The 115343-nt window shown below is 42.4% G+C and carries 81 protein-coding genes and 1 pseudogene (1 of these 82 cut by a window edge); 57 read left to right on the top strand and 25 right to left on the bottom strand.

Going from position 1 to position 115343, the window contains the following annotated elements; genetic code table 11:
• From A3CY_RS0110090 to A3CY_RS0110065, 6 genes are all read left to right on the top strand, one after another.
• Positions 1 to 774 carry the end of a SusC/RagA family TonB-linked outer membrane protein gene (locus tag A3CY_RS0110090; RefSeq protein ID WP_018337793.1) on the top strand. Its footprint begins 2622 nt before the window's first position, so the window shows 774 of its 3396 coding nt (coding positions 2623-3396); its start codon lies beyond the left edge, outside the window; it ends in the stop codon at positions 772 to 774.
• Between the two features lie 17 nt (positions 775 to 791).
• A complete protein-coding gene (locus tag A3CY_RS0110085; protein WP_026207524.1) occupies positions 792 to 2306 on the top strand; it encodes a RagB/SusD family nutrient uptake outer membrane protein in 1515 nt (504 codons plus the stop codon).
• A gap of 11 nt (positions 2307 to 2317) precedes the next feature.
• Entirely contained in the window at positions 2318 to 3049 is a 732-nt protein-coding gene (locus A3CY_RS0110080; RefSeq protein ID WP_018337791.1) for a DUF4843 domain-containing protein, read from the top strand.
• Positions 3050 to 3065: 16 nt separating this feature from the next.
• Positions 3066 to 4736, top strand: coding sequence for a PKD-like family lipoprotein (locus A3CY_RS0110075; RefSeq protein WP_018337790.1), 1671 nt, complete (start codon positions 3066 to 3068; stop codon positions 4734 to 4736).
• Between the two features lie 65 nt (positions 4737 to 4801).
• Positions 4802 to 7411, top strand: a complete 2610-nt coding sequence (locus A3CY_RS0110070) for a zinc-dependent metalloprotease (protein WP_018337789.1) — start codon at positions 4802 to 4804, stop codon at positions 7409 to 7411.
• 24 nt (positions 7412 to 7435) lie between these two features.
• Positions 7436 to 10096: a zinc-dependent metalloprotease gene (locus A3CY_RS0110065; RefSeq protein WP_026207523.1), complete on the top strand. Its 2661-nt coding sequence runs from the start codon at positions 7436 to 7438 to the stop codon at positions 10094 to 10096.
• Positions 10097 to 10155: 59 nt separating this feature from the next.
• On the opposite strand, the gene A3CY_RS0110060 is transcribed toward A3CY_RS0110065, so the two are convergent.
• From A3CY_RS0110060 to A3CY_RS20745, 5 genes are all read right to left on the bottom strand, one after another.
• Positions 10156 to 10992, bottom strand: a complete 837-nt coding sequence (locus A3CY_RS0110060; protein ID WP_018337787.1) for an ATP-binding protein — start codon at positions 10990 to 10992, stop codon at positions 10156 to 10158.
• Positions 10993 to 11094: 102 nt separating this feature from the next.
• Entirely contained in the window at positions 11095 to 12258 is a 1164-nt protein-coding gene (locus A3CY_RS0110055; RefSeq protein WP_018337786.1) for a MalY/PatB family protein, read from the bottom strand.
• 352 nt (positions 12259 to 12610) lie between these two features.
• Positions 12611 to 14767 (bottom strand): methylmalonyl-CoA mutase, encoded by a 2157-nt coding sequence (scpA, locus tag A3CY_RS0110050; protein ID WP_018337785.1) that lies wholly within the window; start codon positions 14765 to 14767, stop codon positions 12611 to 12613.
• Between the two features lie 31 nt (positions 14768 to 14798).
• Positions 14799 to 16679, bottom strand: coding sequence for a methylmalonyl-CoA mutase small subunit (mutA, locus tag A3CY_RS0110045; RefSeq protein WP_018337784.1), 1881 nt, complete (start codon positions 16677 to 16679; stop codon positions 14799 to 14801).
• Positions 16680 to 17141: 462 nt separating this feature from the next.
• Positions 17142 to 18623: a S8 family peptidase gene (locus A3CY_RS20745; protein WP_018337783.1), complete on the bottom strand. Its 1482-nt coding sequence runs from the start codon at positions 18621 to 18623 to the stop codon at positions 17142 to 17144.
• Between the two features lie 369 nt (positions 18624 to 18992).
• On the opposite strand from A3CY_RS20745, the gene A3CY_RS0110035 reads away from it, so the two are divergent.
• From A3CY_RS0110035 to A3CY_RS0109995, 9 genes are all read left to right on the top strand, one after another.
• Positions 18993 to 19889 carry a diaminopimelate dehydrogenase gene (locus tag A3CY_RS0110035; protein ID WP_026207522.1) on the top strand — a complete coding sequence of 299 codons (897 nt, stop codon included), beginning with the start codon at positions 18993 to 18995 and terminating at the stop codon, positions 19887 to 19889.
• A 245-nt stretch (positions 19890 to 20134) separates the two neighbouring features.
• Positions 20135 to 21244, top strand: a complete 1110-nt coding sequence (locus tag A3CY_RS0110030) for a hypothetical protein (protein ID WP_018337781.1) — start codon at positions 20135 to 20137, stop codon at positions 21242 to 21244.
• Between the two features lie 336 nt (positions 21245 to 21580).
• Positions 21581 to 22846 (top strand): hypothetical protein, encoded by a 1266-nt coding sequence (locus A3CY_RS0110025; protein WP_018337780.1) that lies wholly within the window; start codon positions 21581 to 21583, stop codon positions 22844 to 22846.
• A 1334-nt stretch (positions 22847 to 24180) separates the two neighbouring features.
• Positions 24181 to 26013: a DEAD/DEAH box helicase family protein gene (locus A3CY_RS0110020; protein WP_018337779.1), complete on the top strand. Its 1833-nt coding sequence runs from the start codon at positions 24181 to 24183 to the stop codon at positions 26011 to 26013.
• Positions 26014 to 26053: 40 nt separating this feature from the next.
• Positions 26054 to 26254 carry a hypothetical protein gene (locus A3CY_RS0110015; RefSeq protein WP_026207521.1) on the top strand — a complete coding sequence of 67 codons (201 nt, stop codon included), beginning with the start codon at positions 26054 to 26056 and terminating at the stop codon, positions 26252 to 26254.
• 472 nt (positions 26255 to 26726) lie between these two features.
• Positions 26727 to 27230 (top strand): JAB domain-containing protein, encoded by a 504-nt coding sequence (locus A3CY_RS0110010; protein WP_051082717.1) that lies wholly within the window; start codon positions 26727 to 26729, stop codon positions 27228 to 27230.
• Positions 27231 to 27877: 647 nt separating this feature from the next.
• On the top strand, positions 27878 to 28279 hold the full coding sequence (locus A3CY_RS0110005) for a hypothetical protein (protein ID WP_018337776.1): 402 nt from the start codon (positions 27878 to 27880) through the stop codon (positions 28277 to 28279).
• 87 nt (positions 28280 to 28366) lie between these two features.
• Positions 28367 to 30640, top strand: a complete 2274-nt coding sequence (locus tag A3CY_RS22045; RefSeq protein ID WP_018337775.1) for a BACON domain-containing protein — start codon at positions 28367 to 28369, stop codon at positions 30638 to 30640.
• Positions 30641 to 31233: 593 nt separating this feature from the next.
• Entirely contained in the window at positions 31234 to 31821 is a 588-nt protein-coding gene (locus A3CY_RS0109995; RefSeq protein WP_026207519.1) for a tyrosine-type recombinase/integrase, read from the top strand.
• A 17-nt stretch (positions 31822 to 31838) separates the two neighbouring features.
• On the opposite strand, the gene A3CY_RS22040 is transcribed toward A3CY_RS0109995, so the two are convergent.
• On the bottom strand, positions 31839 to 33653 hold the full coding sequence (locus tag A3CY_RS22040; protein WP_169503614.1) for a recombinase family protein: 1815 nt from the start codon (positions 33651 to 33653) through the stop codon (positions 31839 to 31841).
• Between the two features lie 183 nt (positions 33654 to 33836).
• Between A3CY_RS22040 and A3CY_RS23300 the strand changes: the two are divergent.
• The 5 genes and pseudogenes from A3CY_RS23300 to efp all read left to right on the top strand — a co-directional run.
• A pseudogene (locus tag A3CY_RS23300) lies at positions 33837 to 34142 on the top strand (transposase); the annotation flags it as partial.
• A gap of 332 nt (positions 34143 to 34474) precedes the next feature.
• On the top strand, positions 34475 to 35050 hold the full coding sequence (locus A3CY_RS0109985) for an L-threonylcarbamoyladenylate synthase (protein WP_018337772.1): 576 nt from the start codon (positions 34475 to 34477) through the stop codon (positions 35048 to 35050).
• A gap of 23 nt (positions 35051 to 35073) precedes the next feature.
• Entirely contained in the window at positions 35074 to 35760 is a 687-nt protein-coding gene (tsaB, locus tag A3CY_RS0109980) for a tRNA (adenosine(37)-N6)-threonylcarbamoyltransferase complex dimerization subunit type 1 TsaB (RefSeq protein WP_018337771.1), read from the top strand.
• 13 nt (positions 35761 to 35773) lie between these two features.
• A complete protein-coding gene (locus A3CY_RS0109975) occupies positions 35774 to 36658 on the top strand; it encodes a class I SAM-dependent methyltransferase (protein WP_018337770.1) in 885 nt (294 codons plus the stop codon).
• A 107-nt stretch (positions 36659 to 36765) separates the two neighbouring features.
• A complete protein-coding gene (gene efp, locus A3CY_RS0109970; protein WP_018337769.1) occupies positions 36766 to 37335 on the top strand; it encodes an elongation factor P in 570 nt (189 codons plus the stop codon).
• On the opposite strand, the gene rnc is transcribed toward efp, so the two are convergent.
• From rnc to A3CY_RS0109955, 3 genes are read right to left on the bottom strand one after another with little or no spacing between them, the layout of a single operon-like run.
• Complete coding sequence (rnc, locus tag A3CY_RS0109965) at positions 37336 to 38076, bottom strand: ribonuclease III (protein ID WP_026207517.1); 741 nt, start codon at positions 38074 to 38076, stop codon at positions 37336 to 37338.
• Between the two features lie 24 nt (positions 38077 to 38100).
• Positions 38101 to 39345: a beta-ketoacyl-ACP synthase II gene (gene fabF / locus A3CY_RS0109960; RefSeq protein WP_026207516.1), complete on the bottom strand. Its 1245-nt coding sequence runs from the start codon at positions 39343 to 39345 to the stop codon at positions 38101 to 38103.
• A 15-nt stretch (positions 39346 to 39360) separates the two neighbouring features.
• Positions 39361 to 39597, bottom strand: a complete 237-nt coding sequence (locus tag A3CY_RS0109955; RefSeq protein WP_018337766.1) for an acyl carrier protein — start codon at positions 39595 to 39597, stop codon at positions 39361 to 39363.
• A gap of 171 nt (positions 39598 to 39768) precedes the next feature.
• On the opposite strand from A3CY_RS0109955, the gene purN reads away from it, so the two are divergent.
• The 14 genes from purN to trxA all read left to right on the top strand — a co-directional run bounded on the left by purN (position 39769) and on the right by trxA (position 64793).
• Positions 39769 to 40338, top strand: coding sequence for a phosphoribosylglycinamide formyltransferase (purN, locus tag A3CY_RS0109950; protein ID WP_018337765.1), 570 nt, complete (start codon positions 39769 to 39771; stop codon positions 40336 to 40338).
• A 116-nt stretch (positions 40339 to 40454) separates the two neighbouring features.
• Entirely contained in the window at positions 40455 to 43676 is a 3222-nt protein-coding gene (locus A3CY_RS0109945) for a S41 family peptidase (RefSeq protein ID WP_026207515.1), read from the top strand.
• Between the two features lie 56 nt (positions 43677 to 43732).
• A complete protein-coding gene (locus A3CY_RS0109940) occupies positions 43733 to 44278 on the top strand; it encodes an RNA polymerase sigma-70 factor (RefSeq protein WP_018337763.1) in 546 nt (181 codons plus the stop codon).
• Between the two features lie 262 nt (positions 44279 to 44540).
• Positions 44541 to 45515 (top strand): FecR family protein, encoded by a 975-nt coding sequence (locus A3CY_RS0109935; protein ID WP_169503612.1) that lies wholly within the window; start codon positions 44541 to 44543, stop codon positions 45513 to 45515.
• 74 nt (positions 45516 to 45589) lie between these two features.
• Positions 45590 to 49195 carry a SusC/RagA family TonB-linked outer membrane protein gene (locus A3CY_RS0109930; protein WP_018337761.1) on the top strand — a complete coding sequence of 1202 codons (3606 nt, stop codon included), beginning with the start codon at positions 45590 to 45592 and terminating at the stop codon, positions 49193 to 49195.
• 20 nt (positions 49196 to 49215) lie between these two features.
• Positions 49216 to 50634: a RagB/SusD family nutrient uptake outer membrane protein gene (locus A3CY_RS0109925; protein WP_026207513.1), complete on the top strand. Its 1419-nt coding sequence runs from the start codon at positions 49216 to 49218 to the stop codon at positions 50632 to 50634.
• Positions 50627 to 51520 (top strand): hypothetical protein, encoded by an 894-nt coding sequence (locus A3CY_RS0109920; RefSeq protein ID WP_018337759.1) that lies wholly within the window; start codon positions 50627 to 50629, stop codon positions 51518 to 51520. Before A3CY_RS0109925 ends, A3CY_RS0109920 begins: the two co-directional genes overlap by 8 nt.
• Before the next feature lie 191 nt (positions 51521 to 51711).
• Positions 51712 to 52647 (top strand): ABC transporter ATP-binding protein, encoded by a 936-nt coding sequence (locus A3CY_RS0109915; RefSeq protein WP_018337758.1) that lies wholly within the window; start codon positions 51712 to 51714, stop codon positions 52645 to 52647.
• The gene (locus A3CY_RS0109910) at positions 52644 to 54971 is read left to right on the top strand and encodes a Gldg family protein (protein ID WP_018337757.1); all 2328 of its coding nucleotides are present in this window, start codon (positions 52644 to 52646) and stop codon (positions 54969 to 54971) included. Before A3CY_RS0109915 ends, A3CY_RS0109910 begins: the two co-directional genes overlap by 4 nt.
• A 23-nt stretch (positions 54972 to 54994) precedes the next feature.
• Positions 54995 to 57271 (top strand): Gldg family protein, encoded by a 2277-nt coding sequence (locus A3CY_RS0109905; protein WP_026207511.1) that lies wholly within the window; start codon positions 54995 to 54997, stop codon positions 57269 to 57271.
• 322 nt (positions 57272 to 57593) lie between these two features.
• Positions 57594 to 59000, top strand: a complete 1407-nt coding sequence (locus A3CY_RS0109900; RefSeq protein ID WP_018337755.1) for an MFS transporter — start codon at positions 57594 to 57596, stop codon at positions 58998 to 59000.
• A 74-nt stretch (positions 59001 to 59074) separates the two neighbouring features.
• Positions 59075 to 60310 carry an acyloxyacyl hydrolase gene (locus A3CY_RS0109895; protein ID WP_018337754.1) on the top strand — a complete coding sequence of 412 codons (1236 nt, stop codon included), beginning with the start codon at positions 59075 to 59077 and terminating at the stop codon, positions 60308 to 60310.
• Between the two features lie 419 nt (positions 60311 to 60729).
• The gene (gene dnaE, locus A3CY_RS0109885; protein ID WP_018337752.1) at positions 60730 to 64392 is read left to right on the top strand and encodes a DNA polymerase III subunit alpha; all 3663 of its coding nucleotides are present in this window, start codon (positions 60730 to 60732) and stop codon (positions 64390 to 64392) included.
• An 86-nt stretch (positions 64393 to 64478) separates the two neighbouring features.
• Positions 64479 to 64793 carry a thioredoxin gene (gene trxA / locus A3CY_RS0109880; protein WP_026207510.1) on the top strand — a complete coding sequence of 105 codons (315 nt, stop codon included), beginning with the start codon at positions 64479 to 64481 and terminating at the stop codon, positions 64791 to 64793.
• 63 nt (positions 64794 to 64856) lie between these two features.
• Here trxA and A3CY_RS0109875 read toward each other — a convergent pair whose 3' ends face one another.
• Positions 64857 to 65393 carry a chromate transporter gene (locus tag A3CY_RS0109875; protein ID WP_018337750.1) on the bottom strand — a complete coding sequence of 179 codons (537 nt, stop codon included), beginning with the start codon at positions 65391 to 65393 and terminating at the stop codon, positions 64857 to 64859.
• An 11-nt stretch (positions 65394 to 65404) separates the two neighbouring features.
• Complete coding sequence (locus A3CY_RS0109870; RefSeq protein ID WP_026207508.1) at positions 65405 to 65959, bottom strand: chromate transporter; 555 nt, start codon at positions 65957 to 65959, stop codon at positions 65405 to 65407.
• Positions 65960 to 66051: 92 nt separating this feature from the next.
• Between A3CY_RS0109870 and A3CY_RS0109865 the strand changes: the two genes are divergently transcribed.
• Positions 66052 to 68181 (top strand): DUF3352 domain-containing protein, encoded by a 2130-nt coding sequence (locus A3CY_RS0109865; RefSeq protein ID WP_018337748.1) that lies wholly within the window; start codon positions 66052 to 66054, stop codon positions 68179 to 68181.
• A 52-nt stretch (positions 68182 to 68233) separates the two neighbouring features.
• Here A3CY_RS0109865 and A3CY_RS20730 read toward each other — a convergent pair whose 3' ends face one another.
• A complete protein-coding gene (locus A3CY_RS20730; protein WP_018337747.1) occupies positions 68234 to 69490 on the bottom strand; it encodes a M23 family metallopeptidase in 1257 nt (418 codons plus the stop codon).
• 349 nt (positions 69491 to 69839) lie between these two features.
• Between A3CY_RS20730 and A3CY_RS0109855 the strand changes: the two genes are divergently transcribed.
• The 11 genes from A3CY_RS0109855 (at position 69840) to A3CY_RS20715 (ending at position 85873) form a co-directional block, all read left to right on the top strand.
• Positions 69840 to 70766, top strand: coding sequence for an ABC transporter ATP-binding protein (locus A3CY_RS0109855; RefSeq protein WP_018337746.1), 927 nt, complete (start codon positions 69840 to 69842; stop codon positions 70764 to 70766).
• 11 nt (positions 70767 to 70777) lie between these two features.
• Positions 70778 to 73084, top strand: a complete 2307-nt coding sequence (locus tag A3CY_RS0109850) for a Gldg family protein (RefSeq protein WP_018337745.1) — start codon at positions 70778 to 70780, stop codon at positions 73082 to 73084.
• A gap of 156 nt (positions 73085 to 73240) precedes the next feature.
• Positions 73241 to 74575: a MutS-related protein gene (locus A3CY_RS0109845; protein ID WP_018337744.1), complete on the top strand. Its 1335-nt coding sequence runs from the start codon at positions 73241 to 73243 to the stop codon at positions 74573 to 74575.
• The gene (locus A3CY_RS0109840; RefSeq protein ID WP_018337743.1) at positions 74572 to 75906 is read left to right on the top strand and encodes a MutS-related protein; all 1335 of its coding nucleotides are present in this window, start codon (positions 74572 to 74574) and stop codon (positions 75904 to 75906) included. Before A3CY_RS0109845 ends, A3CY_RS0109840 begins: the two co-directional genes overlap by 4 nt.
• 179 nt (positions 75907 to 76085) lie before the next feature.
• Complete coding sequence (locus tag A3CY_RS0109835; RefSeq protein ID WP_018337742.1) at positions 76086 to 76643, top strand: RNA polymerase sigma-70 factor; 558 nt, start codon at positions 76086 to 76088, stop codon at positions 76641 to 76643.
• 114 nt (positions 76644 to 76757) lie between these two features.
• The gene (locus A3CY_RS22035) at positions 76758 to 77903 is read left to right on the top strand and encodes a FecR family protein (protein WP_081619454.1); all 1146 of its coding nucleotides are present in this window, start codon (positions 76758 to 76760) and stop codon (positions 77901 to 77903) included.
• A 108-nt stretch (positions 77904 to 78011) separates the two neighbouring features.
• Positions 78012 to 81359 carry a SusC/RagA family TonB-linked outer membrane protein gene (locus tag A3CY_RS0109825; protein WP_051082715.1) on the top strand — a complete coding sequence of 1116 codons (3348 nt, stop codon included), beginning with the start codon at positions 78012 to 78014 and terminating at the stop codon, positions 81357 to 81359.
• An 11-nt stretch (positions 81360 to 81370) separates the two neighbouring features.
• Positions 81371 to 82864, top strand: coding sequence for a RagB/SusD family nutrient uptake outer membrane protein (locus tag A3CY_RS0109820; RefSeq protein ID WP_026207506.1), 1494 nt, complete (start codon positions 81371 to 81373; stop codon positions 82862 to 82864).
• Positions 82865 to 82892: 28 nt separating this feature from the next.
• A complete protein-coding gene (locus tag A3CY_RS22030; protein ID WP_018337738.1) occupies positions 82893 to 83591 on the top strand; it encodes a DUF4843 domain-containing protein in 699 nt (232 codons plus the stop codon).
• Positions 83592 to 83641: 50 nt separating this feature from the next.
• The gene (locus A3CY_RS0109810) at positions 83642 to 85306 is read left to right on the top strand and encodes a PKD-like family lipoprotein (protein ID WP_018337737.1); all 1665 of its coding nucleotides are present in this window, start codon (positions 83642 to 83644) and stop codon (positions 85304 to 85306) included.
• 126 nt (positions 85307 to 85432) lie between these two features.
• A complete protein-coding gene (locus A3CY_RS20715) occupies positions 85433 to 85873 on the top strand; it encodes a sigma-70 family RNA polymerase sigma factor (RefSeq protein WP_018337736.1) in 441 nt (146 codons plus the stop codon).
• Between the two features lie 87 nt (positions 85874 to 85960).
• On the opposite strand, the gene A3CY_RS0109795 is transcribed toward A3CY_RS20715, so the two are convergent.
• On the bottom strand, positions 85961 to 86500 hold the full coding sequence (locus A3CY_RS0109795) for an RNA polymerase sigma factor (RefSeq protein ID WP_240388144.1): 540 nt from the start codon (positions 86498 to 86500) through the stop codon (positions 85961 to 85963).
• A gap of 121 nt (positions 86501 to 86621) precedes the next feature.
• On the opposite strand from A3CY_RS0109795, the gene A3CY_RS0109790 reads away from it, so the two are divergent.
• The 6 genes from A3CY_RS0109790 to A3CY_RS0109765 all read left to right on the top strand — a co-directional run bounded on the left by A3CY_RS0109790 (position 86622) and on the right by A3CY_RS0109765 (position 97353).
• Complete coding sequence (locus A3CY_RS0109790) at positions 86622 to 87794, top strand: FecR family protein (protein ID WP_018337734.1); 1173 nt, start codon at positions 86622 to 86624, stop codon at positions 87792 to 87794.
• Positions 87795 to 87883: 89 nt separating this feature from the next.
• A complete protein-coding gene (locus tag A3CY_RS0109785) occupies positions 87884 to 91228 on the top strand; it encodes a SusC/RagA family TonB-linked outer membrane protein (protein ID WP_155828256.1) in 3345 nt (1114 codons plus the stop codon).
• Positions 91229 to 91246: 18 nt separating this feature from the next.
• Positions 91247 to 92692: a RagB/SusD family nutrient uptake outer membrane protein gene (locus tag A3CY_RS0109780; RefSeq protein ID WP_026207503.1), complete on the top strand. Its 1446-nt coding sequence runs from the start codon at positions 91247 to 91249 to the stop codon at positions 92690 to 92692.
• A 9-nt stretch (positions 92693 to 92701) separates the two neighbouring features.
• Positions 92702 to 93469, top strand: coding sequence for a DUF4843 domain-containing protein (locus A3CY_RS0109775; protein ID WP_026207502.1), 768 nt, complete (start codon positions 92702 to 92704; stop codon positions 93467 to 93469).
• Positions 93470 to 93480: 11 nt separating this feature from the next.
• Positions 93481 to 95034, top strand: coding sequence for a PKD-like family lipoprotein (locus A3CY_RS0109770; RefSeq protein WP_018337730.1), 1554 nt, complete (start codon positions 93481 to 93483; stop codon positions 95032 to 95034).
• 24 nt (positions 95035 to 95058) lie between these two features.
• Positions 95059 to 97353 (top strand): thioredoxin domain-containing protein, encoded by a 2295-nt coding sequence (locus tag A3CY_RS0109765; protein WP_018337729.1) that lies wholly within the window; start codon positions 95059 to 95061, stop codon positions 97351 to 97353.
• Positions 97354 to 97476: 123 nt separating this feature from the next.
• Here A3CY_RS0109765 and A3CY_RS0109760 read toward each other — a convergent pair whose 3' ends face one another.
• Complete coding sequence (locus A3CY_RS0109760) at positions 97477 to 98925, bottom strand: carbon starvation CstA family protein (RefSeq protein ID WP_018337728.1); 1449 nt, start codon at positions 98923 to 98925, stop codon at positions 97477 to 97479.
• Between the two features lie 640 nt (positions 98926 to 99565).
• Between A3CY_RS0109760 and A3CY_RS0109755 the strand changes: the two genes are divergently transcribed.
• Both A3CY_RS0109755 and A3CY_RS0109750 read left to right on the top strand, forming a co-directional pair.
• Positions 99566 to 100528 carry a hypothetical protein gene (locus tag A3CY_RS0109755; protein ID WP_018337727.1) on the top strand — a complete coding sequence of 321 codons (963 nt, stop codon included), beginning with the start codon at positions 99566 to 99568 and terminating at the stop codon, positions 100526 to 100528.
• 87 nt (positions 100529 to 100615) lie between these two features.
• Positions 100616 to 101335 carry an MBL fold metallo-hydrolase gene (locus A3CY_RS0109750; RefSeq protein ID WP_071595979.1) on the top strand — a complete coding sequence of 240 codons (720 nt, stop codon included), beginning with the start codon at positions 100616 to 100618 and terminating at the stop codon, positions 101333 to 101335.
• 38 nt (positions 101336 to 101373) lie between these two features.
• Here the strand turns inward: A3CY_RS0109750 and A3CY_RS0109745 are convergent, their stop codons facing one another.
• Positions 101374 to 102414: a linear amide C-N hydrolase gene (locus A3CY_RS0109745; RefSeq protein WP_018337725.1), complete on the bottom strand. Its 1041-nt coding sequence runs from the start codon at positions 102412 to 102414 to the stop codon at positions 101374 to 101376.
• Between the two features lie 148 nt (positions 102415 to 102562).
• On the opposite strand from A3CY_RS0109745, the gene A3CY_RS0109735 reads away from it, so the two are divergent.
• Both A3CY_RS0109735 and A3CY_RS0109730 read left to right on the top strand, forming a co-directional pair.
• Positions 102563 to 102835: a zinc ribbon domain-containing protein gene (locus tag A3CY_RS0109735; protein ID WP_018337723.1), complete on the top strand. Its 273-nt coding sequence runs from the start codon at positions 102563 to 102565 to the stop codon at positions 102833 to 102835.
• An 87-nt stretch (positions 102836 to 102922) separates the two neighbouring features.
• Positions 102923 to 103522, top strand: a complete 600-nt coding sequence (locus tag A3CY_RS0109730; protein WP_026207501.1) for a DJ-1/PfpI family protein — start codon at positions 102923 to 102925, stop codon at positions 103520 to 103522.
• 17 nt (positions 103523 to 103539) lie between these two features.
• Here the strand turns inward: A3CY_RS0109730 and A3CY_RS0109725 are convergent, their stop codons facing one another.
• The 10 genes from A3CY_RS0109725 to A3CY_RS0109680 form a co-directional block, all read right to left on the bottom strand.
• Positions 103540 to 104469, bottom strand: a complete 930-nt coding sequence (locus A3CY_RS0109725) for a bifunctional riboflavin kinase/FAD synthetase (protein WP_018337721.1) — start codon at positions 104467 to 104469, stop codon at positions 103540 to 103542.
• Positions 104470 to 104623: 154 nt separating this feature from the next.
• A complete protein-coding gene (locus A3CY_RS0109720; protein WP_026207500.1) occupies positions 104624 to 105862 on the bottom strand; it encodes a DcaP family trimeric outer membrane transporter in 1239 nt (412 codons plus the stop codon).
• A gap of 133 nt (positions 105863 to 105995) precedes the next feature.
• Positions 105996 to 107552 (bottom strand): glycine--tRNA ligase, encoded by a 1557-nt coding sequence (locus tag A3CY_RS0109715; RefSeq protein WP_018337719.1) that lies wholly within the window; start codon positions 107550 to 107552, stop codon positions 105996 to 105998.
• Positions 107553 to 107635: 83 nt separating this feature from the next.
• A complete protein-coding gene (locus A3CY_RS0109710; protein WP_018337718.1) occupies positions 107636 to 109330 on the bottom strand; it encodes a Na/Pi cotransporter family protein in 1695 nt (564 codons plus the stop codon).
• Positions 109331 to 109435: 105 nt separating this feature from the next.
• The gene (gene groL, locus A3CY_RS0109705) at positions 109436 to 111070 is read right to left on the bottom strand and encodes a chaperonin GroEL (protein ID WP_018337717.1); all 1635 of its coding nucleotides are present in this window, start codon (positions 111068 to 111070) and stop codon (positions 109436 to 109438) included.
• 22 nt (positions 111071 to 111092) lie between these two features.
• On the bottom strand, positions 111093 to 111362 hold the full coding sequence (locus A3CY_RS0109700) for a co-chaperone GroES (protein WP_018337716.1): 270 nt from the start codon (positions 111360 to 111362) through the stop codon (positions 111093 to 111095).
• A 149-nt stretch (positions 111363 to 111511) separates the two neighbouring features.
• On the bottom strand, positions 111512 to 111868 hold the full coding sequence (secG, locus tag A3CY_RS0109695) for a preprotein translocase subunit SecG (protein WP_018337715.1): 357 nt from the start codon (positions 111866 to 111868) through the stop codon (positions 111512 to 111514).
• Position 111869: 1 nt separating this feature from the next.
• Positions 111870 to 112580: a hypothetical protein gene (locus tag A3CY_RS0109690; protein ID WP_018337714.1), complete on the bottom strand. Its 711-nt coding sequence runs from the start codon at positions 112578 to 112580 to the stop codon at positions 111870 to 111872.
• Positions 112581 to 112583: 3 nt separating this feature from the next.
• Complete coding sequence (locus A3CY_RS0109685) at positions 112584 to 113102, bottom strand: LptE family protein (RefSeq protein ID WP_018337713.1); 519 nt, start codon at positions 113100 to 113102, stop codon at positions 112584 to 112586.
• A 94-nt stretch (positions 113103 to 113196) separates the two neighbouring features.
• Positions 113197 to 114426 carry a sigma-54 interaction domain-containing protein gene (locus A3CY_RS0109680; RefSeq protein WP_018337712.1) on the bottom strand — a complete coding sequence of 410 codons (1230 nt, stop codon included), beginning with the start codon at positions 114424 to 114426 and terminating at the stop codon, positions 113197 to 113199.
• A gap of 318 nt (positions 114427 to 114744) precedes the next feature.
• Here A3CY_RS0109680 and A3CY_RS0109675 point away from each other — a divergent pair, with 318 nt between their 5' ends.
• Positions 114745 to 115296: an RNA polymerase sigma-70 factor gene (locus A3CY_RS0109675; protein ID WP_018337711.1), complete on the top strand. Its 552-nt coding sequence runs from the start codon at positions 114745 to 114747 to the stop codon at positions 115294 to 115296.
• The last annotated feature ends 47 nt before the right edge of the window (positions 115297 to 115343 follow it).

Here is a 115343-nt window from a genome sequence, read left to right as displayed (position 1 = left end):
CAAGATATGACTTTGGTTTTAATGGGAAACCTGGGGCATAATAAGAATACGATTGGCAAAATTTCGGCTTCTTTGGATGAGTATAATAAGCGCGTGGAGGAGTTGTTGAACGAACAAGCGAAAACAAATATTGCTAATTCGGAAGTTCGTTACGAACCGATTCCCCGTTACGTGGAGGGAGGATCGACAACCTCTATTTTCGCGATGAAGTCTGCCGGGATTGATCCCGCAAATGGTAGGGAAAAATATATTCGCCGTGACGGGACGAGTACCTATGACTACAATGCTGTTGATGAGGTGATTGTTGGAGATGAATTGCCTGATATTCAAGGTTCGTTCGGGGTGAATTTCTATTATAAAGGTTTCTCTCTTTACGCTACGTTTATGTACGAAGTGGGTGCCCAAAAGTATAATTCGACTTTGGTAAATGCTGTTGAAAATGCTGATATCAGTTATAGTAACGTGGATAAGCGTGTGCTTTACGACCGATGGATCAAGCCGGGAGATAGAACGCCATTGAAGGATATTAAGACCCGGGAATATACGACAAAGCCTACTTCCCGTTTCGTGCAGGATGATAATTGGCTTAGTTTAAGTTACTTCTCCATAGGGTATGATCTGAACCAGAAGTTGTTGAAAAAGATAGGCTTTAGCCAATGCAACTTCCAGTTGAGTACCAGTAGTCCATTCCGCTGGTCTTCTATTAAACGGGAGAGGGGGCTGAGTTACCCTTATGCCCGGACTTATAATTTCACGATGAACCTAGTATTTTAATTTTAAAGTAAAGGAAAATGAAATCGACGTCTTACATTTTTTTAGCTATATTGTGGATGTGTTCGGTTTGCTGGTCATGTAATGATTGGTTGACGGTAGATCCGGAAGATTCCGTGAGCGAGGATGATATGTTTAGTTCTGCACGGGGGTACGAGAGCGTGTTGAATGGGTTGTACCGGAACATGGCTGAGTCCAATTTGTACGGTAATTTTTTGTCATTTGGCTTGATCAACGTGATGTCTCAAACCTATGATGTTTCGAAGTCAAAAACAAAATCTTTTTTGCAGGCAGCAGGCTATAAGTATAATGAAGAGGAATTTAAAAATGCGAGCCGATTACTTTGGGAAACGGCTTTTAATTGTATTGCCAATGCCAATAATTTGATCGCCAGATTGAATGAGGCTCCGGATGAGATGTTCGATCAAGAATTGGATCAAAAAAATCTGATGCTTGGAGAAGCGTATGCCGTACGGGCGTACGTGCATTTCGATTTGTTGCGATTGTACGCTCCGGCTCCTGTTTTGAATGACGGGAACAAGTATATTCCTTACGTGGATTATTACCCTTGTAAGTTTGCAACCCGCCTGACCGTGGACGAGACGTTGGAGAAGATCATATTTGACCTTCAGAAAGCAAGAAAGTACTTGGCATGGGATACTACGGCTATGGGGGCAAACAATTTTTCAAACCAATGGAATTATCCGAATAGTGGAAGTACGGCAAATAATATGTTCTATGGTTACCGGGCAACCCGTTTTAATTTTTATTCTGCCACGGCTACGCTGGCTCGCGTGTTATGGTATCGTGACGGGGAGAGTTATCCGGATCCGGAACAATTGGAAGGGACGGAGCCGAGTTCTGACCGGGATATGGCTGCACGTTTTGCTAACATGATAAAAGGTAATTCAACGTATCGTTATCATTCTGAAAATGATATTCGGGCAAGTAACCTGGAAGAAAGGAAAACGATAAAGATGACGAAAGAATTGTTGTTTGCCTTGTGGAAAGAAAATCATAGTGAAGAGATTGGCAGTTATTATGAGAGTTTGTCCATGAACTATAACTTGTCCGATTTTGACGGTTTGTATAAAAAGCCGGGATATAGTAATGATTTCCGTTATAAATATGGGATTTATACAAGTCCTAAAGGAGGGTATCGATTGACGAATCGTTGGATGCCGGTAGCTAATTTGAGCAACGAGGAGCCTATTATTCCCATGATCCGTCTTTCTGAAATGTATTATCTTTTGGCTGACTGCCTGTTTTATACAGATAAAAATAAAGCGGTGACGACGTTGTATCAAGCTCGAAATTATAGAGGTTTGCGGACTCAATTGAACAAGAATATGGAGCGTGATGAGTTCTTGAAATTGTTGATAGAGGATGCGCGGAAGGAATTTGCCGGGGAAGGGAAATTATTTTTCCTTTATAAGCAGTTGAATGAAAAGGTTATAATAAGTGAAGGCGAAACGATAGAGTTGGGAAGTAAATTTACCTTGCCCATACCGGATAGTGAATTTGTATTAAAATAAACATGAGTCATATGAAAAATATCATATTGTTTTTAATCGCTTTTTGTGGAATAGGATTTACCTCTTGTGACGAACGAGAAATTCCTTTGTTTGAAGATGCGAATGAGCTTTATTTCGATTTGCCATTCGTGAATACGCCTAGAGATGAAGCGGATACGGTAATGGTTTCTTTCTTTTTTTACAAAGAATCGGTAACAGAATTGGATGTGCCGTTGTATGTTTGTTTATCTGGAGATTTGTTACAATCACCGGCTGCTTATTCGCTGGAAGCAATCGCCAGTGAAACCAGTTTGCCACAAGAAAATTATGCTTTGGGCAAATACATGTATCCCGTTCGGCAGACCATGGACACGATTATTTTTCAAGTATATAAATCCAAGCGATTGGAATCCAAAGTGGATACATTGACTTTGACTTTTGAGGTGAGCGATTATTTTAAACTTGGACAGAAAGAATATGCCAAGCGGGTTATCCTTGTTACGGCAGAGGCTTTGTGCCCGGGATGGTGGAATCGAGATTTTTCTTTTGCTATGTTGGGGGAGTACTCCCCGAAGAAGATGCGCCTTTTCGTGAATACTGTTTCTGATGAGGTGGAGGATATTTTGCATTTTGATGAATTGGATCCCGCTTTGCAGCGAAAGGCTTGTTTGAAGTTTAAGTATTGGCTGGAAGAGGAAAAGAAGGCGGGGCGTACCGTGTATGAGGATGATGGCAGAGAGATGACAGTTAACGTGATTGGTTAAATTAAATTCTTGAATTATGACGCGACAAAAGATATATTATTTAGTGTTTTTATGGTCATTGTTTTTATTGTCTTGCGTGGACGATAAAGGTAATTATGACTATTTGGAAGTAGATGATATTCGTATCGATGAACCTTATTATGTAGAGGTAAACGCGAAGGAACCTTTATTGATAAAGCCGAAATTTGCTTTTGCTTCAAAGGAGCCGGCGAATCGGGATGATTTTACATACGAGTGGAAAATTGGAGAAAATATAGTCGGGACGGATAGTATATTGGATTTGCCTTCCGCGGATTTGGAGCTTGGAAACCATAAAGGGATGTTTTCTGTTATTTCCAAATCGACGAATATTCGTTACGTGAAGACTTTTACGGTTGTCGTGAATACAAAGTACGCTATGGGTTGGTTAGTGCTTTATGATAATGGAAACGAGTCTGACTTGGTTTTTCTGAAAGGTAAGAAGGAGTATAATTATGATACTTATGGATACGACTGGATATATACGGCAGAAGATAACGTGTACCATAAGATGAACGGAGAGTTTTTGCCCGCGGGATGTAAAAAACTTGTAGATCATGGGTATAAGGCTGGTGATAAGAAAAGTATAGGTCCTGGAGGCGTGACGATTATTCATAAGGGTGTTGATGGGGGTATTGAATTAAACGGGGCATCTCTGACGAAGGATTACACGATAAGAGAGTTGTTCTTGGAAGAGGAATTGCCTGCCGGGTTTGAAGTAAAAGATATTGTATATTCCGGGACCGGAATATATTTGTTGGGAGAAGACGGGCGGTTGTATTCCGGGCGTTACGTGGATAAAGTATTTTGGTCTTCCCGGTTGTCACATCTACAAACGAAATATCAAGGGGAGAATTTGATGGTTGACCATTTTATCCCGACAGAATTTCACCAAAGTTCTTTCGTGTGGATGATGTATTCAAAAGACCAAAAAAAGTTTTTGTCTGTTTATGATGATGATAGTAATATCGATGATCCGGCATATAGCGAGATCGGAGGGGTGAATGACCCGGAATTTTGGTTATCCGGAACTTTTATGGAGAATCCGTTCCTCGGGAATGAATTGCCAGACCGGTGTGATGATTTCGTGATGCTGGATAATATGACCATGGAGGTTGTTGCTTCTGGGTACATGAGTCCGGGATGGGGTATGCACCGTGCTGATTATTTATTGATTTTGAGAGATAAGAACACGGGTGAATTTATACTTCAACGCCATGAAGATCAGTTAGACCGCTATACTCCGGCAAGTGTAGTAACCCCGTTATATAGCCATAGGGTGACTTTGCCTGTAACTGATGATGCATTATTTTTAATTAACGCGGTAGGTGACCATGATGTATTCTTCGCTTCGGATGGCGTGATTTATGGGTTCAATCCGGATCTTGATGCTAATGGACTTAAAATTTACACGATGGATGATACTTACCGGGGGAAAAAAATTACAACGATGGAATTTAATAATGATGCGAGTCGGCTTGGCGTAGGTTTTTCTGACGGTACGGTTGTGATTTATAAAAAGCCCACTATAGGAGATATGGGAGATGAAACCCGTTATAAACCTGTTGAGTGGTTTCATGAACAGTTTAAAGGACCGATTCTTGATATCGTGTTTAAGAATGGTGCGGAGGTTCAGGGAAATCTTTCTAGTGACGAATCAGGTTACTAATGGATAATTGAAAGATGATTTGTATTATATAAGTTGTATTGTAGGTAAATTTAAATTATTTGAGAATGATTAGAAAATTGTTGTTGTTGACACTATTTTGCATAGTGTCCGGGAGTTTTTTCGCGGAAGCGTCTGTATTAGGCAGGAAGAAAAAGAAGCAGGAAAAGACGATAGAAGCACCGGCTGAAAAGAAAAAGAAGAGGTCTAATTATGATGATCTTTTGGCAGATAAAGACCGTAAAGAAGCCAAAGGTGTGATGACTCTTCACATGGTAAAAGAAAAGTTGTATTTGGAAATGCCAATGGAACTTTTAGGACGGGAGATGTTGCTTGGATCGACGATTTCTAAAATTAGTGATAATGGAGAAGCTTTAGTGGGACAAAAGGTGGTAGATCCGATTCTTGTCGTGTTCGAATTGGGTGACTCGACAACTCAAGTTCTTATGCGGAAAGTGGCAGTAGAAAAGATTGCGGGAAAAAATGATGGAAATATCGCGGAAGCATTGAAATATAGTAATACTTCAACGATTATTGACCGTTTCACATTAAAAACGTATAATAATGATACGACGGCGGTCGTGTTTGAAGTAACTCCTTTGTTCGAGAGGGAAAAATCTTACTTGGGAGGATTAGATCCATATAGTACAAACACTTATGGCGGATATGGGCGAAGAACGGAACAATTCCAATCTTCTTTGTCACGTGTGATAAGTTTTAAAGCATTTGAGGATAATATCACGGTACGAAGCCAGTTGTGTTACAAGTCCTCCGTTACAGCCGGGGCAGTGAGTGTGCATAAAGATTTGCCCGTGACGGTGGAAGCTACCCGGACGTTGTTAGTGTTGGGTAAGGATGAGATGCGTCCCCGTATCGCGGATCCCCGTATTGGTATCTTTTGGAATTATAGAACTCGTTTTTCAACAGAGAATATAGGTTCCGATTATCTATTTTACACGAATCGTTGGCGAGTTGAGCCGGAAGACCTTGCTGCTTATGAACAAGGTCAATCGGTAAAGGTGAAGAAGCCGATCGTGTTTTACATCGATAATAATTTTCCTGAAGCTTGGAAACCTGCGATTCGGAAAGCCGTGTTGAGTTGGAATAAGCCTTTCGAGAAAATACGCTTGTTGAACGCTATTGAAGTGAAAGATTTTCCAACTTCTGAAGAGGACCCGGAATTTGATCCGGACAATTTGAAATACAGTTGTATCCGTTATGTGCCGCTTCCTGTTCAAAATGCGATGGGACCTTCTTGGATAGACCCGAGGACGGGAGAAATCATTAACGCTTCTGTTTTTGTATATCATGATATTGCCCGGTTGATTAATCATTGGCGTTTTGTACAGACGGCAGCCGTGGATGAGGAGGTGAGAACAAAAGTTTTGCCGAAACATATTTTTGATGAATCTTTGAGTTACGTGGTACGCCACGAGATAGGTCATTGTTTGGGTTTTATGCACAATATGTCAGCCTCCGCATCGGTTCCCACGGATTCTCTACGTTCCCCGAGTTATACTCAAAAGCATGGAACAACGCCTTGTATAATGGATTACGCTCGCTTTAACTATGTGGCACAGCCGGGAGATAAGGAAAAGGGAGTTTGTTTGACACCGCCGGAATTTGGTGAGTATGATTATTTCTTGGTGCAATGGTTGTATCAGCCTATAACGGGGACGAGGTCGGCAGAAGACGAATTGCCTGTATTAAGAAAAATGTTATCGGAAAAATCAGGAAACCCGATGTATAAATACGGGAAGCAACAAATATTTCAAAATTTAGATCCGAGTGCGCAAACGGAAGATTTGGGAGATGATCCGGTAAAAGCTTCCCAATATGGAGTGAAAAATCTTCAGTATATAATGAGTAATTTCGACCATTGGTTGAAAGGGCAAGATGAGGATTATTCTTACCGGGAAAGCCTTTATTATTCCATCGCAAACCAATTCCTAGGCTATATGAAAAATTTGCTTCAAAACGTGGGGGGTATTTATATGCAGGAGAAATTTGAAGGGGATTGCTGTAAATCTTATGAAAGTGTGCCTAAAGAAAGGCAGGTTGCCGCGTTAAAAATGTTATTGAAGGAGTTGAATACTTTGGAATGGATGAATCCGGAGGTCGTGAAGAATTTTGGGTTGAGTTTGAAAGTAACAACTTTGATACAAAATATGTTATCAGAAGAATTATTCAAGCAATTCAATCGGGTATACCTTTGTTCGTTGAAGTCGGACGATCCTTTTACCGTGAAGAATTATTTGGATATGTTGTTTAAGGCGGGATGGAACTGTGCTTCTTCAGGACGTATGCCCAATGATTTTGAGAAATTGATGCAAGGACAGTTTGTGAAAGCTTGTCTCCATAATTCGGGTTTGAAGCCAGAGGAAAAGAAATTCGGGAGATGGATTACAGACCCGGCATATAAACGTATTCTCCATGCAGCTATGCAAAATAATGCTTGTAGTTGCTCTCGGGAGCATAGTGTACAAATAAATCCGGTGGCAGGAATGGGATACGACAGTGATATTCAAACGGAATTGAAGCCTTATCTGAATGATGTGTTTTATGAATATCTGTTAAAGGCACAAACTGCAGCGAAGAGAAATTATAATCATCCTTCTATGGAAGTGAGAATGTATTATAGAACTATATTGAAACAAATAAATGATGTCGTGGAATAACGATAAAACTTTAATTCGATGTCGATGAGAAATATATTATTTTTATTCATGGTTTGTTTGTTTGTGTCTTCTTTCTCTTTGGATGTTTCTGCCAGAAAGAGAAAAAAGGAGGTCGCAGACACGACAAAATCTAAAAAAGAGAAATTGTCAAAATACGATCAATTCTTTAAAGAGCGCGAGAAAGCGGGATATAAGGTCGATGGTGTGATCGGACAATTTGTAAGCGGTCGTGAATTGTACTATATATTTCCGGTAAAATTACTGGGGGCTAAGATGTTATTGGGATCCACGATAGAGTCCGTGAGTGATAATGGAGAGGCTTTGGTCGGGGAAAAACCGTATAACCCGATGTTAATCTGCTTCACGTTGGCAGGAGATAAAATCCAAATACGGCAAGATCGTTCCTATTCTTCTTCAGACGACCCGAATATACAGCGGGCAATTCAAAATAGTAACGTGGAAACTATCTTGATGGAGGTGCCTCTCATTGCCTACAATAACGATAGTACTGCCATCCTGTTTAATCCGAAAGATTTGTTGGTCGGGGAAGGTATTCAAGAGTTAAGTGCTATTTCCCCGTATGCCTTGAATTCGTATTACGGGAATATCATCCGCACGGGCGAGGTGGTACGGGATCAGTGCTATTTCACGAGTGCCAGGGGATATGAAGATAATATATCTTCGTCAATAACGTTATCGTATAAAATGAATGCCCGTTTTTGGGGAATGTTTGAAGTATATCGGAACAAACCTTATACGGCTGTCATGAATCGTACTTTGATGTTATTGCCCCAGAACCCGATGCGTCCTCGTGTGGCAGATCCTCGTGTGGGCGTGTTCCCGACAGGAAAGTACAATTATTCGTTGAGTGAGAATGGCGTGGGTGTTAATTGGTTTGCGAATAGATGGCGAATAGAACCTTCGGACTCGGTTGCATACGCGAAAGGAGAATTGGTGGAACCGAAAAAGCCGATCATGTTTTATATCGAGAATACGTTCCCCGAGGAATGGGTAAAGTATATTCGCCAAGGTATATTGGATTGGAATATAGCTTTTGAAAAGATCGGGTTTAAAAATGCTGTGCAGTGCCAGATGTTCCCGGAGAATGATCCTGATTTTGACCCGAACAATTTGAAATATTCTTGTGTACGGTATGCCCCCACGATAGAAGAAAATTCCATGGGACCGTCTTGGGTGGATCCAAGAACGGGGGAAATCTTGAATGCCAGTGTGTACGTGTATCATGATATTGTTTCGTTGTTGAATAGATGGCGTTTTATCCAGACAGCCGCCGCCGATGAAGATGTGCGGATGATGAAGTTACCGGAAGATGTTTTGGGAGAAGCGATTCGCTATGTTATAGCACACGAGATCGGGCATTGCTTGGGATTGATGCATAACATGGGGGCTTCTGCGGCTATTCCTACAGATTCTTTGCGTTCTCCGTCTTTTACCCAGAAATACGGTACAACTCCGTCGATAATGGATTATGCCCGGTATAATTATGTTGCCCAACCCGGTGATAAAGAGAGAGGTGTCCGGTTGACTCCTCCCGTGTTGGGGGTTTACGACGAATACGTGATTCATTGGATGTATACTCCTATTTTGGATGCAAAAACTCCGAAGGATGAGATCGCAACACTGAATAAATGGATCGAGGAGAAGAGTGGTGACCCGATGTATCGTTATGGGAAACAACAAATTTACACGTATGATCCAAGTAGCCAGACGGAAAGTTTAGGTGATGATGGCATAAAAGCTTCCTCGTATGGAATAAAGAACTTGAAGTATATTTATAAAAATATTCCGAATTGGGTGAAAGGTGATATTGATAATCATTACAAGAGTCGGTTGACTTATACGATTAATACTCAGTATGCCACTTATATTTCGCATGTCCTTCACGAGTTGGGAGGCATCTATTTGACCGAACATAAAGAAGGAGATCAATTTGAACGCTTTAAACCTGTTCCGCGTGAGAAACAACGGAGGGCTTTGGCTTTTTTGATGGAACAAGTGAGAGATATGGATTGGTTAAATGATTACGCCTTGGAGGGACTACCTTTGAGTAGTGATTATGCCAGAACGATGTGTGATTTTATTCATCGAACTTTGTGGAATAATCGTAGGCGTAATGTTGGATTAGCAGCAGAAAAAGCTAGTGGTAAAGAGGTTTATTCGCTTCAAGAATATGTTTCAGACCTCACCGGACATATTTTTAAATCGACTCGGGAGAAGAGGAATCTAAACGAGCAGGAACGTTATTTGCAAAATATGCATGTAAGTGCTTTAATCACGGCAAGTGGTTACGAACTGCCTGGGGGTAAAAAATCTATGTTTGGGTTTAAGGACAATGTAAGTGTGGATTGTTTGGTGGATTTGTTGAAGAAAGATCAACTGATGATGTCAAAATATGGAATTCATTCTGATGATTTTTATGCATTGCAAACTCATGCTTGTAAGCTTATTGAACGGGGAGAAGGAATTTTACCAGCAGAGGTGAGTGGATTCTTTTTTCAGGATTGGGTGAATTTCAGGGAATCAAACACGGAGAGTATTTACGTGGGTGCGCTGGAAAATGTGAAAAACTGGCTAAAACAAGCTTTGCCGTTAAGTTCTGGACAAACGAAGAGTCATTACCAATATTTGTTGAATTTGATTCGCTTGGCGGAATCCGATAAATAATTGTGCATTGATAATAAATTCAAATTATTTCCCCAAAGATTTATTCTTTGGGGAAATTTTTATATCCAGTCTTCACTTTTAACTTCTCCCTCCACGGAGAGTACGATCCGTTTGATGGGAATGTTGCGTGTAGCCATTTCTCTGGCTTTTAGAGCCATCTGTAAAAGTCCTCCACAGCAGGGGACTTCCATGATAAGTACCGTAAGCGTATCTATTTTGGCATCGTCGATCATGGAACGGATTTTATCCACGTATGAATCGGTATTGTGGTCTAATTTCGGGCAGGCGATAGCCAGGATTTTTCCTTTTAGAAAACGTTCGTGAAAATTTCCGGCGGCAAAAGCCGAACAGTCGGAAGCCAGTAATACGTTTGCTCCTTGGAAATATCCGGCTTGCGGGTTAAGCAAGTGTAGTTGTACAGGCCATTGGCGGAGTTCGGAATTTCCGGCACAAGCGACCGGGACGGCTTTCGTGACAGGTTTTAATTCCCTTGCCATGGAACCGGGGCAACCACACCCGAGTTTTTTCTCTTGGTGGAGTGATTGCAGGTTGACGGTTATATTATGGCGTTTCAGGTAGTCTACGCCTTGTTTTACCAATTCTATTTCTCCGTGTTCTTTCAGGTGGCGCAAATGAGCTAGAATCACTTGCTCTCCTTTGGGTGCAATTCGCTCCATGACGGCTTCCTCGCTATAAGGTTCTGCTTCTCTCTTTTCCAGTTCTATGGCGCCGACGGGGCATTCTCCAATACATGCGCCCAGCCCGTCGCAGTACAAGTCGCTAATCATGACGGCTTTGCCATCAATTAATTGCAACGCTCCCTCGTGACAACCTTGCACGCATAAGCCGCAACCGTTACACTTTTCCTCGTCTATCTTGATTATCGTTCGTTTCATCTTGTTGTTTTTTATGGTTTCTGATGCAAAGATACGACACAAGGGGACGATATTTTGTAATGATTATTACATTCGGATAAAATGTTTGTAAAGTTTATGAATCTACGAGAATGCTTTCTTGATTCGTTCGAGTCCCTCTTGCACGGTGGCGAGCGGGCATCCGATGTTCATGCGGAAAAAGCCTTCACCCTCTTTGCCGAAATCAGTTCCGCTGTTGAGTCCTAATTTCGCTTCATGAAGTAGTTTTTCCCGTACCTGTTCGTGTGTCAACCCGGTATCCCGGAAATCCAGCCAGAGCAAGAAAGAGCCTTCCGGGGGGATCATCTTTACCCGGGGAAGTTCCCGTTGCAGGAATTGTTCCGTGTAGGTGATATTCTTTTCAAGATACCGGAGCATTTCGTCCAGCCATGCATCCCCGTGCTTGTAGGCAGCCTCCAAGGTGATATGCCCGAATATATTTCCCAGATCCAAGTGCAGGCACAAGAGTTCCTTCTCGAACTGGCAGCGTAATTCCGGGGAGGAAATCACGATGACGGAGTTCATCATCCCGGCAATGTTAAATGTCTTGCTGGGGGCCATCATCGTTATGGTGATATTAGCGATTTCGGGAGATAGGGCAGCCATAACAGTGTGCTTGTGTCCGAACAGGGCGAGGTCGGAGTGTATCTCGTCGGAGAGAACGGTTACCCCGTATTGTAAACAGAGATTTCCCACGCGGGTCAGTTCTTCTTTCGTCCATACCCGACCTACCGGGTTATGCGAGTTGCTAATGATAAGCAGCTTTACTCCTTCTTTCAATTTTTGCTCGAAATCTTCCCAGTCGATGCGGTAATGTCCGTTTTCTATTTTCAGAGGGCTACACACGAGTTCCCGTTGGTTGTCTTTCACCACGGCATGGAATGGCGGGTAAACGGGAGTGAAGATGAGTACTTTATCCCCTTTCTGGGTGTACACTCGCACGGAAAGAGATAATGCCGTCACGATACCTGGGCTATTCAACATCCATTCTTTTTTCACTTGCCAATTGTGGCGGCGAGCTACCCAATCAATAAAAGCCTGTTTTGCCTCGTCGGTTCGGAAAGTATATCCGAAAATACCTTTTTCGCCACATTGGCGTACTGCTTCCAGAATTTCCGGGGCTGCCTGGAAATCCATATCCGCTACCCACATGGGAAGAATATCCGTGCTGCCGAACACGTTTTTCAAGTTATCGTATTTCACGCAAGCCGTGTTTCGGCGATCTATTATCTGGTCAAAATTGTACATATCGGTATAGTTTTTTAGTTGCTGCAAGTTACAAAACTCTTTCGTGAAATCAAATCATTCAAAACGCTTCTGAAACGGGATAATTGTACTTAATCTTATTATTTATTACGTGTCTTGCATTCGCATTGCAGAAGCAACTTTGTTCGCACAAGATTTCAAGCAATATATTTATATGAATCTTGAAATAGAGATGTCCTGACAACTCCGGGAGGAAAGAATTACACGTTATTAAGTTTGCCATATTATCTGACGGGAAAAATTGGCGAATACTTGGAAAATAATTTTTGAATATAAAAATAGAGGCTGTCAATTCATGAAAGACAGCCTCTATTGTTTATTTATTAGCTTTGAATTACTTCTTAGCCAAGTCGATCAAGATCTCGAGCACTTGGATAGCACTCTTTGATACTTTGGTACCGGGACCGAATACGGCGATAGCACCAGCGTCGAACAAGAATTGATAATCTTGGTGAGGAATTACACCACCCACGTAAACGAGGATGTCTTCGCGTCCCAATTTCTTCAATTCCGCGATAACGGCAGGTACAAGGGTTTTGTGTCCGGCTGCAAGAGAAGATACCCCGACAACGTGCACGTCGTTCTCGACGGCTTGTTTAGCGGTTTCTTCCGGGGTTTGGAACAACGGTCCCATATCCACGTCGAAGCCGAGGTCGGCGTAACCCGTAGCCACTACTTTAGCTCCGCGGTCGTGTCCGTCTTGACCCATTTTGGCGATCATGATACGCGGACGGCGTCCGGTCATTTCTGCGAACTGGTCTGCCAGTTGTTTTGCCTTCTGGAAGTCTTCGTCTTCCTTGGCAACGCTTGAATATACTCCACTCACGGTTCTGATAACTGCTTTATAACGTCCGGCAACTTTTTCACACGCGTCTGAGATTTCTCCCAGTGATGCTCTCTTTTTGGCTGCGTCAACGGCTAATTCAAGCAAGTTGCCTTCTCCTGTTTCAGCACATTTGGTAATGGCAGCCAATGCAGCGTCAACCTCGGCTTGGTTACGGTTAGCTCTTAACTCGTGCAAACGACGGATCTGAGCCTCGCGTACTGCCGTGTTGTCCACCTCAAGGATATCGATCGGGTCTTCTTTCTCCAAGCGATACTTGTTGGTACCCACGATAGTTTGTGTGCCACTGTCGATACGGGCTTGCGTGCGGGCGGCAGCCTCTTCGATACGAAGTTTCGGGATACCGGATTCGATAGCGGCAGCCATACCTCCCAGTTTCTCCACTTCTTGAATGTGAGCCCATGCTTTCTCTACCAGTTCCTGAGTCAGGCTCTCCACGTAGTAAGAACCTCCCCACGGGTCGATAGATTTGCAAACAGTAGTTTCATCTTGGATATAGATCTGCGTGTTACGGGCGATACGGGCGGAGAAGTCCGTCGGGAGGGCGATAGCCTCATCCAGCGCGTTGGTATGCAAAGATTGCGTGTGTCCCAAAGCGGCACCCATTGCCTCGATACAAGTACGTCCCACGTTGTTGAACGGATCTTGCTCGGTCAGTGACCATCCTGAAGTCTGGCTGTGCGTACGCAATGCCAAAGATTTCGGGTTCTTCGGGTTGAATTGTTTTACGATCTTTGCCCACAACAAACGTCCGGCTCTCATCTTGGCGATTTCCATGAAATGGTTCATACCGATAGCCCAGAAGAATGACAAACGAGGCGCGAAAGCATCGATGTCCATTCCGGCGTTTACCCCGGCACGCAAGTATTCCAAACCGTCAGCCAACGTGTAAGCCAATTCGATATCGGCGGTTGCACCAGCTTCTTGCATATGATACCCGGAGATAGAGATAGAGTTGAACTTCGGCATATTCTTGGAAGTGTACTCGAAAATGTCAGCGATAATCTTCATGGAGAATTTCGGCGGGTAAATATAAGTATTACGCACCATAAATTCTTTCAGAATATCGTTCTGGATTGTTCCAGACAATTGATCCAGAGTGGCTCCTTGTTCCAACCCGGCAACAATATAGAATGCCAGGATAGGAAGTACGGCACCGTTCATGGTCATAGACACGGACATTTTATCCAACGGAATCTGATCGAACAGAATCTTCATATCCATGATAGAGTCCACTGCCACACCGGCTTTACCCACGTCACCGATTACACGCGGGTGATCGGAGTCATATCCGCGGTGGGTAGCCAAGTCGAATGCCACGGACAAACCTTTCTGTCCTGCAGCCAAGTTACGACGGTAGAATGCGTTAGACTCTTCAGCGGTAGAGAATCCGGCGTATTGGCGGATTGTCCACGGGCGCATGGGGTACATTCCTGAATAAGGACCGCGTAAATACGGGGGAATACCGGCAACATAATCCAAATGTTCCATCCCTTTTAAATCTTCAGCCGTGTACACGGGTTTTACCGGTATCAGCTCGGGTGTCAACCAGTTCTTTTCGATATGATTAGCCTTTTCCCATTCTGCGGCAGCAAGGGTAGCTTTTTCTGTTGACTTGATATTTATATCTTTAAAATTTGGTTTCATCTTCTAATTTATGATTTATGACAATCTAAAATTATTTAATTCCCAATTTTTGTTGGTATGCTTTCAAGTCTTCCAACACGTTGCATTTCACGTGAACGTAATTCTTGATACCAATTTCTTCCAGTTGGGGTCTGCATTCCGGGTTACCGGCAACAACGATGATTGCCTTGTCTTTCAGTGCGGCATATACCTCTGGTGCGATTGTAGCGTATTCATCGTCGGAACTACAGATAACCACGATGTCGGCTTTGTTGTCCATGCAGGCTTTAGCGCCTTCTTCCACGGTTTTGAATCCGTTGTTGTCCATTACTTGGAATCCGGCACAAGCGAAGAAGTTGCAAGCGAATTGTGCTCTTGCTTTACGCATAGCCAAATTACCCATCGGGAACATGTAAACCACCGGACGGTGTCCGTTCTCTTTGGTGAACATATCCGTGCGGATACGCATAGCCTCGAACGCTTGAGTTCCGCGGTAGGGTTTCAGCGTTTCAACCACTGCATCGGGAGCCGTTTTGTCTTCCGGTTCGAGGATGCAAGCGCAAAGAGCCTTGTCCATCTTCTCGTTGAAGTTCGGGAATTGGTTCGTACCCAGGAAGTTTTCTTTCCGGTTGGCGATGTCTTGGTCTCTTTTCTGCGCGGTAGCTTTCACGGCTGCCTGAACGAATCCGGATTCAAGAGCTTTCACCATTCCGCCTTGTTCTTGTACTTGCAGGAATAATTTCCATGCAGCCTCGGCGATGAACTGGGTCAATTCCTCGATATAATATGAACCACCGGCAGGGTCAACGATCTTGCTGAAGTGTGATTCTTCTTTCAACAACAATTGTTGATTACGAGCCACGCGTTCTCCCAGTTCGGAAGGATGGCACTTGTAGATATAGTCATACGGGTGAACCGTGAATGAATCGACACCGCCGAGGGTTGCTGACATAGTTTCCGTTTGCGTGCGGAGCATATTCACGTTCGGGTCGTATACGGTCTTGTTCCATTCAGATGTTTCTGCATGGATGTTCATCTTGCAAACACAGTCGCAGCAAGGATTGTAAGCCTTCACGATGTGAGCCCACAAGTAACGTGCTGCTCTCAGTTTGGCAATCTCCATGAAATATTTTGAACCGGTCGCGAAGTGGAAACGCATACGGGGAGCGATGTCCTTCACGTCCATTCCCGCGTCGGTCAGTTTATCCAAGTATTCTACTCCGGCAGCCAGGCTGAATCCCAATTCCTGAACGATAGAAGCTCCGGAATTGTTGAAAATGTATCCGCCTATTTCGATGGTCTTGAAGTTTTTCAGTTCAGCGGTGCTTTCCGTGGTAGCCTTTACCACATCGAACGGGTGCGGGTCACAGAATTTGCCTTCCAGGACTAACTTGCTGATCGGGTCGATATTGATACCTCCCTTGATTTTCTCGGGGTTAAATCCTTTTTCTTTTACATATTCCTTGAACATATTCAGGATAGCCACTTTGTTGCAGCAAACGACAAAGTTGATCTCGATACATTCCAAACAAATATCTTTCAACAAGGCAGCCATATCGGCTTTCGTGAAGTTCTTGCAATTTGAAAGTACGAATCCGAGTGAATCAACACCCTTGTTCAGAACATCCAACGCTTTTTTATTCGCCTCGGCAACATCCTCTACCACGATGTCCTGGCGTACAAACCATTCGTTGTTGTCTTTCTTGTTACCTCTCACGAAAGGATATTCTCCCGGGAAGCACTCTAGGTTCTTGAGGTCTTTCAAGTCTTCCAACCGGTACATCGGTTGTACGTTGAAACCCTCGTTTGTTCTCCAAACCAGCTTTTTATCGAAGTCAGCCCCTTTAAGGTCTGCAATGACTTTGTCCTTCCACTCTTGTGTCGTGTTGGGAGCAAATTCATTGAAAAGCTTTTCGTTTACATTCTCTGCCATAATAGATTTTTATGTATTTATTCTGTAACTGTTTGTTATTAAAAACGAAAAGCAAAATTAGGTGTTTTTGTATAATAAAAAAAGAAATTCTTCTTTATTTCTCCCCATTGATCGCATTATAAGTCTTTTTAAGAGTTGGAAGGGAGGGTTAATTTTAGATTTAATGATTTCAGATTTTAGATCGTGTCCGGTAAGAGATTTCGGACGGGAGCCAATTTCCGGTTATGTCAGGTAGGTATTTTTTCTTCCGAGAGTTCGATTTTTTGGCAGAAAACTTCTTCCATGCGGGTAGAATTGCCAGTAACAAGTGCTTTTATTTAAAGAATTTTTGCAGGAATTCAAAATAACCTCAATCAATTTTGAATTGAGCGATTTTAGATTGAATGCTTGGTAAACTATCCCCTCCAACTCCCCCTTAACACAGGGGGAGTTGGAGGGGATAGTTTAGTTCTCCGCTTCGCTTTATTTTTTATTCACCATCTGATCCGCCAGTTTCACGGCTTCATAAGCGTTCACTATTCCGCCGGCGATGCAGAGTGACGAGAAAGGAATTTGTTCTCTCTCGCTGTATATGGAATATCCCAACCTCCGGGACACGGTATCGCCTCTCCGGGTGACAGCAGTCCGCATGATAATGTCTTTCACTTGAACGGCTGACAATTCCGGGTAATATGCCATCAATATCGCCGCAACTCCTGCCACCATTGGCGATGCCATACTGGTTCCGCCTTGTTGGGAGTATTTGTTCCCCGAAATCGTGGAATTAATCGCATCCCCCGGGGCGAACACGTCAACACGCTGCTGTCCGAAATTTGAAAAACTTGCCGGATTACCTTGCGCATCGGATGCCCCGACGATCAGAAACGAACTGATTCGTCTTTTTCCGATATAAGGATGGGGGTAAAGAATTACACTATCCACGTTGATTCTGCTATTCCCTGCCCCGCGAACGAGCAGAACACCTTTCTTCTCGGCATATGCCAACGCCTTCTGTACCCATTTCTCCCGTGGTGACATCCACTTCGAGAAACTCATGTTTATAATATTTGCCCCGTTGTCCACCGCGTAACGAATGGCATTCGCCACGTCCTTGTCATACTCGTCTCCATCCGGGATTGCCCGTACAATCATCAGCTCCACGTGGTCGGCAACCCCGTCCATCCCGATGCCGTTTCCCCGTTCGGCACCGATGATCCCGGCGACGTGCGTGCCGTGATCCCGTACCCGGATATGCAACGAAGCCGACCAAAGGGTATTGTTCCCGTAATAACGATCATTCACTTTTTCCAGATTATCCCCGATCTGCGGTCGGTGATCCTGCATGGGGCCGAACAAATCCGTGAACATTTTTTCCGCTTTCGCGATCTCTGCTTCGTTGCCTTCTTCTTTTGCCTTTTCCACTTCAAGATATCTCTTTCCCACGGCAGATGTTTGAAAAAGATCACGCAACCGGCTCAATTCCTTTTCTTCCCGTTTATTCCGTTCTTTCGAGAATAACTCATCGTAACGTTCACGATTCAACATGAAATACCGGTTCCTCTCGTCCATCCCTCGACCGATCACCGTGCCGTCGCTTTTGCCCAGGAAATTCCAGCCATGAATATCATCCACGTAACCATTCCCGTCATCGTCTATGCCATTCCCGGGAATCTCGTTCGGATTTACCCACAAATTCGCCTTCAAATCCTCGTGGTCTATGTCCGTTCCCGAATCAATGACCGCCACGATTACTTTCCTTTTTTTCGGTTTATTCTTTAAAAACTCGTAAGCCCGGTTGACTTCCATCCCGTACACGGAATCCGTTGAAAACGAGAGTAACGCCCAATCCAGAGGTGGCTTCTTTATCTCCTTGAAAATTGTCGAACCGGCACCTCCATTAACCTGAGCGGAACCCCTTCCTGCCATACAGAAAAGTACGGCTAAAATAAATACTGTGATCTTCATACCATTTATTTGAAGTTATATATAACACACTCGACACATCGTCCATTGATGAAACAAGGATTGTATCTTTATTTTATTTAGAATACCGGAAAATCTTGAAAAGGTCTATCATGACTTTATGAATTAACTATTTTTTAATATAGTCCCTACTTTCTTATCGATTGCCTTGTGTTTCCTCTTACATTAGAATAATGCCCTGGTACAAGAGAATGTATAGGGGAGATAAAGCCTTGCGTGGGTGTTGAATTTTTTTTATCCGGGAAAACAGGTGTAGAATATTTAACAACCGGGTGAATTCCATGTGCTTGTCTTTTGTCGGAAAAATATTATTTCGTAATTTGCGACGTTAATTTTAAAAGCAAAAAACAAATGAAGAAAATTAGAGCAGCCATCGTCGGGTATGGCAATATCGGTCACTACGTGCTGGATGCACTGGTGACAGCCCCCGACTTTGAAGTAGCAGGAGTGGTACGCCGGGATGCGACGAATGTTCCGGCGGAGTTGAAAGACTATATAGTCGTGTCGGATATTGCTCAAATCAAGGATGTCGATGTGGCAATCTTATGTACCCCCACCCGTAGCGTGGAGGCTTATGCCTCTCGAATCTTAGCCATGGGGATCAATACGGTGGATAGTTTTGATATTCACACGGAAATTACCGGTTTGCACCGGCGTTTGGGTGAAGTGGCACGGAAACACGGGAAAGTTGCCGTTGTTTCTGCCGGTTGGGACCCGGGAAGCGATTCCGTGGTACGTGCCCTCCTGGAGGCTTGTGCCCCGAAAGGAATTACCTATACAAACTTCGGACCAGGCATGAGCATGGGGCATACCGTTGCCGTGAAAGCCGTGAAAGGAGTGAAAGCCGCCCTTTCCATGACGATTCCCGTGGGTACGGGCATCCATCGCCGCATGGTATATATCGAGTTGGAGGATGGGTACGACTTCAAAACCGTGGCGGAAACCATCAAAGCCGATCCCTATTTCGTGCACGACGAAACACACGTGATGCAGGTAGAGTGCGTGGATAACCTGAAAGATATGGGGCATGGCGTGAACCTTACCCGCAAAGGCGTGTCCGGCAAGACGCAAAATCAATTGTTCGAATTCGATATGAAAATCAATAACCCGGCACTGACGGGGCAGATTCTAGTGGCTACTGCCCGCGCTTCCATGAAGCAACAACCAGGATGCTACTCCTTGATCGAGATTCCGGTGATCGATATGTTGCACGGCGATCGTACGGAGTTAATCAAACGTTTGGTGTAGCCCTGCCTCGCGAACATAGCATACACGCTTTGTAAGGTTGATCATAGAACCTTATTTCATGAACCCTACAGAAACCCTATTGCAATAGGAATTACTAATTTGTATGAATATAACATATTGATAATCAAAAATTTATATATTTGGTAAATTTTAAATATTATGATACAATAACATTAGTTAATAATTAGTCACTTTTTGCTTTTAGAATAAAGAAGTAGTTCTTACCTTTGAAAACAAAAAGCATCATGGAAAATGAAGAGAGAAAAGACGAGAAATATTTAACTTACCACTTCAACGGTGGTGATCTAAAAGAAATACTTCCAATTTTAGAGAAGCATTTTTCATTCACCCTTTTTGAGATACAGGGGATGCTAGACTGGTGTAATAATCATATCTATCATGGAGAGGCAACAAAAACCACTTACGATGATGATGGTTTTTTCCATGACGAGTTTAAACCAGAGAAATTTTTCATTGAAGGTAACAAACCTATCCATCTAGCCTATCCAGAAGCCTTATATAACAAGATTATTGCATTTTTTAATGATGAATCCAATTTAATCACTGATGATAAACAAGACACGATCCTTTGGATAATGTTTTACGTTTACAGTGAATCATCTATCGAGCCAAATTATTTTGAATCGTGTGGGGATTACAATTACAGGATATTCCATGAATTTGTAAGACCAGATATGTTGGCATTATATAAATTCCTCCATGATAATTACAAGCAATTCCCAGATGCCCAAAAAGGATATAAAGATCATCCAACTTACAGACCAATGGACGCTTGGAATAATCCATATAAAGATGTAACACTTACACTTGGCAGGCATTCTATCACCTTAAATAACAGCAATAACTGGTTTCTCACCCACCTCACAGAATACATCAGCCAGTATCTAAAAGAGGATAATATCAAAGATGTGGAATTTGAATTGAAGGAATATAAAAACAAGGTGGGTGCTAAATCCGATCATGATTTCCATAGAATAGTTACCCAGTTATACCACTTCTTACAGGATGAAACACCTTACCACAGTCCAGAAGGTAAAATAACTGACAAGATTTGCACCTTCATCACTAAATTCTTAGAGGTTCTTGATTTTCTTACCGTTGTCCCAGATGATGATGAATTTAATATAGAGGAAAAGGACAAGAGAAGAAACAAAATTCTATCGACTTGGATCATTAATATGCGTACGAATATCCAGTACAATTTAAAGAGGGAGAAAGAGAGAGGTTCGTACAAAAGCAAGAAACAAGAATTTTTTGAGAAAGCCTCTGTCAAAGTGGGAACAAACGAAGAGGGAAAGAATTTAATGGAACAATATAACCCGAAGTACTGGTAAAAAAATACACTTGAAAATCTATCTAATTTATTGATTCCCATTACATAGAAAATACACCCTTATCTACTGGAATTACATTTTTTCCTGCCAAAATCCATTGCCATACTTTTGCATTGTAATCAACGACATAAAGCTGGTTACGATGTTCTTTAGCTATTGAACAAAACGATGAATGTAGGGTTGAGAGGGAGCAAGTCTTACAAGGTAAGACACTCCAGTATAAAAAAGAAAAAAGGAGAATTTGAACCTTCACCCCCTAAACTCATCACCCCTAGAAAGGATAAACTGATCAATTATTCTGCATGGGGTTATTATTAACATGTAAATTAAGTAATTATGAACAATCAAATGGAATTTGTAACCTATACAATGGTGGATGAAGAAAAAGAAGGAAATAATCTTTTAAATTCAGTAAATATGAAATATAATAGTTCAACAAGTGAGGCTCAAGATAGAACAGCCATGACAACGGCTGTTGTGCTATACAAAGAACCTAGTACCCTCAAGAGGCAAACCACAAAGAAGAAGGTAAGAAAAGAAAGGAAAATTCTAACATTAGATGCACTACAACAAGCAGTGAAAACTGCCCAAGAGAAACTAGAAGAATGTGAAGAGAGGGAAAAAGGGAAAGTTCAAAAGCAGCTTGTAAAGGCTAAAAATGCCTACAAGAAAAAACTACTACAAACCTCTCTTCTTATGCCTGTAGAGATATGGACATACGAAGAGGATGAAAAGAGATGTTTTCTTAAAAAGGAGATAAAAGAAGTAATGATTGCTCAAAATCCCTCTTTTTGCAGCCAAACAAAAATTTGGCAACAAGCCAAGGAGATATTTAATGATCCAAATTTTGAAAAGGATTCTCCAAAGTATATGACTCATGCCCAAATATTTTTTGATGCAAATATTGAATTAGCTGATCCTAATGGTAATCTTATAGAGAAAGGAACACAAAATACCTTAATTCCAGTTTGCTCTGTAAAGGAACAGGTAATGATCCAAGCGATCTACAACCTTAACATAGAGGCTATGGTGGAAGGAAGAGAATTAATACCCGTAACGAATGTACAAGTGAAATCATTTGATTCATTACAAGAATGTGCACAGTATGAAGGAACAAATCTCTCTTTAGATAGAGGGTTAAAAGGGAAAGAGAAGGTTGAACTTTCTTGCTTGGCTACACAAAATGAATTTATGTTGAAAGTGCAGCAAGTAAGCAGGGAATATAATATGCCAGCAAGTACTGCTGTAAAATATTACTTGTTTGGGAAAAAATTAACCTCTTCTCAATGGAATGATGCAACAAGAGGTGTGCTACCTCAACAATTCCAGTATGATTTAAATGTAGGTGATAAAATTATAGAAACCCTGCTTAATATTGGGTTAGATACACGTGACATCAAAAAAAGATATTTCATTGATGCGTTCACAAAATACCAGAACGCAATTTCACCTCAAACCCACCAACGCAATGGATTGGAGAAAGCAATGAAAATACTTGAAACTCTAACATCAAATGATGTGGAATTCATCAAGAAGCTTACAGATAATCAAGTATATAGCATATTAATTTTACTACAAACTAAATGTGATAATAATCAATAAAAAGAAAATGACAAGGGGCTATACTATTCCCTAGTCCCTTGTCTTTCTCTATTTCAATCAAGCAAAACATTATTAAATCTTGTTTCATCAAAATCTGGATAAAACAAGAAAGAGAAGATATTGCTTGAATATACCACATCAAACTTACCTCCAAAATCAATTTTAATTCGGGAGGTAAAATATTAAATTCTACCCAAATTCATGATACTTCATGTAACAACAATATAATGAAAAGTAATAAAAAAAGCAGTGCATCCATAAATACTATACAAGATCACATTTATACTCCTTGTTTTTAAATACAAATAACCTTATATTTTATAAACCAAAGGAATATATAGAAACAATTCATTTTATCTACCCCACCAACAACAAACCATAATATATAAACATGGGAGATATAAAACTAAAAGCATATATTCAACAAGATTCAATAACAACAAACTCTTGCATGAATATCTCTCAAATTTATTCTATATCTTATTCATTATAAATACGATACTATAAAACACCTCACTACAATCTCTTTTTAACAACTAACCAAAAACAAATCAATTAAACACCTCCTTAACCCACTAACCTCATGTTGCAAACTAGAGTTATTTATTATAAAATAATAATCATGATTTGCAACAAGTAAAAGAAGAAGGAAATAGAGATTTATGGCTAGCCATTATAAGTTTATAAATGGATTGAATAGAATTTAAGTTTTATCATCCAAATCATTTGCATTGCTATAATAAATATCTAATAGATACAGGAGATAAGCATTTTACTTGTTTTCTTCCAATACTCTTTCATTAATACCATGTTATATAAACTAAAAGTTATCATTTAATGAATTTTACAACTTCCTTGTCTTTTCATAGTTTTTGATTTTTTTAATCACTATCTTTGTGATAATAAACAAGATAAGATATAACCATTATATCTACTTTCTCAAAATCTACATGTATAAACATTCTCTGGCATCAAGGTATGAAACCCTGTCAATTTAATCGATAGGGTTTTCATTTTACCTGAATTGTTGCAAATGGATATAGTATGTAGAATAGAATGCTTTTATATCTAATCATCCAGACAAATATAGATTGATATATCATTAAAAAGAGTGAGAGATTAATGAATCGAATGATATTCTAATCATTTATAATAGATAAGACTATCAATAATACCTTGAATCATGCTTTATAGAGGATAATAGTTTTAACCACTTCTTGAACTATTTAAATCTATACAATACAGTTGCAATCTGGATAGATTTATATATAAATAATAACCATGGTTTGCAACATCAAAATGATGAAAGAAGTGGATAATTTAATCATGTCAGAATGTTTTTCATAAACAAAAAAGAGATTAGAGATTTAAATTACAACAAGCATCTATCAGAAACAGTTTTTTTAGAGACACTGGATTTTAACGCTAGATTCAAGATTTCCATTGAAGCACCAACAGGATGTGGGAAATCTTATTACTTGCTAGATTATTTAAAAAGGAATAACATTCCATTTTTATACGCCACGGATACATTATTCCTCATGGAGGGGTTATCTAGTAGACATGAGATACCTTATTATTGTGCAGCCGATAGAAGTAAAGAGGAAGAGAGACAATTAATAACTGTTTATCAACATATTCCTAAATTTATTAGAAAGGGTATGACGTTAATCATTGATGAAGCGCATTCACTTGTTACAGATTACAGCTGGAGAAGAGAAACGGTAGAGAACACTCTTACTGCGATGACAGGATACGATAGAGTGATCCTTCTCTCTGGCACTCCTTTATTATCTAATGATTCAGCGTATAATGGAATTGAACAAGTTAGAGCCATTCCAAATGAGGTTAGTAAAAGAAAATTATGGGTAACAAGATATTCACAGAATTTAGAGGGAGCTATACTTCAACTGGCTGGAATGATTAAAGAAGAGGGTTACATACCTGTACTATCTCTACTGGATAAATCCGATAAACTGGATACTATTATAGAGAGATTACCTAACCATGGATTTAATAAAATAGCCGTTATCAATTCCTTGACGAACAAGAAAACTAGAGGGAAAGATGTTAAAGGTGAGGGAGAGATGGAGAACGATATAGAGGTTGAAGGTGATCCAGGTTATTACGATCAATTAATCACAACTGGTAAAGTCGATGCCGATATAATTATTACCACTTACAGGCAAGGGTACGATATTAAAGGAGATAATTATAAATTAATCATAGCACCAAGTAAAAACAGGCACTCCTACACTGATATTATACAGGTGATGAACAGGTTTAGAGATTGCACCACGAGTGAAGGGTATCTATTATGTAATAATTTATATGAAGAACAAGAATTTAATTATCAACAAGTGTACTCTACCATATTAAACAAGATTACCCAAAAAACAAGAACGGAATTTAATAGAATACAAACACTGGAAAAAGATTATAGAGCCATCAAGCTGGACCAACAATTGAATTGTAATTACTTCTCTCGATTTATTTATTCTACCCTTTACATGAATCACCAGAAGATAGCTAACACTACATACAATAACATGAATAACGTTGCTTACAACAATTTATACAGGATGAAGAGAATACTTGAAACATTTAATATCGACATGGAACTATCAAAAGATTGCATGGATTTAAAAGAGGAAATAGAGACTAAAGAGAAGAAGAAATACACCCAAGAGGAGATAGATATTGCGGTTGATACTTTCTTTCATGATTATGCCTATCCAAAAGAAAAGGGTATGCCTGTACTACTAGATATAAAAGAACGTCCTATTTACCAGACTATAAATGAATATTACGAAACCTTTCATGCGATAGGAGTCCCTTCTTGTCAGGTAATTAATAAATTAAAGCGATATTTAATAACTCCCCAAAAAATGAAGTCCATCAAGAAGGTTATAATAATAAAATTCGGCACAGACCCAAGCATAAAAGCGTACAGGCTCATGTTACTTAGAGCGTTTAATGTTGGAGAGAGATTAACCAGTCCAGAGATATGTAAAAGGATAAACAATTGCAGGCAACAGGTGGGTGATTCCATTTTAAAAGAGAAAACGGCAGTCGAGTTTTTCAACCTGTTATTTAAAACGAAGAGGGTGAAAATGAATGTTGAGGGCAAAGAAACATGGGGCAGGGAGATTGAAAAGACTTTCTAGCCAGTTAATCATATATATAACTAATTTAAATCATAACATCATGAAAAAAAATTCAAAAGCAGGAGAAGGCTACACTGAACTTGTTCCCTCTAAAGTTACTGAAATTTACCATAGAGAGATGGAATTTATTAACAAGGATCTAGAGGATGAAACCAACAAGTTATGCAAGCGATTTTTAAAACTCGTGGAGGAAGGGAAAATGGATAACGTTATCTCTTACTTGAAGAGGTTAGATAGATAAATAACGAAACCAAGGACAGGGTTTGATTGAAGGATATAACTTTCATCAAATCCTGTCCTTTTTTTATGCGCTATATAATAGCAAGAAACGAATCAATTATTTTTTGGAATAAATCATGGATAAATCCACACAAACTCAATCGATGCCGAACTTGATAATTTTATAAAAAGAAGAAGTGCATGAAAAAATAATGAAGTGAATCACCATTCCCCCTCAACACTTTGGACTATTATTATATAGTATATATATTTTACCGAAGTGTTGAAGGGGAATTATCATTTAAAAGGCTACTTTATATAAAATCCCCCCTGTGTAAAAAAATTTAGTGTTAATCGAACGGTAGGATTATTCACTCTCTAACGCCCCCTAACTTCCATTTGAGAAATCGAAAAGAGAGAAGAACTAAAGTGAAAGTTCTCCACTTTTTTAATTTCTATTTAAATCAATGTCTTATCAATTAAATTTATCACTAATGAAAGAAGAATACTTATCACCAGAGATTAAAACTGGAATAGAACCGAATCTACATTTCGATGATTTAACAAGATTATCGGAGGTAGAGATTAGATACAAGCTGAAAGTACGGCCAAAAGACAGACCCAAAGTGACGATGGCGATGGAGGCATACAAATTAATCAGACCCTTTTTCGATGATTGTTTGCATCACCATGAAGAGGCATGGATCATGTTGTTAAATAGAAATTTAAAGGTGCTGGGTGTTGCAAGGCTTAGCGTGGGTAATCAAGAGAACACTATCATTGATCCAAGGACTGTTTTACAGTTAATGCTAAAAACTAACTCCACCTGTTCAATCATCTTTCATAACCACCCAAGCCAGAATTTAGCTTTCAGTCCGGAGGATTTAAAAGTAACAAAAAACATCATGGAGGCTTGCAGGTTGTTGAACATGAATTGTCTGGATCATGTTATAGTCGGTGAGGAAAGTTACTCCAGTTATTCGGAGGGAGGTTACTAACGTGAGTAATTATATAACATAGATGAGAGATAGAAAATTCGAGAGGGGTTCAATATGGATCATGGTGATGGCTGTGATCACTTTCATCATTCATGTTGTCGCTATATTCACCGTTTACCCAAGGTCAGCAAGGTTGGAATTTATTGCGGTTATTATCTTTATCATGATCTTGTTACTATCCAAGAAAAGGTAATGATTGCATCTTTTTGGTTGTTTGCTCTGGATGGATGGCTAAAGAGGTGAATTGTAGAACGGTTATATATTAAGAGCGATCACAAGCTATTCACGTTGAAATTTAATATTTTTGCCATGCAGCCACCCCTGTTGAGCGTTTGTAGAATGCTAATTATTATTTACATTTGTGGTGTCCTTTGGAGAAATCTGGGGGGCAGACATATTTAATAAGAAGTGTTTGGTTTTATCCTAATCTTGAAAACGACCAATTTTAAAGCAGAAGGATAGACGGTACAAACGCTCATGCTTGCCATATATAATTTCTAAATATATTATGGTCTAGTGTGGGGTGGCTGTTTATTTCTGCGAAGGTTACTTGGTCGTACCTCAAGATTAATAAGCTAGCAATCTCCACACTTCTTTTTTTATATTTAAATTACCCTTGGGGATTGGGGTAAATAATATCTAGCTATATGAAAACAGCACAGGATATTTTCGAAGTCAAATTTTCTTGGAAAGGAATTGAAAAATTGAAAGAAGTCCAACAAAAATTCAATACTTTATTAGAAACAGAACAATGGAAACTCAATTCTATTGAAAAGTTCTATAAAAAAGAGGAACAAGTAATAGAACATTCGTTAAAACAACTTTCAACTCCAAATTCAATATTTCAATTCCAAATTGGAAATGAAAATTATCCTGTCAAAAAATTTGAGGGGATAAAAGAATTATTACTACAAATGATTCAATGTAAGGATATTGAAGATTTAGAAATTCATGATATAAACCTAAAGGGAATTAAAGAAGAGTTTAGTGATTTTCTACATGAATTATCTCTTACTTACGATAAAGAAGAATGGCATACTTTAAAATAGCAACACGCTATCATGGTGAAAAAGCACCTAATATTTAATTTTTAATAAAGAAATAGCTTATTTACAAACCTACATTGTTATATAATTATGAGAAAATTAATATTTATATTTATATTATTATCGACACTTTTAGCAAATTGTGGCAAAGATAGTGGAACTGATGATCCCAACAATCCAAATGGGAATGGAGGGGTACAAACAACATTAACAATCTCTCCAAGTGAATTAACATTTAAATCGGAAGGAGAAGAAAAAACATTTTCTATCACCTCCAATTTTGATTGGATTATTACAAACCCAAGTACATGGTGTAAAATTAATCCGACCCAAGGTAATGGAAACTCTACAATAACAGCTATTGCTGATCCCAGTGACGAATACGATGATAGAAACTTCAATCTAACCATTAAAGCAGGAGAGACAACAAAAGTAATGACCGTCACCCAGAAGAAAAAAGATGCGATTATTCTAACCAAGGAAAAATATGACATTCCAACAGAAGGAGATAACATTACGGTTGAAGTTAAAAGTAACATTAGCTATTCCACCATTATCCCAGAGGAACACAACGAATGGATCAAGCAAGTAGAGACAAAACAACTTGGGAGAGGGTTAGAAACAAAGAATCTTAATTTTGAAATTTCAGCAAATCCAACCACCAACAAAAGAGAGGGGATTATCGTGATTAAAGACAATAGTAGCTCTTTAGCTGATACAATTCATGTTTACCAAGCACAAAAAGATGAATTGATTCTTACACAAGACACGTACAATGTTTCTTCGGAGGGAGAGAATATAAATGTTGAATTAAGGAGTAATGTCGATTATGAAGTGATCATTCCGGAGGATGTGAAAGATTGGGTTAATCGAATCACAAGCAGAAGTTCAAGGGTGGATAATCTTATATTCAACATTGCAGCAAATCCGACTTATGACAACCGTTCTGCAAAAGTGATTATCAAAGATAAAAATAGTGAACTTGCAGACACACTTAACATCAACCAGACACAAGTCAACGCTATTATATTAACACAAAAAAAATATGAAATTCTCTCTGAAGGGCAAAATATTAAAATTGAAGTCAAGAGTAACATTAAATACGACATTATCATTCCTGACAATGCAAAAGAATGGATCAAACAAATTCAATCCAGAGCATTAATAACGAATATTATCAATCTAAGCATATCCGAGAACACATCATATGAACAAAGGGCTACAGAAATTGTTGTAAAAGACAAGAATAGTAATTTATCAGATACTATACGAATTACCCAGAAACAAAACAACATAATTATATTAACACAAAAAAAATACGATATTCCAGCAGAAGGGCAACAAATATCTATTGAAATAAAGAGTAACATTGAATATGATATTTTGCTTTCTACCGATGCTGAAAAATGGATAGAAAAAATTGATTTATCTAGGGCTTTGATAACAAACACTCTAAATTATAATATATTGCCTAATACTACTTATAATGAGCGCAAAGCAGAAATTATTATAAAAGACAAGGGCAGTGATTTATCTGATACGGTGAAAATTATACAAAATCCGATGATTCCAACAATGGATGAAATAATACTTACTATCAAAGTAAACCGTAATGACATATTCTCTCCTTTTAGTAGTCCTGAATATTTTAATGATGATAAAGAAGAAAAATATGGAGCATACCATAAGATTCCACAAGATTGGGAAGTTAAGTGGGGCGATGGACAAACCACAAATTCAACAACACATCAATATAAATTAGAAGGCATATATCAAGTTATTATCAAAGGGACTGGAATAACATCTATCTGGAGTGATGAGAAGTGTAAAAACATGATTGAAGAAATTGACGTTACAAAAGCCCCTAACCTAGTTATTTTAGGCATTTTATACCAAAATCTTAAGACATTGGATTTAAGTAAAAATACTGCACTAAGATTTTTAGAGTGTGAATATAACGAATTGAGTTCGTTAGATTTAAGCAAAAATATAGCACTAGAAAGTTTACAATGCATGGCTAATAATATCACATCATTAGACCTAAGTAAAAATATAGTATTAACATTCTTAGAGTGTTGCGGAAATAAAATCACGACACTAGATTTAAGTAAAAGCTCTGAATTAATATATTTGGATTGTGGAGAAAATCAACTAAGTTCATTAGATTTAAGTACAAATACAAAAATAGTTGAGCTATATTGTACCGATAATCCATTCACACAAGAATCTGTCAATAACCTTTTAAATAGTCTACCTATGGGCAAATATGATAATGGAAAATCTATTTCAACCCTTTGGATTGACGATAAATGGGACACTTCCATTGCAGAAGAAAAAGGTTGGAGAATTAATTCTTATTTTTAAACATCAAGAAGGTGCGTCAAAATGCGCACCTTTTCTTATAAAACTACTCTCCTACTCCATAATCAACAAAATCATTCAAAAAAAACAAAGAACTATCACCACCACCTACTAAATCTCTATCACCTACACTTCAAATAATGATATATCACTTTATATAAAGTTCAAATTCAACCACACACAACAAAAAGATATTAGATAATTTATAAAATGAAGACTTATGAACAACACTAGCTAAATTTCGACTACCTACACTTCGATCTGTTATTATATAGAATATAAATATCTTCGAAGTGTTGAGGATAAGATAATTTGTAAAGCATCATTTTTACTTGTTATCTTATGAATTTCATTAGAAACTTCTCTTTACACTAGAGAGAAAAATCCATGCCTCACTAGATTTTCAAAATTTATAATTCTAGCTCCATTACAAAAAACTAGCATGGATATAGTTTCCAATTATCATACTTCATTAAAAATGTTCACTTTGTCTATTAGTGAACGTTTCTCTCATTATCAAATACTTACAAAACTAGACTATTTGGGGGATCTAGAAAACATTCACTTATATGTTGTATCTTATAAATTTGAACATTATGAGTTTAAAATATACTAACACCACAGCAGACTGTTTAGATTGGGATGATATGCTTAATCTTGTAAGAAAACTAATACAAGACAATAATCACAAAATCGCTTTATTTATCACACTTGGATCTTTCTGGGGATTACGAGTGTACGATATAAAACAACTCACTTGGTTGTTGATTTTAGATAAAGATGAAATCATAATTACAGAGCATAAAACGGCAAAAAAAAGAAGCATTCCAATTTCTTCACAATTAAAAAAATTTATAGCTGATTGCTATAATAACATAAAACCGATATGCCTAAATGCTCCTATTTTTCTAAGCCAAAAAGGGACAATTTATTCAACACAACAACTAAATCGGATTCTAAAACAGATCAAAATTAAGTACAAACTAAATATAAAAAACTTCTCTTGTCATACTTTACGGAAAACTTTTGGAAGACAGGTTTATAACCAGAATCCAGAGAACGCAGAAAAGGCATTAGTTATGCTCATGGATATGTTTAATCATTCATCTTTAGCCATTACTAAAAGATATATTGGTTTAAGACAAGAAGAAGTAGCACAAACTTATGAATCTTTATCTTTCTAGCTTATAAATCTATTCCCCTAAAATGAGGGGATAGATTTATCCTTTTTAGTGTAAACAATCATCTTTTCAAAAGGTTTGTAATCTTCATATTGATTATAACGCTCTAATATTTCGCACATTTGAGAATAACTGTAATTTCCAAATATCTCTTCTCCAAATACAGAATTATTGTTAGAAGTTACTTCAAAACAAACATCTACTATCTTATGTTTAACAAATTCTGGAATTTCATTATGAGGTAGAAAGGTTGCAACGTCATCATCAATATAATAATAACGAAAATGTTTCCTTGCTCTATACATATAGAGAATATTTACCACTTTATTTACTAATGCGATTTGTAAAACTACATTACTACGATTAATTCTATACACTTTTATATTTTCAATAGCCAAATTGATAATATCTTTCATTTTTTGTCTACTTTGTTCTAGTTCTAAAATATCATCTTCTGTTAAAAGTTGGTTATCTATTTTATTGAGTTTTATCTCTATCAGAGTGAGACTTGATTCTATCTTTGCAAGATCATTGTTATATTTTTCAATATCTTGATCTATACTTTTCTTCTTACGTTGGATGTCTTGCATGGTAAAGACACCATTTGCAACCATATCAAGTAAATTATCAATAGCTTTAGCTTGTTTATTTATTTCTTGTTCTGTCCTATTTCTGTCCTTAATTAACTCTTCCTTTTGTGTCATTAACTCCTTTTTAAACTCTTCTTTCTCTTTTTCCTCGATTTTGTTGAAAATGTAAGTATGTTTTTTTACAAAGTCCCATATAATAGATTCCACTTTTTCGTATCCTAACGATGAATTTCCACAATTTAAATGTGTAGTATTAAAACTAGAACAGATGTAATGATTACCTTTATAACTGTAATGCCCGTAAAACATATTGTTACAAAATCCACAAATCATTAATTTTTGCAATAAATGTGTATGTTTTCTACTTTTCTCTTTTGTCTTTGGATTTTTGGCAAGCCTTTCTTGAACTTGATCGAATAGATTCTTATCCACAATAGCAGGAACACTTTTAGTAATGTCTTGGAAATGACTTTTTCCTATATATATCAAATTTTTAAGCATACCTCTGATAACAGCTTTATTCCAATGGACTGTTGAGATTGATTTTAAACGTCCTGTGTTGGTTGTGAACTCCCCTCTTTTACTATTTTTTTTATATCTAGGTAAATTAGGAGTACTATTTGCATATCTAACAAGATCTCCTAAACTATATTGTCCTGTTGAATACTTTTGAAACAAGTCCTTTACAAAAATAGCTTCTTCTTCACAAATTTGTATCTTACCTGTTTCAAGCTCTTTCTCGTATCCATAATTTAGATAACCTCCCGTTGCCAACCCATCTGAAGCATTTCTTCTTTTACCTCTCATCATTCTATTTCTCATTGTTTTTAATTCTGCCTCAGCAAAATCAAAAAACAAACCTATTATCATTTTCGTAGTGTTATCTTCTTCTAAAGTTTCTGGGTCTAATGTCCAAATATTTCGATCTTTAAAATATATTGGGATCTTCATTTCATTAAATTCATTGATGAACATTCGCCCAGCAATACTGCTTCGGCTTAAGCGGCTTACTTCCCATATAAAAATAGCATCTACTTTACCACTTCTACAAGCTTCTTTTAGTGCTGTGATTGATTCTCTTTCTCGTCCTCTATAATCATCCTTACCTGTAATAAATTGCCCAAAGATTAAATCATCTGATATTTTGTATCCCAATCCCTCTGCAATAGGAATTAGTTCATTTTTTTGACTTTCAAATTCCTGCTGTTCAGTAGAAACCCTTAATAATAATGCTCCTTTTTTCATAACCATTGTTTTATTTACAAGCAAAAATAAATAAAATCACTAAACATACAAAATAGTAATTTCTATTGCAATAGGATTTCTGTAGGGTTTCAATTTAAAACATTTCCTGTTTGGCAGTATATTTCAATAATTTATTCATATTGTCTAGATTGCAAAACAAAGTATGACTTTTTTATTACCACGATGTTCTTGAAGGCTAAAATTACAGAAATTTATTGTATGGCTGACGATTTTTGCGAGGAATTTGCAATCCTATAAGAAAAGTATATGCTTAAGGATACATCCCATAAGCATCGTAACAAATCCAACCGGATGTTACTCCCATGGGCAATCTTCATCAAAGAGGTGCTTTTAGGAACCTGCACGGGTATCTGCTTTGCAGATTTCACTCCCTTGCGTGTGTGCCGTAACCAATGAGTATTGATTCATAAGACATTTCAGTGGCTTTCCGAGAGGGGGAAATGCTCGATGGAATGGTTCTTTGGATTTGATTTTCTAATGTGTAACTACCAGATATGTATAGAAGTACTACATAAATTAAGTATTACACCTGTGTGAATTCCGTATTAATTCCGGTAAAAGTATTATTTATAAGTTATAGCTATACTATAAGAACGCTATTTATATAGGGTTCTTATAGGGTTTCTATAGCGTTCATGACGGAATTTATACGGAATTCACACGGAAGTAATACTATTTTCAGTATGGATTTTTACAGGTTATCACTATTATTTTTGCGTGAAACCTCTATTTTCTTCCTGTATTTGTGATTCTGCCATAAACTTCGTACTTTCGTTCCATCTATACTAGAATCAGGTTTCATGAATGATGAGAAATTGAAAGAAGAAGTTCGCGAGGCTTGCGAAATTTTAAGAAATGGTGGGGTAATTCTTTATCCGACGGACACGATATGGGGCATCGGGTGTGATGCCACGAACGAGGAGGCGGTGAGAAAAGTGTACGAGTTGAAGCGCCGGGAGGACTCGAAAGCGATGCTCGTGCTGCTGGATGATGTTGGGAAACTGGCTTCTTACGTGGAGGTGCCCGATGTCGCTTACGATTTGCTGGAAGTAAACGATAAACCGATGACGATTATTTACCCGGGGGCGAAGAATATGGCGAAGAATCTGATTGCGGCGGACGGGACAATCGGTATCCGGATTACCTCGGAGGTTTTCACGAAAGCGTTGCTTTACCGTTTCCGTAAACCTATCGTGTCGACTTCTGCCAACATCAGCGGGGAACCTTCCCCGAAGTGTTTTGCCGAGATCAGCGATACCGTGAAATCGGCTGTCGATTACGTCGTGGATTTCCGCAGGAATGAAACCGCTAATCCCGCCCCCTCGAGTATTATCAAGCTGGGTGCCGGAGGCGAGATTCAAATCATTAGGAAGTAGTTATTTCAATTTTCAATTGTTTTATGGCTTTAATTTTAAATATCGATACATCGACGGATGTTTGTTCCGTGGCAATAGCCCGGGAGGGTAACGTGATTGCGTTGAAAGAAAACGACGAGGGATTCAATCATTCTACTTTATTGGGCGTGTATGCGGATGATTTGCTGAAAGAGAACGGCTTGACGGCAAATGATCTGGATGCGGTAGCCGTGAGCATGGGACCGGGGTCGTACACGGGATTGCGCATCGGGGTTTCTCTGGCAAAGGGAATTTGTTTCGGAGCGGGCAAACCGTTGATTGCCGTGAGTACTTTGGAGGCTTTGGCGAATGCCGTTGCTCGAAGACGGGGCGAAGAGGGATTGTATTGCTCCATGATTGACGCCCGTCGCATGGAAGTGTACATGGCAGTTTTCGATCGGGAAGGGCTTGTCGTGTGGGATATCCATGCCGAGGTGATCGAGGAGGGGGCGTTTGCCGATTTGCTGGAAGGACACAAAATGTTCTTCTTCGGGAATGGGAGCGATAAGGTAAAAGATATTATTCGCCACCCGAATGCCGAATTTATTTCGGGTGTGGCGACTTCTGCCACAAATATGATAATGCTTGCCGAGAAGAAATTCAAGGCGGCGGATTTTGAAAATGTGGCTTATTTCGAGCCTTTTTACTTGAAAGATTTCGTGGCTACCGTGCCGAAACGGAAAGTTTTGTAAAATAATTTGTTTGATGGAAATAGAATTACTGACCCCGTCGCATTGGACGGATTACGAGTTAATTGATAGTGGCGCTTTCGAGAAGCTGGAACGTTTCGGACGTTACGTGATTGCACGACCGGAACCACAGGCAATATGGAATAAATCGCTTTCTGACGACGAGTGGCAACAACGGGCGGATGCTTATTTTAGAAAGGATAAGCGGAGCGAAGACCGGGGCGAATGGGTTTGTAAGCCCAAGATGGCACAACAATGGTTCGTGAATTACCGGTACGGGGATATGGGTATCCGGATGCGGTTGGGGTTGACTTCTTTCAAGCACGTGGGGGTATTTCCGGAACAGGCAGAGAATTGGGATTTTATATATGACCAGGTGAAACGCATAGGGACGGAGGCGAAGGTGTTGAATTTGTTCGCTTACACGGGAGGTGCCACCTTGGCTGCAAAGAGTGCCGGGGCGGATGTCACTCATGTCGATTCGGTTAAGCCTGTCGTGACTTGGGCTCGGGAGAATATGGAAGCCTCCGGCTTGGACGGTGTCCGCTGGATCGTGGAGGATGCCTTGAAGTTCGTGCAACGGGAAGTACGGCGAGGGAAGAAATATAACGGGATTATCCTTGACCCTCCTGCTTATGGACGCGGTGCCAATGGCGAGAAATGGGTACTGGAAGAAAATATCAATGAACTAATCACCCTCTGTGGGCAGTTATTGGAACCCACGAACAGCTTTTTAGTGTTGAATCTATATTCCATGGGTTTGTCTGCATTATTGGCCCGGAGCGTCGTTCGCCAATTGGTTGGGGAGTGTAGCGGCGAACAATTCGGCGAGCTTTATTTTACCGATTCCTTCGGAAAATCGTTGCCGTTGGGTGTGTATTATAGGTTATGGCGTAAATAAAAGAAGGTGTATGACAGAAATTGTAAATTTAAAATTTTCAGAGTTGTGCTGATTTTCTTATCTTTGCATCCTCAATGAAAATATTAAATCTAAAAATTATAAAATAGATGGCAACTACCGCTGATTTTAGAAATGGATTATGTATCGTTTTCAAAGACGATCTATACAGAATTGTACAGTTTCAACACGTGAAACCCGGTAAAGGTCCTGCTTTCGTGCGAACTAAGTTACAGAACATCAAAACCGGTCGGACAATCGAGAATACGTTTACTTCCGGAGTGAAGATTGATGTTGTGCGTATTGAAAGACGCCCGTATCAATTCTTGTACATGGAAGGAGAGGATTATATCATGATGCACACGGAATCTTATGAGCAAATTCCAATCTCTAAAGATTTGATCAATGCCCCGCAATTCCTGAAAGAAGGTGATGCTGTTGAAATGGTTGTACATGCCGACACGGAAACTCCTTTGTATGTAGAATTATTGCCGACGGTTGTTTTGGAAGTAACCTACACCGAGCCGGGATTAAAAGGTGATACCGCTTCTTCTACCGCGTTGAAAGCAGCTGAAGTTGAAACCGGGGCAAGAGTAATGGTTCCTTTGTTTATTAATACCGGGGAGAAAATCCGTATCAAGACTGAAGACGGTTCTTACGTGGAACGAGTGAAAGAATAATTAGATTTCAATTTCTCCATTCGCTTCGGCTTGGAGTTTTTGGATGACCTTTTCAGCGGAGTTTTGCTCCGCTTCTTTTTTGGATGCTCCTAAGCCGCGAGCCATGATTTCTTCACCAATGGTAATCGTGCAAATGAATTTTGAGCGGCGGGCATTTCCCTCCAGCGTGTCGATTTTAAGGTCAGCTTTTTGTTTTTGGGCCCATTCGATAAGGCGGCTCTTGTAATTCTTGTCTACATAAACAAGATCTTCCAAGTTGACATAGTGAGGGAAAATATAATTCTCGATAAATGCTTTCGTCTTGTCGTATCCTTGGTCCAGGTAAATCGCTCCCGTGAAAGCCTCGAACACGTCCCCGTAAATGTGTTTGTTTTTGGAAATATCCGACTTGGCGATCACTTCCTCGCTCAAGCCCATTTTAATAGCGATAGCGTTCAATGATTCCCGGCTCACGATCTTGGAACGCAAGCGGGTCATGAACCCCTCGTCTTTATTGGGGAAGAATTTGTATAAAATTTCGGCAACAATAGCTCCTAGAACCGCATCCCCCAAGAATTCCAATCGCTCGTAATTCAGGACGGTTCCGCTTTTCGTGTATCTTGATGCCGATTTATGCAATAATGCTAGGGTATACAAGCCTTTATTGCCGGGTACGAAACCCCATTCCGTAATAGACAATCCATAAAACTTTTCTTTCCGATGAAGATAAAGTTTTATGGATTGAATTATTTTACTAATCACTTTCCAAAGTTTTTTAGTTAGTGATTATTTTTTGAATACTACACAAGCATTGTGACCTCCGAAACCGAAAGTATTACTAATGGCTACATTGATTTCTTTCTCTTGAGCCTTGTTGAATGTGAAATTCAGCTTGGGATCCAGTTCTGGATCAAGGTTACTGAAATTAATGGTAGGGGGTACAATGTTGTTTTTCACAGCCAGAACACAAGCGATCGCTTCCAAGGCACCGGCGGCACCTAATAAATGTCCTGTCATTGATTTGGTGGAACTGATGTTCAGCTCGTAAGCGTGTTCACCAAATGCTTTTTGAATGGCCTTAGGTTCTGCTACATCTCCTAGCCCGGTTGACGTACCGTGTACATTGATATAATCAACGTCCTTCGTGTTCAGTCCGGCATCTTCCACGGCGAGTAACATCACGTCAGCAGCGCCTTCTCCGTTTGGATCGGGAGCCGTCATGTGATAAGCGTCGCAGTTTGAAGCGCCACCAGCGAGTTCGGCATAGATGTGAGCACCTCTTTTAACTGCATGTTCGTACTCTTCCACGATCAGGCAAGCACCGCCTTCTCCAATCACGAAACCGTCACGATCCGCATCGAAAGGACGGGAAGCCGTTTTCGGGTCGTCATTGCGGGTTGATAAAGCCTTCATGGAATTGAAACCGCCTACTCCCGGAGGGGTAATGGCTGCTTCCGATCCACCGGCAATAATCACGTCTGCTTTTCCTAACCGGATCAGATTTAATGCATCTACTAACGAGTGTGCGGATGAAGCGCAAGCTGAAACCGTCGTATAGTTCGGACCTTTCAGACCTTCCTCTATAGCGATCATGGCTCCGCCCATGTTGGCAATCATCTTGGGGATAAAGAATGGGTTGAATCTGGGTGTGCCATCTCCCAATGCAAATGTTTTACATTCTTCGTAGAATGTATCCAATCCCCCGATACCTGCTCCCCAGATTACTCCGATTCTCTTTCTGTTCTCTTGCGAGAAATCGAGTCCGGCATCTTTCACAGCCTCTCTGGAACAAATCAGAGCGAATTGGCTGTAAAGATCCATTTTACGGACATCCTTCCTATCGAAGTATTCCGTGGGCTCGTAGTTTTTAACTTCACAAGCGAATTGCGTGCGAAATTTAGATGCATCAAAACGAGTAATAGGACCGGCGCCACTGACGCCAGCTTTCAGATTTTCCCAAAATTCGGGCACATTATGCCCCAAGGGATTGATAGTACCAAGACCAGTTATTACTACTCGTTTGAGGTTCATAAATTAAATATTAAATTATTGAGCGTTAGCTTCAACGTATGCAATCGCATCACCTACGGTAGCGATTTTCTCAGCTTGATCGTCCGGAATAGTGATGTTGAATTCCTTTTCCAATTCCATGATCAATTCTACTGTATCCAAAGAGTCAGCGCCTAAATCATTTGTAAAAGTTGCACCCGGTGTAACTTCTGATTCGTCAACTCCTAATTTATCAACGATGATAGCTTTAACTCTGTTTTGAATGTCAGACATAACTTTAAATTTTAATTAGACATTTTTTAAATTCACACTAACGTCTATAACAGACGTCATAACTCTCTAAGTTCGGGCGCAAAGTTAGAGAATTTATTTTTCCTAGAAAATTTTTTGGCATGAATAAACTCTTTACTATCTTTATGCGATTGATTTTTAACAGATTACAAGATGAAAAAAGTTGCAATATTTGCCTCTGGATCAGGTTCTAACGCCGAAAATATCATTAATTTTTTCCAAAACGACACCGAAAATGTCGTGAAAATCGTGTTTTGTAACAAGCCAAACGCATATGTATTAGAACGGGCAAAACGATTGGGGGTTCCTTCTTTTGTGTTTAATCGGGATGAATTTTATCATTCTGATCTGGTGCTGAATGAGTTGAAACGTTTAGAGATCGATTTTATTGTTTTGGCGGGTTTCATGTGGAAGGTGCCGGATGCGATTCTTGAGGCTTACCCGAACCATATTGTCAATATTCATCCTGCGCTCTTGCCTTCTTACGGGGGAAAAGGAATGTACGGGATGCACGTGCACGAGGCGGTTATTGCGGCAGGGGAAAAGGAAAGTGGCATCACGATCCATTACGTGAATGGTCATTATGACGAGGGGGCAACGATCTTTCAGGCAAAATGCCCGATCATCCCGGGGGATACACCCGATACTTTAGCGGAGAAAGTACACGCTCTCGAATACGAGCATTTCCCGCGGGTGATAAAAGAAGTTCTTGAAAAAATCTGATGATTTTTTCCTTGATTTCAGATTTAATGATTTTAGATTGAAGATTGGTGGAGTTTCCCGATAATAGTCCGGTGATTTCATTCTCAATTTTCAATTCTCAATTTTCAATTATTATTATGAGGTTTACTGTATTACTAGGATTATTGTTGTTCAGTTTCTTGTTGCAAGCTCAGGAAGCGAGATTGTTAAGGTTCCCGCATAGCGTGGGGGACAAGTTGGTATTTTCATACGCGGGCGATCTGTATATCGTGTCCACCGAAGGAGGCACGGCACGTCGGTTGACGTCCCACGTGGGATACGAGATGTTTCCCCGGATCTCGCCGGACGGGAAATATATCGCTTTCACGGGGCAATATGACGGTAATACTGAAGTATTCGTGATTCCCGTGGAAGGGGGTGAACCTCGTCGATTGACCTACACTGCCACGTTAGGTCGGGATGACTTGGGTGACCGGATGGGACCGAATAATATCGTCATCGGCTGGACGCCGGACAGTAAACACGTTCTCTATCGTTCCCGGAGATATACTTTCAATGATTTCACGGGACAATTGTTCACGGTTCCCGTGGAGGGAGGTATGTCAGAAGAACTGCCCTTGAAAAATGGCGGTTTTGCCTCCTATTCTCCCGACGGAAAAAAGTTGGCGTATAACTATATTATGCGGGAATTCCGGGCATGGAAGCGTTACCAGGGCGGAATGGCGGATGATATACGGGTATTTGACTTTGCCACGAAGAAATCGGAACGGATTACCGATAACGTGCGTCAGGACATTATCCCCATGTGGTCGTCCGACGGAAATACTATATATTATATCTCCGACCGGGGCGACGTGATGAACCTTTACGCTTATGACGTGAACACGAAAGAGGACAAACAATTGACTTTTTACAAGGAATATGATATAAAATTCCCGGCTATCGGGGATAAGCGGATTGTTTACGAACAGGGCGGATATATCTATGCCCATGATTTGCAGACCGGGAAGGACAACAAGATCACCATCCGTATTGATAATGACCAGGTATATTCCCGTCCGAAGTTGACGGATGTCAGCGGTCAGATCACCACCGTGGCGACTTCTCCCGGAGGAGAACGTGTGGTAGTTGCCGCGCATGGCGATATTTTTTCATTGCCGGCTAAGACGGGTATTACCTACAACTTGACGAACTCGTCGGATGCCAACGATATGCAGGCAGGCTGGTCGCCTGACGGGAAATACATTAGCTACGTGTCCGACAAAGATGGCGAATTCAATATTTACCTTCGGGATGCCGTAACCGGAAAGGAACGGAAACTGATAAAAGGATTGAAAAGCTATATCTTCAATTACAAATGGTCGCCCGACTCCCGGAAAATCGTGTGGAGCGAGAAAGGGAATACCTTAAATATCTCCGATGTGGAATGCGGCAGCCGGAAAATCGTGGAACAATCGGGCATCCGTTCCATGACTTCTTACAACTGGTCGCCGGACAGCAAGTACATCACTTACGTTCGTCCGGAAGCCGCGATGGATAATATTATCGTGTACAACACGGAAAGCGGTGAAAAGCATCAGATTACGGATGGCTGGTTCGGCTCTGCGTCGCCTAACTTCAGTGACGATGGCAAATATCTCGTGTTCGTGTCGGCACGTGCCTTTTCGCCCACCTACAGCCGCACGGAATGGAACCACGTGTACAACGACATGAATAAAGTGTACGTGTTGCCTTTGGCAAAAGACGCCCCGGTACTTTTCGCGCCGAAGAATGATGTTGTTCCCGTGGAAACGGAAACGAAAGCAAAATCCAAAGATAAAAAGACCGAGCCCGAGGCATTGGTGTACGATTTCTCGAATCTCAACAACCGGTTGATAGAATTACCCGTGCTTGCCTCCAATCATTACAACGACGTGCATATGTTGGGTCATCGGGTATATTACAACCGGGGCGGTCGCACCATGTATTTCGATATGGACAGCAGGCGGGAATCCGACTTGGGCGGGTACGTCGAGTTCTCCCCGGGTTACAAAAAGGCGATTGCCTTCTCCGGTTCGTCCTTTCAAGTCATGGATTTACCCGTTTTTTCTGCCAGCGTGGGAACTCCCGTGCCGACAAAAGACGTGAAAAAAGTGATCGACTACCACCAGGAATGGATGCAGATATACAACGAAAGCTGGCGGCAAATGCGGGATTTCTTTTATGCCAAGAATATGCACGGCGTGGATTGGGATCACGTGTATGAAAAATATAAAGTATTGGTTCCTCACGTGAACCACCGCACGGACTTGACTTATATTATCGGTGAAATGATCGCCGAGTTGAACGTGGGGCATGCTTATTCCATCAACGGTCGTGTTCCCGCCCCGGAGAGAATCAAGATGGGACTCCTGGGAGCTAAATTCAAAAAGGACAAATCCGGCTATTTCCAGGTGACCAAGATTATCGAAGGGGCAAACTGGGATGAGGAAACCCGTTCGCCGCTCACGATGCCGGGCGTGGAAGTGAAGGAAGGTGATTATATTCTGGCTATTAACGGGAAATCATTGAAAGACGTGGACAATATGTTCTCCGAGTTGATCGATATGGCAGGCAAGACCGTTTCTTTGAGGGTGAACTCTGCCCCCGTCGAGAAAGATGCCCGGGAAGTATTGGTTACCCCGCTTGCCGACGAATCGAAGTTATACTATTATAATTGGGTACAAACCAACATCCGTAAAGTGAACGAGGCAACCAACGGTGAGGTCGGCTATATCCATATCCCGGACATGGGTGTCGACGGGTTGAACGAGTTCGTGAAACACTATTACCCGCAGTTGAATAAAAAGGCGTTGATTATCGACGACCGCGGCAACGGGGGTGGCAACGTTTCCCCGATGATTGCCGAGCGACTGATGCGTACCCCGACATTCTATACCATGCATACCAACCAAACTCAGGGATCAGTAAATCCCGTGGGCACCTTCCTCGGTCCGAAAGTATTGCTCGTGAACGAGTATTCCGCCTCGGACGGTGACTTGTTCCCCTATCGTTTCAAGTATAACAAATTGGGAACTATCGTGGGACGCCGCACGTGGGGAGGTGTTGTCGGTTACAGTGGTTCCATCCGTGTCGTGGACGGCGGTTCCATTGTCACCCCCTCGTACGCCCCGTATGCCGCTGACGGCAGCGAATTTATCATCGAAGGTCGAGGTGTATCTCCCGACGTGGACGTGGAGAACGATCCCCACCTTGAATATATGGGTGATGACGAGCAATTGAACCGTGCAATTCAAATCATTCTCGAAAAGCTGAAAACCGAGAGGAAAGAAATCCCGGCTATCCCCGCCTTCCCGGATAAGTCCGGGAAGAAAAAGTAGGGTATGTATAGCGTTTGATTTAAATCGCAGGAACGAAAATAGAATCAAAAGTAAAGATGGGTAAGGATTATAAAATCATGTTGAGTGATGGCTCTTGTCTTGATTTTAAACAGGTGTTTCATCAATATTTTCATTCTCTAGTTTTTTTTGTTGATCGTTATTTGGAGGAAGAGGAGGAAAGTAAATCAATAGTTCAAGATGCTTTTCTTGCCCTTTGGGAAAAGCATTTGGAATTTTCTGATGAACTTTCTGTTCGGGTTTATTTATATTCTTGTGTGCGGCACAAGGCGTTGGATGTGTTAAAGCATCGTAAAGTGGAGCAACGTTACGCTAGTGAAATATTGCAGGATGAAGCGGCAGAATCGTATTATATGGAATCAGTGATTGAGGAAGAAACTCGCAGGTTAATTTCTGCTGCCATTGATTCTTTGCCGGAAAATTGCCGAAAAGTGTGTTTGTTAATCTTAGATGGATTAGATAACCAAGAAATAGCAAACGAATTAAAAATTTCTTTGAACACGGTAAAATTTCACAAAAAGAATGCTTACAAATTGTTGCGAGAAAAATTGAAAGACCAATTCTACCTAATATTCTTGCTTTAGAGCAATGTCCTAATTTTTTTTTCAAGTTTTTACTACCCGTTTTATCTTGTTAGTCGTTCTATCGATATAAACAGATAGAACAATGACTAGAAAATATATTCATGTAGCGGATTTAATTTATAAAGATAAACTTGGTATTATAAATGAGACCGAGAAAAATGAATTACTTGGTTGGATGGGAGAATCTGCTCGTAATCAACGGATATATGATAACATATTGAGGAATTATTCTTTCTATCAAAGGAATATAAAATGCAAGGAAATGAATATAGAACAGGAGTGGAATGAAGTAGAATGTCAAATCACTCCTATTCGTCGTCGTGTTGCGTGGAAATGGATTGGTTATGCGGCATCAATATTGGTATTGTTGACAATTGGATGGAATTTGTATTTTATGCCGGGAGAGAAGAATGTATTGCAAGATAACACTTCAATAGTTGCGGGAACACAGAAAGCAATTTTGCACTTGGCTTCGGGTGAAAAGTTCGTTTTGTCAGACAGTGACGGAGTTATCATTGAGGATAGTTTGTCGGGTAGAATCGAGCAAATGAATAAAGTATTAATGTATCGGACAGACTCTGTCGCGAAAAAAGAGCAATATAATGTATTGGAAGTTCCGAATGGAGGGATATTTCAGGTTATATTATCCGATGGAACGCGGGTATGGTTGAATGCCGGAACCCGATTGACTTATCCAGTGAATTTCGTGAAAGGAGAACGGCGGGTGAGCTTGGAAGGAGAGGCTTATTTCGAGGTTAAAAGAGATGATGCGAAACCGTTTGTCGTGGAAGTGAAAGGTATGGATGTTACGGTGCTGGGAACATCTTTTAATTTGAAGTCTTTCGCAAGCGATGATAGGACAATTGCCACGTTATTAAGTGGCAAGGTCGAAGTCAAAACCTCTTCCCGGAAAGTAATTTTGATGCCCAATCAACAAGCAGAATTACTGGTTAGTAAGGAACAATTGGGTGTGCGAGAGGCTGATCTGAAGTCTGTTATGGCATGGAAAAATGATATGTTTATATTCAAAAATGCCACATTGGAATGTGTGATGCAAGAATTTTCCCGTTGGTTTGACATGGAGGTGGAATTTGAAGCGGAAGATTTGAAAGCACTGAGAGTTTATATCTATATCGAACGGAGTAAGACTTTGAAAGAAGTCATGGATAAAGTGGCTATAATAGATGAAATAAAATGGAGCATTAGAGGAAAGAAAATAGTGATAGAAAAACAATGAAGAGAGAAGAACTCCTACATCCTTCTCTCTTTGCTTTAAATTTTTAAATACGTTAAATTTAAGTACACAAAGCTATGAAAAAAAAACGAAGAAAACTGGGAAGAATTCCCCAATGGGGTAAAAAATTGTTTAGTCGAATAATTTATTTGATTTTCATTACTTTAGGAGCAACACAATCATTCGCACAGTCAGATAAATTGCCGAAAATAAGTATTCAAGTTAAAGATGAAACCTTTGTAAAAGTCATCGAATCTTTACAAGAGCAGTCCGGCTATGAATTTGTGTTTAAAGCCGAGGATGTAATGAAAATAGAGCATGTTACTTTATCGTTAAAAAACGTCACGTTGGATCAGGTGTTAGATACTCTTTTGGCAAAAACCAATCTTATTTATTTAATTGAAAATAAGGTAATCCTTATAAAGAAAAAGAATGCAAAAGTGCAACATGAACAGACTGTTGTTTCTCGAGTAATACATGGAATCGTGCTGGATAAAGATGATATACCCTTACCGGGAGTAACGATTCGTTTGAAAGATTCACGGATGGGTGTCGTAACCGATAACAGTGGAAAATTTCGCTTTGCCATTTCTCGATTAGATCCAGTTGTGTTTGTCTTTTCTTTTGTCGGTTATAAGACACAAGAGGTCGAGGTGAAAGGAAACGATGAATTGACTATCCGAATGATCGAAGATGTGATTGCGGCGGATGAAATCGTGGTTACTGGATATGGAAATTTTCGCAAGGGGAATTACACTGGAGCTTCGACAACCGTGAATGCCAGGGATGTTATTGTTGCTGGGGCGAGTTCTATTGACCAAATGTTGCAAGGAGTGATCCCGGGAATGATGGTTAAAAATTTGTCAGGGCAAGTGGGTAGTACGCCAAAGATTCGGGTGCGAGGAACTTCTTCTTTGTTGGGAAGCCAAGAACCGGTGTGGGTAGTCGATGGCGTAATTCAGCGTAATCCGCAACCGTTTAATTCGGATGATAACACGACGTTCACGATGGATGCTGATGATATCAGTAAATTAGCGGGGAATGCCATTTCCTGGTTAAATCCCTATGACATTGAAACAATCACAGTTCTTAAGGATGCTTCTGCTACGGCTATATACGGTTCGCAGGCAGCAAATGGGGTAATTGTGATCACCACCAAGAAAGCACAATCCGGAAGAGTATCTGTTTTGTATAATGGTGATTTTTCTATCGGGCAGCGTCCTCGTTACGGTTTGTATGATTTGATGAATTCTCGGGAAATAATGGAGTTTTCGAAAGAGATGTATGAAGACAGATTATCTTATCCCTCCGTTATTTTACCTCTCGGTTATGCTGGATTGGTCCAACGATTGGTAAATAAAGAAATTACTCTCGAAGAAATGAATCGGGAATACGTGAAAATGGCGAAGGAAAATACGGATTGGTTTGACTTGTTATTTCGCAATTCTTTTAACCATAAACACAATATCAGTATTAACGGGGGATCAGAAAAAATTAGAAACAGAACGTCATTTAGCATCAATCAGGAAAAAGGCGAAGCGAAAGGTAACGATTTGTTGAGTATTAGCATGGTATCCAACACGGAAGTTCGTTTGGGAGAAAAATTGATCGTGAATTTATTGTTGAATGGAGGAATGCGTAAGGTTGAAGGATTTGCGTATGGTGTTGATCCTTTCACTTATGCTTACAACACCTCTCGTATTTTTCCGGCTTATAACGAAGATGGCACATATTATTATCATGAGAAATGGGGTGAAAGGAGTTATGCCATAAATAACAAATATAGTTACAACTATAACGTGTTGAATGAGCTAAGTAACACGGGAAGTGAGAATAACACGAAAAATTGGAATACAACCTTGGATTTGAATTGGAATATATGTTCCAGCATACGTTATCAAGGTGTGGTTTCTTATGCATCTTCTTCTGCTGAAACAAAGAAATATGCGACAGAACGTTCATTTTATATTACTCAATATCGGGGGTACGAGTTTGGCAGTGTTTTGCCTAATAGTGAGGAGGAAAAATCTGCTCGTATTCCTAAAGGAGGTCTACTGGAAACGGGGACAACCGTAGTGGAAACAATTACTGTGCGGAATAGTCTCACGTATGATCAATTATTTTCTGATAAACATCGGACGCTTTTTCAAATCGGTTTAGAAACAAATTCAACGAAAACGACAGGAGGCACAAACAAACGTTATGGTTATTTGAAAGATCGTGGGGAAACATTTGCCAATGTACCACAGACAATTTATGAGAATGGTTCTACTTATGCGCAGGATAACTCTGATTATGCCTATGGGGCAACTTCTGTTTTGAATCGGAAAAATAATTTATTAAGCGCTTATGCTCAGGCTGTTTATACTTATGATGAACGTTACATCCTTAATTTCAACGCTCGGGTGGATGCTTCCAATCGATTTGGTCAGGATAAAAATAAACGTTTCGAACCCAATTGGTCTGCCGGTATTAAATGGAGGGTCGGGAATGAAATTTTTCTAGGAAATTGCAACTGGTTGAATTCATTGGATTTGACGGTTTCTTACGGTTATCAAGGAAACTCCGTGGAAAGTGTTTCTCCTTATCTGATTGCGGTTGACGGGGGGCTTTTTGGGATAGGTAACTATTATCAATCTTATGTGTTACGTGTGAAATCATTGCCATATCCGAATTTGGGATGGGAGAAAACAAAAACGTATAATTTGGGATTGGATATCGCTTTGTTGAATAATAGACTAAATGCCACGTTTAATTATTATCGGAAAAATAGCGACGTGCTATCTTCCCGAGATGTGCCTTATGAGAATGGAATGGTCAATTGCGTAGTATCCGGTTCCGAGATGGAGAATACGGGATATGAATTTGTGGTAGAGGTAGTGCCGATTCAAACAAAAGATTTCACGTGGAAACTTTCTTTGAATTCCAGCTCTACTCGGAATAAAATAACCAAGAACAATAGAGGGAATACTTTAGATGATTTTTTATCCGGTAAAGCAGTGGTTAAAGGCAAGCCGTTTTCCACGTTTTATTCTTATAAATTCAAAGAATTAGATCAAACAGACGGGACTCCTTTGTTCGAGAATATGGATATAGAGAGTGCTGAAACCCCGCTAGATTATCTAGTGGAGAGTGGTAAATTTACTCCGGATTTTTCCGGAGGGTTAAATACGATGTTGAAATATAAAAATTGGACTTTATATGCTCTTTTCTCCTTGCAATGGGGAGGAAATGGACGGTTGCCTGTACTTTATGACACGCAATCGAATGGAGGAGTGCCGACTCCGGAACAAAATGTATCTCGAAAATTGAAAGATCGCTGGAGAAATGCCGGGGATCAGACAATTATCCCCTCTGTTCCCGGAATAGGACAAACATTTATGTATTTGCCTCCGAAAACGGGAAATGATTATCGAGAACTGAAGAATGTGTATGAATCGTATAATAACTCTGATCTTCGAGTAGCTAAAACAGATATGATTCGTTGTAATTCTCTTTCTTTGGCTTATGAGTTTAATCAAGAGTGGTTGAATAAATGGCATGTGAATAGAATGATGCTGAAAGCAACAATGATGAATCCGTTTATGTGGGTAAGAGATAAGAAATGGGATGGCATAGATCCAGAAACCGGTAATTGGCCAACGAGGCGCGTGACTTCTTTGTCTTTTCAAATAGCATTTTAATCTTTTAAAATTTCGAGATCATGAAAATAATGCGAGCAATAATATTTATTTTATTCCTTTTAAAAATTAGTACGGCCTGTTCTGATTTTTTGAAGGAAGAATCTCAAGATGAGGTGATTGTGCGAACAACAGCTGATTATAGCGAGTTTTTGTTAGGATCGGGATATCCTCAGCCAGCTATTACCTATCCTTATGAAACGTTATCTTTATTGGATGATGATGTGGAAGTAAATGAGTCCAGATTGACATCTGATGAAAATTCAGCATTACTTTCTCGTTTTCCCGTTTTTACTTGGCAACCGGATGTGTGGGAACGTGTACAGACGATGCACGAAAGTTATTCCGGTTCTTACGAGAGAATTATGGGGTGCAATGCCGTGCTTGATGGGATTGATGATGCTATTGGCACTCAGTACGAGCGTGATAGGATTAAAGCGGAAGCTTTGGCTGTTCGGGCTTATTTATATTTTCAATTAGTGAATATATATGGGGAGCCATATAATGAAAATAGAGAAGCATTGGGAGTTCCGTTGAAATTGACTGCGGGAATTGTCGAGAATGGGGTTGCAAGAGACCGAGTAGTAACGGTTTATAATCGGATGGTAACAGATTTGGAAATGGCTTCTTCTCTTTTGGAGAATTACCCGAAAACACGTGGTGATTATCGGATCAATTATTCTTCCGTGAACATATTACTATCTCGAGTATATTTATACATGGAACGTTGGGATGATGCTATCACTGCTGCTAATCGGGCAATAAAGACGGGGGGTGTATTAACAGATTATACCAAAGTGGATGCCAGTTCGTTCTATTTTACCGATTATGAGCATTCCGAGGTCGAGTGGTTGTATGGTGCCAATAATAGAAATCAAGGAATGAGCTCTTGTATGATTCCTTCTTCCGATTTGATTTCTCGATACGAAAGAAATGATTGCCGTCTGTTGCTTTATTTTTCTTCAGACATGCGAACTGTTTATAAACAAAGATGGAACGGTACTGTGCGTCCTGCTAACACGTTGCGTGTATCCGAAGCTTATCTGAATCGGGCTGAAGCTTATATGCAAAAGGGCAATGGCATGACAAATGCATTGGCGGATTTGAATGAATTGCGTCGTCACCGGATTAAAGAGTATACGGAAGCGACTACCACCACTTTGGAGGAAATACGTTTGGAGCGCCGTTTGGAACTCTGTTTCGAAGAGCATCGTTGGTTTGATCTGCGGCGTTACGGGATGCCGGCTATTTCACATCGCTATAAAAACAAGAGTACGGATGCCTGGTTGGAATATACCTTGAAAGAACGCGATCCCTTGTACACGTTCCCTATTCCCAACGTGATCATAGAAAAGAATAGTTCGCTGGAGCAAAATGCAAGTGCTTACGAGCAGGAGAGAACGGGGGTTACTGTAAACATTAAAAATGAAAACCATGAATAAAATAGCGATAGCAGGATTAGTGTTAATGTGCGTGTGCGCCTCGTCTTGCGCCAAAGATGATGAATTGGGAGAGGTGCAATCATTGACCACGGATTATATATTACCGCAGGGGAAGTCCGCGGACGACGATCGGGTGGTAAAATTGTTTCAGAAATACGGCAGTTATTTCCTGTATGATTTTACGGAACGGGATTTTGAATGGACGTTTGTCAATAATTCAACGTTACGGGGAACGTATCTGTACACGTTGGGAGATCCTAATTACTTGGGTGATATGTTGGATATGTTGGAGGATATTTGGTTTAAATTCTATCCTGATGAATTTTTGAAAAAGGCGATACCTTACCGCGTGTTTTTGACTTCAACATTGGAGTGGACGGTGTGGGGTGATCCTGATCCAGAATATTGTCGTGCCGGTAATAATCAGATTGCGATTAGTTATTGTTCGGATACGTTGAGAAAAATGTCAGGGGATACAAAACAAGAATTCATGGAACGATTACAAAATCAATTGTGGTCTTCTTGGCAGAATCTGGGGATTGTGACGATTCCGGATGCTTTTTATGAAGTAAGTGATTATTCCTTTGCGGCGGACCCGTATGATTCGTCTTCACCCAACTACGTGCGCGCCAGGGGATTTTTTGGAGATAATAAGTATGGGTACGAATGGAGTGAGTATATTAGTGACTGGTCGATTTTGGAATATTTGAAAAGTGATGATGTGACTTATTTTATTCAAAATATGTTACAGCGAACAGCAGACGATTTGCGGGAGGAATTAAATACTTATCCGCTTTTGAAGAAAAAATATGATATATTGAGGAATCATTTCAAAGAATCGTATGGGTTTGATATCCAGGAGATCGGCAATACAAAATATAATTAAAGAATAACGTGATGGTGCACGTTCATACGACCTGAGTATGGGTTGTCATGAAAGGTCGTGTGAACGTGAAATTCCATATCCGGTGTACAAGTCTTGTCATCGAGTGTGGCGATAGATGCTTGATTCCTATCGTTTAGCTTGTCGTGTCGAGTGATAATTCGTGAATGTTGTATGTAAATAAATATTAGAAAATGAAAGAAACAATTGTAAAAGTAGAGCACTTATTCCATCGTTATAGTGCCCAGTGGGCAGTTCAGGATATAAGTTTTGAGATTAATCAACGTGGAGTGATGGGATTGTTGGGGTCAAATGGAGCAGGAAAATCGACCACGATGAATATTATATGCGGGGTATTAAATCAGACACGAGGTAACGTGTATATTCAAGGGGTAGAATTGCGAAAAGAACCGGAAAAGGCAAAAATGCATATCGGTTTCTTGCCACAAAAAGCTCCCTTGCATTTAGATTTGACCGTGGATGAATATCTTGAGCACTGTGCGGAATTGAGAATGGTGGAAAAGAAAAAAGTCAAGTTAGCCGTGGAAGAAGCGAAGGCCCGTTGTGGTATTGCCCATTTCAGCAAGCGATTGTTACGGAATCTTTCCGGGGGATATCAGCAAAGAGTGGGCATTGCACAGGCAATTATTCATAATCCGAAATTTGTGGTACTGGATGAACCCACGAATGGTTTGGATCCGAATCAAATTGTTGAAGTACGTAAATTGATTAAAGAGATTGCCGAGGAACGGGCGGTAATGCTTTCCACGCATATTTTATCCGAGGTGCAAGTGACGTGCGAGCGAGTCATGATGATCGAGAAAGGACATTTGTTTTTTTCAGGGACTATGGAGGATTTCGACAACCAGATCGTACCGGATACATTAGTGGTCATGATGGAGCAAGCTCCCTCCGAACAGGAATTGTTGGCGATTCCGGGCATCACTCGTGTGATTGCTGTCACGGCCAAAAAATATCGGATGTTTTTTGATGAGGATCAACAACTCGTGGCGCAACGTTTTATCGAAACCAGTGTCGCCAAGGGATGGGGATTGACGGAAATAGCGATTGAGCGAAGTTCTTTGGATGCAATATTTGCGAAATTATCGGGAAAGGAGATTCTGGGATGAGAATGATAGTAAGAATAGCAAAAACGGAATTACAGTCCTTGTTTTATTCACCGATAGCCTGGTTCGTGTTAGTTATTTTTACTTTTCAATGCGGGTTGGCATTCATGGAAAGTTTTGAAGCGATGGTGAGAAGACAAGTGTTAGAAGAAGCAGTGTTGGGAGTTTCTTCCGGATTATTTGAATATGGGGTACTGCAAAGTGTATTGAATAGTATTTATTTATACATTCCGTTGTTGACAATGGGGTTGATTAGCAGGGAGCTGAATAGCGGTTCTGTAAAGTTGTTATATTCGTCTCCAGTGAAAAGCAGGCAAATCGTGTTGGGAAAATTTGGAGCGATGATGGTATTTGGGTTCGTGTTGATCGCTATTTTAGGTTTGTTTTTTATTACAGCATTTTTGACTGTGGAAAATTTCGAGTGGTTAGCCGTTCTAAACGGGGTGCTTGGTATTTATTTGTTGATATGTGTATATGCGGCAATTGGATTATTTATGTCATGTTTGATGTCATACCAAGTGGCTGTTGCGGTTTGTACCTTAGCTTTGCTGGCCGTTTTGAATTTTATCGGGAACGTGGGCCAAGAGATCGCTTTTGTACGGGAAATCACGTATTGGCTTTCAATGTCAGGGCGGGCAAATCATTTTTTGCAGGGTTTGTTAAGCAGTGATGATGTGGTTTATTTTTTTATGGTAATTGTATTTTTCTTGACATTGAGTGTCATGAAATTACAATCTACAAAACAAAGTCGCCCGTGGTATGTTCAAATAAGCAGGTATGGAGGTGTATGCTTGCTGGTTATTTGTTGCGGTTACCTTTCTTCTCGACCATTGATGAAGAAGTATTACGATACGACTACAATTAAAAAGATGACATTAACTCCTGCAAGTCAGGAAATCATAAAAGGATTGGACGGCGCATTGACAATAACGACCTACGTGAATCTAATGGATTATTCGTATTCGGATTACGCTTTACCACGTTTGGTAATGATGGATATGCAACGATTTGAACAATATATTCGTTTTAAGCCGGAGACGAAATTACGTTACGTGTATTATTATTGTGATATTCCCGGGCAAGAAATTTCAGAAAAACATTTGTCTTTAAAAGAACGGGCTCGGAAAGTAGCAGAGGCTAAAGGGTTAGATTTTTCTTTATTTCTTTCTCCCGAAGAGCTTCGGGAAGAGGTAGATCTTTCTTCAGAGAATTACACGTTCGTTCGGTTACTTGAAAGAGAGAATGGGAATAAGACCTTTTTACGTGTCTATAATGATTTAATGAAATTACCGGGGGAAGCGGAAATTTCTGCTGCTTTGAAAAAATTAGTGGGTAATTCACCTAAAATAGCATTCCTGACCGGGCATGGAGAACGAGATATTGAAAGACAGATGAAACGGGATTATAGTTTTTTCACGGATAACAAGAACTTACGGGAAGCTTTGATTAACCAAGGATTTGATGTCATGACGTTAGACTTGTCCGTGAACGAAAGAATCCCTGCCGATATTTGTGTGTTAGTTATTGCTGATATGAGTAGCTCCTTGTCCCCGGGGGAATTTCAAAAAATAGAACATTACGTGCGAACGGGAGGAAACGTGGTATTGGCTTGTGAACCCGGACAACAAGAGATTATGAATCCTTTGGCGGAATTGTTGGGCGTGTCCTTTAAACCGGGTTACATTGTTGCAAGAAACAGAGAATATCTTCCCAATTTTATCATGGGTAACATAACGGCTGAAGCACAGAAATTGATGCCTCGTTTGGCAAGTATGGCTGCTCGTGGTGGAATTGTATCGGTTCCCGGAGCTGTCGGTTTGTATTATTGGGGAGAAAACCTTTCTACATTTATTTCTCCGATAGTTGCTGGCGAACAAAACCAATACATTCCGTTACTAACTTCTCCCGCATCTGGAAGTTGGAATAAGTTGGAAAAAATGAATTTATTGGAAGATTCTTTGATAATAAATTCACGAATAGGGGAACAGGAAAAATCAAATACGTTAGCATTGGCAGTGTCCAAAAAGGTGGGAGATAAAGAGCAACGGGCAATTGTTTTAGGAGATGCCGACATGTGGTCGAACGGGGAATTAAACACGAGGAGGTTAGGTGTGTCGGCTACAAATTTCTCGTTTATAACAGAATGTTTTCGTTGGTTGGTTTACGAGAAAGCACCCGTTGACGTGAGTCGTCCTTTGCCCGTGGATAACAGAATCTTTTTTGAATTTGAATCTTTAGGATGGTTGAATATATTATTTTTAGGACTATTCCCTGTTACTTTAATCGCAATTGGATTGAGAATATGGTGGTTGCGTGTACGGCGATAAGTGTTATGTAAAAAAAAATGAAAATGAGAACAATATTAAGGATAGCGAAAACGGAATTGCAAATGATGTTTTATTCTCCCGTGGCTTGGATCATTCTTGTTGTTTTTGCATGCCAAGTTGGAATTACTTTTGTTGGAGAATTCGAGCATTTATTAGTTCGGCAAAATTTGGGATATTGGAATGGTAGTTTAACTTATGATTTATTTTGCGGACAAACTGGGCTCTTCACGTTAGTTCAGCTATATGTTTATCTATATATCCCATTATTAACGATGACATTGATGAGCCGAGAAACGGGAAGCGGTTCAATAAAATTATTACAATCCTCTCCCGTGAAAATCAGAGCGATAATTTGGGGTAAATATTTATCGGTTATCGTGTACGCTTTAGTACTTATTGGAATTTTAGCCGTGTTTGTTTTGTTCGCTGGCGTGACTGTCGAACATTTTGAGTATCCTCTGGCATGTTCCGGTTTATTGGGAATCTTTTTGCTAATTTGTACTTATGCTGCCATTGGGTTATTCATCTCTTGTTTAAGTTCGTACGAGGTTGTTGCAGCGATCGGTACTTTGGTCATTTTAGCCATATTGAATTATATCGGGAATGTGGGTCAAAATATCCCTTTCGTGCGAGAGATTACTTATTGGATGTCGCTTTCGGGACGTGCGAATGACATGATTTCAGGGTTGATCTGTAGTGAGGATGTTATCTACTTTTTGTTAGTAATCATGATGTTTTTGTCATTTAGCATGATAAAGTTGCAATCGGAGCGATCGGTACACGGGAAAAGAATCATTGCGGGACGTTATGTACTTGTGCTACTAGGAGTACTTTTGTTTGGGTATTGCTCAAAATTGCCTTCTTTAATGTCTTATTATGATACGACCGTAATGAAATCTAATACTTTGCTTCCGGAACACCAGAATATCATGACTCATCTGGACGGGAAAGTGACAATTACAACCTATGTGAATTTGTTAGATCGAGATGCGGGTATCGGCTTACCCTCCAACGTGATGTGGGACATGGAACGATTTAAAGACTATATTCGTTTTAAACCGGACATTAAAATGAAATACATTTATTATTACGATGATGGTCAGCATGGTAAGAACCCGGATTTGAAAGCTATGGCCCGAAAAGTGGCTATAGCGAAAAATACAAGTTTCAAGCGTTTTTTGAGTCCGGAAGAAATGAAACAAATTATAGATTTGGAGCCCGAGGGATATCGTTTCGTGAGGCAAATCGAACGGGAGGATGGACGAAAAACTTTCTTGCGTTTATTTGATGATATAAGTAAAATGCCTTCGGAAGCGGAAATTTCGGCAGCTTTTAAAAGAATTTCCATGAAATTGCCGAAGGTTGCTTTTCTCGAGGGACATGGCGAACGGAATCTCTCGGGAAAAGGCAATAGAGATTATCATTTATTTGCGGCAGGTAGGCATTATCGGAATGCGCTTGAAAATCAAGGCTTCGATACAGAATCGATTTCGCTCGATACTTTGCAGGAAGTGCCTGATGATGTTGATATATTAGTAATAGCCGATGCGCGAGAAAGTTTCACGGAACGGGAATTGGGTATGCTAAAGTCTTATATTGACCGGGGAAAAAATTTATTGCTAGCATGTGAACCCGGTTTTCAGCACGTGATGAATCCTTTGGCGGAACTACTCGGGATTAAATTTTTGCCCGGAACGTTAGTACAATTGCATGATGAAGAACAGGCGAATTTAATTTTAGCCCGAGTAAGTAAAGAAGCCGAAAAATTGGGTAAAGGTTTTTATTGGTTAAGGCGAGAAAATCGTCGAGTTGTAATGCCTGGTACCGTCACGGTGCAGTGGAATATTCCAGGTGAATTTTCGGTACAGAGAGTTTTGGAAACAGATTCCGTGAGGAGCTGGAATGAAACGGGAAAAGTTAATTGGCTAGAAGAACAACCCGTTTTGAATGATGGTGAAGTCATGTGTTCTAATCCGACTGCAGTGGCATTAACCCGCCAAGTAGGAGAAAGAGAGCAACGTATATTTGTCATGGGTGATGCTGACTGTATAAGTAATGGAGAATTGGTTGGAAGCCGCCCCGGGCTATCAACCATTAATAGTTCACTTATCCATGAATTATTTTATTGGTTTTCTTATGGGGAAGTTCCTTTGTCGACAGGGCGTGAAATCGGACCGGATGGATTGTTTCAATTTGACAATGAAAAATTGTTTATTGTAAAAATCTTGTTTCATTTCATTTTGCCTTTACTGTTAATCGGGGTAGGTATATTTATTTTAGTTTGTCGGAAAAGGAGATAATGGGATTGAAGTAGCAAATTGTTTTTTATTTGAAAGAAAGGTGAGCCTTTTATTGGTGGCCTCACCTTTCTTTTTTGTATCTAAATTTTATTCTTCCATTAGTTTTACTAGATCTGCTTTTTCTGTGACACCATAAAGAGTATTAGAAGAAAATTGAGTTCATACATATCGGCAATACGGAAATTATGCGGGAAGAAAAATGGAATCCATATAGAAAAAGAATATGGGGGTGCATACATTTTTATTGTTGAACAATGATAAAAATGCGAAGAGTTGAATTTGATCTTTATTTCGTAATTTTGCAACTGAAACTAAATTAAAAATGGAAACAAAAGAGGTTGAGTGGGATGGTATTCCTGTCCCGAGGCGGTATTGGGCAATCCTGGCGATTGCCATGGGAATCACGGTATCCGTGTTGGACGGAACGATTGCTAACGTGGCGTTGCCCTCCATCGCGGGGGATTTGAATGCCACGCCCTCGATGTCTATCTGGATCGTGAACGCCTATCAGTTGGCTATTGTTGTTTCGTTGCTCTCGTTGTCATCGCTGGGAGATATTTGGGGATACAAGCGGGTGTATATTGTCGGGTTGTTGATCTTCTCCGTGGCCTCCTTGGCGTGTGCCCTTTCTACTTCTTTGACGCAATTGACCGTTGCCCGCGTGTTCCAGGGATTCGGGGCGGCAGCTTTGGCGAGTGTCAACACGACTTTGATTCGGATTATCTATCCCCGTCGTTTCCTGGGACGGGGATTGGGAATCAACGCCTTGGTTGTTGCTGTTTCCGCTGCCGGGGGACCGACGATTGCCGCCGGGATTCTTTCCGTCGCTTCCTGGCAGTGGCTGTTTGCCATAAATATCCCGATCGTGATAGTCGCTTTGATCCTATCCTGCAAGTTTTTGCCCTCCAATCCGATGAAAGTCACGGGGCGCACGTTCGATTGGCGAAGCGGTATCATGAACGCGCTGACCTTTGGGTTGCTGATCTTCTCTATCGAGGGATTTACCCACGATATGAACTGGAAAGTATTGTTCCTCATGATAGCGGCGGTATTCGTGATCGGTTATTTCTTCGTGCGGCGGCAGTTGTCACAAACCTACCCGTTGTTGCCTGTCGATTTGTTGCGCATCCCGATATTTTCCCTTTCCGTGGGAACCTCCATTTGCTCGTTCGTCGCCCAGATGCTGGCAATGGTGTCCTTGCCTTTCTTCTTGCAGCACACGCTGGGAAAGAGTGAAGTCGTTACCGGGCTCCTGCTTACCCCTTGGCCCTTGGCGACCATGGTGGCGGCACCCTTGGCGGGAAAGCTGATCGAGCGTGTACACGCCGGACTGTTGGGGGGCATCGGTTTGTCGATCTTCGCGTGCGGCTTGTTCTTGCTTGCCACGTTGGCGGATAAAGTTTCCGGTGTCGGGATCGCTTTCTTCATGATGATGTGTGGTGCTGGCTTCGGTTTATTCCAGACGCCTAATAACAGTATCCTGATCTCCTCCGCCCCGCAAAACCGAAGCGGTGGCGCCAGCGGTATGCTCGGTATGGCTCGTCTGACGGGGCAAACCACGGGAGCGTCCCTCGTGGCATTAATGTTTGTCATGTTTCCCGTCAACGGAACATACGCCTCGCTCTACCTTGCCGGGATATTCGCCTTTGTCGCCGCGGTGGTCAGTTTTAGTCGCGTGTCTCTGCCTGAGCCGGAATTACTGCGGGGTAATGCCAAGAAAAACAGATAGCCGGGTAGTTTTTAGCTTCTTTTTTATATACTTTTGTCCCCTGTAAAATGCATTGGTATAAATGGAGTTGTCGCATGAATAACACGGGATGGATTTGGATAACGGTTGTTTTTTGGGGAATAATGCTTGTTGGGGCTGTTTCGCGAGTGGATGGGCAGGAACGGGATAGCCTGACGGGGCCGCCTTTGCGTAAATTTACTCATGGATTGAAATTTGAAGGACGTCCGGAATATATTTTTCAGACGAGTTCTTTTTTGCAAGGCGATAACCCGGAGGGGAAACTGATTAAGGGGGCTTCCTCTTTTCACTTGAAATACTTTTTCCGCTATCGTCCGGGAAGTGCTGCCGAACGTGCCTACGGGGACGTCTACCAGGGAGTGGGTTTCGGGTATTATACCTTTGGCGAGCCTCGTTTATTGGGTAACCCGGTGGCGTTTTACTTGTTTCAGGGAGCTCGTATCGCTCGTTTGTCCCCTTGGCTGTCTTTCTATTACGAGTGGAATTTGGGATTGTCCACGGGGTGGAAAACGTATGATTCCTACGACAACCCGTATAATAAGATGATGGGTTCGAGGGTAAATGCCTACATTAATGCCGAGTTCTACTTGCGCTGGAAACTTTCCCCGGCGTTAAGCCTGACCACGGGACTCACCGTGTCGCATTTTTCTAACGGCAACACCACGATTCCTAACGCCGGTTTGAACACGATCGGTGGAAATTTCGGGTTGGAGTGCAATTTTTACCGGCAGGAGGATCTGAAGCCGTTGAAAACAACGGGTGTTTCCGCGTACCAACCCTTCCGTCCCTATGTCAGTTATGATTTTGTATTCTTCGGCTCGTGGCATAGCCAGGGCATTAAGACGGCGGACGGGCTTTCCGCTTCTCCCGAATCTTACCCGGTATTCGGGTTTAATTTTGCCCCGATGTATAACGTCAACCACAGGCTTCGGCTGGGGGTGTCGCTGGACGGTACGTTTGACGGGGGAGCGAATTTATACACGGAGTACGACGTGTACGGGCAGATCGACAAGTCGCAAATCCTCCGTCCTGCGCTTGGTGACCAGTTTGCCCTGGGGCTTTCCGGGCGGGTGGAGTATGTGATGCCTTTTTTCACCGTGGGAATCGGGATGGGAGCCAACGTGATCGGGAAGGGCGATTTGAATATGTTCTACCAGTTGTTCACGCTGAAAATAGCTGTTTCCCGGGCGGCTTTCCTTCACGTGGGATATAACCTCCGGGAGTTTCACGAACCTAATTTCTTGATGCTGGGTGTCGGTTTCCGGTTCAATGGCAAATCTATTGTTTTTTAACGTCTTGATTTAATGCTGTTTTCTCGATGAGGAACTACCCTATTCATCCCTGAATCAAGGATGAATAGGGTATGAATTCCGGTTGACTTCCGTCATGAACGCTATAGGAACCCTATAGCAACGCTATATGAACGCTATTTAAAATAGCGTTCTTATAGGAAATTAATAGCTTAACTAAAAGTTTATATACGGTATTCCTCCGGAATTGATACGTGATTAATACTGTATTATATTGGGACTTACTCGTTATCTCTCACGGATTTCATCAGGATGATGAAAAATGTATGTGTGTGGCTTTTGTTTTTTAAGGTAAAAACGGCTATATTTGTTTTTGTGATGTTTGAGATGTGGGGAATATTTTGTCGTTTATTTCCACGGAGTTGAGAATTGATTTTGTAATTTTTTGAGAGGAGTTTTTTATGCCATTTACTCATTTTCACGTGCACTCGCAATATTCCATTCTGGACGGTGCGGCAAGTGTGCCGGGATTAATAGATAAAGCTATCGCGGACGGTATGCCGGCGATAGCGTTGACCGACCACGGGAATATGTTCGGGATAAAATTGTTTTACGATTTATGCCGGAAGAAAGGGATCAAGCCGGTGCTGGGCGTGGAGGCTTACGTGGCACGGGTATCGCTGTATAACAAGGAGAAGCCGGTGGATCGTTCGGGGGAGCATTTGATTATTCTGGCAAAGAATTTGCAAGGGTACAAGAATCTGGTGAAGTTGTGTTCTGCGGCTTTCGTGGACGGGTATTATTATCGCCCGCGTATCGATAAGGCTCTTTTGGAAAAATATCACGAGGGTTTGATTATTTCTTCGGCTTGTCTGGGTGGGGAAATCTGCCAAAAAATTATGGCGGGAGATATCGAGGGGGCGGATCAGGCGGCCTTGTGGTACAAGAATTTGTTAGGAGAGGATTATTATTTGGAGGTGATGCGCCACCCGGCGGAAGCGGCGAAGGAGAGAGCCGAGGTGTATGAGAACCAGGTGAAGTGCAATGCCGAGATCTTGCGCATGGGCGAAAGATTGGGAATTAAGGTGATAGCCACGAACGACGTGCATTTCCTGAACGAGGAGGATGCCGAGGCGCACGATTTGTTGATTTGTTTGAATACCCGGAAGGATTTGGACGATCCGAACCGGATGAGATATACCCGTCAGGAGTGGTTCAAGACCACGGCGGAGATGCAAGCCTTGTTTAGCGACATCCCGCAAGTGTTGGAGAACACGCAGGAGATCGTGGATAAGGTGGAAGAATACAAGCTGGATTCCGACCCCTTGATGCCGGTGTTCCCGATTCCACCTGAGTTGGGTACGGAGGAGGAGTACCGGAAGCGTTTCACGGCAGAGGATTTGTTCAACGAGTTTACCCGTAACGAGAAGGGCGAAGTCGTGCTGACACAGGAGGAAGCCGAGAAGAAAGTGAAGAAGTTGGGAGGCGTCGACCGCTTGTACCGTATCAAGCTGGAAGCGGATTACCTGAAGGAGTTGGCGATGAAAGGAGCCAAAAAACGGTATGGCGAGGATATTCCGCCGGATATCATGGAGCGGTTGATTTTCGAGTTGCATATCATGAAGACGATGGGTTTCCCGGGGTATTTCCTGATCGTGCAGGACTTTATACAGGCGGCTCGTGATATGGGCGTGATCGTGGGACCGGGACGTGGTTCGGCGGCGGGAAGTGCCGTGGCGTACAGTTTGGGTATCACGAATATCGACCCGGTGAAGTATGATTTGCTGTTCGAGCGTTTCTTGAATCCCGACCGTATTTCATTGCCTGATATCGACGTGGATTTCGATGATGATGGTCGGCAGAGGGTACTGGAGTGGGTAACCCGGAAATACGGGGAGGACAAGGTTTCGCATATCGTTACGTTCGGTAGTATGGCGGCAAAGATGGCGATCAAGGACGTGGCACGTGTGTTGAAGCTTGATTTGTCGGAGGCGAACCGTTTGGCGAAGATGGTGCCGGAGGTGCCCAAGATCACGTTGAAGAAGGCGTACAAGGAGAATCCGGATTTGGAGAAAGAGAAAGATTCCCCGAACCCGCTGGTGGCGAAGACGCTTCATCTGGCGGAGATTCTGGAAGGATCGGTACGGCAGACGGGGGTACACGCTTGCGGTATCCTGATTAGCCGTGATCCCTTGACAGATCATATCCCGATTATGCCGACCGAGGGGGAGAGTTTGATGACCACGCAGTACGACGGGCATTTCGTGGAGCCGATCGGGTTGATCAAGATGGACTTTTTAGGGTTGCGTACCCTTTCTATTATAAAGACGTGTCTGGATAATATCAGAAAGTCCAAGCACGAGGAGTTGAATGTCGATGCTATCTCGCTGGAAGACCCGGAGACGTTCGCTTTGTTTTCACGGGGTGATACGACCGGATTGTTCCAGTTTGAGTCGCCGGGAATGAAGAAACACTTGCGTGCATTGAAGCCGAACCGTTTTGAGGATTTGGTGGCGATGAATGCCTTGTATCGCCCGGGACCTATGGAGTATATTCCCGATTTTATCAAGCGTAAACACGGGGAAGAGCCTATCGTGTACGACCACCCGATGATGGAACCTTACTTGAAGGATACCTACGGTATCACGGTGTACCAGGAGCAGGTGATGTTGCAATCGCGTGCCCTCGGTAATTTTACCCGGGGTATGTCCGACACGTTGCGTAAGGCGATGGGTAAGAAGCAGATCGATACGATGAATGCCTTGAAAGCCCAGTTCCTTGATGGATGTAATAATAATCCCGAGTTCGTGAAGGGCTGCAAGGAGATGGGCAAGGAAGTGAATCCGCTGGTGGAAAAGATTTGGGGGGACTGGGAGGCTTTCGCTTCTTACGCGTTCAACAAGTCGCACTCGGTTTGTTACGCTTATATCGCTTACCAAACGGGATTCTTGAAGGCGCATTACCCGTCGGAATTTATGGCAGCCAACTTGAGCTGTAACTTGTCGGATATCACGAAGGTGACGGTGTTTATGGACGAGTGTAAGCGCATGGGATTGAAAGTGTTGGCGCCGGACGTGAACGAGTCGGACAATGACTTTACCGTGAACCAGAAGGGGGATATCCGTTTCGGTATGGCGGCAATCAAGGGCGTGGGCGTGGCGGCTGTCGACTCGATCGTGCAGGAACGCGAGAAGGGTGGACCGTTCAAGGATGTGTTCGATTTCTTCGAGCGGGTGGATTACAGGACGGTGAACAAGAAGACGCTGGAAAGTTTGGTGACTGCCGGAGGACTGGATAGTTTCGGGCTGGACAGGTCGCAATATTTCCATATGCCGGACGGGCACACGACTTTCCTGGAAAACCTGGTGAATTTCGGGCAAAAGAAGCAGCAGGACAGTATGTTGATGCAGGCGACGTTGTTCGGGGGCATGGACGAGTACGACGTGAAGAAGCCCACGATTCCGCTGTGTGAACCGTGGACGGACGTGGAAAAAGCGCATAAAGAGAAGGAATTGATCGGTATATACCTAACTTCTCACCCGTTGGATTCGTATAAGTTAGAGATAAACGCGATTTGTACCCCGCTGGATAGTTTGACGGATCTGACTCCTTTTAAGGACAGGGACGTGACTATCGCGGGTATTATCGTGAATATGCGAGTAGGGAAAACGAAGAAAGGGAATGATTTCGGTATCCTAACAATCGAGGATTTTACCGGGACGTTCGAGATGGCTTTCTTCGGGGAGGATTTTATCAAGTTCAGAAATTATTTTATTTTGGAGACGGCAGTTTATATCAAAGGCAGGGTGCAAGCAAGGAAGTGGGGGAACACCGGGGAGCTTACTTTCAACGTGGTGAGCATGGACTTGCTGAGCGTGATTAGCGAGAACCTGATCCGTTCGATCACTTTGCAGGTGAACGTGGAAATGTTGACGCACGAGATTGTGGCAGAGCTACATAACCAGTTCGTAAACGAGCAGGGCGATCTTCCGTTGAATTTTATTTTGTACGATAGCTCGGGACACCGAGTGAAGATGTTTTCAAGGACTTGTAAGATAGGACGTTCGAGAGAATTGTACGAATATTTCGAGAATAATGATGCTATTAAAATGAAAATTAATTAATTTCGCCGTGTCGAAGCGTTGGATTTATGCAAATATTCTCCAACGCTTTTAGCATGAAAATTATTATAAACTTTAAAGATAGAAGTATGGCTATTGCAGTTAATGATTCAAATTTCGAGGAAGTTGTGCTGAAGGCAGAAGTTCCCGTGTTGGTAGATTTCTGGGCAGAATGGTGTGGACCATGTAAGATGATGTTGCCTATTGTTGAGGAAATCTCTAAAGAGTTCGAAGGCAAAGTGGTTGTTGCTAAGGTGAACGTGGACGAAAGTTCCGCTTCTGCTAAATATGGTATCCGTAACATCCCGACTATTCTTTTCTTCAAGGGTGGTCAGGTTGCAGACAAGCAAGTCGGTGCAGTGCCTAAAGCTACATTGGTAGACAAGATCAATAAATTACTTTAATAGTTTGTTGTTTTGATAAGATATGAAACCGCTGAAAGGCGGTTTTTTTTATTTCGTGTGTTTTTAATAAAGGATGTATCCCGCGATTCCGGCGAGGATGATCATGAGGATGGGGTCCATTTTGAATTTGAAGGTGGCGATGAAGGCTACGGCAAAGATGATGTAGCTTTTGTAGTCGGCGAAGTTTTGTTTGTTCATGAGCAACAGGGCGGCGGCGCCGATCAGTCCGAGGACGGTGGTTTTCAGTCCCTTCATTGCCCAATCGACGTATTTGTTGTCCCGGAACATGAAAAAGAATCTGGAAATGGTGATCATGATGAACAATGACGGCAGGCTGACGGCGAAGGTGCAGATTGCCGAACCCCAGACGCTTCCCGTTGCCGTGTAGCCGATGTAGGTGGCGGTGTTGAAAGCGATGGGTCCCGGGGTACTTTGGGAAATGGCGACAATGTCGGTGAAGTCGGCAACGCTGATCCACTGGTGGGTTTCCACCACGTCGTGTTGTATCAGAGACAGCATGGCATAGCCTCCGCCGAAACCGAACAAGCCGATTTTGAAGAAGGTGATAAATAGGCTGATATATAATTCCACGCTTTCCATTTCCCTGTCTTTTATTTTTTACTTTTTGTTCTTTTTTCCTTTATCATGCCTACTGCAAGACCTCCCAAGATGGCGGCGATAATAATATATATCGGCGATAGTCCGGTTTGCCAAACAATCAAGGCGGCAAGGGTGGGGATGATGACCGTTTTACGGGTTATCCCGGCAGATTTTCCCATCTGGTAGAGGGGGGCGGCGATGAGGGCGACCACGGCGGGGCGGATGCCCTTGAATACTCTCTCTACTCCCGGGTTATCCTTGAAGTCGGTAAATATCATGGCGATAAGCAAGATCACGATGAAGGAAGGGAGTATCGTGCCGAGGCTGGAGAAAATAACGCCTTTTACTCCCCGAGCCTTGTAACCGACGAAAATAGCCGTGTTGAGGGCTATCGGTCCGGGGGCGGATTGGGCGATGGCGAGCATCTCGACAAATTCGCTTTCTTTTAACCATCCTTTTTTGTCGACGACCTCTTTTTGGATCAGGGGGATCATGGCATAGCCTCCTCCTAACGTGAAGGAGCCGATTTTAAAAAAGGATATGAATATTTGCCAGTATGAAGCCATAATTTGTATTATAATATCAGTCGCAAAGATACGATATCCCGGTTTAATTTCTTAATATTGTGACATCGAAATAGCGTAGCGGAGTGAAATATATGCGGAAAAGTACGAAGAAAAAAATAATTGTCCTGTTGGGTCTGTTGCTCGTGTTCGGGACGCTCGTGTGGTTCGGGGTTTTCCGGAACGTGGGGAAGTTCAATACCCTGCAAGCGGTGCCGGCTGATGCGGTTTTTAAAGTGAATATTCGCTCCGTGAACAGTGTGCACGAGCGGCTGAAACGAAATTTTATCTGGCGTTCGCTGAAGAACTATCCTTATTTCGAGGAGTATCATTCGGATTTGCAATATATCGATTCGTTGGCGAATAGTTACCCGAAGATGAAACGGATCATGACGGATCGCCCCGTGACGATCTCTTGTCATCAGGTGGCGTTGCGTGATTATGATCTCCTGTATGTTTGTGATTTGGGAAAATTGAACGTGATCCGCTTGTTTGAGTCTTGGTTGCTTGCGCTCGTGGAAGATGACGAGATTCAGGTGGAACGTTTTAAGGACCCGAACGGGGAGATTCGGGAATTGACGTGGGCGGATTTGCGATTTTATTTCACGATCCGGGATAATTTGTTGATCGTTTCGTTATCCCGTTCTTTGGTTTCACGTTCCCTTGCCCGTTGTAAGGTGAATAAGGAAACTGAGGTGCTGGAGGCATCGGGAGATATCATTTTGGATATAGATCATCGGCAACTGGGAAAATGGATTGCTTCCGTCATGGAAACGTCGGCGGTGACGAAGGAGGTCGCCATGTTGAAAAATACCCGGTTGATGTTGCAGTTGAACGATAAGAATCTGCGTTTCAAGGGTGAAACGAATCCGGATTCGAGTAATTTTTCGTTGTTGGATGTGGTGAACTCTCTGGAAGGGGGAACTTCTTCCGTGAAGAATATCGCGGGGGAGAATACGGCGGCTTACGTGTCTTTCTGTTTTCCTTCTTTTGCGAAGGTGGAGTCTTTGTTGTTGGATAATTACAAGACGAGTAACCCGCGGTCTTACGCGGAGATCGAGAAGTCCATGGAAAGGATAAATAAGTGGTTGGGTGTGGATGTGTTAGACTTGTTTTCTTCCTGGATCGGGGATGAGGTGGCGATTATCAAGCCCCGCCTGGAAAGCGGGCAACGGACGGATAATATCGTGCTGGCAGTCCGGAGCAAGGACGTCGATCTGGCAAAAGACCAGTTGGCTTACCTGGCTGAACAAATACAACGAACGACCCCCGTGAGGGAAAAGGCGATAGAGTATAACGGGTACACGATTCATTATTTCCGGCTGAAAGGGTTCTTTAATCTTTTTTTCGGGAGTATGTTTGATCGGTTCGATAGGCCTTATTATACTTTCCTGGAGGATTATGTCGTTTTTAGTAATTCGCCGGAAACGCTTACCGAGATGATCAAGGAATACGTGTTGGGAAATACTTTGGCTCATAACGAGAGGTATTTGCAGGCAATGGATAACCTTGGGAGCAAAAGTAACGTGTTCGGGTACGTGCAGGCTCCGAATACATACGAGTATTTGTATGGTTCTTTTAAAACGGAATCTAGGGGAGAATTGGAAAAGAATAAGGGGGCTTTCCTGAGTTTCGAGACGGTGGGAATGGCTTTATCCAAGAATGGGGAGGCTTTCGAGACTCAGATTGTGGCGAATTATAATGCCAAGGCGCCCGAAGAGTATCGTGCGCGGGAGCTGAGCCGTCAGTTTGAGAACCAGATAGACCAGATTGAAGCGGGATTTTATTATCCGGTTATCCCGGATAGTATCGCGATTAGTTCCCGTGAGTATTACGAGTATTCTACTGGTAAGGCTCTTTTCCGGGGTGCGTTGAAGGATGGCGACCCGGATGGGGTGTGGTGCGTGTTTAATAAAGCGGGGAAGATGATCGGGCAGTTCCCTTATGATGCCGGGAAGATTGATGGGATAGCCCCGTTCTTTTACGAGGATGGCGAGTTGTTGGCACAGGTGACTTACAAGAAAGGGATGATCGAGTATTACAAGGAGTTTTTCCCGGATGGCACGGTGCGTGCGGAGATCGAGTTTAGAAAAGGGGTGCGGCACGGGACTGCGAAGTTTTATTACGGCACGGGACACTTGTGGTGTGAGGGACGTTATAAAAAAGGGCTTCACTCGGGAAAATGGCGTTATTATAAGGTGACAGGGGAGAGATTGGGTGATTAAGTGATTTGCGTTTATGATTTTTGATTATAGGACAATGAGGCTCTAAATTTCTTTAGATCTGTTTTAGTATGTTCACCAGTGAGTCTTTTGCTTGGATGAAACGAGGCATATTTTCGGGTGAAATGGGTTCTTTTGGAGGAGAGCTCATTTTCAGGGGATTGATGGGGGTTCCATTTTTATATACCCGGAAATCCAAGTGCGGACCGGTAGCGAGCCCGGTAGCTCCGACGTACCCGATGGTTTCTCCTTGTTTTACACGTTTGCCGGGTTGAATCCCTTTGGCAAATTTGGAGAGGTGCATATAAGTGGTGGAATAGACACTGTTGTGTTTGATGGTCACGTAATTCCCGCCCCCGTTGGCTTGGTAGGCTTTTTTCACGACAACGCCATCACCGATGGTTTGAACGGGAGTTCCTGTCGGGGCGGCATAATCCACGCCGTGGTGTGCCCTGTATTTTTTCAGGACGGGATGGTAACGGTTGTTGGAGAAGCCGGAAGATATGCGGGAATATCTTAACGGGGCTTTTAAGAATGCTTTTTGTAAGCTGCTGCCGTCTTCGTCAAAATAGGCGAACTTTTCATTTTGCTCGAAGGGTATGGCGTAGAAGTCTTTGCCGGCGTTCGTGAAGATCGCCGCTTTGATATTGAAATCACGCAAGGGCTTGTCTTCGACATATGATTGTTCATAAAGTACACGGATGGAGTCTCCCTTTGCTATGCCGTAAAAGTCGATAGACCAAGCGTATATTTCCGATAGGGTAATCGCTAGGGTCGGGTCTGTACCGGCTTCAACCATGGCGTTCCAAAGAGAAGAGGTGATGCCGACTTTTGCCATGTGTTCTTTTTTCACGACATCTTTTTGTCCCACGTAAACTTCTGAAGTTTCCTTGAAGTCAATAACCACGTATTCTAGAGCGTTTTTCTCGTAGATAAAGAATTCCGGGGTTCGAAGACTGTCTTTTGCCAGGAAAAGGGTATAGTTCTGACCGCTTTTGATGCTTCGCACGTCGAAGACGTTTTTGCAACGTTGAGTGATTTCATGTATTTTGGCGGGGGATACCTTGTATTTTGCCAGGATCAGGGAAAGATTCTGGTTTTTTCCCACGACTCCCTCTTCTACCTCGAAGTTATCGGAAGGTATTCCATATTTATAATGTATTTGTTGTAGTTCTGTCGTGTCCACGACTTCATCTACCGCGTTAGCTTCAAGTATTGCTTCTTTGTTTCCTTTGTTGCTGGGCCAAAAGATAATAATCCCTAGAACAAGACCTATTGCAGCCCAAATCCATATCCATTTTGTCTTTTTCATGTTATTCATTTATTCACGTCGAATCTGGCTCGCAAGTTAGGTGATTTTTGTGAAAACTTTCTTAATGTTGTTATTAACAAAACGTTAAAGTTGCTTTTTTATTGTTGTTCCGATTTGTATTTTACTATTTTTGACGTGATGGAATATTAAAAAGTGTTTTTGAGGATAAGTGAAGAAGATTTAGACGTGAAAATGATAACGTTTTATTTACCAGTTGTTTGAAAAATTGTAAATCTTAAAGTTTTCATAAAATTGATTTTGGGATAACACTAAATCAATTTTGAAACGTCTATTTATAAAGTTTGCAAAAGTGTTGTTGTAAGAGCATATTAATTTTAATAACAAATTTATGGAAGAGCCAATTGTAAAAGTCGAACACCTGTCACATCGGTACAGCATTCAATGGGCGGTACGCGACATCAGTTTCGAGATTCCCGTTCGGGGGATTTATGGTTTACTGGGATCGAATGGTGCCGGTAAGTCGACCACGATGAACATTATCAGTGGTGTTATCAAACAAACGGAAGGTAATGTTTTCATTCGGGGAATTGATGCCCGGAAACATCCGGTGGATGCTAAACGTCATATCGGTTTCTTGCCGCAGAAGCCGCCTTTATACGGTGATTTGACGGTGGAAGAGTATTTACTGCATTGCGCCAGATTGCGTTGGGTGCCTGACCACGAGCTGAAGAATGCTGTGGAAGAGGTATTGAGCCGGTGTGGAATCACGCATTTCCGCAAGCGTTTAATAAAGAATTTGTCAGGTGGTTACCAACAACGTGTTGGTATTGCGCAGGCGATTGTCCACAAACCTGATTTAGTAGTGTTTGACGAGCCGACGAATGGTTTGGATCCGAACCAGATCATGGAGATCCGGCATTTGATTAAAGAGATTGCGGCAGATCGTACCGTGATTCTTTCCACGCATATTTTGACGGAGGTTCAAGCCGTTTGCGACCATATCATGATGATCGAGGAAGGAAAGCTCGTGTTTATGGGTTCTGTTGATGAATTTGATAATTATATTGTGCCGAATACCCTGTTCCTTTCTTTGGTGGATCCTCCAGCCTCGGAAGAACTTGCCAAGATTGAAGGTGTGTTGGGAGTGGAAGAATTGGGCAACATGAAATTCCGAATCCGTTTCGAGGAAGCACAAGAGGTTATTGATCGTATCGTGAAAGAGAGCGCCGCCAAAGGCTGGCGTTTGTCAGAGATCCGGGTAGAGAAGAGTTCCTTGGATAGTATATTCGCAGAATTATCTAAAAAAGCACATTAAAAAATCAGGTTATGTTTAAAATGATATATAATATTGCGAGAACAGAATTGCAAATGTTATTCTATTCTCCTGTTGCGTGGTTGATATTAGTCGTTTTCGGCGTACAGGCAGGAATACTTTTTGCCGATAATATCGCCGGATTGGTAAGTTCTCAGGAAATGGGATATAGTGTCGCGGGAGCCTCGATGAGTATCTTTACCAGCCCTTGGGGAGGTATTTTCCCCAGTATACAAAATTATTTGTATTTCTATATTCCTCTTTTGACCATGAGCTTGGTCAGCAAGGAATTGAGTAGTGGTTCTATTCGTTTGTTGTACTCTTCTCCGATTACCAATTTCCAGATTATCGTGGGTAAGTTCTTGTCCATGATGATTTACGGGCTTTTCATGATCGGTATTCTTTTCTTGATCGTGCTTTGCAGCTGGGGAGTTGTTAAAGATTTCGATTGGCCAATGGTGTTTACCGGGTTGTTGGGATTGTACTTGTTGATTTGTGCTTATGCGGCTATCGGTATCTTTATGTCCAGTTTGACTTCATACCAGATCGTGGCTGCTATCGGTACGTTTGCCGTGTTGATGATGTTGAGTATGGTCGGCGGTTGGTGGCAAGAGTACGACTTGGTGCGAGACGTTACTTATTGGTTGGCTATGTCGGGTCGTAGCGGTAAGTTTATCGCCGGTTTGATTTGTAGCGAAGATTTGCTGTATTTCATTATCGTGGTTTGCTTGTTCCTGGCATTGACGATTATCCGTTTGAATGCAGTACGTCAAAAGATTCGTTTCGTGATCACGTTGGGAAGAAATCTTGGTGTTATTCTTTTGGTTTGTGTTCTCGGGTACATTACCTCTATGCCGCAAATGAAAGTTTATTATGATGCGACCGCAACGAAGAGCAATACATTGACCCCCAATAGCCAGGAAATCGTGGCTAAGCTGGATGGCGGAATGACGATTACCACGTATATTAATGCTCTTGACCCGGGTGCATCCTGGTACGCCGCATTCCATTTCTTGAAACCGGATATGGAGCGTTTCGACCAGTACTTGCGTTTCAAACCGGATATGAAATTGAAGTACGTGTATTATTATGACACGACAGCTAATCCGCAATTAGATAGACGTTTCCCGAATAAGACGCTTCGCGAGAAGATGATAGAGGTTTGTAAAATATATGGAATGGATTCCAATAGATTTATGACCCCGGAGAAGATCCGTGAGAAGATTGATTTGTCGGGAGAAGGTAATACTTTCGTGCGGCAGATTGTCCGCGATAACGGACAAAAAGCTTGGTTGCGTATATATAACGATATGCAACGTTTCCCGAGTGAACGAGAGATTACGGCTGCTTTCAAGCGAATGGTGATGGAACTTCCGAAGGTAGGTATCGTGCAAGGGCATGGAGAACGTAGTTTTTATGGTAATAAAGACCGTGATTACAGTGCCTTCGCAAATGATAAGGCTTTCCGCCATTCTTTGTTGAACCAAGGTTTCGACGTGGAGGAAGTGACTTTGGACGAGCAAGTGCCGGTGCATATCAATATCATGATGATTGCCGATATGCGTGACTGGTTGAGTCCGGAACAAGAGGCTAATTTGCAACAATATATCGATCGCGGTGGTAACTTGTTTATCTTGGGTGAGCCCAAGCGTAGAGATGTGATGAACAAGCTTTTTGCTAAATTTGGTTACGAGATGACGACCGGAGTTTTGGTTAAACAGGATACGAATTTGCTGGCAGACGTGATTATTTCTTACCCGACGAAGGAGGCTGCAGACAGTATAGCTTATGATTTCGGAACGATGCGTAGATATAAAATGGCTATGTCTACCCCGAGTGTTGCCGGTTTGGAAAAAATTGCGGACAAGGGATACAAGGAAACCATCATGTTCAAAACAGATACGATTGGCGTTTGGAACGAGTTGGAAACAACAGACTTTGTTGATGATACGGTTCGTTTGAATCCTGCTATCGGTGAAGTAGAAAAGATCTATACTACGGTTGTGGCATTATCCAAGAAAGTTGGAGATAGAGAACAGAAAATTGTCTTGACAGGTGATGCGGATTGTATCAGTAACGGCGAGTTTGGAAGAAGAGTGCCGACGGTACGTACTTCCAACTACACGTTGATTACCGGAAGTTTCTTCTGGCTGTCTGATAACGAGGTGCCGATCGACGTGAGACGCCCGCCGCTACCGGATGATAAGGTGTACGTGGCAAAAACGGGTGCTGCGGTTATCAAGTGGTCGTTTATGGTGATTATTCCTTTGCTATTGGCTGTTGCTGGAATCTTGATTTGGGTTCGTAGAAAAGGAAGATAGCGTAATTTGCGATTTTAGATTTACGATTTTAGATTTCGTGTTATGAACGGGATGGAAATAGGAGATTTAAGATCAAAGAGATAAGAGAATTTGAAAATGTGGAATATTAATATTCCCATTTTCAATTCTTCATTTTCAATTTTTAATTGATATAGAATGAGTTTTAAAATAGACAAACAAACTTTGGACGATCTGGTGATCTTCGGGAATAATCGGACCAAATCTGTCTATGAAATCTTCAATCGCACGCAAACGCGTGGCGGGGCAAGAATTCTGGAAGAGATGTTCCTTTATCCGTTGTCGGATGCAGACCAGATTAACGAGCGGAGCGATGTGATCCGCTATTATCGTGATATGGAGGCCGAGTTCCCTTTCAGAAGCGAGATTTTTGACACGATGGAATTCTATTTGGGGAACACCGACCGCCGTACCCAATTGATGGCGCAAGATAATACGCTGGGGCGTAAGTTTAAAAATTTGGTAGGGACAGACACGGAATATACCCAATTGCATAATGGAATCGTGTGTTGCATCGAGTTGTTGAACACGCTGGATTCTTTCCTGAAAAATTCGAAGTCGGACACGGATAACAAGACGATAGCCGATTTGACGGCTAACCTGCGGGCTTTGCTCGATAACGAGAAATGGGCTTGGTATACTTCTGAGAAGGGGAAAAAGAAACTTGTTTACGAGCAAGCGGTGGTTTATGACCGGGTGTTCCGTTTCGAGGAACGCGATAAAATGATGAAGATTCTTTATTATGTTTATCTGCTCGATGTTTATATGGCAGTGGCGAAGGTAGCAAAGGATCGTGGTTTTATTTTCGCTAAGGCACACCCGAATGACCATAATGTGTTGAAGCTGAAAGGTGTTTTCCACCCGTTTTTGACGAAGCCGGTGGGTAACAATATAGAGGTTGACGAGAATAGTAACGTGATTTTTCTGACTGGTGCGAATATGGCAGGAAAATCAACGTTCATGAAATCTTTCGGGATTTCGATTTTCTTGGCTCACGTGGGATTCCCTATTCCTGCCCAAGAGATGGAATTCTCGGTACAGAACGGGATGTTCACGACGATTAACTTGCCTGATAACTTGAGTATGGGGTATAGCCATTTTTACGCAGAGGTATTGCGGGTGAAGAAAGTGGCACAGCAAGTACGCCAGACTCAGCATTTGATTGTTGTTTTCGATGAGTTGTTCCGGGGTACGAACGTGAAAGATGCTTATGATGCAACGGTGGCTGTAACGGAGGCTTTCGCCGAGATACGGAATTGTACGTTTATTATCTCTACTCATATTATTGAGGCGGGAGAAGTTCTGAGAGAGCGGTGTGATAACATCAACTTCGTTTATTTGCCCACGAAGATGGAGGGTAGTAAACCGATTTACACGTACACGTTGGCTCAGGGTATCACGGATGACCGTCACGGTATGATGATCGTGAATAATGAACGGATTATTGAAATTATTAAAAACGGTGAGGCATGAGTTTCGAGACAGATAAACAGACACTAGACGACTTGAACTTGCTAGGCAAGTACAAGAATAATTCCGTTTATAGTATGTTCGTGGGAACAATTACCCGCGGCGGGGAACGCATGATGGAAAATATGTTCCTTCACCCGTTAACAAATGCTAAAGCTATTAATGAACGGTCTTCCGTTTTCCGTTATTTCCGGGATCACGATTTCGGATTTCCGTTCGGGAAAGACGAATTTGACGTGGTGGAGCAGTATATTACCGGGGCAAGTAGCAAACATGGATTCCGGAATATATTCCAGATTCTGAAAGCAAAGTCAATGCACTATATCAGCAACGATCCGGAATTTAATATTCTCCGTGATCGGATTTTGATGTCGATCAAGTTTTTCCAGAAAGCCTGCGAGTATTTCGATAAGTTAGCGGTTGATGTAGCTGGTAATCCTTTCCAGAGTGTTGTAGAGAAAGGACGTTCGCTGTTGAAGGATTCCCGGATTGATAAATTGTTGGGACACCCCCGTCAGGATAATCCGGGGTTGGCAAACTTGATATCTTTTGACCGGGTATTTCGTTGCTTGCTGAATAAACAATTCAAGGAGGTTATCGAGTTATTGCAAGGGATTGACGTGAACGTGGTTGTTGGGGGCGTTGCCAAGGAGAAGGATTTCTGCTTTGCTACGGCTGCTGATGAAGGCGAAGTGTTGGTTGCAGCAACGGGTTTGCATCATCCCCGTATTGATGGGGCAATTTCTAATGATTTGGAAGTGACGAAATCCAAAAATATATTCTTCTTGACGGGGGCTAATATGGCAGGAAAGTCTACTTTGATGAAATCTTTCGGTATTGCCGTTTACATGGGACACATGGGTTTCCCGATTGCAGCGAAGACCATGCAATTCCGTATACAAGATGGTATGTATACTTCGATCAATGTGCCTGATAATATAAACTTGGGATACAGTCACTTTTATGCAGAAGTGTTGCGCGTGAAGAACGTGGCTATCGAGGTGAGTCGCAACAAGCGTTTGATCGTGATTTTTGACGAGTTGTTCAAGGGTACGAACGTGAAAGACGCTTTCGATGCAACTTTGGCGGTAACCGAGGCTTTGGCGGAAAGACGTAATAGTGCGTTTATGATTTCCACGCATATTATCGAGGTGGGACAAGAGTTAGGCAAGCGTTGTAATAACGTGACTTTCGCTTATCTGCCGACCGTGATGAAAGGCAAGTTGCCGACTTATACTTATAAGCTGGAGCCGGGAATCACGGGAGATAAGCATGGTATGATTATTATCAATAACGAGAAGATTATTGAAACGATCAAGGGCGAAGTCGTGTAATATTCTGTGAATCGGTAAATATATAAATATCCCGGACTCTATAAGTTCGGGATATTTTTGTTTATGCCTAACCTCGGAATGTTAAAATCCGAAACGGTTGTTGTTGTGTGTGTATATTTCATTATTTTTGAACAATAGGATTATGTAATGGCGAGTTTTGATTATTTTATAGTTAAGAGATGTTTAGTAATGAGTTAGTGGAGGTTGTGGATTTATCCGACGCCAAACAGTTTAAGAAGGGCTACGAGCGATATTTTACCGCTCTAAAGTATTTCGCTATGCATTATTTGGAAGATGAGGATGTTGCTCTTGATCTATTACAGGATTTTTTCCTGAAATTGTGGGAAAAAAGAGAAACATTTAAGAATGAAGATACATTTAAGGTCTATCTTTACCGGGGGGTACGTAATAATTGTTTGACTTATATACGGGATAGAAAGAGGGTGGAGAAACGTATGAAAGGATATGTCCCCGAGGAGATTGAAGAAGATTTTGTCAGTTGCGTTATAGAAGCCGAAGTTTTTTCGATGATAAATGAAGTTTTCGAGGAATTGCCGGAATCTTGCAAGAAGGTGTACCGTTTAAGTTTGGAGGGAAAATCTCATCAAGAGATTGCAGATGAACTGCATATCGCTATAAATACTATCAAACGACATAAAAATAATGCTAATCATTATATCCGGGAACGATTAGAGAAGTTGTTGATATTAATGATATTACTCTCTTCTGATATTTGATACTAGGGAATATTTCAAAAAAAGTGTTCTAGGTATATAACACTTCCCATGATAAGTGGAGTCTTTAATATAAAATCTGGAACATAGTGTACCGGAATTTGTAATAGAGCAAATATGTATAGAATATCTCGAATATTGTTGAAATATTTTACATTCGGAACAAATGACGAGGAATCCCGTTTGTTGAACCAGTGGCGGGAAGAGTCCGATCGCAATGAACGACTTTTTGATAAGATCGGTTCCCGTGAGTTCTTAGGAAATGCGATGGATCCGAAACATCGGAAAATACGGGAAGAACAATGGAAATTGTTGGAGAAAAAGATCATGTTCACGAGGCGTCGGGAACGAATGATTAAGAGTGTTCGGTGGGCGGCTGCTATTTTGTTCCCTGTCGTGTTTGTTATGTTTTATTGGTTAGAACGAGAGGATGTTGCTAAAACAAGGATTTACACGGCAAGTGAGTTGCCTGCTAGTTCTAAAGCCGTGATTCATCTTGCGGAAGGAGGGGAGATCGTTATTTTGCAAGATACGGTTTTTCAGCAGGAGATGAAAACGGTATTGCTAGAGAACCGTCTTGATACCATTCGTTTTCTTCCGAAAGAAGTGGAAGAGGATTTTTCAGATAAAGTGTACCGGATAGAAGTTCCTCGCGGAGGGGAGTATGTGGCTCGCCTTGAAGATGGAACTATCGTGCATATGGATGCGGAATCAGAGTTGGTCATACCTCAAAAATTTGAAAGAGATTCGAGAGAGGTTGAATTGAGAGGTCATGCTTATTTTATTGTAACCAAAGATAGCACACGTCCTTTTACCGTGAAATCGGGAGATCTGAAAATTCAAGTGTTGGGCACGGAGTTCGATTTCAATGCTTACGAGGGACAGGAAATTACAACGACATTGGTGAAAGGGAGTGTGGAAATTTCCTATTTGGAGTCGAAGTGCAGGTTGAAACCGAACCAGCAGGCAAGAATCACTATGGACGGCGGAATGAAGGTTTCGGATGTCGATGCGTATCCCTTTATAGCATGGAAATATGAACGTATTGTATTTATTAATCAGACGCTCGAGTCTATTATGAAAGTTTTGGTAAGGTGGTATAATCTGGAGCCTGTTTTTCTTTCTAATGAGATTAAACAGGAATGTTTCACCTTGGATATAGAGAAGTACGGAGAAATAACTCCTGTGTTGCAATCAATAGAGAAGACTAATAAAGTGTATTTTGAAATAGGTGGTAAACAAATTCTTGTTTATAAAAGATAGATAAGAATAATTAAAGCAAATGTAGGAGAGGCTAAAAATATATTTAGGCTCAAGGGGTTTGTATCGCTTTTTTAAATGGTAAATTAAATATGAACTAAAAACAATTTTATGAAAAAAAAGGACTACATGAAACGCTTGTGTTTTTATACATGGAAGATAAGGCGTATGCTGTCTGTGTTATTTCTTTTTGTGTTTATGGGGATAAATGCTTTAAAGGCAGACACGATTGTTGAGAAGGTCGAGTTGAATATCTCGGTAAAGAATGCATCTGTGCTTCAGGTTTTTGCCCAGATAAAGCAACAGACGTCATTCAACTTTGTTTATAATGACCGGGATATTTCCCAGATCGGTTTGAAAACGATGGATTTAAAGAAAGCGGATATTGTTACCGTGTTGGATAAATGTATCGAGGGAACGGATTTGGTTTATGAATTTATGGATAATATTGTTATTTTCAAGCGACGTGCCGATATTGTTCGGGATAGCGTGAAGGAGGGTAGAATAGTCGGTATGGTAAAGGATGAACGAGGATTTCCGTTGCCGGGGGTCACGATACAAATAAAAGACATGAAATTGGGGACGGCAACGGATAAAGACGGGCGGTATGCTTTTCGCTTTGTTCTTGACAAACAAATTGTTCTGGAATATTCTTTTATCGGGATGGAGACCGTGGAAATAAAATACACCGGTCAAGACACGATCAATGTTGTTATGAAAGAGAGTGAGGTAGCGTTGGAAGATGTTGTCGTGACGGGATATGCCAATATTTCCAGGCAGTCTTACACGGGAAACGTGAAAACAATGACAGCCGCAGAATTAAAGAAGATTTCCCAAGTAAATGTATTGAAATCCATTCAAGTGTTGGATCCTTCTTTTCGGATTGCTGTAAATAACGAAATGGGTTCTAACCCGAACGTGATGCCGAAAATAAGCATTCGCGGGGATTCCGGTATCGGGTTGACGGAGTTGGATGAGGTGAATGTGTCTAAAACGGCGTTGCAGAATAACCCGAACCTGCCGACATTTATATTGGACGGTTTCGAAGTGAGTGTCAATAAAGTGTATGATATGGATATCAACCGTATCGAATCGATCACCCTGTTGAAAGATGCGGCAGCCACGGCAATATACGGTTCCCGTGCCGCAAACGGGGTTGTGGTGATAACAACCGTTACTCCCAAGGATGGGCAAATATTGATTAATTACGGGTATAATCTGAATGTACAGGTTCCTGACTTGCGGGATTATAATTTAATGAATGCCCGAGAGAAAGTGGAGGCGGAGAAAGAAGCCGGATTGTTTGACGAGGAGTATTATCAACTGGCTTATTATCATGCGAAACTAAGATTGCTGGAACGGGGAAATAATACGGACTGGCTGGCTTTGCCGCTTCGGAATACCGCGAGTAGCAAACATTATTTAAGAATGGAGGGGGGAACAAACGGTTTTCGTTATGGAATCGATATAAATTATCAGGGAAATAACGGGGTGATGAAAGGTTCTGAAAGAAAAACCTTCGGATTGGGTTTGGAGCTACAATATAATATCGGAAAATTGTTGTTTAAAAATAGTGCCACGTACACGGGTGTTAATTCGGAGGAATCCCCCTTCGGTTCGTTTAGCAAATACACGACGATGAACCCCTATTATTCTTATTTGGATGAAGACGGGACTGTCGCTGAAATGATTAATACGGCAACGTCAAAAGGTGCGATAAGTAATCCGTTATACGACGCTTATCTAGGTAGTTTCGATAAAACGAAAAGCAAAGAATTTATAGATAATTTTGCGATCCAATATTACCTCACGAATAAAATTTATTTCAAAGGTTCTATTGCGTTGACTTATACGATGGGATCTTCTAATGCCTATACTTCACCCGAAGCCGGGCAATATTACAACAAATCTTATAAAGGCGAAATGACCGTTGGTAATACTACTGCTACAATAATAGACGGTAGTGTATTCGGGTATTATAACGATATGATCGGGTATCATAGTATAAATTTGTTTGCCGGTATAAACGTGAAAGAGAGTTCCGACGAGAGCCGTAGCGTGTACGTGAGAGATATTCCTGCGGGAGGGTTTGCCAACCCGCAATTCGCAAGAGAATTTCCGAATGCTCCGACTACTTTTCAACAAAAAACGAGATTGTTCGGAACGATCGTATCTTTAAATTACACATATCGGAATATTTATTTGTTGGATGCCACGTGGAGAATGGATGGGAATTCATCTTTTGGAAGTGAAACCCGTTTTGCGCCTTTCTGGTCGATGGGATTGGGGCTGAATATTCATAATTATGCTTTTATAAAGGGGGTAGATTGGCTCTCGGAGTTGAAAATCAGAGGATCGTACGGCGTTACAGGTAAAGCTAATTTCCCCGCTAACACGGCTCGCACCTTATATTCGATTAATAGCGAATCTGTTTATCCTACTGGGTTAGGAGGAAATATTACAGCCATGGGAAATAAAAACTTGAAATGGGAGAAAACGAAGATAACGGATATAGGTACCACGATAAATATTCTGGATGGTTTTTTAGTGTTTACCGGGACATATTATTTCCGCAGGACAGTGGATTTAATTGCTGATATGTACATTCCTTCGTCTTCGGGATTCCTATCTTATAAGGATAATATTGGAGAGATTACCAATAATGGTTACGAGATGAGTTTGCGGGTGAGAGCATTAGCCAAGCCTAACGCACAGCTTTATTTCACGGCTAATGTGGCAGCCAATAAAAATGAAATAAAGAAAATATCAGAGTCCCTGAAGTCGTATAATCAAAAGATAGAGGAAAAGTATCAGGATAGAGCCAATGTTCGTGAAGCCAAAAAGCCTTTGTTGAAATATGTAGAGGGTGCTTCGACGACATCAATTTACGCGATGCGGTCATTGGGGATAAATCCGCAAACGGGAGATGAGATGTTTCGTTATAAAGACGGGAGTTATGGTACGGAATGGCTCGCTTCGGAGAATGTTGCTATTGGGAATTCGGAACCGAAGATGAATGGTACGTTGTCTTCAAATTTGTTTCTGTATGGTGTTACGTTAGACGTGTATTTTACTTATACGTACGGGGGACAACAATATAACCAAACACTGCAAACAAAGATTGAGAATGCAGATATTGAAAATAATGTGGATAAAAGGGTGTTTACAGACCGGTGGAAAAAGCAAGGTGATATAGCCGGCTTCAAGAGCTTGAAGCAGTATAATGTTCCGACGAATCCTACCAGCCGATTTGTGCAAGATGACAACACGTTGACTCTACAGTCTTTATCTGTTGGTTATGAATTACCTGCAGACATACTCAAGAAGATTCGTTTTAGCCGGGTGAAATTTGCTTTTAACATGAACGATGTATTCCGTGTATCATCAATCAAGCAGGAAAGGGGCTTGTCTTACCCGTTTGCCAGAAGTTATAGTTTTTCAGTAAATGTAGGTTTTTAAAGATATAGATCATGAAAAAAAGATATATAATAAATATTGTCTTGCTGGCATTTATATTTTCGTCATGTGATAAATGGTTGGATGTAAAGCCGGAGCTGGATATATACGAAGAAACATTATTCGAAAAAGCACAAGGGTATTACATTGCGTTGAACGGATTGTATATTGATATGTCCGACAAAAAATTGTACGGGCAGGAATTAACCTGGGGAGTTGTAGAAGCCTGGGGACGCAGTTATAGCTTGAACGAGAAGACACATCGCTCCTATTTGGACGTGGCTAATTTTGAATATGACAGGAATGAAGCGAGATCGGTAGCTGCTTCTATTTGGTTGGCTAGTTATAAAGTTATTGCAGAGGCGAACAATTTGATTCAAGGGCTGGAAAAAGACGGGGATGTAAAATTCAAGTATGGAGATGTTACTAAAAATATGATTCTTGCCGAGGCATATGCGATTCGGGCTCTGATGCATTTTGAATTGTTGCGTATCTTTGCTAAGGCTCCGATTGCAGACAATGGCGGAGAGTCTGCTTTTATTCCTTATGTGACAGAATACCCGTCTATCGTCAATCCTCCGGTGGCGACGAAGAGTATTTTGAAGTATTTGATTGCGGATCTGGAGAAAGCCAAAGACTGGATTAAACCTTTTGACACGGATGCGCAATATCCCGGGGGAATGGCTTTTCGTGATTTGAGCGCATCCCGTGTTAAACTGGATAACGGATCGGGGATAATTTTAAATGTTGATGAGTTTTTCAACTATCGTGCTAATCGCTTGAATTATTTTGCTATATCTCAATTGCTTGCCCGTGTATGTTTGTATGCCGGGGACAATGATAAGGCTTTCGAACACGCAAACGAGGTGGTAAACGTGGTGGATAAAGGAACGAATTTACGGTTTGTTGCCCCTGGGTATATCGGAGATCCTATGGAGTTAAGTACGATAGAACCCCGGTTACATTCGGAAATACTTTTTGCTCCCTATAATTCAGACTTGTCGACTTGGACGGAAAACTATTTTAGTTCTTCAGCTAAAGATTGGCTTTTAGTACTGAACGACAAAAGTGGAATTTTCTCGGAGAATGCGAATGATGTGCGTTTGAAAGCGATTCCCAAAAATATGGTAACTAAATTTTCTTTGGAAGGAAGGAACGAGAGTAACATGATTGCGGCAAAATCTTTGGAACCGGTACTTCGATTCCCGGAATGTTATTATATTGCGGCAGAAGCTGTTTTTGATAAAGACCGGGCTTTGGCTGTCGAGATATTTAATAAAGTAGTGGATGCCCGGAATAATTCGGTTTATAATCTGAAGGTAGACGTGGATAAAGATGCTTTTATGGAGGCGTTGGTCAAGGAATATCGTAGGGAATTTTTATGCGAGGGACAAATGGTTTACGTCTACAAGAGATTGAACCTGCCGTTAAGAGAGAATGGAACAACCGTCGCTCATAATGGGAAATTAGTTATGCCGGTACCTGACACGGAAGCCGGGGTACAGTAAATGATGTGTAATATAAATGCAGATAATTATGCGAATCATATTTTTACTTATTTTACTAGGTTGCTTGGCGTTTTACGGGTGCCAAGAGGAGAAACCGGAAATGTTCATTCCCGAAAGGTTTATCAAGTTTATGTTCGGGAATGAAGCCGGTGAGGATTACTATAAAATCGAGTGCAATTTTGCGTACGAGAATGATAATACCATGGAAAAAATTATTTCCGTGCCAGTTGAATTCCGGGGCTACAATTTGACCGAAACGTTGCATTTTGCTGTCAACGTGGATAAAGAAAAAACGACACTCCCGGAAGATTGTTTTATTTTGGAAACAGAACAAGCGTTTCAACCGGATGGGGATTTTGTTGACACGATGCGTGTGAAATTACAGCGGAAGGCTATATTAAAAGAAAGGAGTAAAATCTTGAGATTACAATTAGTGCCTAGTTCGGATTTTCAAGTTTATATGGCAGATTCTTTGTTTGTAGAGATTACGGTGTCGGATATTTTCTCGCAACCCGAATGGTGGACTGATGATATCGCAAAGGCTTATTTGGGCGATTATTCTAAAGAGAAATATGATGAATTCGTAAAAGAAACAGGCATTCGTGATTTCGGGACTTTGGATCCTTCGGAAAAGAGATTTTATGCTATCATGTTTAAAAGAGCGTTGGAAAAAACACCCAGATTCGAAACGGATGGGCGTGTAATGTCTGTTACGATTACAGGATGATTTTTATAGAACTAAGAAATATGTATTGTAATGAACCAAAAAGATAGGTTATGAGAAATAAGATTTTAATGATATGCTTCTTAGGCTATATTTTATTAACCGGTTGCATGGATGACAAAACAAATTTGGATTATAAAGATATTGTATTGCCTGATTCCGTGATAATAACAAATATAGAGGATCAAGAAAGGTTTTATCTTCACGAAAATGCAATAGGTGCCCGATTCAAGGTGACCGCGGGTGATGAATTGCAATTAGACCTTGAGGTGAAATACGATGGGGATGATGAATTGGCTTACGAGTGGCGGATGGATGGTAAAGTGATTTCCACGGAGCAAAATTTGCGGCATGTATTCACGGAAGAAGGAAACGGGCAGTTATTTATTTACCGGAAAAATGCGGGTAATGCCACTATTTATGGTTTTCTGGTAGAAATACGTCGACCTTTTAGTACCGGGATCGTTGTGCTGGGCAAAAGTAACGGCGTCATCCAAATGGATTTTGTAGAACGTTATTGGGAGAAGAAAAACGTGGTGCTTGATGGAAGGCTTTATTCCAATTTCTCGGTCACGGAATATATCCCGCATGAAAACGTGTACCCTCTTTATAATGACGGGGAAGAGTTGGGACAAAATCCCGTGAAGGTATCTCGCGTTTCGGGACTGGCTCCGAATCCTGATGATCGATATAATGCTTTGCAAATCTTAGACCGGGACTGGCGGAAATCCGTTTCCGTGAATTCTGAGGATATGAAAAGAATCGTGTCCATGAAAGATGAGTTCGTGGGAGAACCGGTTAATTTGGTCCCGGTTAATTTTGAAAGTGTCGGAGCCCTCTCTTTGGTATTGGATGAATCAGGGAAAATATATACGCGAGTGAATTATGATGCGGGAAATCCGAACACGGGGCGCTTTATTCTTGAACCATTGGTTTTTGATGATCCTTATGATGTGCCAGATAAAGGCTCTGAAGAGATTAATGCTAAATATGTGACTGCAAAAGGAAATTTAGCAATTATTTATGAAAAGGAAAGAAAACGTTTTCTTGCACTCACGGCTTCAGACGGATATTACCAAAGTTTGGATTATTATGCGGTTCACGATTTATCTCGTCCGAGTAATATAGCTAATCTGCCTGCTGGTTTTATACCTCTTGCTGATTTTGATAAAGAGATCTACGCGATTCTTTTTCATGAGAGTTTTCTGAATGAAAATATTTATATTATCTATAAGGATGGTTCAGATTTTTATATACAAACATTCGGAATAAATACGATTTTGTATACGGCAGAGCATTCGGTAAGTTATACGGCTGTTTCTAATTTGAAATTGCCTGCCGATGCGGCAAGGTTAATAGAACAAGGGCACGGGCTCGTGAAAATTGCGATGGATAAGCGTTATAATGACTTTATGTATGTCGGGGCTGGTAATGCCCTGTATTCGATGAGTATGCAAGGTACCGCTATTTCAAAAATACATGAATTCACGGAAGAGGGGAATATGAAAGATTTTGTTATCACGACAACCTGGAGGGGCGACGGGGAAAATGCAGCCCAACGATATTTTAACGGGCGTGTATTTGGAGCTATTTTTGACAATGGGGATTTTAGGGTTCTAAAGTTGTATGACGATCCGCAGAAACCCGGGGAGATACAGAAACATTATTGGGTAAATAAAAATTTTGATGGGGGAGCTGTCGTGTTATATTACTATTGATTTAAAGGGATTATAGTAGTGTGTTTACGTGATGTTAGGCGGTGTCGTACACGACACCGCTTTTTTGTTTGAAGAAATAAAATTATATGAACATATGGCAAATACATTCCGGAGCGGAAAATAGGTTTGGCGGATTCGAGAACGTTTAAAGAGGTATATGAGCAATATTTTGCCGCTTTAAAGTATTCCGCTATGCGTTACGTGGGAGATGAGGAATTGGCGTGCGATCTCCTGCAAGATGTTTTTGTTAAATTGTGGGAGAGAGTGGATGAGTTTGAGAATGAACTGCAATTAAAAACGTACTTGTACCGGATGGTGCGTAACCATTGTTTGACTTTTTTGCGGGACAAGCAAAGACAGGAGAAACGAATGGAAGGCTTTGAAGTGGAGGAAACGGAGGACTCTTTCGTGTATCAAATGATTAAAGCCGAGATATATGCTTTGATTAATGAGATTTTTGAAGAATTGCCCGAAGCCTGCCGGAACGTGTATGCGAAAAGCCTGGAAGGAAAAAGCCACAAAGAAATTGCGGGGGAATTGAATATTATATCGAAATTCAACAAGTAATCTGATAGGTTCTCATATTGTTTTTGGGCTTTGTTTTTCTCGTGTAGGGGGGACGTTGATTTTGACGTATCGTTCCCGGTGAAGGTTTTATATCCCGAATAAAATGAATTTGAGATTATTCCTCAGGATCGTCATGGCACGTTTGAAATGGGTTTTCACGGTTGTTTCGGCAATATTCATTTGTTCCGCTATTTCCTGAATCTTCTTTTTTTCTACAATGTGTAATAATACTACTTCCCGTTGTTTGTCGGGCAGTAAGTTCAAAATGTGATTCAACCGTTCGTGAATGTCTTCGTCGATTTCGGGGTCTTCGATGTTTGAGAATAATATCGCTTCAATGATTTTGTCTTGATGTTTATATTGAATATCGAGGTTTCTCAGGTAATTCATGCATTTATTTTTCACTATCCCGAGCAGGTAATACGAAACGGGCTGCCTTTCATCGTACCTTTCCGGGTTTGACCACAAGGAGAGAAAAGCTTCCTGTACCATATCTTCGGCTTCTTTCCAGTCGTAAAGATAACGCATGGCGTAGTGCTGCAACGGGAGGAATGAGGTTTTATACAATTCATGAAAAGCCTTTACATCCCGCTTTTTTATTCGGGAGCCCAGTTCATCTTTTTTCATGAATTCATCCATTCGAGGTCGAGTATTTTTGACAAAGATAATTTTTTTTTCAAAATCGTGTCCTCCATTTTCGAATCTCGTGTTAATATAGACAAAACCGAATGATTGAGAATTGAAAGTTATGGAGAGAAATCATATTAGTTGGGATATTTTGCTGCGGAAAGTCCGGCGGACGTTGCCGCCGGAGGAAGAGGCGGTGTTTCAGGAATGGTTGGCGGGGGACGAAAGGCACCGGGAGTATTACGAGCGGGTGCGGCGGGTATGGTCGGCAGAGGAAACGACGTGCGAGATGGATACGGATATAGCCAGGGTGATAGCCGGGTTTGATGATTACGTGCGGAAGGAACGGGAGTTGAGGCGGAAGAGAATGGTTCGCCACGCGTATCGTTATGCAGCCTGTTTGTTTTTCCTGTTGGTTGTTGGCGGGGGGATTTTGTTTTTGAACAAGGGAGAGAAGCAGGCAGAGAGGCTGGCTAGTGTGAATAAAGAATCGGTCCCCGGTGGGAATAAGGCAATTATTCTTTTGGGGGACGGGAAGAAGGTGGACGTGGAGATGTTGGCGGACACGATGTTCTATAAGGCGGAAGGGATCGAGGTGCAGAAGAACGCGGGAGTTATTAAATATAGCGGGCTTCAGAAATCGGAGGTGACGTACAATACAATCATGATTCCTAGGGGCGGCGAGTACCAGGTGGAGTTGAGCGATGGCACGATGGTCTGGTTAAATTCAGAAACCCAATTGAAGGTGCCGACGGCGTTTGTCGGGGAGGAGCGGCGTGTTTTCCTGTTGGGAGAGGCTTATTTCGCGGTTACAAAGGATGACCGGAAACCTTTTATCGTGGAAACGGATCTGGGGAACGTGAAGGTTTACGGGACAGAGTTTAATGTTAAGCGTTACCGGGACGAGAAGCAGTTGAAGGCAACGTTGGTGGAGGGTGTGATCGGGTTCAGCAGTGACCGGATAGGGGAATTGAAGTTGAAGCCGGGGTATCAGTTGAGCCTGACGGAGGGAGCCGGGAAGCCGGAGATAAAACAAGTGAAGATTTATAACGAGATCGCGTGGAGGAACAAGCAGTTCTGTTTCGAGAACGAAACGTTGGAGGAGATTGCCCGGGAACTGGAAAGGTGGTACAACGTGAAGATTGTCTTTGCTGACCCAGTGTTGAAAGATTTGGTCTTTTCGGGGACGTTAAGCCGTTACGGGAAGATCGAAACGTTGTTGCGTCTTTTCGAGGAAGGGGTAGAGGTGAAATTTGTGGTGGAGAAAGACACGGTGAAAGTGATGAGAAAGTAAAAAAGTAGAGAATGTATCCTGTAGTCGGCAAACTTTAGATAGCATTCTCCACAGATTCATTAATATTAACGAATTAATAAGACAAATGTATGAAAAAAAAGACACCTGACAGGCATATTCAGTCTGTATTTTCACGGAAAATGTTGTTGGTGGTACTCTTGTTGTTTCCTTTTTCGCTGGTTCGTGCGGCGACGGAGGATTCAACACGTTTGGTAACCTTTAGCACGAAAGCTGAAAGTCTGAATCATGTTTTAATCAAATTCAAAGACCAGACCGGGGTGGAAATTCTTTTTAACCGGCAACTTTTGGGCGATCAGGTATGCAAGGAATTGAACTTGGTGAAGGTTTCGGTTGACGTGGCTCTCGGCAAGATACTGGAGGGTACGGGATTCGAGTTCTCCAAAGTGGATGGCGTGTATATTATCAAGAAGAAGACGAAGGAGAAGATTACACGGGTAGAGCCTCGTGTGGTTACCGGGGTGGTGAAAGACGCACAGGGAGAACCGTTGCCGGGGGTAACGGTTGTCGTGAAGGGTACCACGTTGGGATGTGCCACGGATGCGGATGGAAAATATAAGTTGCCCATATCGTTGGAGGGGGATGTCGTTCTGGTATTTTCGTTCGTGGGGATGCAGACGAAAGAGGTGACTTATAAGGGGGAGGCGGAGTTGAATATCACGCTGGAGCCGGATGTGACGGAGATAGAACAAGTGGTGGTTACCGGTATCTTTACTCGCAAGGCAGAGAGTTTCACGGGGGCGGCGACGACGTTCAAGCGAGAGGATTTGAAACGGTTGGGAAATCAGAATATCCTGCAAAGTTTGAAGAATATGGACCCTTCGTTTATCGTGACGGAGAGCGTGGATTTCGGTTCCGACCCGAATCGTATGCCGGATATGCAGATACGCGGGGCTTCGAGCTTGCCGAACGTGAAAGGCGATTATGCTTCCAACCCGAACCAGTCTCTTTTTATCCTGGATGGTTTCGAGGCGACGGTGGAGAAGGTGTTCGACCTGGATATGAACCGGGTGGCTTCGGTGACACTTTTGAAGGATGCGGCGGCAAAGGCTATTTACGGTTCCCGTGCGGCAAACGGGGTGGTGGTTATCGAAACGGTTCAGCCGGAGAAAGGAATGTTGAAGGTGACTTATTCCGGCGATCTGAATATTACCGGACCGGATTTGAGTAGTTATGACTTGTGTAACGCAGCGGAGAAGTTGCAGGTGGAGTGGGATGCCGGGCGTTATGATGCTTATTACCCGAAGGATGACCAATTCCGCTTGGAGGAATATAATCAGTTGCAAAAGGAGATTGCCCGCGGGGTGAACACGTATTGGCTGGCAAAGCCGTTACGGACGGGTGTGGGACACAAGCATTCCTTGTATCTGGAAGGGGGAGATGATTACTTGCGTTACGGGGTGGATGTGTCTTACAACAAGGTTGCCGGGGTTATGAAAGGTTCCGACCGGGAGAATGTGGCGGGAGCGATCACGTTGTCATACCGCTATAAAAGTTTGTTGTTCCGAAACGTGTTGAGCGTTACGTTTAATAAAGCGAATGATTCTCCTTACGGCAGTTTTGCGGAGTACACGAGGTTGAACCCGTACTGGAGTCCCCGTGACGAGAACGGGAATCTGAAACGGGTGCTGGGTGAGTTCCGGCTGGCGGACTGGCGGGATGCTACGGTGTATTACAATCCTTTGTATAACGCTACTTTGGGAACAAAGAATTTCTCGAAATACACGGAGGTTACCGACAATTTTTACGTGGAATGGCAGATGTACAAAGATTTGAAGTTTATCGGTCGTTTCGGGTACTCGCAGAAGCAGGATAGCCGGGAAGATTTTTACCCCGGGAATCACACGAAGTTTGCCGATTGGACGGGAGATAATTATTTTAAGCGAGGATCTTATTATATCAAGGACGGGACGAATAAGACGTTGAAGATCGACGCCACGTTCAATTATTCCAAGCAGTGGGACAAGCATTTGTTGTTTGCCAATCTGAACTGGAATTTGCAACAGGATAGTTACGATTACCACGGGATGGAGGCATGGGGGTTCCTGAACGATAAGGTGGATCACGTGGCTTTTGCCAAGCAATACGCAGAGAACGGCGTCCCGACGGGTGATGATGCCACGACCCGTGAGATCGGGGTTGTCGGGGCTGTGAACTATTCTTACGATAACAGGTATTTGGCGGATCTTTCTTATCGATTGAGCGGTTCGTCGGTGTACGGGGCGGACAATCGTTGGGGAAGTTTCTGGTCTGTCGGCATCGGTTGGAATATGCATTACGAGAGTTTCCTGAGCGGGCAGGAGTGGTTAGATCAGTTGAAGGTGCGGGCTTCTATCGGGTATACTGGAAGCCAGAATTTCAATCCCTACCAGGCGATGGCGACTTATAGATATTTCACGAACGCGGAATATGACAATATCGTGGGGGCTTACTTGATGGGAATGGCGAATGACAAGTTGAAGTGGCAGCAAACGAGGGATATTAATATCGGTTTTGATGCCCGTTTGCTGAAGGGATTGACGTTGCGTTTCGATTACTATATCAGTAATACGGATAATCTGTTGGTGGATTTTGATTTGTCAGGTTCCACGGGGTTCAACACGTTTAAGGAGAATTTGGGCGAAGTGCAAAACCGGGGTTTTGATGCCACGTTGAGCTGGCGGCTGTATAATAATGTCGAGTCGGATTCTTATTTCACGGTTTTCGGTTCGGTGTCTTCCAATAAAAATAAGATCGTGAAGATTTCGGATGCGCTGACAAAGTCGAATGAGGCACAGGATGATGAGGGAGTGAATCCCTCGAAGCCTTATACCCGTTTTGAGGAGGGGCAGTCCACGAGTGCCATCTGGGCGGTGCGTTCCCTGGGTATCGATCCGGCAACGGGTAATGAAATGTTCTTGGATCGAAACGGGCGGAAGACTTACGAGTGGAATATCAACGATCAGGTGGTGTGTGGCGAGTCCAACCCGAAGTTGCAGGGTAATTTCGGCTTCAATGCGGAATACAAGGGGATTGCACTGAATTGTTCTTTCAGTTATAAGCTGGGAGCTGATTATTACAATCAAACATTGGTTGACCGGGTGGAGAACGTGGACGTGCAGTATAACGTGGATAGGCGAGTATTCACGGGTACGTGGAAGAAAGCGGGGGATGTTACTTTCTTCAAACGGATTTCCGATACGCCGACGACGACCCGACCGACCGATCGTTTCGTGGAGCGTCAAAACGAATTGTCGCTGGCGTCGCTGAACGTGTCGTATGATTTGAGGCACGTGCATATAACGAAGTATGTGGAGCGGATGAAGCTGTCATTTTACATGACGGACGTGTTCCGGGTGTCTTCGGTAAAAGCGGAACGGGGGTTGGAGTATCCTTTCGCCCGGACTTATTCTCTGGGTTTGCAGGCAACTTTTTAACGATAACAGGACAGAATTATGAGATATAGAATGAATTTTTACAGGAAATACCTGTGTTTTAGCTTGGTCGTGCTGATGTTTGCGTCGTGCAACAGTTGGTTGGATGTTGAACCGAAGTCACAGGTGAAGGATAAGGATTTGTATTCTTCCGAGAGTGGGTTCAAGGAAGCGTTGGCGGGTGTTTATAGTATTATGACACAGGAGTATCTTTACGGGAAAGAGTTGACTTTCGGGATGTTGGGCGTGTTGGCGCAGGAGTGGGATTACGAACCTTCGGAGTATGCCGACGATAAGTTGTATAAATACGAGAGCACGAAGCCGGAGATTCGGATTGACTCGATATGGTGCGGTTTGTATAATGCGATTGCTAATGCCAATAAGTTGTTGGAGGAGATCGACGCGAAACAGTCGAAGTTCACGGGGGTGAATTACGAGGTGATTAAGGGTGAGGCTCTGGCATTGCGGGCATACCTGCATTTTGACTTGTTGCGGGTGTTCGGAGCCAGTTACGCGGAGAAGCCGGACAAGATGGCAATCCCTTACGTGACGGCTTATACTTCGGATGTGTTTCCGCAGAAGACGGTGGCGGAGGTTATCGGCAAGGTGCTGGAAGATTTGACGACGGCATCGGAGTACTTGAAGAATGACCCGATGTACACGGGGAAGGTGGTGACGGAAACGGATGATAACGGGTATTTGCTGAATCGGCAGGTGCATTTGAATTATTATGCCGTGAAGGGGTTGATGGCTCGGGTGTATCTTTACAAGAAGGATTACACGAATGCGGCACGTTGTGCTTCCGAGGTGGTGGAGTCCGGTAAGTTCGAGTGGGTGGAGCAAGCCAACCTGACGAACGAGAATATGGCGGATGTTTCTTTTTCCTCGGAGCATTTGTTTGCGTTGAACGTGGTGACGCTGGGGAATCGGGTGGAGAAGTATTTCTCCGGGAGTAGTTCTTTTTTCGCGATGGATGAAGCTACCTTGTTGGATTATTACGGGTCGGCGCAGGATTATCGGTACCTGTACCAGTTCAAAACGGGGACGGGATTGAATAGTACGTTGCGTTATCCCAGGAAGTATGACCAGCTGGAAGGTGACGGAACTACGGCATGGTCTGTGAGGTACCGGAATAAAATGCCGTTGATTCGTTTGTCGGAGATGTATTATATCCTTGCCGAATGTCGTCATTATACTTCCGGGGATGCGCTAGGGGCGTTGAATGAGGTGCGCCGCCACCGGGGTGTTGCCGATTTGGGAGAGTCTGACGTGGCGGATTTTGGAGCCACGTTGTTGTCGGAGTTCCGGAAAGAGGTCGTGGGAGAAGGTCAACTTTTCTTTTATTACAAACGGGTGAACGCGGAGTCCATGAAGCGAACCGATGCCGATATGGTGGGTATGGGACTGTACAAGTTGCCGTTACCGAAAGCTGAATTGCAGAATCCGGGTTGGGTAAGTAACAAATAAGGAGGAATTATGAAAAAACAAATGATATATTTGGGGGTGATGATAGCTTTTATGCTGTGTGCCTGTGAGGAAGACGATAAATTGATGTACGACGAGAGCTCGCGGGCGTTGAACCTGTGGTTCGGGACTGATGCGATAAACGGCAGGCTGGATAGTACGGTGTATAATTATGCTTTTCGCCCGTTGGATACGGATTTGGATTCCGTGATGTTCTACGTGAAATTGGCGGGAGTACCGTCGGATGAGGATCGCACGTTTGAATTGCACGCCGTGGGTGGGGATTCCGGTTCGGTGGTGGAGGGGAAACACTATGTGTTGCCGTCTTACGTGCTGAAAGCCGGGTCGACCGGGGGAAGTTATCCGATATATTTGAAGAACACGGCGGATTTTAAGAACAAAGCGTTTTCTCTTTCTTTTGCCTTGAAGGAAAATGAATTTTTCCAAGCCGGGGCGAAGGAATACGCAACGTTGAAGTTGAATATCAAAGACCGGGAGGAGATTCCACAGTATTGGAATGAAGATCCGGTGACGTATATGCCGTTGAAGAATTTCTTCGGTACTTATAGCCACAAAAAATACCAGTTTATTATCAAGGTGACGGGGAAGGTGATTCTCCGGGTGATTTACCAGGGGACGCCGACACCACCGAATGAGATCTCTTATTTTGAAGCCCAGTATTTACAAGCCAAATGCAGGCTTGCTGTCGAGGAGTATAACAGTAATCCGGATAACCCGGATAGACCGTTGTCGGATGAGAATGGACCTATTACTTTTTAAAAATGCAGATTATGAATGTATTGAAATATATTGTATTGGTTGTCGTTGCTTGTAGTGCGTTATGGGCGTGTTACGACGATAAGGGAAATTACGATTACCGGGAATTGGACAAGATTGTGATAGATTCGACGGGAGGAGTGGTGCAGTCAAGTTACTCGATAGCCCGGCTGGATGTGTTGGATATTCCTTTGAAAGTGTACTATAACGGGGAGTTGGTGAACGGTGTGGAGGAGCGATTCCCGGATTTGGAATTTAATTGGGTGGTTTACCAGCAAGGGATAGAAACCCCGATTGCCGAACGGGATACGATAGCCGAGGGAATAGCGTTGAAGTTGCCGATAGAGTTGGAAGAGAAGGATTGGGAATTGGTGTTCACCGTGTTGGACAAGAAAACGGATTCCCGGGAGTTTATGAAGTTCGACCTGAAGGTGAATGCTGCCTTGAGTGAAGGATGGATGGTGGTGTACGAGAGGGATGGCAAGACGGATGTCGGTTTGATTGTTAATAAGTTGATCGCCCCGAACGTGACGAAGGAACGGACGTGGGTGGATATATACTCGGCTTTTAACGGTGTCCCGCTGGACGGCAAGCCTGTACGGGTGTTGTATTCCGTATCGACGAAGCCGGAAGGCGTGGTGGTCGTGACGGATGAAGACATGGTTACTGTAGACCCGTCTACTTTTAGTTGCCTGTATCCTTTCAGCGATATGTTTTGGGCTGCCCCTGGCGTGAAAGCTCCGGATCATTACACGGCTTTCTTTAATAAACGGGAACTTGTAATTAATGACGGAAAGGTGCACACGGTGAATTTTTCGACGAGCGGTTCAAACCGGACAAATTTGTTTTTCGGGGTGCCTTGCACGGGAGAATACGGGAAGCTGGCTGACTGGAGTGCCAACATGAGTTCGGCGTATAGCGGTGTCGTGTACGACCAGGTGGAACAGAACTTTAAATGCATAAAGTCAAATCAGACCGTGGTTGTTGGTTTGCCCGTGCAAAGTTCGGGGATTGCTTTCGATTGTAATAACGTGGGGTTGGAATTGGTTATGAGTGATTACGGGTGGAATCATTATGAATACATGGTCATGAAGGACGAGGGGGAGCACTATTACTTGTTGGTTGCTGATTTCTGTAGTTTTATGACCCAGAATATGATTGGAGTGGGAAAATACGATATGGCAAATTGCAAAGGATTGTCTGATGGAGTGTCTTCCGTAACAGCCGGATACAAGGGTGAGATATTTTATTATGCAGCCGGGGACGGGGTGTACCTGTACGACTATAAATCTTCAAATACGACTGGAGATCCGGTGTGGGAAGCTCCGGAGGGGGAAGTGGTGACTTGTGTGCGGTTGCAAAAATATTACCAGGGAGCACAGATGATGGCAAATACTCCGCCCAATGCTTGCGAAGTGTTGTATATCGCTACTTATAACGAGAAGGAGGGAAAGGGTACGGTATACCAATTGAAAGTTAATCCTTCTAACGGAGTCGTGGATAAGAGTAGCGAGAAGCCGTTTTATGGTTTCGGGAAAGTGAAAGATATGGGATGGAAGATTAAATAAATTAATTTATAAATAATAGAGGATATGAAGTTTTGTTATTTACTTACAATTGTAAGTGTTGTTGGAATGTTGTTGGCTGGCGTGAAGAGTTCTTCGGCTCAAATGACAGTTAATTTGCCCGTGCAGGCAGGTGCGAGTGCGGATGAGGGTGCGGGTATTCGTTTTTTCGAGGGTTCTTGGGAAGAGGCATTAGCCGAATCGAAGAAAACGGGGAAGCCGATTTTTATGGATTGTTATACCGCATGGTGTGTGCCCTGCAAGATGTTTGCAAAGGAGGTTTTCACGTTGCCGGAGATTGGGGAGTATTTTAATGCCCGTTTTGTTAATGTGAAGATGAATATGGAAACGGAGCAGGGGAAGGTATTGAATAAGCGGTACGAGGTGACGGGGTATCCGACGTTGCTTTTCCTGGATGGTGATGGTAATATGACTCACCGCATCGTGGGTGCGCCGGACAGGAAGATGTTATTGAAGGAGGCTGCCCGGACGATCGAAGGGAAAGGGTATTCCCCGATGAATAAGGCATATGCCGATGGAAATCGCCAACCCGGCTTTATACAGGAGTACATGGAGGTATTGGACATTGCCGGGGAAGGGGCGAAAGCGGCACAGGTTTGTCTGGATTATTTCGAGACTTTGGATAAAGCGAAATTGAAGGAACGGGAGTATTGGGATTTGTTCTGCAAGTACGTGAAAGATGTGGATGCCGGGGTATCGAAATATGTGTACAAGAATCGGAAGGAGTTTATTAGCCTGTTCGGGGAGCAGGAGGTGAACCGGAAATTGTTCCAATTGTATGACGGAGGTGCTTGTCGTTATTGGAAAGAGGAAGACGGAACGGGGGTGTTCGACGAGAAAGGATTCGAGAAGTATGTCCGGGATTTGATGAAAAAGGATATTGACCGGAAAGAGCAGATTATTAGCAATGCCCGCATGAATTATGCCATGAAGGCGGGAGATTGGGCGAAATATGTGCAATTGGGAAATGAACGTCTGGAAGCCGGGGAAAATAACGACTTCGTCGTGTATAACTGGGGATTACGAGTGAATTTTGCTTGTAAAGATATGGCTTTGCGTGAGGAGGTGGCGAAATGGATGGATCGGTTCGCGGATGCCTGTGACCGGAAGCCGAATGCCAAAGAGATGACGGGTTTGAAAAATTCCTACATGAAAGTTGCTGATAAATTGCGACACCCGGAGAAAAATGACAAAAATTATCGTCCTACCATTACAATTCAGGGAAAAGTAGCGGCATTGCGTGACGGGGAAGATATGATCCGGGTTATCAAGAAAGATGGCTTTTTTAAACAAACGATAGATTCTTGCGAGATTAAGCCGGACGGGACGTACGAGTTAAAGATGAAAGTGGAACAGCCGGGGGTATATATGCTGGAATGCCAAGGAGGTCAACGGGTCAGCTTTTGGGCTGGCGATGAAGACGTGAACGTTGATTTTCCTGGCTTCGGAAATGCTAAATATAAGATTCTCCGTCCGATGTATATTCATGTTAGTGGGGGAAAGAACAACGAGGTGATGAGTCAGTTGAATTGGGAAACCTACCAAAATGTGCAGTTGATGGGAGCGTTTTCTCGTCCGATATACCGTCAGGAAGGACTTACCGATGCCGTGAAGGAGCAGTTTTCTCTGGAATTGTGTGGAATTGCCAATAGTGACATGTTTGATCGTTTGCAACATTGGGCGGAGGTGTATGCCGACCGGGAAGCGGTTTTGGTGATTATTGAGAGATTGAGAGGAGAGAAGTATGCTGGGACGGTTCAAAAAGTGATGGCTATAGCGGAAGAGAAGTATCCGAATAGTGCCTTGTTGAAAGAGGTTAAAGCTTCGTTGGCACAGCAAAAACTCGTGAAACAGGGAGGGATGGCACCCGAGTTTTCTTACCCGACTCCCGACGGGAAAAGGAATTTAGGACCTCAGGATTTCAAGGGGAAATATCTGGTATTGGATTTTTGGGCTTCGTGGTGCGGTCCCTGCCGGGGTGAGATTCCACACTTGAAAGAGGCTTACGCTAAATATGCGGATAAAGGAGTTGCCTTTTTTAGCGTATCGATAGATAAAAGCGATGCTGCTTGGCGGAAAGCTTTGACCGAGGAGAATATGCCCTGGGAACAAGTTTGTGCCCCGCAGGCTGGAAAGGATGTGATGAAATTGTACCAGTTTGCAGGTATTCCTCATATCCTGGTGCTGGATAAAGAGGGGCACATCGTGGGAACGAACTTGCGAGGTAAGGCATTGATGGATAAATTGGAAGAATTGGTTCATGGGAGTAAACCGAAAGCATCCATGATGATTGTGCGGTAAAATTATAGAGCCGGGATGTTCACGAAACGAGAGATATTTATGCTTCTTTTATTACACAGCTTTATCGTGAACTTCCCGCTCTTGTTTTGTGCTGTTGTGCCCGTGAAATAAAATGGGAGAGTTTTATCGAATGACGGTTTGTTTGTGTTTTGCAATTTTTGTCATAAACAATATGAATAGTCCTATTCCGACCACGATCCCTGCCGGGTAGCTGATGGCGGGATTGATGAATAATCCACCTACCTTGTAGGGGGCAATCATGAAATAGGTCGCGCATACAACACTTAGGAAGGTTGCCGGAAGCGACATCATCCAATGCGGTTTGCCTTTCTTGGCCAGATAGGTGGCGGCAGTCCACAGGGTGATGGTTGCCAGTACCTGATTGCCGATGCCCACGTATTTCCAGATAGTGGAGAAATCCACGTTGCAGAGCAAGTAAGCCACCACGAAGATAGGGACGGATACCATCAGGCGGTTCCGGATGGGCTTCTGGTTGAATTTTAGGGCGTCTGCTATAATCAGCCGCATACTGCGGAATGCCGTGTCGCCGGAGGTGATCGGACAAACGACAACCCCGATGATGGCAATGATAGCCCCGAAACGTCCCAGCCAAGAGTTGCATATTTGGTTCACGATGATAGCAGGGGTAGCTCCTCCTTCGGCTGCCGTGTTAAGTCCTTCTGCCCCGCCGAAGAATGCCATGGCTGCCGTAGCCCAGATCATGGCAACGATGCCCTCGCAGATCATTGCCCCGTAGAAGATTGGTCGCCCGTATTTCTCGTCTGCCATGCAGCGTGCCATCATGGGTGACTGTGTGGCATGGAAGCCGGAAATGGCACCACAAGAGATCACGATAAACAGCATCGGAAAGAGGATATTGTATTGTGGGGCGGCGTGCATATTGCGCATGGTGTCGAAAGTCAAATTTTCTATGACGAGTTCTCCGCTTAATCCTCCGTAAATCAGATAGCAACCCACGCTTAATGCCATAAAAATTAAAGCCATCCCCATGAACGGATAGATTTTACCAATGATCTTGTTGATGGGTAGTAACGTGGCTAGAATGTAATAAGCGAAAATGATATATAACCATGGGGTCATGCTCATTTTGGTCAGGCTGCCTAATAGTTCCGCCGGACCGTTCACGAAAGAAACTCCCACGGCAAGTAACAGAAAGCCCGTGAAGAAGGTCATGAATTTGCGCACCCCGTTACCCAGGTATTTTCCCACGATGTCGGGCAAGCTTATCCCGTCGTGGCGGGTGGAGAGCATCCCGGAGAAATAGTCGTGGGTAGCCCCCATAAATATGCAACCGACAACAATCCACACGTATGCCATGGGACCATAGGCGGCACCCAGGATTGCCCCGAAGATCGGACCCAAGCCCGCGATGTTTAGAAACTGTATCACGAAGATGCGCCAAGGCTTCAACTCATGATAATCCACGCCGTCGGCGAGGCGTTTGACGGGGGTGGCAATATTAGACGATGCCCCGAAGAATCGTTCAACGAATTTCCCATAGGTGAAATAAGCGACGACCAGTAATCCGATAGAAATAATGAATGTTAGCATTTACTTGGAATTTTTGCACGAACACAAAGTTATAAAAATGTGTTTTAATTGTTTTCAATTTGGATGAAAAAAATAGTGAAAAAGAAATGGCGACCAGTCTGGCTTTGAAGGTAGTAGAGGTGTGCTAGAGCTGGTCGCCTGGCCTGGGACACGATAATGAATAATCCGCTCTACGGATTACTTCTGGATGTGGAATTGGATGTGGCCATTGGTGATGTGATGCTTAATAATCATTTATGTAAATTCTTTCGTCTTGTGACCTATTTGTTATGAAACAAATTTATAGCGCAATTTCTTAATTTCGATAGAAATGAGCGAGGATTTTTGCCCGTGTCCGTTCTAAAAGAAAAGGATTATCAAGGGTGTGTTTTTATTTTTGAAAATATATCTTTACTTGATTCGTCGAATCCTCTTTTTTTGAAATGAAAGTTTTTTAGGTCGATGTTTACTGGAAATCGGTGATTTTCGCGATCATCCGGTTGTGACCGAGAAAATGCGATGTGATAAAATCGGATAATGATATGTAAAATGTTTTTTGGTTTATTTTGAAAATATCGTATCTTGTCGGGTAATCGAAGGGGGTATGTTATCGGCAAAAAAGTATTGTTTACAGGAGTATTAAATAACGGCAAGGGAAGATATGAAACAAGAAGTTTTACATGATAACTTATTGAATGCCATACGTGCGAAGGTACCTCAAGAGGAAAATTTGGCGAATGTTTTAGGAAATATATTGTGTATCGGCAAGGAAGCGATATATCGTCGGCTACGGGGAGATGTGCCTTTCACGTTGTTGGAAACTGCAATGATCTCGAAAGAGATGAATTTTTCGGTGGATGGTCTTTTAGAATCCGTATCCCAAAAAAGCAGACCTTTCCAGTTGAAGTTGACGGAATTTTTTAACCCGTTGGAAATCGATTTTCTGATGATGGAAAATTACGTGGACGTGTTCCGGAGTATTGATGCGGATACTTATTCCGAGTGTGCCTCGTCCGCAAATATTCTTCCGCAACCTCTTTACCAGAATTATAAATTTCTTTCGCGGTTTTATTTGTTCAAGTGGAAAGCCCAGCGGGATGGTCTGGATTCAGTGAAAGCCTTGCACGAGATCGTGCCGGAAGAACGTTTGGTGCGCATACAACAATCGTTGGTAATGGAAGCCCGCCGGGTGAAAGATACTTGCTATATACTGGATAATATGCTTTTTATTTACCTGATTAACGATATCAAGTATTTCGCCAGTGTCAATTTAATCTCCCGGGATGACGTACAGGAATTGAAGGAGGAATTATTCCATCTGTTGAATTACCTGGAACGCTTGGCGGCGAAGGGAAAGTTCGAGAACGGGAATAGGATACATTTTTATATTTCCAATATCAATTTCGATACGACGTACACGTATATCCACACGCAAAAATGCAGTCTCAGTCTGATAAAGGCTTTCACGTTGAACGGGATAGCTTCTTTGGACGACAAGACTTTCGAAAGCGTGAAGAATTGGATTCTTTCGTTGAAAAGATTTTCAACGTTAATATCCGAGAGCGGTGATTTGCAACGGATTCATTTTTTTAAAAGACAGCGAGAATTAGTAGCCTCGTTGTGATTCGTTGAGAAATAATATATAACTTTGAGTGTCCCGTTGCCGTAAATCCGGCAAACGGGTTAGTGTTTTACAACTAACTTGAATGATATGAAAACAATAATCACGATTCTTTTAATGGTTGCAGGGATGACAGGTATGGCACAGAAATTCGAGTCCGATTCATTCGTGACGAAAGACGGGAAAACGTTGAAGATTACTTTTATTAAGCATAGTAGTTTGATGTTTGAGTTCGACGGAAAGATCGTTTATATTGATCCGGTGTCCGATTACGCGGATTATAGCAAGTTGCCCAAGGCGGATGTTATATTGATTACTCACGAGCACGCCGATCATTTGGACCCGAAAGCGATTGCCGACGTGGAAAAGAAAGATACCAAAATCGTGATCAATGCTTCTGCACAAGAGAAATTGGGAAAGGGTGAGGTCATGAAGAATGGGGACGAGAGGCAAGTGACTTCTTGGTTGAAGGTGGAGGCTGTACCTGCCTATAACACGACGCCCGGAAGGGAAATGTATCATCCGAAAGACCGGGATAACGGTTACGTGCTGACTTTAGGAGGAACGAGAGTGTATGTTGCGGGAGATACGGAAGATATTCCCGAACTAAAAAAATTAAAGGATATCGAAATCGCTTTTCTACCGGTAAATCAACCTTACACGATGACCGTGACTCAAGCTGATAAAGCTGCCCGGATGGTGAACCCGAAGGTGCTTTATCCTTATCATTACGGGAATACTTACGTGGAGGATTTGCAAAATACTTTGAAAAACACGAAGATTGATGTTCGTATCCGGCAATTGCAGTAAATTTGTTTTTGTGAAAAAAATTAACAGGGGAGCCCCTGTTAATTATATTCAAATAAGAACTTGAATGAGGGACTATTGACTAAATCCTTGGCTGCATTTCCCGCGTAAATCTCTCCGTTTGCCATGTTTAATTTCTTTACCGGAGCCCCTTCGGTGAAATCCAGACCTTTCAAGTCAATCCAGAATACGTTTGGGGTTATGGTGGATTCAAAGAAATAGACTTTGTTCTTTTGGTCGGAAACGGTTCTCCAGCGGGTGGATGAGATGTTCGGTTGGTCTGGGGTTGATATGCCGAGGGGAACCGATACGTTACGAATAACGCTAAATACTCCAGCCACGGCTTCTTGTTGTTTGTCCGTCTGCGGGATGGCATTGATATAAAAAGATGCCCTGACGAATCGGTCTGCGGCTCGGTTGGTACCCGGCAGCATCACCAAACCGCCGATTTGTTTCCAATAGTTATTCAACGTGATCTGTTGTTCGTAAGAGGGAGAGTTCGTCATCACCTGGTAATCTTTTCCTTCATGAATAATCAGATTGCCGTTGATGTATTCGAAAATGGCACTATTGCCTGTGGCATCCGATATGGCGAGATGTAACGTGGATTTGGCTCCGTTCGGCATATCCGGGGCATCGATACGGAAGGTTTCTTTGCGCAGTTCCTTTACGGCTTCGTCCACCGTGGCAAAATTATCGAGCACGTATTGTGTCCAGATGCTGATTCCCAGCACGGGGCGGGTATCGTTCGGGCGGTAATAATCGGATTCTGCTAGGTACAGAAGATTGGCGACCAATCCTTTTTCGTTCATCCCGTCGGAAGTCCCGATGTCATACCCGGCAGTGATGACACTCCCGTATTTCGATTTCCAGTGGATGGTGTTTCCTTGGTCAGCTCCCGATCTCTCGATCCCTCTCGGGAATACGTAGATATTTGATTTTAGGTTTTCTTTCCAGTCCATGGTTCTACCGGTTACGACCATGCCGTTTTGTCCGATATATACCACACGGGTGCATGCCTCGATATTTGATACCAGCATTCCTGCCAATAATAATGTTGCGGTAAATAATGTTTTCTTCATATCTTTTATTTTTTCTGTTAAACGAAAATGATGTTTGAAAAGTTTCTTGAAATAATATGAAAATCAAAGATTATTCATTCGAAAATCGAATCCTTGTTTGGAGGAAAATCGATATATTTGTCATGTTAGAATCTAAATATCAAATGTTATGAAGAATAAAATTTGCCAGAGTTGCGGTATGCCCATGATGACAGACGACCAGTTCGGGAGTAACGAGGATGGTAGCTTGAATACCGAGTATTGTACTTATTGTTATCAAGACGGTGCTTTTACCAGGAACTATACCATGGACGAGATGATAGAACATAACCTTGAATTTTTGGATGAATTCAATAAAGATGCGGATCGCCCGTTCACGAAAGAAGAGGCTAGAGCCGGGATGAAAGAATATTTCCCGACGCTGAAACGGTGGAAAAATTAGATGATTTAGCGATTGACGATTCAATGATTCATGGATTATTGGATCGTCAATTGTATGTTGGAATATAAATATAAAAAGTCGTGTGTGATGAAAAAAGTTGTATTGTTTGTTATTTTGGATAAGTACTCGGATTGGGAAGGTGCTTATTTGGCTCCGTTTATTGTTGCTTTAGGACAGGGAGAATATACCGTGAAAACAGTTTCTTTGACGAAGGACGGAGTCCGATCCATAGGGGGCTTTACCGCCCTGCCGGATTACACGATCGAGTCGGCTCCGACGGACTTTGAAGGAGTGGTTTTGGTTGGCGGAATGTCTTGGCGGAAAGAAGAGGCTCGACAAGTGATGCCTTTGGTACGGGCTGCCTTGGACAAGGGGAAAGTCTTGGGTGCTATCTGTGATGCTGCCGGATTTTTAGGAACCATGGGAGTCTTGAATGATGTCCGCCACACGGGTAACGATTTGAATGACTTGAAGCAATGGGCGGGTGATGCGTACAAGGGAGAAGAGAAATATATTATGCAACACGCGGTGAGGGATAAGAATATCGTTACTGCCAACGGCACTGCAGCTTTGGAATTTGCCCGGGAGGTTATACTTGCCTTGGGGGCTGTACCCGAGAGCAAGATTACCGAATGGTATAATTTCTATAAACAGGGATGTTACGATGTTGCGATGCCGAGTATGTAAAAGATTGGGGTAGCAGTTTATCTTTGAAATAACTTGATGACTTCTGCCTTGTCTTTTTCCAGTTGTTCCCGGAGTTCTCTAATATCTTCAAATTTTCGTTCTCCCCGGAGTCTGGCAATCAATTTTATCGAGATCGTTTGATTGTAGATGTTCTGGTTGAAGTCAAAGATATGGACTTCGCAGGATACAATGCCTTCCTTGCTTACCGTCGGGCGTATGCCGATGTTTAGCATACCATGAAATATTTGATCTCCGATCAGGACTTCCACGGCGTAGACTCCTATCGCGGGGAGTAATTTCCTTTCATCCGAGATCTGTACATTAGCCGTTGGGAAACCGATTTCCCGACCTAATTTACGTCCGTCTACCACCTGTCCGGTGATGGAATAAGGATATCCCAAGAAACGGTTTACTGTGTTGACATCCCCGACAGCCAGGGCATTTCGTATTTTCGTGGAACTGACATTCACGTCGTTTTCCTCGAATACAACTTCCCGTTCCAGAAAGAAACCATACTTTTGAGATAACTCTTGCAGGCTCTCGAAGTTTCCGGCACGGTTCTTCCCGAACCGGTGGTCGTATCCCACCACAAGTCCCTTGATGTGAATTCTATCCACTAAAATATTCTTCACGAAGTCTTGGTAAGGTTGTTGGGAAAATTCTACCGTGAATTTCAAGATGATTAAATGGTCTACTCCGTATTGTTCCAGAATAACAATCTTTTCTTCCAGAGTTGTCAGGATTCCGGGCTTTTTTTCCATGGGATATAATACCTCCCGCGGGTGTGGCTCGAAACTGATAATTGCGGATTCACCCCCGATATTGGCTGCTTTTTCTTTGAGATGTTGAATGACACAAGCGTGCCCTAAATGCACCCCGTCAAAACTGCCGATAGTAACAACCGGGTTCTTGATATTAATACCTTCGACTCCGTAGTGAACCTTCATTTCAGATGGATTGAATAGTTTGACGCGAAAGTAATATAAATAACCGATAAAATGAAAAAGTCAGTGAAGTGTATAGGTCTATAAAGTTATAAAGTCCATAAAGTCGAGAATAGAAAATGACTTTATGGACTTTATGAATATTGTAACTTTCAGACTAGAAACGATATTGTATCATCGTGTTGATACGATTGGCGTTACCGTAATCTTTGTTGAAATCGTTGCGGCGTCCGAAGACGTATTCGATACCGCATGAACCGTATTCGCTGAAATCCCAGAAAAGGTTAGCCGCGGCGTATTGCGCGTATTTATATGAGGTGATTGGCATCCCGAGCCGGTCTTCTACCCGGGCATAGCTGTACATGATGTTGGAAGAAAGTGATTCATTCCATTTGTGGGAAAATCCGCCATAGGCTCCCCATGCACGGGAGGCTTTCAATTTTCCTTCTGCCGTGGCGCAGGGAACGAGGTCAAGGCCTATTCCGGATATGTCTTGAATGTAGTTGGCAACTCCTTTACCACAGACTCCTTGAAAACAGAAAGAGGTGTTTTCCGTGAATTGCCAGATACCGCTAAGGGAGGCTCCCCAACCTGTCACGATTTGATCTTTGTCTTTGATCTCATCTTTGTAATACATGTTTCTTAATACCGCACCGGCTTGTAAATGGCTGCCGTTCTTGAAGCTGTATCTCACGTTGAGCGGAATGTCCGGAATCCTCTGGTGGATGTAATCCGTGAACTCCCCTTCCGTGTAGGAAGGTTCGACGTACTCGAGCGCCAAAGAGGCTTGCCAGTGTTCGTTGAAATCTCGTGTGTACCGGATTTGCGGTTGGCGCAATGCCACCTCGCTACTCGGTCCTTCCTCGTCGATTGTGGCAGGTCCTGCAGAAATGTCACAGAATGTACTCCACGTTTTACCGATCGTGAAACCCCGGAATTTAATAAAAGCCTGTCTTAGGATAGGCGTGTTCTGCGATCCCTCGAATTCCATTTCCATGTAGGTCACGAGCCTGCCCACGTCGGTATCGCCTACCAATTTGAAGAATAGGCGGGATTGCCCCACGTCAATGCCGTAACGTCCGCCGGATTGATGCCCTTTCAGGGCGATAGAATTTGTTTCGAAGTAATTGTCATTGGGAACCCCGTTAAAATCGTAAATCCCCTGCACTTGTACAAACCCTCCTACACCGAATACGAAGTTTTTATCCTTGTTGAAAAACACGAATCTTGGGGACGCGGGATCATTAAAGGATAGCGGAAAAGCTTCTTTCATCATTTTGTAAAAGTTATCCGCATCATTTTTTGCCGACACGGAAGTCACGTTGACTTGCGCTCGTGCTCCCGTGTAGAATCCACAAGAGATAGCAATCAACAATAGCAATGTCAATTTTTTCATAGTGCTACAAATTAGTTGGTTAATTTAGTAACACTATATACGGGAAGGGATAGTAAAGGTTAAAGTAATTCCGTGATTTCCGATTTAGTGATTAAAGAATCACCCAATCACTAAATCGGAAATCACGGAATCATTATATTTTGACTTCTTTCAGAATTTCCCGCAAGTCGGTTTTCTTTTTCAGAATGTCATACAATTGGTCGATAGCCACACGCTCCTGTTCCATCGTATCCCGGTAACGGATTGTGACGGCATTGTCTTCCAAAGTTTGGTGGTCAATGGTGATACAGAACGGGGTACCGATGGCATCTTGGCGACGGTAGCGTTTACCGATAGAGTCTTTCTCGTCGTATTGGCATCTGAAATCAAGTCTTAGCAATTTCATGATCTCTTCTGCTTTTTCCGGTAACCCGTCTTTTTTTACTAGCGGCATAACAGCTAATTTGATAGGAGCCAGTGCTGCCGGTAATTTTAGTACGACACGGGAATCTTTTGAACCGTCTTCCTTCACGATTTCTTCTTCCTGATAAGCGGCAGAAAGGATTTGCAGGAACATACGGTCGACACCGATAGACGTTTCGATCACGTAAGGCACGTATGATTCGTTTAGTTCCGGGTCAAAATATTGGATTTTTTTACCGGAGAATTCTTGATGGCGTTTCAAGTCAAAGTCTGTACGAGAGTGGATACCCTCCACTTCTTTGAAACCGAACGGGAATTTGTACTCTATATCCGTGGCGGCATTCGCGTAGTGAGCCAGTTTCTCGTGGTCGTGGAAACGATAGTGATCGTTTCCGAAGCCGAGAGCCTGGTGCCAACTCATACGGGTCTCTTTCCATTTCTTGAACCAGTCCAGTTCTGAACCGGGGCGTACGAAGAATTGCATTTCCATTTGCTCGAACTCGCGCATACGGAAGATAAATTGGCGTGCCACGATCTCGTTACGGAATGCTTTACCGATTTGGGCGATACCGAAAGGAACTTTCATCCGTCCTGTCTTTTGCACGTTCAAGAAGTTCACGAAAATGCCTTGTGCTGTTTCCGGGCGGAGATAAATCTTGCTTGCCCCTTCTGCAGTGGAACCCATCTCGGTCGAGAACATCAGGTTGAACTGGCGTACTTCCGTCCAGTTACAAGTCCCGGAGATCGGGCAAACGATCTTGTTGTCGATGATGATCTGGCGCAATTCTGTCAGGTCGTTATCGTTCAACGCTTTTGCCATTCTAGCCGTGAGTTCTTCTTTTTTCCGGATTGTTTCCAGTACTTGAGGGTTGGTTTGACGATACAACGTTTCGTCGAATTTCTCCCCGAATCTTTTCCTTGCCTTTGCCACGTCTTTCTCGACTTTCTCCTCGTATTTGGCGATATGGTCTTCGATCAGCACGTCGGCACGGTATCTTTTCTTGGAGTCCTTGTTGTCAATCAACGGGTCGTTGAAAGCATCCACGTGTCCGGATGCTTTCCAGATCGTCGGGTGCATGAAAATAGCGGAATCCAGCCCCACGACATTCTCGTGTAAGAGTACCATGGAATCCCACCAGTATTTTTTGATATTGTTTTTCAGTTCCACCCCGTATTGACCATAATCATATACGGCTGCCAATCCGTCGTATATCTCTGATGACTGGAACACGTACCCGTATTCTTTACAGTGCGCTACCAGCTTTTTAAAAATATCCTCTTGTCCCATTTTAAATTTATGATTTATGATTTATGATTTTAGATTCAGTTTGTGCGTTATATAATCGTAAATCTGTAATCTGAAATCGTAAATTAATTGTTTACTCCAATTTCTTTGATCGCTTCGGTCACATTGATAACGTAATCCCCGATTTTCTCGCACTCGAAGAAAATGTCGCTATAGATGATACCTGTCGCGTAATCATATTTTTTCTCTTCGATAGCCGTCAAATGCTCCTGTTGCAGGATAGTGCGGTAATCATTGATGGTCTGTTCCACCTCGTAGGCTTTCTTGGCTTTGACTTCTTTGTATTCTATTGCCAGGTTGGCACACATGACCACGATAGCCTCGTCCACGATAGCCATCATGTGTTGTAGCTTCTCGTCGATGAATGGAGGAAATTCAATATTCTGTTCGTTCCGGCGCCCGATAGCCTTTGCCACGTTCAACGAGGAATCTGCGATACTTTCAATTTCAGATACAATTCTGAACATGGCACGCACGCGTTGGGAGTTCTCCGTGGAGAGTTTTGACTCGGATACTTTGGTCAAATAGTCTGCGATCTCGACTTCTACCACGTCACTTTCATCTTCCAGTTTATCAATGCGGTTGAATTTCTTTTCAAATTCTTTGGTTGGCGTATGCAGGCACTCTACTACTTGCCGGTACATATCCAGTGTATTTTTGGCATAATGTGAAATCTCTTGTTTCGCCTGGAATAAAGAGGCATCCGGTGTTGATAACAAACCGATTTTAATGTGTTTCAGCGTGAAGGCATCGTCTGCTGATTCTTTCGATTTTATCATGCGGGTCACCAGTCGGGCAATCACTTTCGTGAACCAAATCAGGATGAAAACATTGGCAACGTTAAAACACGTGTGGAATAATGATAAGGCAACCGGAACAGACCCCGTGTCCGTGAATGGGTTACCAATTCCCAGGCTGATACTGAGTTGTGCCACCCACCCGAGGAATAACGGGAAAATGGCAAGTACCCATACCACCCCGAACACGTTGAAAAGGAAATGTGCGAAAGCAGCCCTTTTCGCTGTCGTGTTGGCAACCATGGCGGCAAGGTTTGCCGTGATGGTGGTTCCGATGTTTTCTCCCAGTACCATGGATGCGGCAATATCAAAACCGATCCATCCGTTGGCACACATGACGAGGGTCAATGCCATTGTGGCGGAAGAAGATTGTATCAATATGGTTAAGGCGGTTCCGATCAGCATGAATAGGATATAGGAACCGTACCCTAAGTCCGTGTAATTGTGCAGGAAATTCAGGATAGCCGGATTCTCGTGTATATTCGGCATATTCTCCTGCAAGAAGTTCAACCCGATAAACAAAAGACCGAATCCGATGATTAATTCACCCCAGCTCTTGCGCATCCGCTTTGCTGAGAACAGGAGCGGCAAACTCAAACCGATCAAGGGAAGTGACAGGCTGACCATGCTTACCTTGAACCCGAGGATGGAGATCAACCATGCCGTGAACGTGGTTCCCACGTTGGCACCCATGATGACCCCGATGGAGCCGACCAAGTCGAGCAGCCCGGCGTTTACGAAACTGACAACCATTACCGTGGTAGCTGAAGAACTTTGAATAATCGTGGTGATTAGCAGACCGGTGATAACACCTTTCACGCGATTGGATGTCATTGCGGCGAGGATGGTTCTCATTTTGTTACCCGCTACCTTTTGCAAGGCCTCACTCATCATCTTCATTCCAAAGAGGAACACACCCAATGATCCGATCAATTGCAAGAAATCGAGAATCGTGTAATTCATAAATAGTTATTTGTAATAAATAGAATTTGCGACGGTAAAGGTATAACAATCTAAATAAAAAAAGCTCCCATGCGGGAGCTTTTTTTTATTTTAATTTCGAGGGTATTACATCATGCCCGGCATTCCTCCACCCATCGGCGGCATGGCAGGAGCGGGATTCTCCTGTTTCTCCTCAACCAATACGCATTCGGTAGTCAAGAACATTCCGGCGATAGATGCGGCATTTTCCAAAGCCACGCGGGCAACCTTCTTCGGGTCGATTACCCCGGTCTTCATCAAGTTCTCGTAAACCCCGGTACGTGCGTTGTAACCGAAGTCTTTCTTGCCTTCTTTCACTTTGTTTACTACAACAGCACCTTCTACTCCGGCGTTTGCAGCGATCTGGCGAAGCGGCTCTTCGATAGCGCGTTTCACGATCTCGATACCCGTGGTTTCGTCCTCGTTCTCGCCTTTCAATTTTTCAAGAGCTGAGATAGCGCGGATGTATGCAACACCACCTCCGGGGATAATACCTTCCTCGATTGCGGCACGCGTAGCGCTTAAGGCATCGTCGATGCGGTCTTTCTTCTCTTTCATTTCGATCTCTGAAGCGGCTCCCACGTAAAGAACGGCAACACCACCGGCTAATTTAGCCAATCTCTCTTGCAGTTTCTCTTTATCGTAGTCTGAAGTAGAGTGTTCGATCAATTTCTTGATTTGGTTTACGCGTTCAGCGATAGCTTCTTTAGCGCCACAACCGTTCACGATCGTCGTGTTTTCTTTGTCGATGGTCACTTTGTCTGCGCAACCTAACATATCCAAGGTAGCGGTTTCCAGCTTCAAGCCTTTTTCCTCGGAGATAACAACACCACCTGTCAAGATGGCAATATCTTCCAGCATTTCTTTTCTGCGGTCACCGAATCCCGGGGCTTTTACTGCCGCAATCTTCAAAGAACCTCTTAAACGGTTTACAACTAAAGTTGCCAATGCTTCGCTCTCCACGTCCTCGGCGATGATAACCAAAGCACGTCCTGCTTGTGCGATCGGCTCAAGAACAGGCAGCAATTCCTTCATCGTGGAAACTTTCTTGTCATAAAGCAAAATGTACGGTTTCTCGAATTCTGCGTTCATCTTTTCCGTGTCGGTCACGAAATACGGGGAAATGTATCCACGGTCGAACTGCATACCTTCAACCACTTTCACTTCCGTTTCCGTTCCTTTGGCTTCCTCTACCGTGATAACCCCTTCTTTGGTTACTTTTTCCATTGCCTCGGCAATCAAAGCACCAATGTTGTCATCCCCGTTAGCAGAGATTCGTGCTACTTGGCGGATCTTATCGTAATTTTCTCCAACTTCTTCTTTCTGGCTTTCCAAGTTTTTAACCACCTCGGCAACGGCTTTGTCGATACCTCTCTTCAAGTCCATCGGGTTAGCTCCGGCAGTCACGTTCTTTAATCCCACGTTGATGATGGATTGTGCCAAAATAGTGGCTGTCGTGGTTCCATCCCCGGCATCATCCCCTGTCTTGGAAGCTACTTCTTTTACCATCTGGGCACCGATGTTTGCGTACGGGTCAGATAACTCGATTTCTTTTGCCACGGAAACACCGTCTTTCGTGATGTGCGGGGCTCCGAATTTTTTCTCGATTACCACGTTGCGTCCCTTGGGGCCAAGTGTCACTTTCACGGCGTTAGCCAACTCGTCAACACCCTTTTTCAATAAGTCGCGGGCTTCAACATTAAATTTTATCTCTTTTGCCATAACCTTTTCAATTTTAGATTTATTACAATACTACCAGAATATCGGATTGATTCATGATCAAGTACTTCTTGTCGTCAATGTTGACCTCGGTTCCTGAATATTTACCGAATAAAACAGTATCGCCTACTTTGATTTCCATCGGCTCGTCATGTTTTCCTTTTCCGGTTGCTACCACGATCCCTTTTTGTGGTTTTTCTTTTGCAGAATCAGGGATGATAATGCCTGATGCGGTTTTAGTTTCTGCCTCTACCGGCTCTACAATAATTTTGTTAAGAACTGTCTTAAGTGCCATAATTCTTAATTTAAAAGTTTATTATTAATTGAATTGATCTTTATTTTTAAATTCAAATACGTCATTGACAAGTACACATTTCGTGCCAAACAAAAAAATGTCAGTATGACTGACATACTGACATTTTTATATCGGAATAAATCTTATTTTTATTCTTGGGTATCTCCGCTATTGTCATTTGCGGGAGTTGTGTTGACCGGCGAACCGAAGTCCGGCACCGTTTGGGTCGGGGCTGATTGGTTCAATTGTTCTTGAATCGCGGATTGTTTTCCTCCCTGTTGACCTCTCGGGATCACCATAGCTGCCACGATACATAAAACAAGCATAGCACCAGCTAATGTCCACGTTGCTTTTTCCAGGAAATCGGTTGTTTTTCTCACACCCATGATTTGATTTGAAGAAGCAAAGGTTGAAGATAAACCACCGCCTTTTGAGTTTTGCACTAATACGATTAATATCAATAAAGCGCAAACAATAAAAATCAAAATAGAAACAACTATGTACATATTAGTTCGTATTATTATTTAATTTCTCGTTTATTTTTTCAATCTGACTCGCGAAGTAAATACTTTTTTCCGGATATTTCAAACTTAATTTCAGATAAGTTGCGATCGCCTTATCATATAATTGCTGTCGGACATATATTTTAGCCAATGTTTCTGAAAGAAATTCCATGGACGTGTTTGTGTCTGTTGCCGTGATTTCCGGGGGAACCGGGAGTTCTTCCGAGAATTTTGAGATCGAGGGTGCCGTCTCGATAAATTTGTCAATCAAAGAATCCTTGCGTTGCTCTTTTTTCTTTTTGTTAGAGAGCCATTCGCTGGCAAGTTCATCCAGCGATAGTTCTTTCTCGTCCGGGAATTCGTTTTCCAATTGGTAATACGGGGTTGCCAAACGGTTCTTCTTTTCTTCTTCCCGGTCTTCGAGAAGTTCTATGGCGACTTGTTCCGGCTGGTAAACTTGGTTTTCTCCGGGAGCATCCAGTGATAACAAATTATTCAGATAACGGTAGAATTGTTTGTGATCCGGAATAAAAATCGTGTTATGTCTTAATTTATCGGGATATGCCGAATGCCCCGTGTCATGCAACATTTTCAGGTACACGACACGTGCCGTCGAGAAATAAGGGTATTGTTCGATCAGTAATTCAACTTTCCGAATCTTTTCGCCCTCGTTGCGTCCCGAGCGTATAATATCGATTAATTCTTCTGTGTTCAAATCTTACCAGTTTACAAGTGCTTTGTTAAAGACGTCCTCGATAATTTTCTCGGTAATCGTTTTGATTAATTCGGGTTCGGCTGAGTCGTAATTCACGTCGATACCATAGTCCGCGTAATGCGAGAAACTACTGTTGAAATCCGATTTACCCGTTTCGTCTTTTGTGTTCGTGTACTTCACTTGAATCGTGATTGTCAACCGGTTTTGGGCGGCGACCTCATCTCGTTGGATATCCACCGGACGTTGCGTGAATCCGGTGATCTGTCCCTCGAACCGGATGTCCCCGTTATTGTCTGTTACTTCTGTCAAGCTGGTGCGGTTTCTCAAGTATTCTTTCAATGCTTCCGTGAAATCTGAGCCCAAGTTGGGGGCGAAAGCCGTTTTGTTCGAGAAATAATCGACGGAGAATGTCTTTTCCCCGTTCGTCAAAGATACTCCCGAAAAAGCGTATCTCACGCTTGCCAATTTGCAACCGCTGAACGATACTGCTAGTAATAATATAGGTAAGATCCTTTTAATCATCTGATTTTTATAAAGATTTCGTATAACAACTTCTCGTTAGGCAAAGATAATAAAATTAGCTGAATCTATCTTTTTCATTTTCAATTCTGTATTTTCAATTATCAATGTCGTATTCTTTCAATTTCCGGTACAGTGTCCTTTCCGATATACCCAAGTCCTGTGCTGCCAGTTTCCGCTTCCCGTGATTTTTCTCAAGAGCTTTGATAATCATTTCTTTTTCCTTTTCTTCGAGAGATAACGATTCCTCGATGACGGCTTCCGTGTCCTCGATGTGATTCTCCTTTTCTGCCGAGAAAGATTTTGGTGCTTGTGGGGCAAGGAACTCTGACTGGGGTGTTTCGTAAAGATTACGCAACACGATGGAGGTCGGGGGGGCTGCTTCCGGGGCGACGTGATCTTTTTGCATGATGTCATAAACCAAGTGTTTCAAGTCATTCATGTCTTTTTTCATGTCAAAAAGAATCTTGTACAGGATCTCCCGTTCATTGGCAAAACTATGGTCGTTCTCCGGGGTTGATGTTAATGCCGGCAGGCTGTTGTTCTGCGCCGGCAGGTATCCTTTTAGCGTCAGGGCATCTACGGATCGTTCCTGTTCGAGAATAGAAATTTGTTCTGTGATATTCTTTAATTCCCGCACGTTACCCGGCCAACGGTAGGTTTCCAATACTTGGACTGCATCTTCCGTCAGTCTTACCGGGGGCATCCGGTATTTTTCGGCAAAATCGGCAGCGAATTTCCGGAATAACAATGAAATATCTTCTTTCCGTTCCCGTAAAGGCGGGATAGAAATAGGTATGGTGTTAATTCGATAATACAGGTCTTCCCGAAATTTCCCGTTTTTCACAGCTACCGGGAGGTCTACATTCGTGGCGGCAATCACTCGTACGTTTGTTTTTTGTACTTTGGAAGAGCCTACGCGGATAAATTCTCCGGTTTCCAGTACTCGCAATAATTTTGCCTGCGTGGAAAGGGGTAATTCTCCGATCTCGTCCAGAAAGATCGTGCCCCCGTTGCTCACCTCGAAATATCCTTTTCGGTCGGACAAGGCTCCCGTGAATGAACCTTTCTCGTGACCGAACAATTCGGAATCGATCGTGCCTTCCGGGATTCCCCCGCAATTGACCGCGATGTATTGTTCGTGCTTGCGGGTGCTGTAACTATGAATTATTCGGGGAAATATCTCTTTCCCGACCCCGCTTTCGCCCGAAATCAACACCGTGAAGTCCGTGGGAGCCACTTGCACCGCTTTTTCTATCGCCCGGTTTAATTTAGGGTCATTGCCTATAATCTCGAAACGTTGTTTGATATTCCTGATATCCTCCATATTCCATTAAATAATTAAATACTTGTGATTTACGTTGCTGAATAGCAAGGCGTGAATCCCCATCCGTGAATTGTTATCTGCAAAATTAGCAGATTTAACTGACAAAATAGCATAGAAGCGGGAATAAATTTGAAAACCGAATTTCTGTTATGTAAATTATTTCTGTATATTTGTAGCTATAATTGAACGTTTAATAATAATTCGATTCTTCATAATGCTGAATTTTTGTTGAATTATAAAACGCTGATTATTAGATTTTACCCGGAATGTAAGAATGTGTAATATTTAATTTTTCAAATATCAACAAACGTTGGTTTTATGATAGAGGGACCTCCTATAAATATTAGTCGTTTAATAGAGGGAGATGAGAATGTTTTCCAGGCTCTGTTTATTGATTATTATCCATCATTGATTTCATTTGCAATAAAATATGTTGACCGGGAAGAGGCTGCGGAAGATATTGTACAAGATGTTTTCGTGAAGGTTTGGGAAACCCGGGCGAGGTTGCGGGAAGTGGATAATCTTTCAGCTTATCTCTATCAAATGGTACGCTTTAGGTGCTTTAATCATCTGCGGGCGGAAAAAATACGCCATGATGCGACTCGTTCTTTCACGGAAGAGATGGACATAACGGAGATGAACGAGTATATCAAGGAAGAAACCTTCAGAATCGTGATGCACGTGATTGGCGAATTGCCCCCGGGTAGCCGGAATGTTTTCTCCCGGGCAATACAGGGGTATTCCGCTAAAGAGATTGCCGATGAATTGGGGATTACCGTGGAAACGGTGAAAAAGCAAAAACAAAATGCCCGCCGGATACTGAAAGAGCGGTTGGGTAATCTCTTTACTCTCTTTTTCTCCGCTATATGATCTCGTGTATGTTGATGATACTTTTTTTTTTTCGAATATAAGGAAAA

Source organism: Butyricimonas synergistica DSM 23225, assembly GCF_000379665.1.
In the GTDB taxonomy this organism is placed as follows: domain Bacteria; phylum Bacteroidota; class Bacteroidia; order Bacteroidales; family Marinifilaceae; genus Butyricimonas; species Butyricimonas synergistica.
The sequence above is the reverse complement of the archived record's forward strand: the minus strand, read 5'-3'. Positions and strand labels throughout refer to the sequence as shown.

Excerpts from the sequence above, each read along its gene's own strand:
- A3CY_RS0109925 (WP_026207513.1), top strand. The coding sequence starts at position 49,216 with ATGAAAATAATGCGAGCAATAATATTTATTTTATTCCTTTTAAAAATT.
- A3CY_RS0109780 (WP_026207503.1), top strand. The coding sequence starts at position 91,247 with ATGAGATATAGAATGAATTTTTACAGGAAATACCTGTGTTTTAGCTTG.
- A3CY_RS0110035 (WP_026207522.1), top strand. The coding sequence starts at position 18,993 with ATGAAGAAAATTAGAGCAGCCATCGTCGGGTATGGCAATATCGGTCAC.
- A3CY_RS0109825 (WP_051082715.1), top strand. The coding sequence starts at position 78,012 with ATGAAAAAAAAGGACTACATGAAACGCTTGTGTTTTTATACATGGAAG.
- A3CY_RS22030 (WP_018337738.1), top strand. The coding sequence starts at position 82,893 with ATGCGAATCATATTTTTACTTATTTTACTAGGTTGCTTGGCGTTTTAC.
- A3CY_RS0109745 (WP_018337725.1), bottom strand. The coding sequence starts at position 102,414 with ATGAAGAAAACATTATTTACCGCAACATTATTATTGGCAGGAATGCTG.
- A3CY_RS0110015 (WP_026207521.1), top strand. The coding sequence starts at position 26,054 with ATGAAAAAAAATTCAAAAGCAGGAGAAGGCTACACTGAACTTGTTCCC.
- A3CY_RS0109940 (WP_018337763.1), top strand. The coding sequence starts at position 43,733 with ATGGGTAAGGATTATAAAATCATGTTGAGTGATGGCTCTTGTCTTGAT.
- purN (WP_018337765.1), top strand. The coding sequence starts at position 39,769 with ATGAAAAAAGTTGCAATATTTGCCTCTGGATCAGGTTCTAACGCCGAA.
- A3CY_RS0109715 (WP_018337719.1), bottom strand. The coding sequence starts at position 107,552 with ATGGGACAAGAGGATATTTTTAAAAAGCTGGTAGCGCACTGTAAAGAA.
- A3CY_RS0109905 (WP_026207511.1), top strand. The coding sequence starts at position 54,995 with ATGAGAACAATATTAAGGATAGCGAAAACGGAATTGCAAATGATGTTT.
- A3CY_RS0109870 (WP_026207508.1), bottom strand. The coding sequence starts at position 65,959 with ATGGCTTCATACTGGCAAATATTCATATCCTTTTTTAAAATCGGCTCC.
- A3CY_RS20745 (WP_018337783.1), bottom strand. The coding sequence starts at position 18,623 with ATGAAGATCACAGTATTTATTTTAGCCGTACTTTTCTGTATGGCAGGA.
- A3CY_RS0109775 (WP_026207502.1), top strand. The coding sequence starts at position 92,702 with ATGAAAAAACAAATGATATATTTGGGGGTGATGATAGCTTTTATGCTG.
- A3CY_RS0110020 (WP_018337779.1), top strand. The coding sequence starts at position 24,181 with ATGTTTTTCATAAACAAAAAAGAGATTAGAGATTTAAATTACAACAAG.
- A3CY_RS0109975 (WP_018337770.1), top strand. The coding sequence starts at position 35,774 with ATGGAAATAGAATTACTGACCCCGTCGCATTGGACGGATTACGAGTTA.
- A3CY_RS0110055 (WP_018337786.1), bottom strand. The coding sequence starts at position 12,258 with ATGTACAATTTTGACCAGATAATAGATCGCCGAAACACGGCTTGCGTG.
- A3CY_RS0109995 (WP_026207519.1), top strand. The coding sequence starts at position 31,234 with ATGAGTTTAAAATATACTAACACCACAGCAGACTGTTTAGATTGGGAT.
- A3CY_RS20730 (WP_018337747.1), bottom strand. The coding sequence starts at position 69,490 with ATGAAAAAGACAAAATGGATATGGATTTGGGCTGCAATAGGTCTTGTT.
- A3CY_RS0109900 (WP_018337755.1), top strand. The coding sequence starts at position 57,594 with ATGGAAACAAAAGAGGTTGAGTGGGATGGTATTCCTGTCCCGAGGCGG.
- A3CY_RS0110075 (WP_018337790.1), top strand. The coding sequence starts at position 3,066 with ATGACGCGACAAAAGATATATTATTTAGTGTTTTTATGGTCATTGTTT.
- A3CY_RS0109915 (WP_018337758.1), top strand. The coding sequence starts at position 51,712 with ATGAAAGAAACAATTGTAAAAGTAGAGCACTTATTCCATCGTTATAGT.
- A3CY_RS0109895 (WP_018337754.1), top strand. The coding sequence starts at position 59,075 with ATGAATAACACGGGATGGATTTGGATAACGGTTGTTTTTTGGGGAATA.
- A3CY_RS0110025 (WP_018337780.1), top strand. The coding sequence starts at position 21,581 with ATGAACAATCAAATGGAATTTGTAACCTATACAATGGTGGATGAAGAA.
- scpA (WP_018337785.1), bottom strand. The coding sequence starts at position 14,767 with ATGAAACCAAATTTTAAAGATATAAATATCAAGTCAACAGAAAAAGCT.
- A3CY_RS0109985 (WP_018337772.1), top strand. The coding sequence starts at position 34,475 with ATGAATGATGAGAAATTGAAAGAAGAAGTTCGCGAGGCTTGCGAAATT.
- efp (WP_018337769.1), top strand. The coding sequence starts at position 36,766 with ATGGCAACTACCGCTGATTTTAGAAATGGATTATGTATCGTTTTCAAA.
- tsaB (WP_018337771.1), top strand. The coding sequence starts at position 35,074 with ATGGCTTTAATTTTAAATATCGATACATCGACGGATGTTTGTTCCGTG.
- A3CY_RS22040 (WP_169503614.1), bottom strand. The coding sequence starts at position 33,653 with ATGAAAAAAGGAGCATTATTATTAAGGGTTTCTACTGAACAGCAGGAA.
- secG (WP_018337715.1), bottom strand. The coding sequence starts at position 111,868 with ATGTACATAGTTGTTTCTATTTTGATTTTTATTGTTTGCGCTTTATTG.
- A3CY_RS0109810 (WP_018337737.1), top strand. The coding sequence starts at position 83,642 with ATGAGAAATAAGATTTTAATGATATGCTTCTTAGGCTATATTTTATTA.
- A3CY_RS0109725 (WP_018337721.1), bottom strand. The coding sequence starts at position 104,469 with ATGAAGGTTCACTACGGAGTCGAAGGTATTAATATCAAGAACCCGGTT.
- A3CY_RS0109675 (WP_018337711.1), top strand. The coding sequence starts at position 114,745 with ATGATAGAGGGACCTCCTATAAATATTAGTCGTTTAATAGAGGGAGAT.
- A3CY_RS0109735 (WP_018337723.1), top strand. The coding sequence starts at position 102,563 with ATGAAGAATAAAATTTGCCAGAGTTGCGGTATGCCCATGATGACAGAC.
- A3CY_RS0109865 (WP_018337748.1), top strand. The coding sequence starts at position 66,052 with ATGCGGAAAAGTACGAAGAAAAAAATAATTGTCCTGTTGGGTCTGTTG.
- dnaE (WP_018337752.1), top strand. The coding sequence starts at position 60,730 with ATGCCATTTACTCATTTTCACGTGCACTCGCAATATTCCATTCTGGAC.
- A3CY_RS0109685 (WP_018337713.1), bottom strand. The coding sequence starts at position 113,102 with ATGATTAAAAGGATCTTACCTATATTATTACTAGCAGTATCGTTCAGC.
- A3CY_RS0109790 (WP_018337734.1), top strand. The coding sequence starts at position 86,622 with ATGGAGAGAAATCATATTAGTTGGGATATTTTGCTGCGGAAAGTCCGG.
- A3CY_RS22045 (WP_018337775.1), top strand. The coding sequence starts at position 28,367 with ATGAGAAAATTAATATTTATATTTATATTATTATCGACACTTTTAGCA.
- groL (WP_018337717.1), bottom strand. The coding sequence starts at position 111,070 with ATGGCAAAAGAGATAAAATTTAATGTTGAAGCCCGCGACTTATTGAAA.
- A3CY_RS0110030 (WP_018337781.1), top strand. The coding sequence starts at position 20,135 with ATGGAAAATGAAGAGAGAAAAGACGAGAAATATTTAACTTACCACTTC.
- A3CY_RS0109945 (WP_026207515.1), top strand. The coding sequence starts at position 40,455 with ATGAGGTTTACTGTATTACTAGGATTATTGTTGTTCAGTTTCTTGTTG.
- A3CY_RS0109820 (WP_026207506.1), top strand. The coding sequence starts at position 81,371 with ATGAAAAAAAGATATATAATAAATATTGTCTTGCTGGCATTTATATTT.
- A3CY_RS0109720 (WP_026207500.1), bottom strand. The coding sequence starts at position 105,862 with ATGAAAAAATTGACATTGCTATTGTTGATTGCTATCTCTTGTGGATTC.
- A3CY_RS0109760 (WP_018337728.1), bottom strand. The coding sequence starts at position 98,925 with ATGCTAACATTCATTATTTCTATCGGATTACTGGTCGTCGCTTATTTC.
- A3CY_RS0109910 (WP_018337757.1), top strand. The coding sequence starts at position 52,644 with ATGAGAATGATAGTAAGAATAGCAAAAACGGAATTACAGTCCTTGTTT.
- A3CY_RS0109855 (WP_018337746.1), top strand. The coding sequence starts at position 69,840 with ATGGAAGAGCCAATTGTAAAAGTCGAACACCTGTCACATCGGTACAGC.
- A3CY_RS0110085 (WP_026207524.1), top strand. The coding sequence starts at position 792 with ATGAAATCGACGTCTTACATTTTTTTAGCTATATTGTGGATGTGTTCG.
- A3CY_RS0109840 (WP_018337743.1), top strand. The coding sequence starts at position 74,572 with ATGAGTTTCGAGACAGATAAACAGACACTAGACGACTTGAACTTGCTA.
- A3CY_RS22035 (WP_081619454.1), top strand. The coding sequence starts at position 76,758 with ATGTATAGAATATCTCGAATATTGTTGAAATATTTTACATTCGGAACA.
- A3CY_RS0109755 (WP_018337727.1), top strand. The coding sequence starts at position 99,566 with ATGAAACAAGAAGTTTTACATGATAACTTATTGAATGCCATACGTGCG.
- A3CY_RS0109835 (WP_018337742.1), top strand. The coding sequence starts at position 76,086 with ATGTTTAGTAATGAGTTAGTGGAGGTTGTGGATTTATCCGACGCCAAA.
- A3CY_RS0109930 (WP_018337761.1), top strand. The coding sequence starts at position 45,590 with ATGAAAAAAAAACGAAGAAAACTGGGAAGAATTCCCCAATGGGGTAAA.
- A3CY_RS0109795 (WP_240388144.1), bottom strand. The coding sequence starts at position 86,500 with ATGAAAAAAGATGAACTGGGCTCCCGAATAAAAAAGCGGGATGTAAAG.
- mutA (WP_018337784.1), bottom strand. The coding sequence starts at position 16,679 with ATGGCAGAGAATGTAAACGAAAAGCTTTTCAATGAATTTGCTCCCAAC.
- A3CY_RS0110060 (WP_018337787.1), bottom strand. The coding sequence starts at position 10,992 with ATGAAACGAACGATAATCAAGATAGACGAGGAAAAGTGTAACGGTTGC.
- A3CY_RS0109765 (WP_018337729.1), top strand. The coding sequence starts at position 95,059 with ATGAAGTTTTGTTATTTACTTACAATTGTAAGTGTTGTTGGAATGTTG.
- A3CY_RS0110005 (WP_018337776.1), top strand. The coding sequence starts at position 27,878 with ATGAAAACAGCACAGGATATTTTCGAAGTCAAATTTTCTTGGAAAGGA.
- A3CY_RS0110010 (WP_051082717.1), top strand. The coding sequence starts at position 26,727 with ATGAAAGAAGAATACTTATCACCAGAGATTAAAACTGGAATAGAACCG.
- A3CY_RS0109850 (WP_018337745.1), top strand. The coding sequence starts at position 70,778 with ATGTTTAAAATGATATATAATATTGCGAGAACAGAATTGCAAATGTTA.
- A3CY_RS0109845 (WP_018337744.1), top strand. The coding sequence starts at position 73,241 with ATGAGTTTTAAAATAGACAAACAAACTTTGGACGATCTGGTGATCTTC.
- A3CY_RS0109955 (WP_018337766.1), bottom strand. The coding sequence starts at position 39,597 with ATGTCTGACATTCAAAACAGAGTTAAAGCTATCATCGTTGATAAATTA.
- A3CY_RS0109730 (WP_026207501.1), top strand. The coding sequence starts at position 102,923 with ATGAAAAAAGTTGTATTGTTTGTTATTTTGGATAAGTACTCGGATTGG.
- trxA (WP_026207510.1), top strand. The coding sequence starts at position 64,479 with ATGGCTATTGCAGTTAATGATTCAAATTTCGAGGAAGTTGTGCTGAAG.
- A3CY_RS0109935 (WP_169503612.1), top strand. The coding sequence starts at position 44,541 with ATGAATATAGAACAGGAGTGGAATGAAGTAGAATGTCAAATCACTCCT.
- A3CY_RS0109770 (WP_018337730.1), top strand. The coding sequence starts at position 93,481 with ATGAATGTATTGAAATATATTGTATTGGTTGTCGTTGCTTGTAGTGCG.
- A3CY_RS0109680 (WP_018337712.1), bottom strand. The coding sequence starts at position 114,426 with ATGGAGGATATCAGGAATATCAAACAACGTTTCGAGATTATAGGCAAT.
- fabF (WP_026207516.1), bottom strand. The coding sequence starts at position 39,345 with ATGAACCTCAAACGAGTAGTAATAACTGGTCTTGGTACTATCAATCCC.
- A3CY_RS0109700 (WP_018337716.1), bottom strand. The coding sequence starts at position 111,362 with ATGGCACTTAAGACAGTTCTTAACAAAATTATTGTAGAGCCGGTAGAG.
- A3CY_RS0110065 (WP_026207523.1), top strand. The coding sequence starts at position 7,436 with ATGAGAAATATATTATTTTTATTCATGGTTTGTTTGTTTGTGTCTTCT.
- A3CY_RS0109710 (WP_018337718.1), bottom strand. The coding sequence starts at position 109,330 with ATGAATTACACGATTCTCGATTTCTTGCAATTGATCGGATCATTGGGT.
- A3CY_RS0109750 (WP_071595979.1), top strand. The coding sequence starts at position 100,616 with ATGAAAACAATAATCACGATTCTTTTAATGGTTGCAGGGATGACAGGT.
- A3CY_RS0109920 (WP_018337759.1), top strand. The coding sequence starts at position 50,627 with ATGAATAAAATAGCGATAGCAGGATTAGTGTTAATGTGCGTGTGCGCC.
- A3CY_RS0109875 (WP_018337750.1), bottom strand. The coding sequence starts at position 65,393 with ATGGAAAGCGTGGAATTATATATCAGCCTATTTATCACCTTCTTCAAA.
- A3CY_RS0109785 (WP_155828256.1), top strand. The coding sequence starts at position 87,884 with ATGAAAAAAAAGACACCTGACAGGCATATTCAGTCTGTATTTTCACGG.
- A3CY_RS0110070 (WP_018337789.1), top strand. The coding sequence starts at position 4,802 with ATGATTAGAAAATTGTTGTTGTTGACACTATTTTGCATAGTGTCCGGG.
- A3CY_RS0110080 (WP_018337791.1), top strand. The coding sequence starts at position 2,318 with ATGAAAAATATCATATTGTTTTTAATCGCTTTTTGTGGAATAGGATTT.